The following is a 113273-nucleotide window of genomic DNA, read 5'->3' on the forward strand; positions in this document are numbered from 1 at the left end:
CGTTCATACCCAGATTCTTGATGTAATCCAGAGAGTCTGTGATTCCCCGCAAGTCTCCGCGATGATGACTGCTTCCATAACCCGCGCCGTAATTGGCGTTCAGGTCGCCATCGATAAACGACTCCACCATCACCTGATAGATGCGTAATGCTTTGGCTTGATCGTAAATTTCCTGATTACAGGCGTATGGCTGATAACCTGGTTCGGCGGGCGTGGAGCCGCCAGAGCTGCTTCCGCCTCCACCGCTGCATCCGGCCACCAAAACGCAGAACGACAATAACGCCGCCGCTTTGTTCAACTGCATGAGTGATTCCCCGTTTTTATTCTCGACCTAAGGCGCGGGCTGACGTCCGCCAAGACGTGCTCAGCGCAAGACAGCCGCCCATGATATGGCGTTAAGTAATATCACCTATCAGACGAAAATTTATCCTTCCGGGGGGACGAGAATGGGGCGTAGAAAGAGGGAGGGAAGCTCCTCCCTCTCTATTGCAGAGAGAGGAGCTGAGCGATCAAACCATACTGCGCAACATCCAGGCAGTCTTCTCATGCACGCTCAAGCGATCTGAAAGCAGCGACGCAGAGCTTTCGTCCGTCGCCTCCTGAGCTGCTGGCAACGCCTCGCGGATATTCCGGGCGATCTGCTCGTGGTCTTTCGCCAGCACCGCCAGCATCTCATTCGCCGCAGGCACGCCAGCCTCTTCCTTCAATGTCGCCAGCTTCAGGTAGCTGGAGTAACTGCCAGGAGCGAATTCTCCCAGTGCGCGAATACGTTCGGCGATAGCGTCAATGGCGGTAGCCAAATCCGTGTAGTGCATTTCCGTCAGGGCGTGTACTTCCTGAAACCGGGGGCCGGTGACGTTCCAATGGAAGTTCTGTGTTTTCAGGTACAGGGTGTAGCTGTCCGCCAGCAACCTGGACAATGAGTGCGCGATATTCTGACGGGCGTTTTCCGTTAATCCGATATTGATATCCGACATGGTCGTCTCCTTTCCTGGTTACTTAAAGTGGTTGAAGAGATGATAAGCCCAACCCGATAAGCAATAAATTTTATTAAAACTAAAATCCTGATTGATTTTAGCTATGCAACCATTAATTATTCCGTTTACGCCGCCATGTTATAGCCGATCAACGTCTCAGCTAACAACCCGTCCGGGCATGATGATTTCAATCGTCACGCCATCGCTGACGCCCGAAGCCAGCTTCAGTTCGCCACGATAGCTTTCCACCAGTTCGCGCACAACGGAAAGTCCAATGCCCTGACCAATCGGGCGACTGTCCAGGCGCACGCCGCGCTGTAGCGCTTTGTCCCAGTCTTGCGCGGGAATGCCGGGACCATCATTGCTGATCGACAGCGTCACGAAACCGTCCACTTCGCCAGAAGCATGAATAGACACTTCCGCATCACCGTATTTAAAAGCGTTATCGATCAAATTGCCCAGCATCTCCATCAAGTCTGCTTCGTCTGCGAGAAACGCCACCTCTTCAGGCACGTTGACTTCACAATACATGCCTCGGTCAGCATAGACTTTCTGCAAAACGGAGGTAACGCGATTGACCAAAGGCAGGATGGGCGTCGGTTTATGCCAGACTCCCTCTCCTCCGGCGCTGGCGCGCTTGAGCTGGTAGGTCACGACGTCGTCCATACGCGCCACCTGCTCACCCAGAGTGCGCCGACGCTCTTCCTCATTCATTTCAATGGCGCCGCGCAGCACCGCCAGCGGCGTCTTCAGACTATGCGCCAGATCTCCGAGACTGTTGCGATAACGTTCCCGCTGGCGTCGCTCCACATCCAGGACGGTATTCAACGCGTGAGTCAAGGCAGCGATTTCTTTGGGATAGTTTTCCGACAGGGTGTCCATTTCACCTTTTTCAATCGCCCCCAGTTCTCTGGTCACATTCTGCAAAGGCCGCAACGCCCAGCCCAGAAACAAAGCCACAATGGCGCACAAGGCGATGGTGACAATCACCAGACCGATTGAAAGAGTAGTGGTGAAAGAACGGGATTCCTGCTCCAGCAAAGACGCTTGTTGCCAAACTTCAAAAACATAGCGACGAAAGCCGTTTTCAACGAGGCCGCTATCCACGGCGAACAACGCAGGCAGTTGCACCTGCAGATAACCCGGCTTGGCGTCTACGCGACGATGGGAAATCCGACCCGGCTCAGTTTCCGGCGCCAGCCAGGGCAACGTCTGCGGGAGGCCTAAACTAGAGCGGGACTGCCAGACGATAAAGCCGTCGCTGTTACGCACAACCGCGACCAGACCCGACTGGGCCTGATTAAAACGACTCTCCTGAAGTTCTTCCGGCAGTTGCAGACTATCGCCAGAAGGCTCCGCCGCCGCCAGTAACAAATAGAGGTGAGCGCTAAGCCGATCGATATGCGCCCGCTCCAGACTTTCCTGATAAGCGACATAGACCACCCACCCCGCTGATACCACGAAAAAGGGAATAACCAGGGTGAGCAGCCAGAAGCGGGTGCGAAGTGAGAGCCGCCGCACAGTGATCAGGCGGTCTTCTGTGGCGACCAGTTAAACCGGTAGCCCTGGCCGCGCAAGGTGGTAATCGGTTTGTTGACCCCATCCGGGTCCAGCTTTTTGCGCAAGCGACCGATAAAAACCTCTATAACATTGCTGTCACGATCAAAATCCTGCGCGTACAAATGCTCCGTCAATTCAGTTTTGGACACAGCCTGACCGGCGCGATGAACCAGATATTCAAGCGTGTTGTATTCGTAGGCGGTCAGCTCCAGGGCGGAGCCGTCGATTTGCACCAGCTTGGCGCGAGTATCCAGGGTCATGGGACCGGCTTGAATCACTGGACTGCTGAACCCGGAAGAGCGTCTCAGTAAGGCGCCCAACCGCGCCATCAATTCAGCGACGTGAAACGGCTTCACCAGATAGTCGTCAGCGCCAGCTTCCAGGCCACTGACTTTATCCTGCCAGTGGCCGCGCGCGGTAAGGATGAGAATGGGGAACTCTTTGCCCATGCCGCGCCACTCCTGGATCACCTCCAGGCCGGTGCGTTTGGGCAGGCCCAGGTCTACGACGGCAAGGTCATAAGGGTTTTCTTTACCCAGATAAGCGGCGACCTCGCCGTCTTCCGCCGTGTCTACGGCGTAGCCATGTTTAACCAGTTCGTCCCGTAATTGGCCACGTAACAACGCTTCGTCTTCGACCAATAGTATTCGCATGCTTGATTCCCGCTAACTTCCTAAACCCTGTCGCTTTATCGGAGCAGACGCTCCATCAGCTGACTCTTCCCGAGCTGCGCTCAACTATGTAGGTTTTCACCACTCCGTTGGGAAGCAAAACTTTCACCCGATAGACATCGCCCTGGGACTCGACTTTCAGCACGCGCCCCCCACTTACCTGACGCACCAGACTGGCGGCGTCCTGCTCACTCACGTCCGCCAGCAACAAGGTGTCCGCTTGCGAGGGTGAATAACCGAAGGCCGGGGCGGCCAACGCAGCCGGCGTATGCAGCCAGGCTGTCAGTAAAATGGATGTTAAGAGCAATGTTCTGGTCATGGTTCAGCTTCTCGTAGAGGGCCGCCCGCCAAACAATCAGGCGGGCTCCACAGTCACTCTGATACGAATGCGATCACCCGGGTACTGGTCCATGCGGGTGCGGTATTCGCGTCCCTGATACTTATAGGTCACCCAGTATCCCATAGTCTCCTGCACATATTCCACGTCGTAGGTGGTTTCACAACGTCTTTCATTAGAGTAGTAAGACTCTGAATAAGACGTTGAACCCCGATTGGATATGTCATGCCCGATAGACGCGCCCAATATCGCGCCCACTGCGGTTCCAACCTGCTTGTTGCGTTTCTTGTGTCCCACTGCGTTACCGATGGCTCCGCCGATCACGCCGCCAAGGATAGTGCCGGTATAAGAGTCAGAAGACTGACGCGGCGCTTCGTGGCGCACCTGCTCGGTCCAGCAGGACTCGCGAGGCGTGCGATGCTCTACGGATTTAGTGATAGGCTCCACGTCCACCACTTTGGCGTAATCGAATTCAGAACCGCCGCGGTGGTGGCGACCGCCGGCGAATGCCGGTGTGGCCAGGGTAACTGAAAGAGCGGCGACTGCCAGTGTTTTGATTTTCATGAGTGAATCTCCTTGCGCTTATCTGATGGGTTCAGATTAATGCAGTCAACCTGAATGCTAACTGAACTTGCGCTAACAAATTTCACCCGCCGCTGACCTCATGAATATGCGTTCAATTATTAACCACCCTAAGCGGCGCTATGCCGCCCATCCTCTTACTTCCTGCATCAGGAATTTGAATGCGTTCTCCACCCGACACTGCCTGCTACAGGTTCGGCGCAATGCAATAAGCCCTTGTGTGACGCTGACCAGATAACAGGCGGCGGCTTCCACATCAATGTCCCCACGTAAGCCGTTATTATCCTGCGCGCGGATCAAAGCCTGAGCTAATAACATCTCCAGTTGGCGCAGCCAGTCATCTACTTTTTTCTGCACTAGTTCGTCTACGCCGCCCATCTCAGAGCCCGCATTCTGAACATAACAGCCTACCCGGCCGCCTTCGCTGCACAGCCCAGCGCTCAGCCCCGCCAAATACTCCACAACCGCATCCAGCTCGGCGTCGTCATGCAACAATGGCGCGACGATTCGTCGGATAACCGTATTCAAGTAGTGATCGAGCGTTAAATGAAACAGGGCGCGCTTATCGCCAAAAGTGTTGTAAATGCTGAAGCGGTTCAACTCCAGCTCATCACATAACTGCTGTAACGAAGTGGCTTCGAAACCCTGCCGCCAGAACAGTTTCATGGCGATATGCAGTTTTTCTTGTGGGTCAAATGCGGTAGGTCTTCCCATTAATCTCTTCTGATATCTCAGGCTCTTATGCGGATTAGTGAACAAAGGTCGTCTATATTATAAACAGTTCTTGACTGAACATTTAGAAAAAATCTATATTTCTAAACGATCAGTCAAAAATAAAAGGCGAAACAATGAAAATATATCAGGCACGGATCGCGCCCAATCCTCGTAGAGTAAGAATTTTCCTCGCGGAAAAAGACATTGCGATGGAGTATGTCGAAGTCGACATTCAGAAAGGAGAACAACACAGCCCTGAGTTCAAACAAAAGAATGCGCTTGGACTGCTTCCAGTGCTGGAGCTGGACGACGGTTCCCATTTGTCCGAATCCATCGCCATCTGCCGCTACTTCGAAGAGATTCAACCTGAGCCGCCTCTGTTTGGACGAGACGCCAAAGAAAAAGCGATTGTCGAAATGTGGATCAGACGCTGCGACTTCTATTTCATGTTTCCCACCGGCATGTGTTTCCAAAACACGTCCGATTATTTCAAAGGACTCAAGCGTCAGGTTCCCGAGTGGGGCGAGCTATGTCGCGAAAAGTCAGGCAAATTTTTCAATCTCTTGAACAACCATTTTGAGCATAACGCCTACCTGGCCGGCGATTACTTCAGCATCGCCGATATCAGCGCGTTCTGCACGGTGGACTTCGCCAAAGTGATTCAGCAGCGGATTCAACCGGAACATACTCATTTGCAACGCTGGTATGACTCAGTCGCGGCGCGGCCGTCCAGCAAAGCTTAAATAGCGAACGTCGCCGCATATGCGGCGCATAAGGAGTAATCTCATGATAGACCTGTATACCGCAGCCACACCCAACGGGCATAAGATCAGCATCGCCCTGGAAGAGATGGCCCTTCCCTACAATGTGATTGCAATAGATTTGAGCTCCGGCGTGCAGAAACAGCCGGAATACCTGAAGCTGAATCCCAACGGGCGTATCCCTACTATCGTTGACCGGGATAACGATGACTTTGTCGTCTTTGAGTCCGGAGCCATCCTGGTTTATCTGGGCGAAAAGTCCGGCAAGTTTTACCCTACGGAAGCGAAAAAACGGTCTCAGGTGCTACAGTGGCTGATGTTTCAGATGGGGGGCATTGGCCCCATGATGGGGCAGGCCAACGTATTCTTCCGCTATTTCCCGGAAAAACTGCAGCCCGCCATTGATCGCTACCAGAATGAAGTAAAGCGTCTTTTCGGCGTGCTGGATGGGCATTTGGCGGATAACCAGTTTCTGGCGGGCGACTACTCCATCGCCGATATCGCCAACTGGGCCTGGGTGCGCACGCATAACTGGTCTGGCGTTGATATCGCTGATTTTCCCCACCTTACTCGTTGGGTGCAGGAAATCGCCGCACGGCCCGCTGCGCAAAAGGGTATCGAGATTCCCAAGCGGGCTGAGCCGGAGGATGTGGTAAAGGGCGTTCAATCTATCCTTGTAAGGTGATCCGCCTAGAGCTTAAACCGCTCCAGCATGCCGTCGGACGTTATGGCGATCACCTCTCCATTAGCGGCGAACGCCATGTCCAACACCGCCCCGCTACTGGCGGGGCCCCAAATGCGTCGGGCTTTAGCGGACCAGTATCCGATTTCATTGCCGTTCACGGCATCCACGAGATAGATATCGCCACGGAAGGTGCCTAGCAACAAGCGACGTCCGTCTGCGGAAAATCGGGCGCTGGTGAAGTTCTCATAGCGGTAGGACAGTTTGGCTTTGGCGTCGCCGCTGATGGCGTCCCAGATAACAGCGTCCTCTCTCTGCGCAGCGGAAAACGCCAATGCGCCGTCATTGGAAAGGGCGACAGTCTTTACCTGATTGGAGTGAGAAAAGGTATGCACCAACGCGCCAGTGTCCAGTCGCCACAAACGCGCGCTCTGGTCATCCGACCCTGTAATCGCCCAGCGGTTGTCGCCGGATATATCCACTGACGTCACTTCCGCTTTGTGGGGAAACTCATAGCGGGACTGGCCTTTTTGCAGGTCAAAATACACTGCTTGATTGCTGCGCATGCCGAGTAGCGCGTATTTATCATTCGGGCCGATGGCGATGTTGGAAATTTTATCCGACGCGCGCCAGAAATTGAGCGAGTGGCCGTCTGACACATTCCATACCACCAGGTCCGCATCCACAGCAGTAATCGCCAGCTTGGCGTCGTCCGCCATCGCCACCGCACGGATGGTGCTGAATTCTCCGGATTTATGATTCCAGTTGTAGAGCCGTTCATTCTTGCCCAATACCCACAAACTGCCTCCATGCTGCACCGAACCGATCAGCGCATAGCCTGCGTCAGCCGAGAGTCCAGCGCTGAGCAGCCCTTGTTGCGCCACCTTCAGTGAACTTTCAGGCCCTTTGCCGCCACAGCCGGAAAGCAGCGAACAGACTGATAAAATCAGCGACAGGGATTTCCACAGGTAAGTCCTTGGGACGCGCATACTGAGTCAGATGGTCGAGACTGAATTCAAGGTTGATTAAGGAAGTTTAGACAACCTTATGAGATAGGCAAAATTATTTGTGGAAAATTAACAGGTTAGAACAAGCCGACCGCCTGTGGCGACCGGCTTTCATGACTTGGCCCGGATCAGGCGACTTGATCAGCGTGCGCGTTATGCAGCTTTTCGATCAGCATATCTTCCAGTTCGAAGCGCTCTTCCAGGCGTTCGCCCAGTTTGGAGAGCTCAGGCAACAGCGCATTCAGCTCCGACAATTCTTCCGGCGTCTTATCAAACCGGTCGTTATAGTCCAGCGCCGCTTCAGTGGTGGACTGAATCTTTGGAAACAATTCCTTCACCAGCTCCATACCGCCGTCGTTAAACTCGCGGGCTTCTTCGATTAATTGCTCGTACACCTCAAAGTGGCCTGCGGAAACATAGTCCAACAGCACCTGACAGAACGTCTTAAAGTTCTTAACCGCCGATTCCACATCGTCAAACTTGCTCTTGCCGACCAGATCGCAGTAACGCACGATCAGGTCTTGCCTTTCCTTAAGCCAGCGGTCGATTATTTCACTGACGCCACCCCATCGCTCTTTGGCGTTTTGGCAATTTTCCAGCATGACCTCACCCTTATCTCTATCTATCTGTGCTAGCCGTTAGTGTTATAAGTATTTTTAATAGTGGCTTCCAACTATACGCGATCACTCGTTTGCTAAACAAGCGTACCGAATTCCTTTTTCAATGTTTTACCAAACCGCAATCAGCGCGCTCTGCGCACCCAGGTAAAGGCCCAGGCGGCGGTAAAACCGATGAAGGCGATCAGCGTCCAACCTGGAATGCTCAAGCCCAAAAACGTCCACTGCACCTCAGCGCATTCGCCAGTGCCGGTCAGCATCATCGTCAATACTTCCGAGAACGGAAAAGCCTGCAACATATACTCTAAACCGGGCCCGCAAGCTGGCACCTGATCCGCCGGCAGGCTCTGCAGCCATAACTGACGCGTCGCCAGCGCAGCGCCGCCCAACGTCGTCACCCAGCCCAGCAGCGTGTAAACCGTGGTCCCCATATTTTTCGGGTTATGCAGCGCCGCCGCTAAAAACACCAATCCCGCCAGCACAAACGCGATGCGCTGCGCCATACACAATGGACAAGGCTCGAGATCTTCCACGTACTGCAGGTAAAAAGCGAATCCCATTAATCCGGCGATCGCCAGAAAACACAGGAAGTAAATCGTTCGGTTAGTGAGCCATGCGGGCATGAGATCTCCTGTTCTCCCGGTAGGGTAGCTTGTCAAAACGGCTTTCGATTTTGCTGAGAATAAACTTTGCTTGCAAGACGCGAAAACCATTTGACGCTCTCCAAGGCCTTGTCTAGGCTCGAAATAACCAAAGTTTAATCAAGAGGACGCCTTCCATGGTACTTAAGCACGCGTTTCTGCGCGATTTCCGTCTGCTTGCTCTGCTGGCGATCATCGCCCTGGCGACGGCGTCCGGCGCGTACGCGGAAGGTCAGGATGACCTGGTGCAATATATCGATCTGAGCCCGTCGTTCGTGCTTAATTACGACGGTCCCAGCAGTAAGCTCAAATTCGCGAAAATAGACGTGTCCGTACGGGTCAACACTCGTACAGCGGCGGCGGCGGTGGAACACCACATGCCAGCGCTACGCAACCTGCTGGTGTTGATGTTCAGTCGTCAAACGGAAAAGGTGATGGGCTCGAATGATGGCCGGGAACAGTTGCGAGCCGAAGCGCTACAATCGCTGCAGGATTTTCTGCAGGAAGAGTCCGGAGGCAAAATGGTAGAGGATCTGCTGTTCACCAACTTCGTAGTGCAACGCTGATCGCTTCAACACCGGACTCCGACGTCGCCATCACTAGCAACGTCGGCGCAACCCTTCGGATCGACAGGTTCAGGCCGTTCTCGCCTTCCCTTTTTTATCGCCGGCTTGGGCGCCGTCTTCCCAGCCCGCTTCCCAGGCTGCGATCACGACTTCACCACGGTACGGGCATTTCACCCGCTCCATACCCAAGACGCCCGCCATGTATCCTTGCTGATAAGCCTTGTTAAGCGTTTCCAGATTCCAATTCAGAGATAGATCTGCGGCCATACCGGCCTCCCAATTCGCATGCCAAATTAAGTTGATGGTTCAGATTTGCTTTTATCGTTATATCGCCGCCAGCGTTGTGGATGACTCATCGAGTTATTCCCACAGCAGGCTGCGAGCTTATTCATTGGCTACTTCGCGACTCAGGATTAGGCCAATAGGCTTAGTCGCATTACAACAATAATCCAACACACCAATAACAAAAAGCTTCTGATGCCTAAAAAGTGTAGCAAATTGTAAACTTATGTTACAGCGGGCAAAAAGTAGCACGCCAAAAGGAGTAGAACAAGGTGAATGGCGCGGAATTGTGCGCTGGTTGACGCGATATCTGGTCGGACAATTTCAGTGAGGGTAAGCAAGAGGCGCAGGCCTGGAGAGATTAATCAGGCCGGAACCTGCACTGTCCCGGCCTGCTTGAAGTAGATCAGATATGGTTAGACGTACGTCAGATACTGTTTCAAATAGGCGTCGAAAGGCAGATTGTCCGCTTCCCGCAGCGCTCTTTCATCAGCCCAGGATTGCTCACCTGCGCGAACATAGTGCTGCATACGCTCCGGAGACAACGGATTTGCGGTCAATGTCTGATGATGTGCTTGCGACATCGCCAGGGTCCAGTCAACGTAGCCCTGACCGTTGGACACCGCCGCATAGGTGCGCGCAGATGGCGTCAGGCTGGGGTCATTCACTTTCGCCCTGGCGTCCCGTATGGCCGCGGCGTAGCTATCGCCGCCTTTGATGGCGTCCAGCTCTCTGGCGCATAACTCAACCTGCTCCAGAATACGCAATGCCCATTCCTGAAGCCCGCCCTGAACGTAATCACTCTGCTGCAAACGCACCAGTTCAACGTCCGCATCGCGTCCGCGGGAAACCGCAGTCAGGAAGTTTTCTTCAATGATCGAGCATTCTTCATCCACGATTTTGGCGCTGTCAGACAGCAGACAGGTCAACAGGAAAGCGTCCAGGAAGCGGATTTGCGACTCGCTCACGCCGATAGGCGAGAACGGGTCCAGATCAAGGCAGCGCACTTCAATGTATTCGATCCCGCGACGCTTGAGCGCCTGAATCGGTTTCTCGCCGCTCTGAGCCACGCGCTTGGGCCGAATCGTGTTGTAGTACTCGTTTTCAATCTGTAACAGGTTGGCGTTAAGCTGAATGTATTCGCCATCCCGCTGCAAGCCAATCGCCTCATACCGGGGGAACGGCGTGTGCGTGGCGTCATACAAGGTTTTGACGTAAGTGTTGAGGTGATTAAAACAGATCTTCAGCGACGACTGCGCATTATTCTGATACCCCAGATCACTCATCCGCAAAGAGGTCGCATGAGGCAGGCCCAGAGTATCCGTCCCGAACTGATCTAGCTTATGATCGCGGCCGCTCAGGAAACTGCGGTCCAACGCCGGGGAGGCCCCGAACAGATACATCAATAGCCAAGACCAACGGCGGAAATTGCGAATCAATGAGAAATAGCTCTCTGATTTGAATTCCTGCAGCGGCGCGCTTTGCGCCAGCACTTCCTGGTAAGCGCGCCAGAAATCATCTCCCAGAGAGAAATTGAAATGCACGCCGGCGATGCTCTGCATAATGCGGCCGTAACGATAGGCCAGTCCACGTCGGTAGACGTGCTTGATTTTGCCCAGATTGGATTCGCCGTATTCCGCAATACGGATGCTTTCATCCCCGTCCAGAAGGCTGGGCATACTGCCCGCCCACAAGGATTCGCCCGCAGGCAGATTAGCGTGAACGAACTGATGTATTTCCTGCAGAGAGGTCAGCAGTTCGTCCACCTCGCGGGTCACTGGTGTAATCAACTCCAGCAGCGCTTCGGAATAATCCGTGGTGATGTTCGGGTGGGTCAATGCGGAGCCCAACGCCTGCGGATGGTCGGACTGGGCGATGAAGCCCTTGCTGTCGACGCGCAGACCTTCCTTTTCTATTCCGCGATAGATATCCGCCAGCGCTTGGGGGTGACGACGTCTCAACTTTTCCAGTCGCGCCGCTAACTTCTCACTCATGCACGATTCCTTGCTCCAGGAACTAATATTGGAGGAGAGAACACTCTCCCCGCCTTCGCCGCCGCGCCGCTCCCGGCGGAACCCGCAGAGAGCGCGCAAAAATCTCCGCAGATGCGACCGTCCCTGGAATCACGGCAGTTATATTTAAATACTAGCCTTTCTTTCCTGGTTGCTGCTTCTGCGCTTTCAACAACAAGGCGCCGAACGAGCCCATGCCTCCCGCAGCGGATTCGTTACCGGCATTCCTCTTTTGTTTTTGAGGCTGCCGCCCGGCGTCGCGAGCGCCTGCGCTGGCGCCGCTTTGCACTTCATCGTCCAGACGCATGGTCAAAGCGATCCGCTTACGCGCCGCGTCCACTTCAATCACCTTCACCTTCACTATGTCGCCCGCTTTGACCACTTCCCTGGGGTCTTTGACAAACTTGTGCGACAGAGCGGAGATATGCACCAAGCCATCCTGATGCACGCCGATATCCACAAACGCGCCGAAATTGGTCACGTTGGTGACAGCGCCTTCCAGCACCATGCCAGGCTTAAGGTCCTTGATGTCCTCAACGCCTTCCTGGTATTGCGCGAACTTGAATTCAGGGCGCGGATCGCGGCCCGGTTTATCCAGCTCGGCCAGAATATCTTTGACAGTGGGAACGCCAAAATGTTCATCCACGTAATCATTCGCTTTCAGGCTGCGTAAGAATGTGGTGTCGCCAACCAGGGATCGCAAGTCCCGGGCATTTTTTTCTGCGATTTTATTTACTACGACATAAGCTTCCGGGTGCACCGCCGAGGCGTCCAGCGGGTTGTCCCCGTTCATGATGCGCAGGAAGCCAGCGGCCTGTTCGTAGGTCTTGTCTCCCAAACGGGGCACTTTGAGCAGTTGCTGACGATTCAGAAACGCGCCCTTGGCGTCGCGATAAGCCACAATGTTGCCCGCTAGCGTCTGGTTTAGACCCGCCACTCGCGCCAACAAAGGCGCAGAAGCGGTATTGACGTCCACGCCCACCGCGTTAACACAGTCCTCCACCACCGCGTCCAGCGTACGCGCCAGCTGTGTCTGGCTGACGTCATGCTGATATTGGCCCACACCGATGGATTTGGGATCGATTTTCACCAGTTCGGCCAGCGGGTCCTGCAAGCGGCGCGCGATAGACACCGCGCCACGGATGGTGACGTCCAAGTCCGGGAATTCTTTCGCGGCGTATTCAGAAGCGGAATAAATAGAAGCGCCGGATTCATTGACCATAATTTTGGTCAGCTTCAATTGCGGGAACTGCTTGATCAGATCGGCGACCAGCTTGTCGGTTTCTCTGGAAGCCGTACCGTTGCCGATACTGACCAGCTCTACTTTATGCTTGGCGCACAGAGCCGCCAATTGCGCGATGGATTGCGACCACTGATTTTTCGGCGCATGAGGATAGATCGTCGCGTGATCGACAAACTTGCCCGTAGCGTCGATCACCGCCACTTTGACGCCAGTGCGCAGACCGGGGTCAAGTCCCATGGTGGCCTTGGCGCCCGCTGGCGCCGCCAGCAGCAGATCCTTGAGGTTGCTGCCAAATACGTTGATGGCCTCTTCTTCCGCACGCTCGCGAATTCTGCCCATCAAGTCCGTCTCCAACTGCGTCAGCAGCTTGACGCGCCAAGTCCAGCGCACCACGTCTTTTAACCAGCCGTCGGCGGCGCGGCCTTTGTCACTGATGCGCCAGTGCGCGGCGACAATGTTTTCACAGGGATGCGGTTCCAGCCGCGATTCTGGTTCGTCCGGCAACACGATCTGGAAGCTCAGCACGCCTTCATTGCGGCCACGGAAAACGGCCAGCGCGCGATGGGAGGGAACGCCTTTCAGCGGCTCCTGGTGTTCGAAGTAATCGCGGAATTTGGCGCCGTCCTGTTCTTTGCCCTCAACGACGGCCACTTTCAGCACGCCCTGTCCCCAGAGGTGTTCGCGCAGACGGCCGATCAATTCGGCGTCCTCCGCAAAGCGCTCCATCAGGATGTAACGCGCGCCTTCCAATGCGGCTTTAACATCGGCGACGCCTTTGTCCGCATCGACAAAGCCTTCCGCCAGAGTTTCAGGAACCAGGGAGGGATCAGCCAGCAACTGCTCGGCCAGAGGCTCCAGTCCAGCCTCCTTGGCGATCTGCGCCTTGGTGCGGCGTTTCGGTTTATATGGGAGATACAAATCCTCCAGGCGGTTCTTAGTGTCCGCATCGATGATTTGCGCGCGTAACTCGTCGGAGAGTTTGCCCTGTTCCTCAATGCTGCTCAGGATGGTCTGCCGCCGATCTTCCATTTCACGCAGATAGCGTAAGCGATCTTCCAAGTGACGCATCTGGGTGTCATCAAGACCGCCAGTGACTTCCTTACGATAGCGGGAGATAAATGGAACGGTGGCCCCTTCATCTAGCAGCGTGACGGCCGCCGCAACCTGTTCGGTTTTGGCGTTGAGTTCTTGGGCGATAACGCGATAAATCTTTTCCATTAAAAACCTGTTTACTCAGTTCTTTGCATAATATCTGCTGAATTTCGCCAGCTCGCTCCCCTATTGCCTGTCGGTGTCGAAGTTTTGCGCAGCCCCATCCTTTCACTCAATAAATTCCTTATCAATCAACGGCCATTGCAGTTACAACAGGCCTTGGGCGACGCCTTCGACACAGGGGAAAGGGCCGACGGTCTTATATTCCGGGCGTCCCATTATATAGATCAGGCCTCAAACAAGAAGAGCCAAAATAGACAGGGGGAATGCGGTTTGGAAAGACCCGCCCTAACTCATTACTGCTTGCGCAGGCGACGCAGGTCGCCGGCCACCTGTAGAAAATCGCAGAATTCATTGAAAGGCAGCGGTCGCGCGAACCAATAGCCCTGGGCCTGATCGCAATTATGCTGACGCAGAAACTCCAACTGCTCAGGCTTCTCTACGCCCTCGGCGACAACAGTCATGGAAAGGCTATGGGCCAGCGAGATCATCCCACTGACCAGCGTGGCGTCTTCGGCGATCGTGCAGACGTTTTCGATAAAGGACTTATCTATCTTCACGGTGGAGATAGGCAGGTTGCGCAAGTTGGTAAACGAGGAATATCCCGTTCCGAAGTCATCCAGCGCGAAATGCAGGCCCAGATGAGTCAGTTCTTTCAGACACTTGAGCGTGTAATCCCGATCAAACATCATGGCGGACTCAGTCAGCTCAAACTCGAACTTGGTGGTGTCGATATTGGCGTTATAGATGATGCGAAATACCGTTTCCGATAAACGCCGATCGAAAAACTGGCGAAATGACAGGTTCACCGCACAGACCAGGTCGTCATAGCCCATGGTCTGCAACATGTTGAGATCCCGGCAGGCGCGCTCCAGCACCCAATATCCCATAGGAATAATCAGGCTGCTGCGCTCCGCCGCGGCGATAAAGGCCGCCGGGGTCAATACGCCCAGTCGCGGATGCGGCCAGCGCACCAGCGCCTCCATGCCCACCACCTCGCCACTGCGCACATCGATCTTGGGCTGGTAATAGAGGTCCAACTTATCGCCCCGCAGCGCCTGGCGAAATTCAGTCTCCAGCTCCAGGCGCATATCCAGTTCGCGATTCATGCGGTCATTAAAGAAGCGGTAACTGACGCCATGCTCTTTCTTGGCGTCGAACATCGCCTGATTGGCGCGACGCAATAGCAAGTCCGCGCTGTCTCCGGACTCCGGGAACACCGCCATGCCCATGGAGGCGGTCAAATTCACCGGGTGCTGATTCACCACAAAGGCCTGCTCGAACACTTTGGCCATTTTCTTGGCCACATTGATCAGGCTGAAGCTTTCCTGGCCATCTTCAAGGATCACGGCAAACTCGTCGCCCCCAACCCGGGCCAGACAATCCGAACGCCGCAATACCTGACGCAGGCGCGCCGCCATCATTTTGATGAGGATGTCTCCCGCCCGATATCCCAGAGTCTGATTCACCGTACGGAACTCATCCACATTCACGAAGATCAGGCCCACCCGATGCTTGACCCGTTCCGCGCGCAGAATCGCCTGATGCAGGCGATCATAAAACCGGGCGCGATCCAGGATGCCGGTCAGGCTGTCCAGTTGCTCCCGCATCTCAAAATCCAGTCGGAACAGCTCGCGATACCAGGCTCTGCGCAGGGCCCGCACCAGCAGTGACGCATCCAGGGAGGATTTGCACAGGTAATCCGCTGCCCCCGCCAGAATCAGGCCACGGGCGTGCCGCTCATCGACGAAAGGCCCCAGCGCGACCACCGGGGCGTCGGCATGGTGGGAAAGAATGCGCAGAAAACTGTCTTTGTCGCCGTCAAACTGGTTTTCCTCCCAGAGCACCATGTCAAACTTGCGTTTACGCAATATATCCATGGCCATGGGAATGCTGTTGCACCAGTGCAGTTGAATATCCGACTCAGCGGCAGTCAGGTGTTGCAGCCAGAGAAAGTCGCAATGCGACTTCACCACCGCCAGCACATCCACATTGTCTTCAGTGCAGGAGACAGCCCGAACGCCAGATTGATCCGGATTCATAAGAGATTGCCCGACATGCTCGCTCATGCAGTAAATCCCCTCGACCGCGATTAAACGCAGTGTGGTGACAAAACTAATTCATGGCGGCGGTTAACGTTTGCATCTAACGCCATCTTCTACGGCTATTTAGCCATGGCGTTATTGCAGCTTATACAGATTGTTAGAATTTCAGAGACAACACTTAACATTTAGACCATTTTCGTTAATTTTTCCTGTCGGCCTCGGAAATTATTGTGCGGGCGCGCCTCCCCGTTATAAGCATTCGTTATCAACCGCGCCGTGAATGTCTGATAAAATGCCGCCCAGTTTTTTTCCAGCCATGAGCAGACCGTGTCGCAACTCAACCCCCGTCAACGTGAAGCCGTCAAATACATCGACGGCCCCCTACTGGTGCTCGCCGGCGCAGGCAGCGGCAAAACCAGCGTAATTACACGAAAAATCGCCTATCTGATCGAAGAATGCGGCGTCAAAGCCAAGCATATTGCGGCGGTGACGTTCACCAACAAAGCCGCGCGGGAAATGAAAGAGCGGGTCAGCGCGCTGGTTTCAGGACCTGCCGCCCGGGGGTTAACGGTCTCCACCTTCCATAACCTGGGAATGAATATTATTCGCCTGGAGCATAAAGCCGTGGGACTGAAGCCCGGCTTCTCCATTTTCGACCAGCAGGACTGTAAAGCCATTATCAAAGACCTGCTGTTCAAAGAGTTCGATGAGGCGGAAGAGGATGTCGACCAGTTGCAGGCGCACTTCTCCAACTGGAAAAACGACATGTTGACGCCGGCGCAGGCGATCAAGCAGGCGATTACCCCCGAAGACCTCACCGCCGCGCGCCTGTACGAGCGTTACGACCATTATCTGCGCGCTTACAATGCGGTGGACTTCGACGACCTCATCCTGATGCCGGTGATGTTGTTTCGCAATCATCCGGAAATTCTCTCCGCGTGGCGCCTGCGCATCCGCTATCTGCTGGTGGACGAATATCAGGACACCAACCTCAGCCAGTACGAGCTGGTGCAGCAACTGGTGGCGGGGCGGCAAGCCTTCACTGTGGTGGGCGACGACGACCAGTCTATTTACGCCTGGCGCGGCGCTCGGCCGGAGAATCTGGCGCGTCTGCAAAAAGACTTCCCCACGCTGAAGCTGGTCAAGCTGGAACAGAACTACCGCTCTACCGCGCGGATTTTGAAAGCGGCCAACGTCCTCATCGCTAATAATCCCCACGTTTACGAAAAAGCGCTGTGGAGCCAGTTGGGCATGGGGGATGAAATCCGCATCATCCGCGTGCGCAACGAAGAAGCGGAAGCGGAGCGCATCGCCTCGGAAATCATTGATATGCGTCTGAAAAAGCGGGCTCAATTCAAGGATTTCTCCGTACTGTATCGAGGCAATCACCAGTCCCGTCTGCTGGAGCTCAAACTGCAGGCGTACCAGATTCCCTATCGCATCAGCGGCGGAACCTCCTTTTTCTCCCGCAACGAGATCAAGGACGCCATGTCTTACCTGCGTCTGCTGGCCAACCCGGATGACGACGCCGCTTTCCTGCGGGTGGTCAACGTACCGCGACGGGAAATTGGACCAGTGACCCTGGAAAAGCTGTCTGCTTATGCGGAGTCCCGCAAAATCAGTCTGTTTTCCGCTATCTCCGAGTTCGGATTGGAGAGCGTGCTGACCGGCAAAACGCTGGATCACCTGCGCGAGTTCTCAGAGATCATTCTGCATACCGGTCAGAAGTGCGAAGAGGAGCACGACGCGGTCCCCGTACTGAAACAGCTCTTTACTCGCATCGATTACGAAGAGTGGTTGCTGCAGAACAGCACCTCGCCGCAACAGGCGGAGCGGCGCATGGCCAACGTATGGATATTGCTGGATCAAGTAGCGCGCATGCTGGAGTACGACGCCGCGGCGGAAGAGCAGATGACGCTTAAAGACGCCATCGGCAAACTGCTGTTGCGTGACATCATGGATCAGCAGAAAGAAGAAGAGGACGAGGACAAGGTCCATTTGCTGACTCTGCATGCGTCCAAAGGTCTGGAGTTCCCCCATGTCTTCATCATGGGATTGGAGGAAGACATCCTGCCTCACCGCAACAGTATCGAGACCAACCAGATCGAGGAAGAACGCCGCCTGATGTACGTAGGCATCACCCGTGCCCAGCGCAGCCTGTGTCTGACTTTCTGCTCCGAACGCAAGCAGTTCGGCGAGAAGATAGAGACCATTCCCAGCCGCTTCCTCGACGAAATGCCGCAAGAGGATCTGGTGTGGGAAGGCCTGGGCCAACGTAATGAAGAGCGCAATCAGGCGCGCGGCCGCGCCACTCTGGATGCGCTGTTAAGGGATTTGGGGGACTAAACCTCGAAGACCACCGGCGCGTTCTCCGGTTGAAAGCGGTGGTTGGCGATGCTGGCGTTGATATAGGTGCAGCCGCCTTTTTCAACAACACCATAGCTTTCATGGATGTGTCCGCACACGTGGAAGCGGGGGCGAATGCGCGTGATGGCGTGGGCCAGTTCCTCACAGCCCACGCTCAGGCCTCCGACGGTCTGATCATGAACGCCGAAAGCCGGGCCGTGGGTAATCAACACATCGGTGTCTGCGTCTATCAGATCCCACTTGGCTTTTAATTCCCGCCCCCGTTGCAGATTAAACGCCCAGTTGTGAAAAAAAGGTTGCCAGGGAGCCCCATAAAACTTGACGCCATCAATGGTGACCGCCTCGTCCTGCAAATACACCGCATTGGTCAACAAGGTACGACAGGCTTCTTCTTCCCGCGCAAAGCACCAGTCATGATTGCCTGCAATGACGATCTTCACCCGATGGGGCAAGGCGCCGAGAAAGGCGTTGAACGCCGCCACTTCTCTTAATTTGCCCTGCCCGAATATATCTCCTGCATGAATCAACACATCCCCATCGGGAATGTCGATTTTGTCATACATGCCATGGGTATCGCTGATGGCGACGCACTTCATCTGAATCATCCTTCTCCGATTGACACTGCCAGTCAGGCATCATACCCAAAGACTCTGGATGAAAACGACCGCTTTGTCGCAGTTCGCGATTCCCCCCAATCGTTATAGGGAAGCGGCGGCTCTGGCGGCCTGATCGTAGACGCCAGTCAGGGTGCGCAATACTCGCGCGACTTCGCCGATTTCCTCATTGCTGATGCCGGTGGTGAGCAGTGTGTCCACCAGACAGTCATTGCGCACTTCCCGGTACTTGAGACAGAGTTCCGCGCCGCTTTCCGTGGCGGAATAGAAGGTTTCCTTGCCGACTTTCTCACTGGTCACCAGGCCCATTTTCGCCAGCTTGCGCAGGGAGTAAGACACGGTGTGGGTGTCGTCGATATGCAGAATGAAACAGATGTCGGCGATGCGCTTGGGACGCTCGCGGTGATACACGTTGTGCAGCACCAGTATATCAATGGTGCTGAGCTCTTTATTGCCCGCCGCGGACATGCAGTGCACCAACCAACGCTGGAATGTGTTTTCAGCCATTATCAAAGCGTACTCGAACTCGCTGAGCTCAACGCTGCGCTCATTAAGCAGGTGGCTGGAGGAGACGATTCTTGATTTTGTCATGGTGTGTGTTGTTTCCTTCTTGGTCGCGCCAATGTGGGCAGAGCATACTTTCGGCGCCGGGCAATGTCTAATCCCGCCGCCGAAAGCCGCTCCGTCAGGCGTTGTCTAATCCTTTTGCGACTCGCCGAAACCGCCGCCTCCGGGGGTTTCGATCTGCAGGCGGTCCCCCGCTTCCAGTTGCAGGCTGACCTGGGCGCCCAGAGACTGGACGTCGCCAGCGCGGCGAATCACCCGGTTCACGCCCACTTGCCCAGGCTTGCCGCCGGATGCGCCATAAGGCGCCACTTCCCGCCGGTTGGACAGGATGCTCACCTGCATCGGCTTGAGGAATCGCAGACTGCGACATACGCCGTCGCCGCCGCGATGCTGGCCATCGCCGCCAGATCCGCGCCGCACCTTGAACTCCTCCAGCAATACCGGGAAACGCCACTCCAGCACTTCCGGGTCGGTCAGACGCGAGTTAGTCATGTGCGTATGCACTGGCCCGGCGCCGTCAGCGTTGGCCGTAGCGCCGTCGCCGCCGCAGATGGTTTCGTAATACTGGAACTCATCGTCGCCCCAGGTCAGGTTGTTCATCGTGCCCTGGGCTGCGCCTTTCACGCCCAAAGCGCCAAACAGCGCGTCCACCACCAGCTGGGAAACCTCTACATTGCCCGCCACGACGGCTGCGGGATAACAAGGGTTCAGCATGGAGCCTTCCGGAACAATGATCTGCAATGGCCGCAGGCAGCCTCCGTTGAGGGGAATCTGGTCATTGACCAGACAGCGGAACACATACAGCACCGCCGCATGCACCACCGCCAGTGGCGCATTGTAGTTGCGCGGATGCTGCGGACTGGAGCCGGTGAAGTCCACCGTCGCCGTGCGCTGGTTGCGATCCACTTGAATCTTCACCTGCACTTTATGGCCGTCGTCCATGGCGTACTCGAATTCGCCATCAGACAGCACGTCGATGACCCGACGCACGCACTCTTCCGCATTTTCCTGCACATGCTTCATGTAAGCCTGCACCACTTCCAGGCCGTACTGGGACACGACTTTCTGCAGCGCCTGCACCCCCGCCTCGCAGGCCGCCACCTGGGCGCGCAGATCTGCGATAGTGAACTCGATATTGCGCGCCGGATGAGGACCGGACAGGAACAGCTCCCTAGTCATTTTCTCCTGGAAGACGCCCGCATCCACCAGTTTGACGTTATCCAGCAGAATGCCTTCTTCATCTATATGACTGGAATCCGACGGCATGGAGCCCGGCGCCACGCCGCCCACATCCGCATGATGTCCTCGCGACGCCACATAAAAGCAGATGTTTTCCCCTGCGCTGTCGAACACAGGCTTGATCACGGTAATATCAGGCAAGTGAGTGCCGCCGTTATAGGGGTCATTCAGCATGAACACGTCGCCGGGGCGCATGGTTCCAGCATTGCGCTCCATCACCGTCTTGATGCTGTGACTCATGGAGCCAAGGTGCACCGGCATGTGCGGCGCGTTAGCCACCAGCTCGCCCTCTGCATCAAAAATCGCACAGGAGAAATCCAGTCGCTCTTTGATGTTCACCGACACTGCAGTGTTTTGCAGCACCAGTCCCATCTGCTCCGCGATGAACATGTACAGGTTATTGAAAATCTCCAGCATCACCGGATCGGCGTCAGTGCCTATGGAATGACGCTGCGGACGCGCGGCGACGCGCTCCAGCACCACGTCATTGCGATCCGTCAGTTGCGCCCGCCAGCCCGGTTCCACCACGATCGCGCCGATTTTCTCCACAATCACCGCAGGACCATCAATGGCGCGTCCCTGGGGAATATTCTCACGCACATAGAAAGGCGCCTGATACTGCTCGCCGCCCGTCGTCAGCGGCAGCACTTTATCCGGAGTCAGCTCACCGCCCTGACAAGGCGCGGTCGCCGCCACTTGCGCATCGCCGCGACCGGAGACTTCCACTTGCACCGCCTCCACCATGAGCGTTTTATCGGCGACGACAAACCCGAAGCGCTTTTCATGCTCGATAGAAAACGCCTGACGCACGGCATCCACTGCGTCCAGCGCCACCAGAATGGAGGTGTCGGAACCTTGATACTTAATATGCAGCCGCGCGGAGGACTCAATACGCTCCTCCGGCACCCGTTGTTCCGTCAGTTTGGCGGCGGCGTCCTGAGTCATGCGCTCGACAAGGGGCGTCAGCTCCGCAATCAACGCGTCAGACAGAGGTTTCTCTACTGTGGTTTCCGCTATTTCCCGCACGTCCGCCAGTCCCATGCCAAAGGCGGACAACACGCCAGCGTAGGGATGCAGGAATACCCGTTTCATTCCCAAAGCGTCCGCCACCAGACAGGCATGCTGACCACCAGCGCCGCCAAAGCAACAGAGGGTGTAGTCCTGCACATCGTAGCCGCGCTGAGTGGAAATATGCTTGATGGCGTGGGCCATGTTATCCACCGCAATCGCCAGAAAGCCTTCCGCCACCTGCTCCGGCGTACGGTTGTCGCCCGTCTGTTTCTGGATCTGCTGGGCCAGCGCGGTAAATTTTTCCCGCACGCACTCTGCGTCCAGGGACTGATTCGCTTCAGGTCCAAACACTTTCGGGAAGTAATCCGCCTGCAGTTTGCCCAGCATGACGTTGCAGTCGGTCACCGTCAGAGGGCCGCCATTGCGATAACAGGCCGGTCCCGGATAGGCGCCGGCGGACTCTGGTCCCACTCGATAGCGCGAGCCGTCAAACTTAAGCACCGAGCCGCCGCCCGCCGCCACCGTATGAATCGACATCATCGGCGTTTGCAGACGGAACCCGGCCACTTCCGTTTCGAAGCTGCGTTCATACTCGCCGCGATAATGGCACACATCCGTGGAGGTGCCGCCCATGTCGAAACCGATCAACTGCTCAAACCCCGCCGCTTCGGCGGTTTTCACCATTCCCACCACACCGCCGGCGGGGCCGGACAAGATAGCGTCTTTGCCGTTGAATACGCGGGCGTCGGTCAACCCACCGTTGGACTGCATGAACATCAGCCGTCCCGGCTCGCTGGCCATAGAGCCCAGTTGACCGGACACCTGATTAACGTAACGTTTGAGAATTGGCGACAGGTACGCATCCACCACCGTGGTGTCACCCCGGCTGACGATTTTCATCAGCGGGCTTAATTCACTGCTCACCGACACCTGGGTGAAACCGATATCCCGCGCCAGTTGCGCGACTTTGCTTTCATGATCACGGAACGCGTAACTGTGCATGAACACGATAGCGCAGGAGCGCAGACCGCGTTCGTAGGCTGCGCGCAACGATTTTTCCGCGCCCGCCAGGTCAAGCGGCGTCAGCACTTCGCCTTGCGCATTGATGCGTTCGTTCACTTCCGCCACTTCGGCATAGATCATGTCCGGCAAACGAATATCCAGGGCGAACAGGTCCGGGCGCGTCTGATACCCGATGCGCAGTACGTCGGCGAAACCTTTGCTCACTACCAGCAAAGCCGGCTCGCCTTTGTGCTCCAGCAAGGCATTGGTGGCCACCGTGGTGCCCATTTTAATTTCTTCGATATCCTGCTCAGGAACCTGCGCGCCACGAGGAACGCCCATGAGTACGCGCACGCCTTCCAGCACCGCATCAGGGTATTGCGCCGGGTTCTCGGAAAGCAGTTTATGGGTGATCAATTCTCCCGTCGGATTCCGCGCCACAATATCTGTAAACGTGCCGCCCCGGTCCACCCAGAAACGCCATTTGCCCGCACCCGCCGTGTTTGTATTTTGTGTTGTCATTATGTCTGTCACCTCAAAAAATCTCTTAACCCGCTCAACCGCGACTGCTCAGCGTCTGCGGCAGCCACAACGCAATTTCCGGATACTTGCTGAGCAGCGCCACCGCCGCCACCAGGATCAGGAAAAACGGCGTCGCATAGCGGGCCACCCTGAAAATATCCCTGCCGGTCAGGGATTGGATAACAAACAGATTGAAGCCGACCGGCGGCGTGATCTGCGACATTTCCACCACCAGCACCAGATAGATGCCGAACCAGACCAAATCGAATCCGGCCTTTTCCGCCAACGGCAGAATGACCGACGTCGTCAGCACCACGACGGAAATTCCATCGAGAAAGCAGCCGAGCAAAATGAAGAAGAATGTCAGCGCGACGATCAGCAGCGCCGGCGATAATTGCAGTCCGCCGATGAATTCAGCCAACTCCCGTGGAATGCCGGTGAACGCCATGGCGACAGTAAGAAAAGAAGCGCCAGCGAGAATAAAGGTGATCATGCAGGAGGTGCACACCGCGCCAATCAGGCTGCGTTTGAACATCTCCCAACTCAGCGATCCAGTTAGCGCCGTCAGCGCCAGTGATCCGAGCACGCCGAGAGTGGCCGCTTCCGTGGCGGTAGCGACGCCCGCGTAGATAGAGCCGATAACGAATCCAATCAGCAAGGTGACCGGCAGCAGTCGCTTCAACGCGATCAGCTTGGTTTTCATATCGGTCCCGCCTTCCGCCGCGGGAACCTTGCTGCGGTTCAACAACGACCAGATCACCGTATAGCCCATAAACAGGCAGATCAGCATCAGGCCGGGAATCGCTCCCGCCATGAACAGGCGGTCAATGGACACTTCCGCCGCGACGCCGTAGACGATCAAAATAATCGAGGGGGGAATCAGTAATCCCAAAGTGCCGGAGCCGGCCAGCGTGCCGATGGCCATGGTCTCGTCATAGCCACGCTTTTTCAGCTCCGGCAGACTCATCTTCCCGACCGTGGCGGTGGTGGCGGCGGAGGAACCGGACACCGCAGCGAATATGCCGCATCCCAGAATATTCACATGCAGCAGCCCGCCAGGCAGACGCCGCAGCCAGGGCGCGAGGCCTTCGAACAGATCCTCCGACAACCGGGTTCGGAACAGGATTTCCCCCATCCAAACGAAGAGAGGCAGGGCGGACAATGTCCAATTGGAAGAAGCGCCCCAGGTGGTATTCGCCATAATGGCGCCAATCTGCGCGTTGTCGTTAAACAGCATGGCGATAAACGCCACTGTGAACAGGGTTGCGCCAACCCAGAAGCCAAACGCCAGGAAGGTGAATAACACCCCCATCAGCACAAGCGTTAATTGCAAGGTATCCATCAACACTTACTCCGCCGCCGCTTCGCCGGCTTCCTGAGCCGCTACGTAGCTGGGTTTACGTTTGAGCAGGGCGGTGATCCAGTCGTCCAGCACAGCGATAAAGAAAAGAGCCAGCCCCGCCAGCATCACGCTTTGCGGCATCCACAAAGGAACTGCGATGTAGCCCGAGCTGACGTCGTTGAATTCATAGGTTTCCAGCACAAAGGCGCCAACCGCATAGGTGATAAAGCCGACCAGAATCAACAGCGCGGTCAGGTTAAAAAGCTCCACGTAACGTTGCGCGACGCCCTTTACTTGCCGGGTGAGAAACGTCACGCGTATATGGCTGTTATGGCGAAAGCTGTAAGCCAGGGCGAAAAAGGTGGCCGAGGCCAGGAAGTAACCGACGAAATCTTCAACGGAAGGAACAATCAGACCAAACCAGCGTCCCACTATCTGCATCGTCATCAACAGACAGATCAGCACCATACTGACGGACGCCAGGACGAGGCCGGACTTGTACAGGCAGTCGAGCGTATATCTCAGCATTTTCATCATCCCACAGCGTTTATGGGTTTTATTTTTATTGGGTGCGGCGGACTCTGGCGAGCCCGCCCAAAGAACAGCCGCTAAAAGTGTTAGCCGCCGTTGAGTCCTTTCACGATTTCAACGCCTTCAGCGCCGACTTCGTCCTGCCATTCCTTCGCCATGGTCTGGCCGACTTTGCTGAACTCGCTGATAAAAGCCTGCGTGGGTTCAGTCACATTCATGCCGTGCTTGGCCAGATCAGCCGTTTTCTCGGAAGTTTCCTGCTCAGCCATTTTCCAGCCGCGCTCTTCCGCCACTTTGGCCGCTTGCAGCACCGCATCCTGTTGTTCCTTGCTCAGACGTTTGAAGGAACGCAGATTCACGAACACCATGTTCTTGGGAATCCAGGCGCGGCTATCCATGTAATAACGGGAAAAGTCCCAGGCCTGACTGGATACGCCAGTCGTAGGAGAAGTCACCATGGCGTCGATAATGCCGGTGCTGAACGCCTGGGGAATTTCCGGAGTCTGCACGGTGGTGGGCGTCGCGCCCAACAGTACTGATAAGCGAGAGGTAGATGGACTATATGCCCGCATCTTCAGACCTTTCAGATCGTCGATAGCGGCCAGCTTGTCCTTGGTGTAAATGCCCTGGGGCGGCCAGGGTACGCTAAAGAGCAGCTTAAGCCCCTGCTTTTCCAATTTCTTTTCAATGTGAGGACGACTCGCGTCATAGAGTTTCTTGGCGCCGTCGAAACTGGTCACCAGAAATGGAATGTTATCGACTTTATAGATGGGATCGTCATTGCCCAGCAGCCCCATGAAAACTTCACCAATGGGAGCCTGGCCGGTGCGCACGGCGCGGAAAATTTCAGGATGTTTAAACAGGGAAGCGCCGGAATGCACCACGATTTTCAGATCGCCGCCAGTGGCTTTTTCAATGTCCGCTGCAAATTCACGAATATTCTGCGTGTGATGAGTCCCGTCCGCATAAGGGGTAGGCATATCCCACTTGGTGGCGGCGAAGCCAGTGGATGCGGATAACGAAAGCAGAAAGGATAAACAGAGTCTTCTTATTTTCATTGGGTTTGCACCTCTTGTTGGTTCAGGGAGACCTGAATTGCTATCGAAGGATCATATTTACACAAAAAATCCTTTTTGAATACATTTTGTATTCATTTTACATTCAATAGAATTTTATTCGCCGCAATGAAATTGCTTAACCCATTGACGGAAATAAAAACTTCAGTGGGAAGACCGCAAAAATAAACGCAGGCGCAAGACAGGGGGAAAACGGCAGGCGAAAAAAAACCGCCTGGCGGCGGTTTCTTTTGCTACGGAGGAGCGCTTACTGGCTTTGGCCGACAATAAACTCAACCGTGGCTTTAATCTCATCGTCTGTACAATCGTTACAGGTGCCGCGCGGAGGCATGCTTCTAATGCCGTTGATCGCGTGGTTCACCAGAGTATCGATGCCCTGCTCGATACGTGGAGCCCATGCAGCCACGTCGCCTTTCTTAGGCGCGCCGGCGACGCCGGTGTCGTGACAGGCGAAACACTTACCGCCATAAATATCAGCCGGTTCACGTGGGCCGGACGGCGCAGCGGCGGCTACAGCGGATTGAGCGGCTTTACATTCCTGGCCTTCAACGCACACTTCGCCTACAGGTTTGATGCGCTCTGCAATCTTCTCTTCAGCTGGAGTTAATGACCACACAGTGCCCGCAAACACCATCGCCAACATTGCGGTAATCGCTTTCACGGTTGTCTTCACGACCCATCCTCATCAGCAGCTTAAAATTATTAATGGCGCATTATAACGGCATCGCCGCAGAAATAAAGCAGAGGCTCCGGGTTATCAAGGGACCTGCGGCGCGCTTTTTGATCCATGACAGTTCCCCGGCGAAAGCCTGAAAATGCGCCTATCGCACGCCCCTGTGCGCTTTCCTGACTACATTTTACGACTCGGGACGAAAAGTGGATTCGCCATGACGGCCCCGCTATAATGCCCGACGCGCTTAACCGAGCGCACTTGTTCGCGCTCACAAGGCTCGAGCCTACCCCGACGCCAAAAGCGGAGGGGCCGCGCTTATTATCCTCAGCGCAGACTCCAATCCAGCAACGTCATGGTAACGCTGATGCGCCTCGCTCCTTATAGACGCCACCTCATCATCACCGAATTTGTCGCCCTCGCCGCCTTGATCGGCTCTATGTATCTGTTCGCCCAGATGGCGAAACAAGGCGAAGTGGTCTCCCCCGGACTTTGGCTGATACCGATTACTTCCAGCTTTCTGGTGATTTCAGGTTTTTGCGGCAACCTTTATATTCGCTGGGTGGAGAGCGTTGGTCAGACGGAAGAGCAAGCATCTGGCAGGAAGCCTGTTCAGCGAGTGTTCATATATCTGCTGATAGCCTCCTTATATATCATCTGGTTTATGGCGGTGGTTCAAGCATGGTCCTCTCATCAGGCGTTAAGCGCCTCTTCCTAGCACTTATACTCTGTTCTGTGTCCGCTTCCAGCTGGGCGCTGCGATGCGGTAAAGATCTGGTCTCAGAGTCAGATCTGGATTACGAAGTTCAGGCCAAATGCGGCCAGCCGGACGATGTCAGTCTGATCGGCTATGGGCTGACGGACGATAAAACCCGTGAGTTTAAAATCGAGCGCTGGATTTATCTGCAGCCGAACAAAACGCTGTTCATCCTGCGTTTTGAAGCTGGCAAGCTGGTGGATATTTCCTGGAAACGCGCTCCCTGATCGATTCAGCGCATAAAATAAAAGGCCGGCGCTCCGAAGAGCGCCGGCCTTTTCTGTATCTGACTTTTTACCGATAGCTCAGCCGAATCAGATGCTGTCGATTTTCGCCAGCAGTTCCGCCGTCTTCGCTTCCATCAACGCCTGATCTCCACGAGACTCCACATTCAAGCGCACCAAAGGCTCGGTGTTGGACATACGCAGGTTAAAGCGCCAGTCATCAAACTCCACGCTCAGGCCATCAACAAAGTTCACGGATTTCGCGTTAGGCGCGTACTCATCTTCGATTGCTTTCAGCACTTTGCCTGCGTCTTCCAGAGTACGGTTGATTTCGCCACTGGCCGGATACTTTTTCATGCGATCGTCAATCAGACTAGACAGAGACTGCCCAGTAGCGCTGATCAGGTCCGCCACCATCAACCAGGGAATCATCCCGGAGTCACAGTAAGCGAAATCACGGAAGTAATGGTGCGCGCTCATCTCGCCGCCATATACCGCGTCTTCATCACGCATACGTTGCTTGATGAAGGCATGCCCGGTTTTGCTCTGGATGGCTTTACCGCCCGCCGCTTCGACCACGTCGATGGTGTTCCAGACCAGACGCGGATCGTGAATGATGCCTGCGCCAGGATGCTTGCGCAGCAGTTGCTCCGCCAGCAAACCTACGATGTAGTAGCCTTCAATAAAGCGTCCGGTTTCATCAAACAGGAAGCAGCGGTCATAGTCGCCGTCCCAGGCCACGCCAAAATCAGCGCCGGATTCCAGCAACGCAGAACGGGTGCTGTCGCGGTTTTCCATCAACAGCGGGTTAGGCACTCCATGCGGGAAGTGGCCGTCTGGCTCGTGATGCACTTTGACGAAAGTGAACGGCAGGTGCTTTTCCAGCTCGTCAATCACTAAACCTGCGCCGCCGTTGCCGGCGTTGACCACGACCTTCATCGGCTTCAACGCAGAGGCGTCGACATAGGTCAGCAGATGCTGGATATAAGCTTCCAGAGTGTCCAGTTTGTGATAGGAGCCTGGCTTCTCGGCGTCTTTGAATTCGCCTGGCACTTTGCCTTTGATGTCCAGCAGGCCGGTATCGGAGCTGATTGGGCGGGAGTCCACGCCAACCAGCTTCATGCCGTTGTAGTCCTGGGGATTATGGCTGGCGGTCACCATGATGCCGCCATCCATTTTGTGATAGAAAGTCGCGAAGTACACCTGCTCTGTACCGCACAGTCCGATGTCGTAAACATCAGCGCCGGCCGCCATCAAACCTTTGCTCAGGGCTTCGGCCATGGCGGGGCTGGACAGGCGGATGTCATAGCCAACCACTACTTTCTTAGCTCCGGTCACCTCAACATAGGCGCGGCCAATCCGCTCCGCGATGTCGTTATTCAGCTGGTCAGGCACGCGGCCTCTAATGTCATAGGCTTTGAAACAGCTAAGATCCATGAATGCGTTACTCCAGTATGTGTCTGTAAATATGGACTGCAATGAATATAAGTCGATTGTAAAGTGGATATCGGGCCGTTGCACTGCGCCAAAAGGAATATATTTCCGCCGTGGAAATACCCCATAAACCTCATTCATGCAGGCATTCGAAGCGTTGCGTACAGTCGCCGCCGCAGTATGTCAGGATAAGGTCGATACAACTGTTGGCTGCGGCGCGCACGCTCTCCGCAGCCATGTCGGCATGCCCCTGAAAAATCAATAAAATCCTACGGCTCGACGGCTGTAGACAAGTCTCCCTGGATTGTCGGCAATCCATCCTGCACAGCACCCGGTCAGCGGCATCCAAATAAGCAAACTCGCCAACTGGCGCTCGCGCCTGATCCTCACTCCCCAAAGGAGCGAACACCTCTATACCCCGGGTGATATCCAGACGCACGCCGCCTTCCAGCCTGTCGATATCATGAGCGCCAATGGAAATTCTTCGCTCCAAAGACATCAGGTTGTAGATATCCACTACCGGGCTGATCAACGGAATATCGCCATTGCGCCGCAGGGTTCCGATCAGGTTTTCCACAGAGACCGGGAAGCGTTTCCAGGATCGCGCCACCGACTCCTTTAACCGACGATAGCCGCCAATATGGGGGTCAGAGTCCAGATCACAACCCTGATACATGGCTATCGCCTGGGCCAATTTCACTTTTCTTAGCGCATGCAGATAAGGCGTGTAGTCCTTGTTATTCACATCCTCTAACGCCACAGCGACCACCTGCAAACCTAAATGCGCGGCGGCGCGGGTCATTTGAAAATCGACCATCCCTAGACTCCTTGTTGCTGGGCGTGCGTCAACGCGACGGTTGACTGGCGCGGACCAAAAAAAGGCAGGGGAAAACAAGCCCGCCCTGCCTGATCGCTTCAATCTTCCCGGCGTTTTACATACACTTTTTTCTGCGCCCGCCGTGTGAAGGCGGCGCGCGCCATTGCACAAACCATCGCGCCTAACGCCAAAGCTGCAAGGACGGATGCGCCGGGGCTATCGACAAAGTTGAAAGAGGCCGTTGCGCCTTGCCAAGTACTAACCAGACCTGATTGCATTGTCCACTCCTACTATTACGGTAGTGTTTTAAGCTCAGTAAAAAGCGCCCATCCCTCAGCGGGTCGATCCACAGCATCAATGCCAATCTTCTATAATTGTTCAGCATAAAATATGCCACGCCCTAACCTACTGATTTAAAATTAGAAGCATCATTCTTATAAGTCACAGGCATCGTTATTGACGCCCTTATTCGCGCCACTCAAACGCCTGACGACTATCAAAGTGGTGCATAAATAAAAGAAGGGAGACTTCCACAACCCATTCCAACGGCCAAATCAACGCACGACCAGAATCTTCACCATGGATCGAAATAAAAGAAGAGAAATCAAGAAAAATCGCGTCAAACGCGATTCAGACATAGACAGAAAACGACAATCTACCTATCATATGCACCCTGTTTTGTTGAGTCTTAAACGGACTTCACATCACAACCTGCCCTAAAGCGCCCGTAGCTCAGCTGGATAGAGCGTTGCCCTCCGGAGGCAAAGGTCAGAGGTTCGAATCCTCTCGGGCGCGCCATTTTAATCCTCCTTATTTTCTCAAACGTCTGCACGGCTCCATCACTGTTTTTCTTATTTCAAATGCGCTCTTTCGTCTGTCCTGGCGGTCGCAACATGCTGTATAGAGTGAGTTCGTTTTTTATTGTTGCTTCCTTAAACGCCCGAAAGCCAAACCTGAGATAAAAGCTGATTGTCTCTTTCGAGCATTCCAGATATACCGGTAGGCCCTGTTGATCACAATGCTGCAAAACCGGTTGTATCAACCCCGTAGCAAGACCCCTTCCTTGCACGGCGGGTTTAGTGCCGACCATAAAAAGGTACCAGTGCGCATACTTGGGGCGATTCTTTTGCTGTACGAAATGGAGCTGAACAATACGCTTAGCAGCGGGCGCTAAACGATAGAGCAAGGTCGCGCAAAGTAATTCCTGATAGAAAAGACTTTGCCAGCTAACGCGGGGCTGTTGCCATAGACAAACGCTCTGATGAGTATGATCCGCGTACATGGTCCGCTGTTGAATGATGATCTTCGTGACCACGGAAATAAGAATTTTCAGTCGCGACATACGCTTCTCATGGTCAGGAAACAGATAGACCATCGTCGGATCAGCGTAAAAAGCCTCGGCTAAGCTTCCAATCATTTTCTCAGAAGCTATATGGGGAGAGTGACTGTCTTGAGCGGCGCCGGGAGGTTCCATTTCCTAAACAGCTTGCTTTGAGCTGGCAGGTGTCGCTCTGAATATATGCAAAAGATTCAGGCGCAGCTCGGCAGGTTTTAATGGTTTATGCAGTAACTTATATCCGCTTTGCGCAGCCTCGCTGAGACGCTCCGGGGCGGTATCGCCACTGATTAGCAGTCCTGGAATATCATCATTCAGCAGGGCTCGAATGCTGTTGATCGCGTCAATTCCAGTAAGATTTTCCCGCAGTCGAAGGTCCGCGATAATCAGGTCAGGAATAAACCCCTTGCACAATTCAAGCGCCTCCCTCTTGGATTGGCAGCTTGATACATCGCATCCCCAAGCCGATAGCGCTTTGGTCATCGCATGTCTGATATCGGCCTCGTCATCGATGAGCAGAATCTGCTTGCCGGATAGATTTTGATTGGGGAAATAATCGACGCTAGACTCTTGCTTCACCAAGTTCGGGTCACCCAATGGCAAGCTGAATGTAAACGTAGACCCTTGATTAATCTGAGAGTCCACGTTTATTTCAGATCCAATTAATCGAGTCAGTCGTTTCACAATAGAGAGCCCTAGACCAAGCCCTTTAGTGCGATCCCGCTCCGGGTTATTGAGCTGGTAGAACTCATCAAAAATGCTTTCAATTTTATCCGCGGGTATTCCCGCTCCCGTATCCATTACGCGAATCGTTATCTGTTTGTTGTCATTGGTTTCCAGTAAAAGCTTTACTTCGCCGGTCGATGTGTTGCGTATCGCATTACTCATTAAATTCGCCAAAATACGCTTCACATGTTTGGCGTCGGAATACACCACAAGATCCGATCTGGGCAGAGTTAGCTGCAGCTGTTTGGCGCTGGCGGCCACGGTATATTCATAATGGATTTCCTTTAATAGTGCGCCCAAATAAAAGTGCTGCTTTTCGCAATGCACAACGCCCGCATCGAGCCTGGATATATCCAGCAAAGATTTGAATAAGGCCTCCAGGCTATGGACCGAAGTATCAATGTTATTCAGGATTTTCAGGTTTTTGTCAGGAGATAACTTCAAGGCTTCAACAAAGTAACCGAGCGCATGCAGCGGCTGCCTTAAGTCGTGACTGGCGGAAGCGAGGAATTTGGATTTAGCCGCATTCGCCTTTTCCGCAATATCTTTTTGCTTCTCAAGATTTTTCAGCATATCGATATTTTCATAACGCAGCCGAAATGAGCTGTTAACTTCTGAATGAAGTATGGAGGCCAGTTTGACGCACATCAGATAGTATATGCACATCAGCCACGCCAGAGAGTGCTGATCCGCGTCTGGCGACAGAAATAATATACCGATATAAGTTAAGACAAAGGGTACGGAAAAGAAGAAGTACAATCTCAAATAAACCGCAATGGAGTTAATACACCCCGCCAGCAAACCACAGACAAGCGCAGACATCAGAGCCTGATGTCCACTTTCATCATAAAATATGAGTACAAAAGCGGTCCACACAAGACCAGAAATGAACGCAATAACAACACAAACATTCAAAAAGCTATCGGTGGAAAACTCTTCTTCGTTTAGCGCTTGCTGATGATAAATATACTTAAGCTGGATGCTGACGCTTACAATGACAAATGCCAGACAAATCCAAAAAGTCAGATCCGACACTAAGTCTTTAAACGCCCAAAGCGCAATGATTACCACCACGCCATTAGATAAGGCGTTCACAGGCGACTGCCTAAGAATGGTTCTCGCCTGCTCTTTTACAATTAAGGCGTTATAATTTTCCTCACTTCCCTCAGCGCCCGCCGTCACATCAGGACTAAATAATTCCCATTTTCTTGGCATTTAACATACATTCCATGCGGTTGCTTGCCCTAAAAACATCAAACAGAGCACTGACATGCGTCTTGATTGTGCTCTCAGTGACTCCCATACGAGCGCCAATTTCTTTGTTGCTTAGCCCATCAGCCATGTAACTCAACACTTCTTTTTGTCGAGCGCTAAGGCTTTTGTGCACCGTCTCCGGCAGCGCCAACAGCTCCCGCTGCAACTCGGGGTTTAAATAGCTTCCTGTTGCGATGACTTCCTCAATCGCCAATTTTAGCTCGCCTGACTTTCCGCTTTTATGCACAAAGCCCGCCGCGCCTAGATCCAGGAAGCGCTTGATTAAGCATTTATCGTCAGTTGCGGAAACTAATAAGACCGGCGTCATGATTGCGTTATCGATCAATAACTCCAGCAAAGTCTTATCTTTATAGGTAGGCATATAAATGTCAGACAGCACGATATCGACATTGTTATCGTGACTTAATGTGGAAAATGCGGCGTCTACTTGCTCGTGGGCTTCGATTTGCAGCCCTATATGACTGAAAGATTGGGTTAGGAGTACGGATATACCCTGAATAAATAAAGAATGGTCATCAACGATGAGGATTTTCATTGCTTTGTAAAGATCCTTTTAACCCCATATCGCTTTCAGAGCGACCCACTTCCCTGACGCCGGTCCCCTCCAGCGCCATCCTAAGGCTACAATTTCAAGCCGCCAAAGCAGCTATAAATCGCCATAAAAATTTCCTCCCCCGTTAGTACTAAAGTATGAACAGAACCGCCATATGTCAAAGTAAAATCAGCCATGATATTAAGTTAATTGCATCAGAATGGGGAGAAAATTGAATAAATAAATTAGCCGATGTATTGCGTCGTTATTAACCGAAACAAGTGAATACTTTTTATAATCCATTAAAATTAAATATATCAATATCGAATATACGACTTGAGGCGCTTTAATAAGGCTTTAAGCCCAACTTAACGCCATTAGCATGCTCGCCACCTCTATTACTGCTCAACGTTATGCTGCGGAAGTATGGAGCCCGCTATTGCGCAAGCTCCATAGGTATGAGGGAGATAATCTGGAAAGGCTGCTTACCCTTTCGTCCTCGCGAACATTTCTTCAAATAAGGTTTTGGCCGGCTTCTGACTATCGATATTGTCTTGATTCAGCTCAAGATGGTTCTTAACGCACTTCAACATGGCGACGCGCTTTTTACGCTTGGCCTGTTTCTGTGGATTTCCCGATTTATTGTAAGCAGCGATGATGTCATCAATATTGAGGACATTGCCTCCGGCTATATGCACGCAGGTTCGCACTTTTTCCGCGACCATCCCGTCCGCGCCGCCAATCAGGTCAACAGCCAGGTCGCCAAAACTGCCAACAGCGACAACCAGCTCTCTACCTTCCAAAGACCTGAGAATCCTCTCTCTGGCTGCTGGCTCCACTACCACTTCAATATCGTGAGGAAAGATAGACCGATACTCATCCACCCCTTCAGACATGTTTCTGGGCGCTCTGGCGATATGCATCCAAGCCGCACAACCGCCAACCACATACCAGCCATCCGCACCAGCCCAGGTATTCATGTATGCGAAAAATTCGGGTATTCCATTTATTCTGTGAACTGACATTCCATAGATCCTTGTTAAGTTCGTAAGTGTTATTTTTATCGCATAGAGAGATACGCGTTATTCCCTATGCTTGTACGAGGATGGCGCTTTTCGTTCCCCTATCCCTTCACACTTTTTTCAAACGCGCCTATCTATGGAAATACCGGGGAATGGTCTGCACATAGGTATATTGGCGACCAGACACCGACGTCTTCTCAATGACCCACGTCTGGATTTACGCAGCGCCAGACGTGGTTGCGCCCGCCTTCGCAGTTAATGTCTATACTTTCCTAATAACGCCCAAATAGAGGCGCTTTAGGTTGGCGGCCGCTTTGGCTTCCTTTTTCTAACTGCACGTTGAATTAGGCAAGAATGATATGAAAGCGTTAATTGTCAGTGTTGTTTTGTGTCTAATCACTTCCTTTGCTCAGGCGGAGAAGATTACTTTGGCGAACGGTGAATGGGCGCCTTATCTGTCTGAGAATTTGAAGCATCACGGATTTATGTCCCGGATCGTCAAGGATGCATTTGCAGAGGAAGGCATCGAGGTGGATTACGTATTTCTCCCTTGGAAGCGTGGTTATGAGGACGCCAAAGAAGGCAAATTCGAAGGGACGTTGATTTGGGGTTATAACGATGAGCGCGCCAAGGACTTTTACTATTCCGACACCGTCGCGACATTGGGCACCTCCCTGTTTTATAACAAAGACAATCCCATCGACTGGAGTGCGCCGGAAGATCTGGCCAAATACAAAGTCGGCGGCATCATCGGCTACGCCTATGGGATTGAAGAGCTGGAAACTCAGGGGGTCGTCAAAATTGACCGCATCGGCAACGAAGAAGGCAACTACAAAAAACTTGCCGCCGGACGCCTGGATATCGTGCTGGAGGATACCGAGGTCGGCATAGAGAGCATCACCCGTTTCGGCTTTGGGGATAAGCTGATCCCCCATCCCAAAACCCTGGAGCCGCGTAAATACTCTGTTTTAATCAGCAAGAAAACGCCTAATGCCCAACACCTTCTCGACGCCTTCAATAGCGGTTTGAAGAAGGTGATTGCAGATGGCCGTTACGACAAATATCTGCAGGAATCCCGCAAAGGCGAATACAAATAACGCTGTACTTTGGTGTGTTGCATTGGCGACCGCTTTCCGCTTTGATGACCCTATCAAGCAGATAGTAGATGGGGTCATCTGGTGGATTTAGTCAAAGCGGTGATACATGCAGCGGTGAAGCAGGATCTAGAAGGCTTACGCCGGCTGTTTCAGGAGAACCCGGGACTTGACCTGAATACGCGCAGCCCATTCGCCGCCACGGAGCGCAGCACCCCTTTGATTATCGCTTGCGCCGCCGGCGACGCAGACATGGTCGATTATCTGCTAGCGCAGGGCGCGGACGTGAATATCCAAGGTAAGCAGGGCGCCACCGCCCTGGCCATGGCGGTGGAATGGCGGCGCCCTGAACTTGTTGAGCGTCTGCTGGCGGCAGGCGCGGACGTCAACCTCGCCATGGATGATGGAACCAGTCCGTTGATGAAAACCGCCGCCTATCACCTGCCGGAACTGGCGACGCGATTGCTCGGACAAGGCGCAGATGTCAACGCCGCCCGCCAAGACGGCTGGACATCCCTGATGCTCGCCGCCCACGCAGGCAGCGAAGAGATGGTGGCCCTATTACTGGAGCACGGAGCCAAAGTAAACCAGTCCGAAAGCAGCGGGCGCACGCCGTTAATGGCGGCCTGCTTTAAAGGACATATCCGCATCGTGGAAAGCCTGCTCGCCCGTGGCGCACAGGCCGAGTTGCAGGACGCAGACGGCGCCACCGCGATGTCGGAAGCCGCCGAACGCGGGCATCAAGCCATCGTCGCCTTGCTGCAGGCTTCCGGCGCGCCCATGCAAGAACTCCCCTCCTCTTCTCTGGATTTGGCCAAAGCCGAAGAGCGGCGTCTGTTCGCCGCCTTATCCAAAAACGCGCAGAAAGAGTTCAACGCCCTATTGAAATGGCTGACGACGAAAGCGAAGACCTGGGCCAAGAAGGTCGATCCCACACAACTTGACGCGGTAGATGATGACAGTGCCGAGAATATCTGGCTTTACTACCTTGCGGACAAACTGTACGAAAAGGTCGCCGCGCTCGACGACGCAACACAGCAGGAGTTGACGGCCTACGCCCGAGCCCTTCACGCCGTCGATCATGGCGACGGGATGCTCTCTTCCTACCTGAAGACCGTGTTTTTAGACATGCTCAAAGCTCTGGCGGCGCCGCAGCGATACACCAGCCTGTATCTATAACGCCCACAAAAAAGAAAACGGCCCGCCAGGGGCCGTTTTGCAATAAGCGGTAGGCGTAATCAGCCCAGTTCGCTGATGAACTTCTCCAATTTGTCCACCATCTTCGGCGAGCCGACGAACAGCGGGCAACGCTGATGCAGTTTTTTCGGCTCGATATCCAGAATGCGCTGGCCCGGATTGGCGATAGCCTTACCGCCGGCCTGCTCGATCAGGAACGCCATGGGGTTGCATTCGTACAACAGACGCAGCTTGCCTTCCGGATAACGGCTGGAGGTGGGGTACAGGTAAATGCCGCCCTTGATCAGGTTGCGGTGGAAGTCCGACACCAGGGAGCCAATATAACGGGAGGTGTAGGGGCGCTGAGTGGCCTCGTCTTCTTCCTGACAGAACTTGATGTACTTCTTCACCCCTTCAGGGAAGTGAATGTAGTTACCTTCGTTAATGGAATAAATGGTGCCGTCTTCCGGAATGCGCAAGTTCGGGTGGGACAGACAGAATACGCCGATGGTCGGGTCATAGGTGAAACCGTTGACGCCGTTGCCGGTGGTGTACACCAACATGGTGGAGGAGCCGTAGATGATGTAACCCGCGGCGATCTGCTTGTGCCCAGGCTGCAGGAAGTCCTCTTCGGTCACATGCTCGCCTTCCGGAGAAACTCTGCGATACACCGAGAAAATGGTGCCCACGGACACGTTAACGTCAATGTTGGAAGAACCGTCCAGAGGATCAATCAACACCACATATTTGCCGCCCAGGTTCTTGGTCTCTTCAAAGCGGACAAACTGTTCTTCTTCCTCAGACGCGATACCGCACACCACGCCCCGTTGCGCCAGCGCGTTCTTGAAGCGCTCGTTGGCGTACACGTCCAGCTTCTGCTGCTGTTCGCCCTGCACGTTTTCGTCGCCTGCGGCGCCGGTAATGTCGGCAAGGCCCGCTTTGTTGATTTCACGGTGCAGAATCTTCGCCGCCAGACGGATGGAGGAAAACAGCGAGGTCAGCTCGCCGCTGGCGTCCGGGTAGTCTTTCTGCCGGTCGATGATGAACTCGCCCAGGGTCTTAATTATTTCCATGATGGTTTCTCGTATGTAGAAGGAACATTTTGGTCTCTAGAGGTGTAAGGTCTATTTTTACTAACATGGCTGCAGAGATAAAGGGCGCAGTCGCCGACTTGGCTTTTTATTCGATGCCCTCGCCCCAGTCAGTCAGTGATTACCGCTAGGGTCTATGTCGTTTTGGGATCGCCTCCGGCGCGCCTGAAATAGCCCGCAGCCCCAATATCCCAACCGGTGAACCGATGATTGAACTGAACGACCTGACCATGTCCTATGCGCTGGAGAGCCGTCGATTGAACGTGCTTTCCGGCGTGGACCTCGCCATCGCCGACGGTGAAACAGTGGCCATTATAGGACCATCCGGCTCCGGGAAGACAACCCTGCTGATCCTGTTGGCCGGTCTGGAGCAGCCGGAAAGGGGTGAAATCCGTCTGGACGGAGCGGCCTTATCGACGCTGGATGCGGACGGCCTGGCGGATATGCGGCGCGACAAACTCGGCATCATTTTCCAGTCTTTTCATCTGGTTCCCAGCCTCACCGCCCTCGCCAATGTGGCGCTGCCTCTGGATATCGCCGGGCGCCCGCAATCCCGCGAACGGGCCCGGGAAATGTTGGTGAAAGTCGGGCTGGCGCAACGGGAAGATCACTATCCCTCGCAGTTGTCCGGCGGTGAGCAACAACGCGTCGCCATCGCCCGCGCCCTGGTGCACGCTCCCAAACTGGTGCTGGCGGATGAGCCCACCGGCAACCTTGATCTGCACACCGGCGAAAAGGTCAGCGACCTATTGTTCGATCTCAACCGCGAAGCCGGCGCCACGCTATTAATGGTGACTCACGACGAAGCGATCGCCAAACGCTGCAGTCGGGTGCTGCGCCTGCATGAAGGCAAACTGGTGGAAGAGTCTCATGCGCTTCCTGCTTGAGCTGGCCTGGCGCGACCTGCGCGCCAGCGGTCGGTCGCTGTGGGTGTTCTGCGCCTGCCTGCTGCTGGGCGTCACCCTGGTGGCGGCGTCAGGCGGTCTCTATCGTATGATCAGCGCCGCTTTGCTGGCGGATACCCGCATGTTGCTGGGCGGCGATCTGGAAGTGGACAGCAACGCGCCGCTGCCGCCGGCGACACTGGACTGGATGCGCGCCCGGGGTGATATCTCTCTGGTGACGGAACTCGACACCATGCTGGGCGGACCGGATGGCTCTTTCCTGCGGGTGGAGCTGCAAAGCACGGACGCCAACTACCCCCTTTATGGCAAGTTAAGCCTGGAGCCGGTTGCAGATTTGGCGCAAGTCACCGCCTTCGTCAATGGACATTGGGGAGCGGCGATCGACCCCAGTCTGGCGAACAAACTCAACCTCCGCGTCGGCGATAAGGTCAAAGTCGGCTCACTGACTCTGGAAGTGCGCGCCCTGACGCTGAATCAGCCGGACCGTAATCTGAACGCCAATTGGCGGGGCGCGCCGGTGTTGCTGTCTCAGGAGGCGCTGCAGGCAACCGGCCTGATACAACCCGGCAGCCGGGTGGATTATGAATACCGCGTCCGCACCAGTACGCCCTCGCTGGCGTGGCGCGAGCAGTTTTATCAGGCCTTTCCCGAGCAACCCTGGGAAGTGCGCACCTTTGAAGACCGCAGCCGGCGCATCTCCGAACGTCTGGATCAGATCGCCTCCGGCTTGCTGATTATCGGCTTCAGCACCTTGTTCATTGGCGGCTTGGGGGTATTCAATAGTATTCAGGCTTACCTGCAGGGCAAACTGAAGACCATCGCCACGTTACGCGCGCTGGGGTTGCGCAATGGCAGACTGGCGGCGCTGTACCTGTTGCAGACCGGCATCATGGCGGGCGGCGCCAGTCTGGCTGGAGCCATATTGGGTGGAGTAATGGCCTTGCTTGGCGCGGAAGCCGCAGCGACGGAAATTCCCATCGCCGCCTCCGCCAGCGTGTTGGCCGCGCCCAGTCTGGCGGCCTTCGCCTTTGGCCTGCTGACCGCCTACGCCTTCGCCCTGCCCGCTATCGGGAAAGCCCTCGCCGCCTCTCCAGCCGCCCTGTTTCGAGGGACCGACGCCACAACTAACAGCCCCTCCTCCCTCTGGCGAATAGCGACCCTGTTGTGCGCCGGAGCGATTATCGCGCTGGTGCTCACCGCACTGCCCGATCCCTTGTTTGGCGTCGGCTTCGTGGCAGCGGTTGGGCTGCTGCTGGTATTGCTGGATATCCTGGTGCGTTTACTAAGGCGCGGCGCCATGGCGCTGGATCTTCATCCCGCTCTCAGCGGGCGTTTCACCCTGCGGCTGGCGGTCGCCAATCTGCACCGCCCCAATGCGCCATTACGGACGTCGTTGCTATCCCTGGGCTCCGCGCTGACGTTGCTGGTGGCGTCCACACTGGTCGTAGCCGCGCTGGTGCGAGCCATTCACGCCACTATTCCGGAAGAATCTCCCGCGTTGGTGCTGTATGACGTTTTTCCCTATCAGTACGATGAGGTGGTCGCCGCCATACAAGGCCCCCACGAGGCCCGTCTCGACATGGCCCCGCTGGTGAGGTCGCGTATTCTCAGCATCAACGGGAGTCCGTTGAGCGAGCGTTTCAGCCAGGATCTTGAGCGGCTGCGCGACACCCAGCAGGATGAATACAAGCTCAGCTACTCCGTCGATAACATCGACAACGTTACCGTCGTGGAAGGCGCCTGGTGGGCGGACGATGCGCCCCTGAGCGAGGCGGGGCTGCCCAATCTGGCCATGGAGGACCGGGAGGCGCGACAACTTGGTCTGCAACTGGGGGACATCATCCGTTTTCAGATCGAAGGCCGCGAGTTGGAAGCGGAAGTCGCCGCCATCTTCAGCCAGAAAGGCTTGCAAACCCGCTTCTGGTTTGAAGGCATCCTTGCTGACGGCGCCTTGGAGCCGTTCATTCATCGCTATGTGGGGGCCGCCTATATGAGCGACGCTGACGCGTTATCGGCGCAAAACCATGTCGCCCAGATCGCCCCCAACGTCATCACCGTACGCACCGCCGTCCTGCTGACCACGGCGCGGGAACTGCTGACCAAGGCCGGCGCAGGATTGGCGGTGGTGGCGGGCGTCAATCTCGCCGCCAGCCTGCTGGTGCTGACCAGCGTCATGGCCGCCGGACGCGCCCGCCAGGTTTACGACGCCACCGTGCTGCACTCTCTCGGCGCCAGGATGTCCGTGATCAAACGCGGCCTGCATATGGAATACGCCTTGCTGGCGTTGATAACCTCATTGTTCGCCGTGGCGCTCGGTTCCGCCATCGCCTTGCCCCTGCTGCATCTGCGCCTGAAACTGCCCTCTGAAGATCTCATCTGGCTGGGCGTCGTCACCGCATTCAGTGTCAGCGCCATCACGTTAAATCTGGGAGCGCGTTACTTAATGCGGCGTCTGCAAATCAAACCGGCCAGCCTGTTGCGGGACGCCTAGCCCGTCTGCTGCGGGACACGACTAAGCAGAGGCGGATTTCGCTTTCCGCCCGATCCAGAAGGCCGCCAACGCCCAGCATAACGCCAGCCACGGAATCCAGGCGCAAGGCTCCGCCAGGGTATCCAGGGTTAACCCGCTGACCAGACACCAAGCGCCGGGAATTGGAGCCAGCCAGCGGGCGACGCCGCCTGACATCGCCGCCGTGATCCCCAGGGTCCCTATCGCCAAAGGGTCCGGCGTCATGCCAAACACTTCCGCGACAATGAGCGGTCTGTCAAAGAGCAGCGTCGTCAATGGATGCGCCAGCAGAGCATAAAGAAACAGACTGGCTCCCAACCAGAAGCGCTTATCCGCGAGTGGCGCAAACACCACCCGGTCTCTGAAGACGCCCAGCCAGCACAGCAGGACCGCCTGCGCCACAAACGCATAGGCGACATATTCCGCCGCCCAGTTGATGGTCGCATAACGCCGCCACAGAAAGGCCCAGGCGACGAATAACCACAGCGCCATCAGACTCAAACTGACCGCCCTGCCGCTCCAGACCCGCGGACGCGCCATCATCGCCAGCAATCCTGCGCCCATCAGCAGAAACAGCCATTGCCAGGGCCACCAGGCTTGGTTGTATAACTCAAATAAGCGCCAGTACACCCGACTGGAAAACAGCAGAAAATGTTCCGGGCGATAGGTCCACCATTCACTCATGCGAGCCGTTTCCGTATATCGTCTGCGATACGTTTGCGCTGGTTGGCGTCCGGGAAAGGCGGCGTCGCCGCAGCGACATTCTCGCGCACATGGTCAACCCGGGTGGTGGCGGGAATCACGCAAGTGACCGCAGGGTGGGACAGAATAAACTTGAGAATGAGCTGCGCCCAGGAAGTGACGCCCATCTCCGTCGCCCAGTCCGGCAGGCGCTCGCGTCGCAGACGTCGGGTCAGGTCGCCTTGCTGAAAGGGTCGATTGACGATCACCGCAATGCCCCGCTCCGCCGCCAGCGGCAACAGACGTTGTTCTGCTTCGCGATCAAGCGGGTTATAGGTGAGCTGTATAAAATCCAGAGGACGCTGGCGCATCGCCTGCGCCATGGCGTCATGCCGGCGGCCATGGGAGGTGGTGACGCCGATGTAGCGCAAATCACCGCGCTGCTTCATGGCCTGCAACGTATCCAGATGCGCTTCCCAGGATAGCAGATTGTGCACCTGCAGCAGGTCAAAACGGGGCTTCCGCCAGTGCGACAGGGAATCCGCAATCTGCTGCGGCCCCTCATCGGCGTCGCGCAGCCAGACTTTATCCGCAGCAAACGCCTTATCGCTCAGTCGGGATTGCGCCAGACCGTAGCCAATGGTGGCTTGAGCGGAGCCATACATGGGAGAGGAGTCGATCAGCGCGCCGCCGGCTTGCAGAAACGCGTCAATAACGGCGGCGCTTTCGTTCAGCAACTGGCGGTCATTACCAACGTTGAATGTGATCCAGCTGCCCAGCCCGACCACAGGCAGCATTTCGCCGCTGGACGGTATCGGTCGCGCCAGCGGCGTGGCGTCAGGTTTACGCGCCCGGATTGACGGCATCTGCGTCATCAGCGCCGCGGCGGCCATTCCCTGCAACAGCCTGCGTCGCGTCACATCCCCTTGCGCCATGCTCCCCTCCCGGCTTACGCCTGTGGATTAAGGTTCATAACAAGAGGATAAAACAGCGCGTCCGACGTGAACAGCGACGCGCTCAGATGAAGAGTACGCAGGACGCGTCAGGGACAGCAGCGTATGCAACGAGAAGGGGAAACCTGACCGTACACCACGATATCGTGACTTTCTTCCAGGGGGTAAACCGAATAATACTCCGTGTCCGCGACCTTGACGGACTTTTCCCCCGCTTCAAAATACGCCTGCCCATAGTCGTACTGCACATTGCCGGAGCAATTCCAGAACTTATCGATATCCAGCCAGCCGGTCTGCCCATTGTCGCCGCCGCCGAACCAGCGGCAATCGCCGGTCACACTGATGCGACCCACCGTATCGCGACGTATGCGGCCATCGGGCATGCGCCGATCGCCTTGCGCGTAGATCTCCAGAGGCGGGCATACATAGACTGCGCCGGAGCCCACTTCCATATCGCTCAGCAGGTCCTCGACGTAGGCTTTCAGGTCTGTGTAGCTGCTGCGCTCCATGATCAGCCCATCCTCGCGACTGGTCCTCACTTGCTCGGCGATGCTTTCTATGCGCTGACGCACCGCCCGCGGCATTTCATACAACGGAATATCGCGATCGATCCGGAGATATTCAAACAGCGAATCCACATCGCGCTTACTCGCCATCGCCGCCTGGGTCAGGCAGACAAGGCACAATAGGAAACGTTTTTTCACACTGATTTCCTCCTGAAAAACAGTCCAAATATCTGTGGAGAATTTTTATGTAGACTCACACAATGGATTAGCTACCTACCGACAAATGAAAGCAGATATTCCTATTACTATCATATGTTTAAAGTTAGTATTCTTTTCTAGTTTTGCCACTATGAGAATACTAAAAATAGAACTTTAGACATTTTCTTGGCGTACGCATGAATCAGCGTAAGGCAGAGCAGCTAAAGTGGAAAAATTCATACTCGTAACCAAATAGTAGTCAAGCGAATAGGGTATTTTTTGACACTAAGTGCTGTAATATAAACAGTTAGTCAAAGTCTAATTAAAAAGAGGAGTTGCGCCTCTTATTCCAAAAAATCATCAAAAGGGTATAGTTTATGACCTGGAGTATTGAGCAAGAGAAGCACGTTGTATTCCAACGAAATCCGCTCATCTCAACTGATGTGGAGCTTCGCTTCTACCCCATACTCAAAATTGGCGAGCCTATTAAGATCACTGAATATCAAGATAAAGTCCGCACACGCTTCCCTATGTACAACAGAAGTAGTGTGAGGAGCATTAACATAAACCCTACCGGACAATTTGAGATACAAGATGAAACTCAGTTCATGTTTTCTGATACAGAAGATAGAGCCTCTTTTATCTTAACCCAGCAATCTTTAAGGCTTAGCAATAAGAACCATATCGACAAAGAGAAAATGATTGATAACTTCCTGTTTGGCCTAGCTTTTTTGCAGGAGTGTTTTGGTGAAATAATTCCAAATAGGCTAGGAGTTCGCTATGTTAATGTTATCGATAGAGAGAAGATCTCAAAAGATTTATCTAGGCCCCAGATTGGGTGGCAAGATCTTGTTTCTGAAGAATTTTTAAAAATACCGCATGATTTTGCGGACATGACAGCCACAAACTTCCTTACAGAAATCAGGTCGCCCGTGGATGAGAACAAAGGCACTCTAGTATTAAGGTATGGGTTAGTGCAGGATGATAAGAGCATCCCAGACCATTTTCGCTTTGATCTCGATAGATTTTCCGAGTCACCTATTGATCTGGGCAGCATTAAGCCTATTCTAGATAGATATAGCATTGACATATTATCAGTTTTTTTGAAGGCGGCAGGTCCACAACTAACCGAGTGGATGAAAGGTTAAAAGATAGAAAGGGCCATGCAATATGAAGCTAATATCAGCGTTTAGTAACCCTGGAAGCTATACAGCCGAGCAGACTGCGCCCAAAGTGCAGTGGTACGAAAGTGACTCAACTCCCTCCGCAACAGAGATTCCTCGTGCTCATATTCCCACAGCAGGCTCATCGGCTGAGAGTCCTTTGGGACAACTTGTAAATGAAGCAACAACGTATATACAGAAAATGGCGGTTATTCCAATCGAAGCAGACGTTGATACTCTCGTAGACTCCTTAGTTCGGGAGGCATACTCAGAATGCACATTAGAGTTATTGGATCGGCAAGTAGAATAACCAAGCATGTCTGGGCAAGATCGCTGGCCTCCGATATATGACTCGACAGACTTGGAAGACGCTATTAAGCAGCTTTCCAGCAGCGCAGATGTCGAAAAAAATTTCTATATCAAGGGCGGATCTCCTGATGTGGGTTTCTGTCAAGGAGACATAATAAGACTAGGCAGTGGGGTTCCAGTAATTTGGGAGGATGGAAAGCCAGCAGTACAATCTTCAAGTGAATACTGGCTTATTATTGGTAACACTTGTGACATTTCACGTCCTGTTGAAACATTGGAATGGTCTCAACTTGCCCCTATCGTAAAAATTAACAAGCAAGTCTCACAAGAGAATCTTGATAGCTTCCTCAAGTACCAATATAGCCGACGCTTTTACTTACCGCCCTGGAAGCAAGAATGTGCTAATGAGCTGTATTTTGCAGACTTTGTCCGACCAGTTACGATTCATAAAACAGCGCTATTCAAAACCACTATTGAGAGCCAAATGTCACGTTTTAGTTGGCTTCTCCTCCATAGCTGCCTAGTTAGATTCCTAGCAAGAGACGACGGACGCTTTGAAGCTTCTTAGGCCCATATCACCTAGATTTCCTTCACACTCGAACACGCCTGCTACACTTTTTATGAATGTTCGCCGACATCTAAAACAAATCTAACATCCATGCCGAGGCACAGCTATGATCAGACCTTTCCTTATTGCCGTATTGATCTCTGTCTTCACTGTTTCCGCTCGCGCAGAGACGATGGAAATCCGTCATGTCGCCCTGCGAGAGGGCTCTACGTTGGATCAGTACGCGCTCGAATTGCTCAAGTTTCTTGTCGCGCAAACGGGAACCGACGCGAAATTCATCTCTTTTCAGCCTTCCAGCGCGCAGACCCGCCGGGAAATGCTGCTGAAGGACGGCTCTTACGATATTGACTGGCTGGGCGCCACGGCGGAGATAGAAGAACGGGTGCCGCCTGTGCGCTTCCCCATTTTGCGGGGTCTGCTGGGTCACCGGGTGTTCATCACCAACAAGGAAACCAGCGCCAAACTGTCTAAAGACATGACCTTCGATCAGTTAAAAGAGTTCAGCGTGGTGCAAGGCCAGGGTTGGGGCGACATTCCCATTCTGGTGGGCGGTGGTTTCACCAAAATGCAGACCAACTCGACCTTCGACAACCTGTTCAAGATGGTCGACGGCGGCAGGGCGGACCTGTTCCCCCGCTCCATCATCGAGCCTTATGGCGAGCTGGGGTCGCGCTGCAATCTGGGGGCGGATTACGCCTGCACCGACAAGAATATGTTAGTGGACGACAAAATCCTGGTGGTCTACAAACTTCCCATGCTGTATTTCGTGTCGCCCAAGCGCCAGGACTTGATTAACGTTCTGAACACCGCCTTCACCGACCACTACGACGCCTTCCTGGAGTTCTTCAACAACCACCCGTTGGTGAAAGACTCCTTACAGAAAATGGAAGGCCGCAAGGTGTTTCACATAGAGGAAAACAAATCCCTCAGCGACGACACCAGCAACATCCCTGACAAATACTGGCTGTCGCTCTGATTCACCATTAGAACCAGCCAATCAGACGCAACTCGAACAAAGGCGGGACACCCCGCCTTTTTTACGTATTCTGGTCAGCCTGCCGACTTACTTCTCAGGGCAGATAAACATAATCCAGGCTGAAGTTGGCCACACGGGATTTCCTCGACACAATCTTGAACTTATAGGTTCCCGCAACGCCTTCCGTGTCATAGTTGAGCTTTTCCGGCGCTTCGTTAGTGGCGGCGCTGGCCACCAGTGCGCCATCGGGATTGTACAAATACAGATCCATATCGTTGCGTCTGCCGGAGAAGCGCAGTTGCGCGTCAATCTTCCCGCCGGACACCGTCACTTCGTGGTAAACCGGCTCCCAGCCAATACTTCCTTCATACGAACCGGTCGTCGGCTGCGGCGGCGTTTCACAAAGTTTGAACGTCACCGGCACCACGCCATGGTTATAGTCGGCGATAGCGATCATATCCGGGCAACCATCGCCATCCGTGTCCGCCACCGCCAGTCCTTCCGGATCATAGTGGCTTGCGTAGGGAATACTCACGCGGATTTCTTCACCCAAACCATCCGGTCCGTTCAGATACACGCCCAAGGTGTTCCAACCGCCATGCAAAACCAGAATGTCATCGTATCCGTTGCTGTCCAGGTCTACGGCGCGCAGGGTTTCTGGAATGTCGTGGGAAGTCAGCTGTACCGGCGTACCCATGGCTCCGACCGAGTTCTGCGTATAAACCCACAGATACGTGGGCGAGTTGCGGCCCCTGGCGATCACCAAATCATCCCGACCGTCGCCATTGAAGTCGCCGGAAGCGATGCCGCTGGCGCTGTCGTTCAGGTCCAGATAGAAGGGCATGGCGGCAGTGAACGCATCAGCTCCGTCATGCAAATGCAGTGAAAAGTCCGGCCCGGAACCCTGCCCGGACATAATCGCCAGATCCATCACCCCGTCGTGGTTGAAGTCTCCCAGCGCCTGATCGTTATAACCGCTTGCGTTGGTGGCCAAGGTGGTTTGATAAGCGATGGCGCCGTCGCCAGCGCCAAAATACTGCGTCGCCGGCGCGGACCAGGGCAGCCCGATCAGATCTGGAATACCATCCCGATTGATATCCACCGCATCCAGTGTGTCCGCCGCCGCAGAGCCGACCAGGGAGGTCTGGAAACCGCCCGCGCCGTCGTGGGTAAGAATGGTCAGGCCCTGACCATGGCCGACAATAATCTCTTCTGCGCCGTCGGCATCCAGATCGGCGATTGACAGTCCGTTACGGTTGCCGGTGGCCTGATAGCCAATGCGGGAGGGTTCGCCGAGACCGGCGGCGGTGGGATGAAAGACGAAAACGCTGTAGTCGTTTTCTGCATCGAAGTAATAAGAAGAAACCGCCACCAACTCCACGTCGCCGTCACCATCCACGTCGCCAAAACCGACGGCGTCGATCCAGGTTTTGCCGGGTTTATAGGCGGCGCCGACCATGAATCCCGAGTCCTCCTCGGCGGTGAATTTCATTGCTTCGACGGTGGCGAAGCGAGGGGCCAGCATGGGCGGAGTCAGGCGGTCATCGCCCAGCGGGCGGCCGTATATATCTGTAGCGAGAGGCTGCGCCAGCACCGCGCCGGCCTCCAGCATGAGCGTCAATCCTATCAGCGGGGTTTTCATAATGGGTCCTCCTTTATGCGTTGATTCTCCCGCATCTGACCCGCTTCTCTCTTGTTTGTACTTCCAAGAGCGGAATTGGGTGATGCGGTAAGCTCATCCTCGCAAGCAGTACGACCCTATATGTCGGATTCAGCGCCGACTATTTCACATTCTCCAACAGGCAGCTGGAGAAAGCGGGAAGTGTGACGACGCCATTGGCGACCTTAACTTCAGAAGCAAGTAATGGCTCACTCCAGCGGTTTCCAGGCAGGGCGAAAGTCTGCGCCTGAGGCGACAGGTTAAATATCCCTAATACCTGGCTATCGCCTTCTTTCCTCAGGATGACGAATAACTCGTCCGGGGCGTTTAGCAACTCCGTGAGCCCCCGCCGCAGCTCCGGCCGCGCTTTGCGCAGGGCCAGCGCCAGTCGGGTATAACGCAGCACCGAATCCGCCGCCTCTTCCTGTCGATTCGCCGCCGCAGCCAGATGTTCTGCAGGCAATGGCAGCCAGCTCTGCCCAACGCTGAAGCCGCCGCCAGCGACATCGTCGCGCCAGGGCATCGGCGTGCGGCAGCCATCGCGACCTTTGGCGTGCGGCCAGCCATTGATGCCTTCCGGGTCCTGCAACAGTTCATAAGGCAGGTCCGCCTGCGTCAGGCCCAACTCTTCCCCCTGATACACACAGGCTTTACCCGGCAGCGTCATCAGCAAGGTCAGCGCGGTTTTCGCCAACGTCTGTTGCTGCGCTGGCGACGCTTCCGCCGCCCAACGGGAAGTCACCCGCATCACATCGTGGTTGCCCACGGCGAAGGTCAGTTTGCCGGGCCCTACCTCCGCCAGCACCGCCGTTACAATGTCCTTCACCATACGACCGCTGATGGGCGCGCCCAACAATGAGAAGTTGTAACAGGACTGCAGACGGTCTTCGCCCGCTGTGTATTCAGCGCTCACCGCCATGCCGTCGCCGCCTACCTCGCCGAGCAGAAAGCGACCCTCATAGCGATCCGCCAGCGCCCGCAAACGGGTCAGGAAAGCCACCACCTCCTCATGCTGGTTGAACGAGTGTCGATGGTGCTGCAGATGGAACGGGTTGGCTCGCGCTGCGGCGGATTGCCGGAATGGATCATCCAGATCCCGCGCCGGGTTATCCCTCAGTTCAGGGTCGTAAGCCAGGGTGGCGATGGCGTCTATGCGCAGGCCGTCCACGCCCCGTTTGAACCAGAACTCCGCCTGCGCCAGCATGGCTTCCGTCACCGCCGGATTGCGGTAATTCAGGTTGGGCTGGCCCGGCAGGAAGTGATGCAGATAGTACTGGGCGCGACGGCCGTCCCAGGTCCAGGAAGGTCCGCCGAAGTGCGCGCGCCAGTTATTGGGAGGGCTGCCGTCCGGCTTGGCGTCACGCCACACATACCAGTCCGCCTTGGCATTGCTGCGGTCGGAGCGGCTTTCCTGGAACCAGGGATGTTCATCGGAAGTATGGCAGGGCACCAGATCGATCAGCAGTTTCAGGCCGCGCTCATGCATCGCCGCCAGCATGCGGTCAAAGTCCGCCAGCGTGCCGAATATCGGATCAACGTCGCAGTAGTCCGCCACGTCATAGCCGAAGTCCTTCATGGGAGACTTGAAGAACGGCGAAATCCACACGGCGTCCACGCCCAGGCTGGCGATGTAGTCCAGCTTTTCCGTAATGCCGTTCAGATCCCCGACGCCATCGCCGTTGGAATCGCAAAAGCTGCGCGGATAAATCTGATAGATCACGCCGCCGTCGCTCCAATCCGAAGGCCGCATTTGTCCCTGCATTGCACTACTCTCCGCCATAGCTCACACCTCACCTGCTTGAACGTAAACGATTAACTAAAATTGTTTCAAACAAAGCATGATTTTCTATATAAATACGAATATTCATGCTTATTACGGAACTTTCAGCGGATGCTAGGCAACGTAAACGTTTACGTCAACAAACCTAAGCCGAGACATTTAAGACAAATTTAAAGCTATGAAAACCACCATCAAAGACGTCGCCAAACGCACAGGCGTCTCCATCGCCACCGTGTCCCGGGTCATCAACGGGCTGGGGGGATATTCCAACGACACACGCAAAAAAGTGCTCTCCGCCATCGACGAAATGGGCTTTCGGCCCAACGCGGTAGCCCGTGGTCTGGTCAGTAAAAAAACCCATACTATCGGGGTCATGTTACCGGACGTTTCCGGCATGCTGGCGGCGGAGATCCTCAAGGGCATTGAGACGGTGGCCAAAGAGCAGCGCTACAGCGTCATCGTCTGCAACACCAATTATTCCGGCGACCGTTCTCAGGAATACGTGCGGACGTTGAAAGAGAAGCAAGTGGATGGCGTGCTCGCCGTCAGCGAGTACATGACGCCGGAGAAAAGCAAAGCGCTGTTGAGCCTGAATCTGCCCGTCGTGCTGATTTCCACCCTCTCCTATTCCTACCCCTTTCCCTACGTGAAGGTGGATGACAAGCTGGCCGCCTACAGCGCCGTCCGCCATCTCATCGACAAAGGCCACCGCAAAATCGCCATGATCAGCGGCGACCGCGCCGACCTCATCGCCGGCGCGCCCCGCATAGAAGGCTATTCTCAGGCGCTGCGGGACCATGGCCTCAACGTAGATGAATCACTGATTCGATTTCGGGCGGAATTTGAGTCTTTCGGATTTCACAGCGGCGCGCTGTGCATGGAAGGGTTACTGCGGGACAAGCCCAGCCAGTTCAGCGCCGTATTCGCCGCCAGCGACGAACTGGCGATGGGCGCGTTGTCCTGCGCTCACCGTCATGGCGTCCGCACTCCGGATGACCTGTCGATCATCGCCTACGACGACACCCGCATCGCGGAAATGGCGACGCCGCCGCTCACCGCGCTGCATCAGCCGCTGTTCGCCATGGGCAGCCGCGCGACGGAAATGTTGTTGGACATGTCCGCCGCCGGAACCCTGGAAGCCGAGAGCCTGATCATCCCGCACAAGATTATTGAGCGGGAGTCAGTCAAAGCGATCTGAGCCACTCCACAGACCCGACCGCCAAATACGGATTAGAAAGTGGAATGGGTCAGAGAGTGGAATAGTGCCGGTAGATGCGGCCAAGCACTTCCAAATCGCCCATACTGGGGTTCCAGTCGCCGCTGACCACATGGCCGGGATCAATCTTGCAGCCGCCGTAACGGGTGTTGTCGACGGAATCCAGCAGCCCCACCGCTTGACCCGCATACATCATGATGGATTTGGGGTCGAAATCAGTGCCATAGGTTTCAAATTTGCGGGTGCTGTTGCGCTTGTTCAGCTTATAAACCTCCAACCCCATTTTGTTGGACCCCCAGGTGTGGAGTACGCTCTCGGGCGCATCATCGCGCTCGTGCTCATGAGCCAATCCCAAAGCATGTCCCACTTCATGGGGCAGCGATTTGATATTACCCCTGCCATCAACTCCCAGCTTGGTGCTGGCGCCAGGGAAATATCCGATATCTGCAGAGTTACTGTTGAAAATAAGTGTCGCCACGCCGTTACCCGCCGCGCCCACTTCAACGAACTTGATCAACTGAGTCCCCCAATATTCCAGAACGCACTGCTCCCAGCGGCGGAATGTCGTGCGCACAGTCTGTACATAATCCCTGTCCAGCCCCTCGGGCACAAACACCTTCACCACGCCGTTCGGCCAGGGGCCGCCGACGTTGGTTTGACTCTCAGAGAACTTGCCGTCCCAACTCATGCGGTAAACCATCGCGGTTCCGCCGTTTCTTATACATCCCAATCCCATGATCCCGCTCCTTTTTAGTTATGGATCTTCAGAGTTTAGCTCGTCTCAACTCAATGTTGCCGAGACAACGCCAATCCAATTTCAGTGCGATCCAGGGAGCGACGTTGGAGACGCCTCCCAGTCATGAGTAATTGTTATTTATTGTAATTCCGTCAGCCTGCGCCGCCCCACTGGTTGAACCAGACCAGCTCCTGCAACTCCTTGCGCTGACTCCAGTTTTCCTGTTGCAGCATAGGCGCGTCGTAAAATTTATCCACATGCCCCAGACACAGAATGGCGATGGGCTCGCTACCTTCCGGGCATTGCAACAACGCGGCTAATTCAACGGGATCGAACAGCGACACCCAGCCCATGCCGACGCCTTCGCAACGGGCCGCCAGCCAGAGGTTCTGGATCGCGCAGCTGGCGGACGCCAGATCCATGTCCGGCATGGTGCGACGGCCGAAAATATATTTTTCGCGCCGATCCGTAAGCATCACCACCAGCAATACCGGACACTCACGCACGCCCTCCACTTTCAGGCGCATAAACTCCTGGCCGCGTTCGCCCAAAGCCTCTGCGGTCAACAGGCGCTCTTTCTCCACCGTAGCGGCGATATCCCGACGCAGGCTGGGTTCGGTGATGCGAATAAAACGCCAGGGCTGCATGAAGCCCACGCTGGGCGCGTGGTGGGCGGCTTGCAGAATACGCTGCAAAGTCGCTTCGTCCACCGGGTCCGGCAGGAAATGACGCATATCGCGTCGTTCGTATATCGCGCGATACACCGCCTGTTTTTCTTCGGGTGAATAGCCGCTGTCCGTCATGAGTCGCCTTATCTGTCAGCGAGGGCGGCGGTCAGTCTCCCTGCGAGACCGACGTCCTCCAAATCAAAAAGTCCAAACCGTAAATACGCCAGCTCCGCATTCACCCGCCACAGGCGAATCAACACGCCCCGCTGCGCGCAACGTTCGAAAATCCGCTCAGCCTGCGCTGTCGGCGTCAATACGGACACAAACAGCGGCGTGCGCCGGCACTCCAGCGCCTCCTTGAATACCGGCTGCGCCAGAATAAGCGCCTGCAGGTCGCGGCTCACCAGGGAGAGCTTTTCACGCATGGCGACAATCCAGGCCTCATCGCGCAACGCCCGGGTCGCCACATATTGCGCGGCGCTGTTCACTGTCCAGAGACCAAGCCGACGCTGCAACGCCTCTAACCAGTATGGCGCGGACGCCACAAATCCCAAACGCACTCCCGGCCATCCGAAAAACTTGCCGAATGAGCGCAACACCACAACGTTCTCCGCCAGGGTCTCGCCCAGCAGACTGGAATCTGTCTCCGCGTCGGCGAAGGCTTCATCCACCACCATCAATGCGCCAGTGGATTGCAGACGCAGCGCCAACTCACGCAGCGCCGCCAATGGCGTCCTACGGGCGGCGGGGTTATTCGGATTAATCGCCACCAGGACACGCAAGTTTTCTGTCTGTGTCAGACGCGCCGCCGCGCCCGCCAGATCTCCCGCAGGGTAATGAATAATTTTGAAGCCTTGACGACGCCAGTGATGCTCATGTTCGCGATAGCCGACGTCCGGCAGCGCCGCCACGCCGGGGGAGCAACAGGTGGGCAGGTGTTGAATCGCCCATTGCGTACCGGGAATCGCCAGCAGGGAATCGGTCCCGTAATAGGCGCTGGCGGCCTGTTGCAGCGCCGGATCGGGATAAGGCAGACGTCGAAACACCTCTGCCGGAATGCTTGTCAGCGGATAGGGAAAGGGACTGACGCCAGTGGACAGATCCAGCCAGTCATCAAGGGCGATACCGTAGCGTTGGCTGTACTTTTCCAGGTCGCCGCCATGGACGGGAACCGGTTCTTCCGCCTGGAATCCTGCATGGCCAGCCTCGTTATCGAAATCGCTCCCGTTCATTCAGACCGCTCCCCACAGCCACAACACGCCCGTTCCCAAAGCGACCATCGCTGTCCACAGCGCCAGAGAGCGATTGATGAGCCCACAGGCGCGTTCAATGGATTGCGCCGTGGCGGCGTCGCCGCAGCCCAGTGAAGGACGATACTGCAGACTGCCGTGATAGGTCGCCGCGCCGCCGAGTCGCACCCGCAGCGCGCCTGCGCCCGCCGCCATCACGGGTCCTGCATTGGGGCTTTTCCAGTGTCCGCCCTGGGCGCGCCAGCATCGCAGGGCGCTGTCCAGCGCGCCGCAACAGGCGTAACTGAACGCCGTCAGTCGGGCGGGAACCCAATTCAACAGATCATCCAGCCGCGCCGCCGCCCAGCCGAAATAGAAATAACGCGTGTTTTTATAGCCCCACATCGCATCCAGGGTATTGCTGAGGCGATACATCACCACACCGGGAACGCCGGCGAGCAGGAACCAGAAAATGGCGGCGAAGATGGCGTCGTTGCCGTTCTCCAGGGCGGATTCCGTAGCGGCGGAGGCGATCTCCTCCTCCCCCAACTCCGCCGTGTCGCGACTGACAATCATGGACAGACTGCGCCGCGCCGCCGCCGCGTCATGCCTGCGCAATGGCGCGGCCACCTGACGCACATGCTCCAGCAAACTGCGCCAGCCGATGGCGAGATAAAGCACGAAGGCGGAAAAGATAATGTGTCCCCAGCGGGAAGATTCGCTCCACTCGTTCGCCAGCCAGGCAAGCGTCGCCCAGGGCAGAATCGACGCCGTCACCGCCGCAGCGCCAAGCGCGCGGGTTGCTGTTGAAGAGAAGTCGGCGATGCGAATCGCTCCTTCCACCCAACCGGCGTAGCGCCCGAAACCAACCAAAGGATGCAGCCGGCGCGGTTCTCCCAACAGGGCGTCGAAAGTCAGGGCGAGGACAAGAATCAGCAATGTATCCATTGGTCAGTATGCGCCAAGCTCGTGATGAGGCGGCCTATTCTCACCATGGTCCGCGCGCATTGCAACCCGCTAACTTGTTGACTTCCCCTGCGTTCAGCCAATAGCATATCCCGCTGACCAAGGTGCTCGACCGCGAGATAATCGGGAAATCTGGTGCGCGATACGCTAATCCAGTGCTGCCCCCGCAACGGTAATCGAAAGTAATTTGCTAACGCCACTGTGTCGTCAGTTTTGACATGGGAAGGCGCAAATGTTGTGTCGAAAATGCTTCGACCTTTCGTAAGCCCGGAGACCGGCCTTGCTTTATCCACTGCAGTTCGTACGGGTAGGTGCGCAGATCATGCAAACTAAAAATCTCTCTCTTCCATTGCTGGCTTCCAATAACGCAGCGCTACAACTTATCGGCGCCATGTGCTTCGGCGGACTGATTCTGTTCGCAGTGGGCTTTCTGTCCATGGATGCGGCTCACAATGCCGCTCACGACACCCGGCACGCGTTTGCTTTCCCCTGTCACTAACAGTTACTGAATTCTGAGGCCCTGCCAGGGCCAGACGTTCGCCTGTCCGACTTGACGCCGCACCTCATGTGCGGCGCTTGCGCGCATAGCGACGTCACACCGCATTGCATGAGGAAGAGACATGTTGTTTCAGCGTATTATCCTGGCGTCGCTGCTGGTTGGCCTGTTGGCTGGCGGGCTGCTGAGCGCCGTACAACACTCCCAGGTCACCAGCATTATTCTGGAGGCGGAAACCTACGAAGGCGGCGAGGAGCCTGAGCCGGTCGTAGTGGAAGATCACCCGCATGCGGCGGCGGACGCCCATCACTCCCATGAACACGAGCACGGCGGCGCTGAAGCTGGCGGCCATCACCACGGCGATGACGCCTGGGCCCCGGAAGACGGCGTGGAGCGTACACTGTACACCCTGCTCGCCAACGTGCTCGCCGGCATTGGCTTCAGTGCGCTGATGCTGGCTTGTATGTACGCCGCCAGACTCAGCGGCAAAGGCGGCGCAGGCTGGGGCGCGGGATTATTGTGGGGGCTGGCGGGCTATGGCGTGTTCTTTGTCGCTCCCGCTCTGGGGCTGCCGCCGGAGATTCCCGGCATGCAGGCCGCCGCACTGGAAAATCGCCAATTGTGGTGGATCGCCACCGCCCTGGTTACCGCGATTGGTTTCGCCTTGCTGGCGTTCGCGCCGGGATGGAAAAAGCTGGGCGGACTGCCCCTGATGATTATTCCCCATCTGGTCGGCGCGCCGCACACCAATGCGCCGGAGTTCGCCGCCTCCAACCCACAGGCTCTGCAAGCGCTAGAGTCGCTGCATCATCAATTCATTACCGCCGCTACCCTGACCAACGCACTGTTCTGGGTGATCGTCGGGCTGGCCTGCGCCTGGTTCCTGCGCCGTTGGAGCAGCCAGGACGCCGCCCTGCAGGCGCGCTGAGTCAATGGACGTCGCCGCCCAGCCAGCCCTCGCCGCCTATCCTTTCGCCGCGGTTGTCGGCCAGCAACCGCTAAAAACCGCGTTGCTGCTCGCCGCCATCAATCCCCATCTGGGCGGCGTATTGATCAGCGGCCCCCGCGGCTCCGCCAAATCAACGCTGGCGCGGGGACTGGCGGATTTATTGCCAGAGGCGGCGGACAAGTTCGTCACGCTGCCTCTGGGCGCGTCTGAAGAGCGTCTGATCGGCAGCATCGACCTGCAACAGGCTATGGGCGAACGACGCGTACAGTTTAATCCCGGCCTGTTGGCCAAAGCTCACGGCGGCGTGCTTTATATTGATGAAGTCAATCTGCTGCCCGACCCCTTGGTGGACGCCCTGCTTGATACGGCGGCCTCAGGCGTGAACTTTGTCGAGCGGGACGGCCTCAGTCACAGCCATCCGGCGCAGTTTATTCTGATCGGCACCATGAACCCGGATGAAGGCGAACTGCGCCCGCAGTTACAGGACCGTTTCGGTCTCGCCGTCACTCTGGATGAAACCTATGACGTTGAACAGCGTATGGCTATCGTGGAGCGACGTCTGGATTTCGAACAGGACCACGACGCGTTTCAGGCGCAGTGGCGCGAAGCCCAGCAGGAACTGCAAACCCGCATCGCCGCCGCCCGCCAACGTTTACCACAGGTTCTCTGCCCGACGGACATACAACGGGACATCGCCAGCCAGTGCCTCGCCGCTGGCGTAGAAGGCGTGCGCGCGGACATTTGCTGGCGCCGCGCCGCCATCGCCCACGCCGCCTGGAGCGGCCGCAACGAGGTCAGCGCCAAAGACGTAGAAGCGACGCGAGCATTCGCGCTTAGCCATCGCGCCAATCATCAGGATACGCCGCCGTCTTCGACCGGATCGCCCCCCTCACAAGGAGGCGGCGGAGACGCCAGCGGCTCAGGGGGATCGTCACCCTCCTCGTCCTCTGGAACCTCCGGCGACTGGGGCGCCATGCCGCCGCAATTGATGGCGGCGGACAAGCCGGTAACGCCGCAACTGCCCGAGATTCCAACGCGACGTTCCCCGTCCTCCCGTCGCGACATACAGCGCAGCGGTGCGGAGCAACGCCAGGGCTCGGCCCTCGGTCGCGCGCAACGCAGCCGGCAGGCGCTGTCCTCACGGCCGGACTGGTTCGCAACGTTCGTCCATCCCGATAATCGGGACGATGGGTTACGCGAAATACGCTATCAACCCCGTCACCAGAGCCGCGACACCCTGAACTGCGTCCTGCTGGACACATCCGCCTCCACCCTGAGCCAACGCGCGCTGGCGCAGGCGAAAGGGGTGATTCTGGGACTGGCCCGACAAGCCTATCTGGCGCGGGAAAAACTGGCCGTGCTGGCGTTTGGCGCGCAGCGCGCGGAGTGGGTGATCCCCTGCCGACGCGCGCCCAAAGATATCGCCGCCCTGCTTAACGATCTTCCCGCTGGCGGCGGTACGCCGCTGCGACAGGCGCTGCTGCATGCGCGCCAACTGCTGGCGCGCCAGACCCGCGCCAACCCGCATCTGACCTGCCGTACGTTGCTGCTGACTGACGGGCGCAGCCGCGATCCGCTGGACGATCTGACCTGGGATTCGCCTCTGTGGGTGGTGGATACCGAGCAGACCGCCGTCAGACTCAATCGCTGCCGACAACTGGCGCAACGCCTCGGAGCCGCTTACGCCCCGCTGGCCGCTGTGCGCGCCGCCCTGGAACACTAACGCCTCGGAGATACGACTGATGCTTGACGAAAACGAAAAACACCGCCGTCGCATGGCCAACAAGAAGCGCATTATTGACGAGCGCATCGCGCAAGCCCAGGAAGAGCGCGGCGTGCTGATCCTGCTCAAGGGCAATGGTAAAGGCAAAAGTAGCTCCGCCTTCGGCACCATGGCGCGCTCCCTCGGCCACGGCCATCGCTGTGCGGTGATTCAATTCATCAAGGGCCGCAACGCCACCGGCGAGTACCTGTTTTTCAAAGACCATCCCCGGGTGGACTTCCACGTCATGGGACATGGCTTCACCTGGGAAACCCAGGATCGCGAGCAGGACATCGACGCCGCCCGTCAGGCCTGGGCCTTGGCGGAGCAACTGCTGACGGACGGCAGCTATGATTTTCTGCTGTTCGACGAATTGAGCTACATGGTCAAGTACGGCTACCTGCCGGTGGAGCCCATGGTCAAGGCGCTGCAAAGCCGCCCCCAGCACCAGAATGTGATGATTACCGGGCGCACGATGGCGACGGAGTTGCAGGACATCGCCGACACCATCAGTCAGGTGCAGGATGAAAAGCATGCGTTCCGTTTGGGCGTGAAAGCGCAAGCGGGTATCGAATTTTGATGATGAGTGAAGATTGATGGAGAAAGCGCACTGATGCAGGCCCGTTGTCCCGCTCTGTTTATTTCCGCCATGGCTTCCGGCCAGGGCAAAACCACCGTCACCGCCGCCCTGGCGCGCTATCATCGCAATCAGGGACGCAAGGTGCGCGCCTTCAAGACCGGTCCGGATTACCTTGATCCGCAGATTTTGCAGATCGCTTCCGGCGCGCCGGTGGAGCCGCTGGATCTGTGGATGGCGGGTGAAGAATATTGCCGCGACCAGCTCTATCGCGCCGCCCGCGAAGCCGACCTGATCCTGATCGAAGGCGCCATGGGTTTGCTGGACGGCGAGCCCAGCAGCGCCGACCTTGCGGCCCGCTTCAACCTTCCCGTCGCCGTCGTGATCAACGCCAAAGGCATGGCGCAGACCACCGCCGCAGTGGCCTATGGACTCGCCAATTACCGACGCGATTTCCAGTGTGTGGGCATTATCGCCAACGCCCTCGGCAGCGAGCGTCACCTGTCGCTGATCGCCGAGAGCCTGCCCTCGCAGGTTCCTTTGCTGGCCGGAATATTTCGCGATGACGCCATCGCCCTGCCGGAGCGGCATCTGGGTCTGGTGCAGCCTTATGAGCAACAGGGACTGGAGCAGCGCCTGGATCAGGCCGCCGCCGCCATCGCCCATACGCCACTGGCCAATTTGCCCGCCGCCGCGACGTTCAAACCCGCGCTACTGCCCGCCGTCAGACCGCTGCTCACCGGGGTGCGCATCGCCGTCGCCCGGGATGCGGCGTTCAGCTTTATTTACGCCGCCAACCTGCGTCTATTGCAGAAGATGGGCGCTGAGGTGTTGTTCTTTTCTCCTCTTGAGGACAGCGAACCACCGCCTGCGGATGCGCTGTGGCTGCCCGGCGGCTATCCGGAGCTGCACGCCGAGCGTCTGTCCGCCAATCAGGCCATGAAAGCGGCGCTGAAACGTTTTTATATGGACGGTCGTCCGATGCTCGCTGAATGCGGCGGCATGCTGTATGCGCAGGAAACGCTCACCGATCAGCAGGATCGTATTTTCGCCATGGCCGGACTGATTCCCGGCGCAGGGGAGATGCGCGCCAAGCGCGGCTGCCAGGGCATGCAGACGGCGCCGTTGCCAGAAGGCGACGTGCGCGCTCACGCCCACCATCACTCCCGCAGCCACGGAACCCTACCGCCCATCGCCTATGGCCGCCGTCAGCGTCATCCCGCTCCCGGTGAAGTCATTGTGCGCAGCAAAGGCCTGACCGCCACCTATTTGCATCTGTTCTTCCCTTCCAATCCCGGCGCCGTGGCCAACCTGTTCCGGCCGGGCGCGACGGAAGCCTGAGGCATGTGGCGGGAGAGCCCCGAACGCCAGCAGCCGCTGCGCACAGGCCTGACTACCGGGACCTGCGCCACCGCCTGCGCCCTCGCCGCCGCCCGCCTGCTGCTGACCGGAAAATCCTGTGACGAATGCGAAGTCACTTTGCCGAAAGGCAAGAAAGTGCGTCTGCCCATCGCCGAGTGCCGCCGCCTCGACCTGCACAGCGCTTACGCCGTTACCGTTAAGGACGCCGGCGACGACCCTGACGTCACCCATGGCGCCCGGGTGTTCGTCATCGCCAGCCTGGGAACCGGCGCAGGAGAAGTGCGCTTCTCCGCCGCCGACGGCGTCGGCACGGTGACTCGCGATGGTTTGTCCCTGGCGGTAGGCGAACCCGCTATCAACCCAACGCCGCGCCGCATGATTCGCGAACATCTGCTGGAACTGGCGGACGAGTGCGCCTACAACGGCGCTTTCGACGTGGCGGTCGGCGTGGAGAATGGCGCCGCCCTCGCGCAGAAAACCATGAACCCGCGCCTGGGCATTGTGGGCGGGCTTTCCATCCTGGGCACCACCGGCATCGTGCGGCCGTTTTCCTGCTCCGCCTATATTGCCTCCATCCATCAGGGCGTGGACGTGGCCCACGCCAACGGTTACGACCACATCGCCGCCTGCACCGGCAACGCCAGCGAAGACTACGCGCGCCGTCACTACGGCCTGCCGGACATGGCGTTGATCGAAATGGGCGATTTCGCCGGGGCGCTGTTGAAATACCTGCGCCGCACGCCTTTGCGCCGACTCACGCTGGTGGGCGGTTTCGGCAAGATCAGCAAACTCGCCTGCGGACACCTGGATCTGCACAGCAAGGCCTCGGAAATAGATCTGGGCTTCCTCGCCGACGCCGCCGAATCCATGGGCGCCGCGCCGGACACCCTGGCCGCCATGCGCGCCGCCAACACCAGTATCGAAGCGTTGCGTCTGGCCGGCGACCTGCCCCTGGGCGATCTGATCTGCCGTCGCGCCTGGGAAAAAGCCGCCTACACCATGCATAACAGCATGCAGTTGGAAGTGGTGGCGATTGATCGTCAGGGCCTGCCGGTGGGCGCCTACGCGGGAGAAGACTTATGACTTTGCTGATACTTGGCGGCGTACGTGACGCCAAACTCTGCGCAGACCGACTGCACGCTCAGGGCGTTCCGCTGGTTTACAGCCTCGCGGGACTCCTGGAGCGCCACGACGCCCCCTACCCGATTATCAGCGGCGGCTTTGCGCGCTTCGGCGCAGACAGCGTCAGCGGTCTGGCGAACTATCTCCGCGACCATCAGATTACGGCGGTGGCGGACCTGACTCACCCTTACGCAGCAACGATATCTTCCAGCGCCGTCCGAGCGGCGCGGCGCTGCGAGATTCCCTGCTGGCGCTATCGACGTCCGCCCTGGCGGCCGGGACCACAGGATCGCTGGATCGAAACGGACGGCGGCGACGATCTGTTGCGCCGCCTTGAAGATTACCGACGGCCGTTTTTCACCCTGGGGCGCAGCGCCTTTCCATTGCTGGCGCAGGCGGAGTCTCTGGGGCTGCCGGCGGAGCAGCGCTGGCTCATTCGCTCCGCGTTGCCGGCGCCCGCCATGCTCGCCTCCCGGGACGACCTGGACTTCATCCAGGCGCGCGGGCCGTTCGCGCTGCAAGAAGAGAGAGATCTGTTCGACGCCTTCAACGTGGACGCCCTGGTCTGCAAAAACAGCGGCGGCGCAGCCACTGAGGCCAAATTACAGGTCGCCGCAGAGCGGGGCTTGCCGGTGTTCATGCTGCGGCGTCCGCCGACACCTGCGGCGACACGGGAATTTGACGATCTGGAGCGCTTTATCGAGCACTGCGCCGCCATGACGCTCCCGTTTCGCCCACTGGATCAAACCTATAACAAACACTCTGATAGAGGGCCTTCCTGCGCCCGAGACAGCACACGAGAGGAAAACGATCATGTCCAACAGCGATAAACCCGCCATCTTATTTGTCGGGCACGGTTCTCGCGATAACGAAGCCGTGGAGCAGTTTCATCAGCTGACCAAACATTTTCGCGAACGCTTTCCGGACCGCCTTTGCGCCACCGGCTTTCTGGAGTTCGCCCGCCCGGTCATCGCCGACGGCGTGGATGAACTGGTGAAACAGGGCGCCACCCGCATCAGCGCCATTCCCGGCATGCTGATGGCGGCGGGCCACGCCAAGAACGACATTCCCAGCGAACTCAACACGCTGCAAAGAGAGTTCGAGGGCGTCAGCATCAACTACGGCGCTGAGCTGGGCGTGAATCCCAACATGCTGCGCGCCGCCCGCGACCGCATCGAGGAGGCGGAGCCGGAATTCGGCGAAGGCTACTCCCGCCAGGACACCCTGCTGGTGGTGGTAGGGCGCGGCGCTTCCGACCCGGACGCCAACTCCAATATCAGCAAGATCACGCGCATGCTTGAAGAAGGCATGGGCTTCGGCTGGGCCATCACCTGCTACAGCGGCGTCACCACACCGCTGGTTCCCGATGCGCTGAAGCGCGCCCACAGGCTGGGCTTCAAGCAGGTCATCGTGTTCCCCTACTTCCTGTTTACCGGACGTCTGGTGAAAAAGATCTACGACTGGGCCGACAGCTATCAGTCCGAATATCCCGACGTGAAAGTAGTGAAAGCGCCTTACCTCAATGATCATCCGTTGATCCTGGATACGTTCGCCGATCGCCTGGAAGAGATCGAAAAAGGCAGCCCGAATATGAACTGCCAGATGTGTCAGTACCGGGTGCAGATCGTCGGCAACGAGCACAAGGTGGGTCTGCCGCAGGAAGGCCATCATCATCACGTGCGCGGCATCGGCACCGATGGCGAACACAGTCATCATCACGATCACCACCATCATCATGACCACCACCACGGCCATGGCCATCACCACCACGGACATCACCACAGTCATGACCATGATGAGGAGAAATCCTGAGGGGCTATGCACTTCGACTACGAAAAAGATCCCCTGGCCATTGAACGGGAAAGTTTCCGCCAGATTCGTGAGCTGACCGACCTGACCTCACTGACTCAGGACGAGGCTCAGGTGGCGATGCGCCTGATCCACAGTTGCGGCGATCCGCAGATCATGGCGCAGTTGCGCTTCACTCCCGGCGCCGTGGAGGCGGGGCTCGCCGCTATTCGCGCCGGCGCGCCGGTGCTGTGCGATGTGGAAATGGTGCGCCACGGTCTCACCAAACGCATGCTTGAGACGCCCGCTCACTGCTTTTTGAATGCGCCGGAAACGCCGGATTTGGCCAAGGCTCGCGGCGAAACCCGCTGCATGGCGGCGCTGGAATTGTGGCGTCCTCTGCTGGCGGATAGCGTCGTGCTGATCGGCAACGCGCCCACCGCCTTGTTCCGTTTACTGGAAATGGTGCGCGACGGCGCTCCCAAACCGGCGCTGGTCATCGGCATGCCGGTAGGATTCGTGGGCGCGGCGGAATCGAAGGACGCGCTCTGGCGTCATTGCGACGAACTTGGTTTGCAAGCGATCGCCTTACTGGGGCGACAGGGCGGCAGCGCCCTCACCGCCTCCGCCTTCAACGCGTTATTGCGCATCAGCCGGGGAATCTATTTCTGAAGAGTCAGTCCGCCTTGCATCGCTCTTTGGTGCATGTCATCAGCCTGGGAGTCGGCGAACGCGCCCTGTTGGGCGCTGCGGCGCAGGAAGCCTTGCGTCGCGCCGATCTGATCATTGGCTCTGAGCGACAGTTGCAAACCGTGGCGAGCTACTCGTCCCAAGGCCGCACTGCGCCGCTGCCTTCTCCCTTCAGCGAACTGCTGGAGTTGCTAAGCAGCGATAGCGAACAGGAGATCGCTCTGCTGGCGTCCGGCGACGCGCTGTTTTTCGGCGTCGGCAACTGGCTCAACCGCAATCTGCCGCCCTCGCTGCTGCGTTTCTACCCGCAAATTTCCAGCGTTCAGGCCGCCTGTCATGAAGTCGGGCTGGATGAGCATGACATGCAGGTGATCAGCCTGCACGGACGTCCTTTCGCCAGTCTGCGCGCTCAGCTGCGCAATCGCCGCCGCTATGCGCTGCTGACGGACCAGCACAGTCATCCTCAGGCGATCGCCCAGGCCTTGCAGTCATGGGGTATGCAGGATTCGACGTTGTGGGTGTGCGAGCAACTGGGTTATCCCGAGCAACGCATTCGCGAGTTTTCCGTAGCGGAACTGCTCGCTTCACCACCGGACGTCCACGCCCTGCATGTGACGCTGCTGCAGACCGCCGGTCCTGGCGGCGTCCTGCCTGAATTTCCCGGTATGGCGGACCAGGATTTCCATACTGACGGCGAGCCCGGCAAAGGCATGCTCAGCAAGCGTGAAGTGCGTCTGTGCATCCTGTCTTTGCTACAGCCTTGCGCCGATGATATCGGCTGGGACGTTGGCGCCGGTTGCGGCGGCGTGGCGGTGGAGTGGGCGCGCTGGAACCCGCGGGGACAGGTTTACGCCATCGAGCGCCACGAAGAGCGCTTGCGCCAGTTGCAGTGCAACCGCGAACACTTTGGCGTCATGCGTAACCTGCACGTTGTGGCGGGACGGGCGCCGGACGCTTTGGCGGACCTGCCTCGCCCCAATGTCGTGTTCATCGGCGGCAGCGATGGCGAGATGGATACGCTGCTGCGTCACTGCTGGGAACAGCTTCCCCCTGGCGGACGCCTGGTGGCCAGCGCGGTCACTGAGGATAGCAAAAGCCGTCTGTTTCAGTTTCAAACGCGCCTGCAGGACGGCGACGCCGAGTGGACGCAAATCGCCGTCAGCCGGGGGGAGCCCCTGGCGGGACAATTATTGATGCGGCCGCAATTGCCGGTCACGTTAGTCAAGTTCAGCAAACGGACATTTTCTTCATGACGACTCCCATTTCCACCGGCGTGTTTTTCGGCGTCGGCGTCGGCCCCGGCGACCCGGAGCTGCTGACGCTGAAAGCCGTACGCCGTCTGCAGCAGGCGGATGCGCTCGCATACATCGTCAACAGCGACGGCCATTCCCTGGCCAAGCAAATCGCATCGCCACATCTGCGCACTGAGGCGCAAACGCAACTGCCGATTCGCATCGAAATGTGCAGTGATCGGCGGCAGGCGGAGCAGGCTTATGATGAAGCCGCCGCCAGCATCGCCCGCTTGCTGGATCAGGGTCTGGATGTAGCGTTTCTGTGCGAAGGCGACCCACTGTTTTACGGTTCCTTCGCCTATCTGTTGGCGCGTCTCGCATCGCATTATCCCTGTGTTTCCATTCCCGGGATCAGCTCGCCCCAGGCCGCCGCCTCCGCCACCTTGCTGCCCCTGGCGTTGCAGCACGAGAACCTGGCGTTGATCAGCGCCCGTTGTCCGGATGCGCAGCTTCTCGACGCCCTGTCCCGCTTCGATAATCTGGCGATCCTCAAGGGCGGACGCAAACGCAGTCGGGTACTGGAACTGATCGCCGCCACCGGCCGCACCCGGGACGCGGTGTATCTGGAGCACCTCACCCAGACCCAGCAGCGCGTCGTGCGCGACGTGACCACACTGGATGACGAGCCCGGCCCTTACTTCTCCATGTTTCTGGTGTGCCGCCGCAAGGGGGCGCAATGACGGCGATTATCGCCCTGACCCCGGCGGGACGCGCCCTGGCGGAGCGATTGCAGGTCTTGTCGCCAACGCCAATGGCGCTGCATTACAAGCCCAAACCCTTTCAGGAAACGGCGCAGAGCCTGTTTCAGCAGGGCGAGCCGCTGATCTTTATCTGCGCCGCCGGCATTGTCGTGCGCACCCTCGCGCCGGTATTGCAGGACAAGTATCAGGACCCGCCGGTGCTGGTGCTGGATGAAAACGGACGTTTCGTCATTCCACTGCTTTCCGGCCATGAAGGCGGCGCCAATGAATGGGGACGCCAGATCGCGGAACGCCTCAACGCCCAACTCGCGCTGACCACTGCGCAGCCCTATCTGGAGCCAGTGTATGCGCTTGGCATGGGGTGTGAGCGGCATTGTCCGCTGGAGGCGCTGGAAGATTTGGCGGATCAATGTCTCGCGCAAATGGGGCTGATCTCATCGCAGATTCACACCCTCGCCTCCATCGATATCAAAGCGGATGAAGTGGGTCTGATCGAACTGGCCCGCCGCCGCAACTGGACCTATCAGACCTGGAGTCCGGCGCACTTGTCCGCGTTCGAGGGACAGTTGACGCAGAAGTCCGACATCGTATTCAGGGAAACCGGCGTTTACGGGGTGGCGGAAGCCGCCGCCCTCGCCTCCGCCGCCCAACTGAGCGGAGCGCCAGCGGAACTGGCGCTGCCCAAACAAAAAAACCGACGCGCAACCTGCGCCGTCGCCCGCAGCTATTTATCGCGGAAGACAGAAGAATGAAACGACTTTACGTACTGGGCTCCGGCCCGGGTTCGGAACTGATGATCACGCCCCAGGTGGAGCAGGCCATCGCCGCCAGCAGCGATCTGGTGGCTTATGGCCTGTATCTGGAGTTACTGGGTGAGCGCACCCGGGACAAAACCTTGCACGACCTGCCCCTGGGCGAGGAAATCGAGCGCGCCCGGCTGGCGCTGAATCTGGCCGCCGTCGGCAAGCCTACGGCGTTGATTTCCAGCGGAGACATCGGCATTTTCGCCATGGCGACCCTGGTGTTCGAGCTGCTGGAGCGCCAGCTCAGCGGCGCCGAAACAGGCGCAGACGATCATGACTGGCGTCAGGTCGACATTCAGGTCATGCCTGGCGTCAGCGCCATGCAGGCCGCCGCCGCCAGCATGGGCGCCGCGCTGGGCCACGACTTTTGCGCCGTGTCCCTGTCTGACTTGCTGACCCCCTGGGAGACTATCGAGACCCGCATTCGCGCCGTCGCGGCGGCGGATTTCGTCATCGCCTTCTACAACCCGGTCTCCCGCAAACGCCGCTGGCAGTTGGCTCGCGCCAAGGAACTATTGTTACAGCGACGTCCCGCCGACACACCGGTGATACTGGGCCGCAACCTGACCCGTCAGGACGAGCGCGTCAGCGTCTGTACGCTGGCGGAGCTGGATGTGGAGCAAGTGGACATGCTGACCCTGGTGCTGGTGGGCAGCAGCGCCACCCGCTGTTTTCAGAATGGCGACAAGCAATGGGTGTATACGCCGCGAGGCTACGCCCGCAAGCTCACCCAACCAGAGAGCGTCGCGCCATGACCGTGTATTTTATCGGCGCCGGCCCCGGCGACCCGGATCTGCTGACCATCAAGGGACAGCGCATCATCCAACGCAGCCCGGTCATTCTTTACGCCGGTTCGCTGGTGCCGGAGGAAATCCTGGCGCAGGCGGACGCTGCGGAGGAAATCACCGACACCGCGCCCCTGAATCTGGATGAAATTCTGGAACTGATCGTCAACGCCCATGCGCGCGGACTGGATGTGGCGCGGATTCATTCCGGCGATCCATCCATCTATGGCGCTATCGGCGAACAAATTCGTCGACTGCAGGCGCTGGCGATTCCCTTTGAAGTCATTCCCGGCGTCACGTCAACCAGCGCCGCCGCCGCCATGCTGGGCAAAGAGCTGACGTTATCCGGAGTCTCCCAGACCGTCATCCTGACCCGCTACGCCGGCAAGACGCCCATGCCCGAGCAGGAGAACCTCGTCTCTCTGGCGCAACATGGCGCAACCCTGGCGATACATCTGGGCGTCACCCGCCTGCATCAGATTGTCGAGGACCTGACGCCGCATTACGGCTCAGACTGTCCCGTCGCAGTATGTTATCGGGTGGGCTGGCCCGATCAGCAACATATCCTGGGCACGCTAGCGGATATCGTGGAGCAAGTGCGCGCCGCCAAAATCACCCGTACCGCGCTGATTCTGGTGGGACGAGTGCTGGCCAGCGACGACTTCAACGAGTCTTATCTGTACGACGCGGCGCAGGCGCATATCTATCGTCCCAAGGTCAAACCGGCGACGCCGCGGAAAGTGCGCCGCACTCAGGCATAGAACACAGTAGCGGCCTGGTCAGGCGGAAAAGACGTTCACCTGGTGGCGCCGCTACTTTTCGCGGTTAAAAAATGCGACTTCCTTTAGATAAAACGAAACATTCATCACCACTCCCCAAACAGACTTGAAACCCACCGCCACAATGTGACAAACATCACATTTGTACATTAAACATATATAACTAATTCATCCCTGATCTCGCCTTCGTGAAAGTCTATTTTCACTTCCAGTTGTCCGTTCTTTATTTAGACTTCTGGTCAGACAAAGAACGGACCACGCCAAACATTTTCAGCCATCACGAAAAAGAGATATAAATACAAAACCAATTTAATAACAGTTAGTTAAGCAGAAATATAACTTTTAAATAAGAAACATCTAATTAAATAAAAAGTTAATTAGTCAGGTATATTTAACGGGTAGGACAAGAGTCAAACAACCTTTAAAGGTCTAACCCATAAGACCAAGCAACAATTACTTATAAGCCTCTTACCCGCCTATATTCAACGGATTTAAGAAACAGGTGTATAAATACCTAGTTCTCCAGCCAAAACAAGTTTGCTACCTTCGAAACAACGACGGATTAGTCCCGCGACAGATAACTGAACTCTATGTTTTTCCTTAATAAATACTTAGGAAAACCAACGGTGTTGGATCACAGTGGTTTGTCGCAACCAAGGAACTGAACCGCCGGACGGTATGCGGGAGTCCGCATCGCTCTGGTAATCCAATCTCATGCCGAACAGAGCGGGAGTTCTTCGTCATACCGGACCGCGCCCAGCCGCAAAGTGTAGTCGGTCCAGCAGTTTTTTGATCAGTCTTGAGCGTCAGGTACGGTTGATTCGAGCGTCTTGAAAATTAGCGCCTGCAATCGGGGTCCCCTCCCCGGCGGGCGAGTTATCGCGCATTCAGCATTAAATAAGGAGAACTAAATAATGCCTAGCGATTTAATTTCGTACGACGAATGGATGAAGCGGACTGCAGCCACGGGCAAGCCACGCAGTCGCCTCCTTAAACAGCTGGACAGCCACATCAAATCCTACGAGATGTTCGGCGGCGGCGCCGAAAGATGGTATCTGAATCAGAAGCTGGAGGAGTGGAAGAAGAGCAAGGGTCCCAGCGGCGAATGGCGTAATAGCGTGCGTAACCGACACGGAGCCATTGAAGAGCTCAGTAAAAAGATGGCCGGACAAGGCCCTGAGCTGAACGACCTCAAAAAGGTTTATCAACGCGATCTGGATCACGCCCGGTTGGGAGCCGTCTACCTCTGGTCCCACACTCACTTGCACGACACACTGATCAGCGCCTTCGCCGCCGGAGCCATCAACATTGCTTCCGCCGGCATGCGCATGCACTCGGAAATCCTTACTTCCCACGGCCATACAGCAGCAGCCCAGAGTCTGACCAGCAAACGGGTGAACATGGGCTACGTGATGCTGCCGGGGCAAAAGATCATCGAAGCGGTGGAAGGGTCCGGTTATCTGGCGGAAACCGGCGCCAGTCGTAATGTGTTTATGAAAGCGCTGCACTGGATCGAGGATTATTGCCGCAAACTGGTTGATGCGTTGAAGTCCAAGTTCAAAGACAAGGTGTCGCTGTCCATGACCGCCATCAAAACGGTCATCAAGGCGATTGTAGTGAAGTTCGCCTCCTCCGCCGCCCCTTACGTGGCGGGCAGTATGGATGTCTTCAAAGGGCTGGTGAACACCACCGATCACGCCGTCACAGCGGTCACTACCTGGTGGCGCGGACGTGGCGTGAATGTGCTGGAAGGCCATCCCCAGGTGATTTGCGACGCCCTGCGCATGCAGATGTGCAAAGGCATGGGCGCGGGTCTTTACGATGCGCTCAAAGGCGCGTTTTCCGCTTCCACGTTCATCATCGGCGGCATTACCGGCGCAGTGATGAATCTGGTGTTCACCTGTCTGGAAACCGTCACCCTGTTCATCTTGCGTTTGCGTGAAATCGCCCATATTCGCCACTTCTGCAAAGAGGCGCGCTCACACTGGAACGTTTACATCGGTTCGGGCAAAACCCGCGGCGTGCACCAGAACCCCATCCGCTTCAAGGATTGGTTCGAAGGCTATGTGGACAAGTCGGCTCTGATCGCCGCCTTCACGCTGAACAGCGGCATTTGCGGCGACAAGATGCACTTCCTGAATATGTTCCGCGATAACGGCTATGTGATTTCTCAGTATGAGTTTGACCGTGGCGTGAAGTACGTGGATACGTTGAAAACCTTCGCAGCGGAATACATTGGCAAGCAGAGTTATCTGTTCCACTCCAGCGACAAAATGGTCAATGGGTTGCTGGATAACGCCAAGAACTTCAATAACGGCGAACATGGCAAGTTCCGGGAAATCCTGCTGAAAGTGGCTAACGCCTGACGCTCATCAGGTCGGCCCCAGCGCCGGCCTTTATCCTCCGTCCTGTTCGCAATCAGACTGCGAATTCACACTCCGACATATCCAGATTATCGCCTGCCAAAGCCTTCCCCCACCCAGACTGTTTCATCTTGTTTATCAGCCTGTTAACGAGTAATTTTAGCTCTGCGTCGGCGCCTTCGGGTCGGTCCTGCTGTGTCCGCCGCGCAACCTCAAGTTCAGGAAGCATAATTAAAAAATAATAGGATCAAGTATGAACAAATCATTTTTGCCGATAATTCTGGGCGTATTGCTGGCCGCGCTGCATTCGCTGAGTTACGCCAGGAGCGAAGCGGGGTTCACCATCCGCGCCGGGGATAAGGAGGCGCACTGGAGCAAAAGTCAGTTACTGAACCACCCCGCCAGACAAGTGCTCAATATCCCCCTTCTCAATTATCCCGACCAAGACATCCCCATTAACGCCGTTCCCATCTCCGTATTGTTGCAGGACATGGACCTGACCGACGCCTCCGTGCTTATTTTCACCTGCCTCGACGGCTATTCTGGCGTGCTGGAGAAGAAGTATCTGCTCAATGACAATCCTGACGCCGCCCGCGCCTATCTGGCGATTGAACCCGATGATAAGAAGTGGCCGCCACTGCCCAAGGGCGCTAACACGTCCAAACAAAGCGCCGGGCCTTTCTACCTCGTGTGGAGCAACCCGGAGAAGTCCGCCATTCCTCCTGAATTCTGGCCCTATCAACTGAGTTCGCTGGACGTGGAGGATGACTTCGCGCGCATCTTTCCGGCGCTTTTGCCATCCGGCCATCTCGCCGCCAACGACCCCGCGCGCAAAGGCTTTCAGGTGTACAAAGCGCGCTGCATGCACTGCCATCAGATCAATGGCCAGGGCGCAGCGAAACTGGGACCGGACCTGAACCAGCCGATGAACCCCACGGAGTACTTCAATGAAACCGCGCTCAAGCAGTTCATCAAAGACCCCACCTCCGTGCGCAAGTGGTCCGATATGAAAATGGTATGGGTGAAGGACAATATCTGGGAGGACGAGGAAATCGACGACCTCATCGCCTATCTGAAGCACATGGCTGAGAGAAAACCGGATATGAAACAGGCCTCTAACTGAGGCCTGAGATAATCCGACGCTGACGGGTTAGCGCCCTTTGACGATGTACATGCCTTCGCTGCCGGGACGCGTCAGCTTGAAACCAAAGCGGGTGTAAAGTTCCGGCACATCCGCCATCAGCGTGATATAAGCCCCGTCCGGGGCTTCCCGTTGCAAGTACGCCATGATGCTTTCCATCACTTTCCGCCCGAGCCCTTTGCCTTGATGCGCCGGGTCCACCGCGACGTCGACAATCTCAAAATTCAGCGCGCCGTCGCCGACTACACGTCCCATGCCGACGCAGGTTTCCTGCAGCATCACGCACACGCCGAACAGACTGCGCGGCAACCCTTTCACCGCCGCGTCCCGAGGCCTTGGAGTCAAACCGGTGATTTGACGTAAACGCATGAAATCATCCACTTCCGCGACTTTCTCAACCACTTCGTACATGCAACTTCCTTACAGATTCCTTTTAGTTTCAGACAACGTCGGACTTATCCCCCATTGCGCGACCAATGCCGAATCGTTTTGATTTCTTCCGCCAGTATGCCCAGGGATTCCAAAAAATCCTGATGCGCTTCCGGCGACATGGATTCAAACTCCACATGCCATTGCCGCATGGCCGCTTCATCCAGCCCCACCGCCGCCAGCATGGCCACCCAGCCCTGCTTGTCGATAATACGGCTTTTCTTGCGCCCCCGCTCAGTCTTCAGGATAGTGGCGATGACCTGTTGCTGGGCGCGCAGGCGCTGTATTTCCCGGTTAATCGACTGTAGACGCTGTTCAAGAATCGCCTGCACGCCGTCATGAGGTTGCGCCAGCACGTCGGCAATGTTTTCCAGAGGCAGTCCCGCCTCGCGATAAAACGCGATTTTCTCCATCCTGCTGAAATCCGCCTCGGAATACAGCCGGTAATTAGCCTCGCTCCGGGCGCTGGGACTCAGCAGCCCGATAGAGTCGTAATACAGCAATGTACTGCGTGATACGCCAAATTTACGCGCCATCTGACCAATGGTGTACATCCATCCGCCTCATCATTTTGCCGTTCAATTAAAGCGGTCATAACGACCGCTTTGTGTTTCTAGTCAGTATTCTACAGGGCCCGGATGCGGTTTATTTCCTCCGCGGAAATCCCCAACCACTCCAACAGACTCTGATGCGCCTGCGGATAACGGGCTTCGAACTCCCGATGCCAGCGCCGCATTGCATCCTCATCCAAACCCGCCGCCCGCAGAACTTCCACCCATTGCGCTTTATTCATCACAGTATCGCTCATGATTCCTCTCCCGATAGTTCAGTGAAAAACGTGCAGCTGCGCAGCCGACGAAAGCTACTTTGAGGTATGAAGTTATAGACAGGTCAAGGGAGGATTCGGCTATTCTTTTCCTTAAATCATTTTCCGTTGCAAGCAGAGAAGATTAAACCTTGTGGACGCGCTCAACGCACTCAGTCTGAGCCTGATCATGCTCGCCCTGGCGGCGATTCCCAGTTCCAGCGTGGCGCTGGTGGTCGCTCGTTCATCCGTGTCCGGCTTTGCTTATGGCGCTGCGGTGGCGGCAGGCGTGGTTTGTGGCGATTTGATATTCGTCTGTCTGGCGATTCTGGGCATGACGGCCCTGGCGGACACCCTGGGAGGGCTTTTTCTGGTCATCCGCTACCTGGCGGGCGCGTATTTGATCTGGTTTGGACTCAGCCTGATCCGCTCGCGAGCGGCCCTCGACTTTAGGTTTACAGCGTCTCCAAAATCTCGCCTGACGACCAGTTTCAGCGCAGGTTTGTTGCTGACGCTGGGAGATGTCAAAGCCATATTGTTTTACTCAAGCCTGTTCCCTGTGTTCGTGGGCATGTCATCCCTGACCGCGCCCGACATAACGACCATCATTGTAATCACGGTCATTACCGTCGGCGGCGTAAAGCTCCTCTACGCCCGCCTGGCGCAAAAGATAACCGCGAGATTTATTAACAGCCCCATGGCGAGCGCGGCCAAAAACACCGCAGGCGCGGTACTTGTGGGGAGTGGGGCTTATTTGTTTGTGAAAGGATAAGTGACACCAAAAGAAGCAACTTTTGTGCATTATTGACATTTTGTTGTTTCAAAAATAGCCTTGAACGTATATAAGACCACTTTGGTAAACGCCATGCGCCTGTCTATCGAAATATCACCTGAGCAACATCAACGCCTGAAGGCCGCCGCTGCGTTAAAAGGCCAATCTATTAAGGACTATGTTCTTGAGAGAACCTTGCCAGACTTTGAAGAACAGGAATCTTTAAAGAGGCTTGAGTCATTTCTAGCTCCCAGGATTGATGCTGCAAAAAACCAAGAATATTCCTCCAAATCAGTGGATGAAATTTTCGACGAAGTCCTGAAAGAGTCATCTTCGTCAGAATGAATGCCTATGTATTAACCAAAGACGCTGAAAATGACCTACGGGATGTCGCCCGCTATACGATGCAGAAGTGGGGAAAGAAATCTCTAGAGGAGTATCGTGCTGGTTTGGCGGAGACTTTCGCCGCGATAGGCGACAATCAAGTTGCATCCCGTCAGTTTTCAGCCAACTATCCACAACTACGTGCAGTTAAGTACCGGTTTCATTACATATTTTACTTAACCGAGGGCTTCACAAGACCGGTTATCATTGGCGTCATCCACGAAAAACGCGATATCGTCAGCCGACTTTCAGAGCGATTAACTTAGCACTCGTTATCAAAACCACTGTCGACTCCAGCTAAGCTCAAACGACAAGGATTTATACTTCGCCGACTTTTTACGGCGGTTTGAGCTACACGTTTATTACCAGGGAATCGATTATGTCACTCCAGTTTTACGCGCATCCTTTTTCTTCCTACTGCCAGAAAGTGTTGACCGCGCTTTACGAAAACCAGACGTCGTTTGAGTTCTGTCTGGTCGCTCACGACGATGTGGAGGCGTGGCGCCGGCTTGAAGCCCTGTGGACGATGAAGCAGTTTCCTGTGTTGGTGGACCAGGGGATAACTGTTGTGGAGTCGAGTGTGATCATTGAGCATCTTGATCTTTATTATCCAGGGCCTGCGCCATTGATACCCAAAGATCCTAAAGCCGCCCTGCCCGTGCGCATGATGGATCGCTTTTTCGATAACTATGTCATGACGCCGATGCAGAAGCTGGTATATGACCACATACGGGAAGAAGGCGCTCACGATCTACAAGGCGTTGCGGAGGCGAAGCAAAAGCTGGATAAGGCTTATGCCTGGCTGAATACCACCCTGACGGGACGTGAGTGGGCGACCGGGGATACTTTCACCCTGGCGGATTGCGCCGCCGCGCCCGCTCTCTTTTACGCTGATTGGGCGCATGTAATTCCGCCCGAACACACCAGTTTGATTGCATACAGGCAGCGTCTGCTGGCGCGTCCTTCCTTCGCCAGAGCCGTGGAGGAAGCCCGCCCCTATCGCAAAAACTTCCCTCTCGGCGCGCCGAACCGAGACTAAAAAGCGTTATTCTCCAGGCATTTACAGAATTAGCTAATCTTGCAGCGAAGAGAGTCGAGATATTTTACAACTCGTCTCCTTTCGCCTTTCTCCTATATGTAACAGACCGTTGGATTTACACCTATTTAGGCTTTTCGGCCTAGTTTGTGCTGTATTCCGCTTCGTTGACGGAAGTCAGCAACATTGATGTTGATAAATGACAGAAAGGAGATAAAGGCATGAAGCCGAGTAAGTATCCAACCCTTATCGCAGCCACTCTGGCGCTTTCTCTAAGCGGAGCCGCACAAGCCTACCTGCTGACCGGAACCATTTACGATCACGTCGCCTCTGAAGCCGACTTCGAAGACGTCGTCAGCGGCCTTAAACGAGGCATGCTGGCTTCCACATTAGGCTCAGACGGATTACCTGATTATATTGGTAGGGGCGGCTACGGCGGCGTGCAGAGCGCAGCCAGCTTCGACAACTGGTGGACTGATTCCCACGGTTCCAAGTCCGTGGACTTGAATCTGGCGGACAACGGAAGCGGCATGTACTCGTACAGCAATTCCGCATTCTTCCCTATCGACGGTGAGTTGTCCGGCAATGAAGGACGCAGCCACAACTATCACTTCGCCATGCACCTGGAAGGCAAAACCTCTTTCAAGGAAATGGACCTGTTTGACTTCACCGGTGATGACGACCTGTGGGTGTTTATCGACGGCAAACTGGTGATGGATCTGGGCGGCGTACACGGCCCGACCAATGGCCATTTCAGCGGCTCTGATTTACTGGGGCTGGGCTTGGCGGAAGACACCGTTTACGATCTCGATATCTTTTTCGCCGAGCGTCACACCACTCAGTCCAACTTCAATATCACCACCAGCCTGCGTATTGAGCCGCCGACGCCTGTCAGCGAATCTTCCGTGCTGGCGTTGTTCATGACAGGACTATTGGGACTGGGCATGCGGAGATGCTTCCGCAAATAACCATGCGCTCATTCTTGCTTTCACTTAAATAACGCACTCAGGCGGGTTAATCAGTGAAAGCCAGAAACGACAAGGGGGAGCATCTGGCTCCCCCTTTCTTTATCCGGGCAAATATAGAAGTTAGTCCGCTAACTTACTCCGAGCTGCTAACCTCCTGCGCGAAGAGGCCCTTGGATGAATGCTGCACTTCGTACTCCACATGACTGCCTGCGCGCAGCGTTTTATAGCCGTCTTTTCTGATGGCGCTGTAATGTACAAACACATCGCCTTCGGCGCTTTCAATGAAACCGTATCCCTTTGCGTTATTAAACCATTTCACCATGCCGGTAGTTCTTTCTCCTGACTGCATGATCTCTCCCTTTCCATGTTTAACTTGCGGCTTTGGTCGCGCGTGCTTCCTTAGCCTTATTCCTGATTTCACTGCGGGAGGCGCAGAGGCCTTTCCCGCGCAACTCTGCCGTCGGCCCTTCCCGGTCCGAACGACGATTAGGAGATCGATTATACTCCCTTCCACAAAATTGGTAAGAGCCAGAATTCTTTTGTCCTCAAAAGATTGACTCACCGATTTCACAAATCCAGCATATAGATTCTGAAAATTCTTAAAACGGGATATTTTTCGGATGATCAGCCATATCGACCATATTGTCCTCACCGTTGCGGATATCGAGCGTTCCGTTGCGTTTTATCAGCGCGTCCTGCATATGGAGCCTGTCACCTTCGCCGCGGGACGCCGCGCATTGAAATTCGGCATGCAGAAAATCAATCTGCAGACCCTGGGTCAGGAAACCCGCAATCGCGCCGGCGTCGGCTCTGGAGACTTGTGTTTAATCACCCAGTGGAAACTGGAAGACGTCATCGCCCACCTGCAGGTGGAAAAAGTCGATATTGTGGAAGGCCCCGTCACCAAAAGCGGCGCCATGGGCGCGATTACTTCCGTCTATTTCAACGATCCGGACCTTAACCTGATCGAAGTCAGCGTGTACTCCCAATAGGCGCTCGCAGTGGAAGCTTACTTCAGCCTGTTTTTCATCGCCTTTCTGGCGGCGACGCTGGTGCCCGCCTATTCCGAAATCATGCTCGCCGGCCTGCTCGCCACTGGCTACGATCCAGCGTTGTTGTGGGTGTTCGCCACGGTCGGCAATACTCTTGGCTCCGTCGTTAATTGGGCGTTGGGGCGTTATCTTCTGCACTTCAAGGACCGGCGCTGGTTTCCCTTCAAGGAGAAAAACCTGGGGCCCGCGCAGGGCTGGTTTCAACGTTATGGCGTGTGGTCCCTGCTCATGGCCTGGGCGCCTCTGTTCGGCGACGCACTGACCTTCATCGCCGGCCTCATGCGTATACGTCTGCCCATCTTTGTTTTCCTCACTTTCGCCGGCAAAGGCGCCCGCTACGCCATCATCGTCGGCCTGTTCGATCAGTTCGGCGCCTACTTTCAAAACACAAACTGGTTCTGAGGCCAGGCGTCGCCATAATTCGTCATTTTTCCGCTAGGTTTTCGCCCGACTAAGTAGAGATAATGCCTCACTGATATCTCTATCCTGACCTTCAGATACGCATGCCGCCAAACGCATTATCCGGAACATCCCTGTTCAGCCCGCCGCTTTATCGCATTGGCGTTCGCGTGATTATCGCCACCCTTTTCCTGTGGCTGTTCAGCCCTGTCCTGGCCTGGATAGGAAACCAGATGCTGACGCCGGAAAACGAGTTCCATGTCATCGCCTGTTTGTTACTGGTTGGCGTAGCGATCCATGCTTACAGGAGAAAAGCATCTTCTGGCCATGGGCTGGCGTTTCAATGGCGCATGCTTCCCTTCGCCCTGCTGACGACCAGCTGTTTTGCGTATCTACTCAACGAGTACGTCACCGGCATTCATATCTTCTCCGCTACGCTAATGACAACCGCCAGTTACGGCCTGCTGGGCCTGTATGTCGCGCCCAGTCTCTGGCGCAGCGCGTTGATCCCCTGCGCACTGTTGATATTCGCACTGCCTTTTGAAGGTTATCTGGATATTTATCTTGGCTTTCCCCTGCGCCTGCTGTGCGCCGATCTGGCTGGCGACTTACTCTCTGCGTTGGGCGTTCCTCCCATGTCCAATGAGTCCATCATCCTGATTGAAAACAAAGCGGCGGTGGTGGATCTGGCCTGCAGCGGCCTGAAAGGAATCTGGGCGGGTATGATCTTTTTCCTGCTGCTCACCTGGTTGGAGCGCAAAGCGCTGTCCTGGCGCTGGCTTGCCGTCCTGATGCTGTTTCTCAGCGCACTGATATTCTTCAACGCGCTGCGCATTACCGCCCTGGTGTATACAGATCTGGCGCTGGATGCGCCGCAGGTTGCGGATCACATTCATACAGCCCTCGGCGCGTTGGGATTTGTGCTGTCCTGCGCCCTGGCCTGGCTCGCCCTGACCTTGACGCCGTCGCGTCCTCAGACAGACCAGAACCATGCGCCATCATCTTTCACCTGTTTCTCTGGCTCCGCCTCGACGGAGTCATCGGTTTGGCGTCGTAACGGGGAGCTCGCCATTGCCGCTCTCCTGGTTCTGGCGCTGTTCGGCTATACGCCGCACCCGAAACTGACGCTGGCGGACGCATCGGTCGACCTGCCGGCGCCGCCACAGTTCGCCGCGCAGGCGGCGCCCTTATCCGACATAGAAGCCGGCTTTTTTGATCGCAACGCCGCTACCGCCCGCAAATACCTGTTTTCCTGGCGGGACATGCAGGGCAGTTTGATTCTGGTGCACAGCCGCTACTGGAAAGCCCAGCACGATCCCCGTAATTGCTATCGATCCCAGGGCGTCAGCATTGATGATGAGAAAACCTGGGTGCTGCCGGACCAAAGCGAGATTAAATATCTGCGCCTCGATCAAGGCGCCCGCTCCGCATTTTATTGGTTCCAGTCCGCCGACAGGCAAACCGCGGATTACTCCTCCCGCGTCTTTTCCGCCTGGCGTGAACCGGAACAATCCTGGGTGATGGTCTCCGTCGCCTGGAACAGCATGATTTCCCCCGACCTTGCGGCGCAAGCGACAGCTTTACTGCGCCAACATGTTCAACACATCCTGACCGGAGCTGAGACTTCCGGCGCTGAACGGAGCGACAATGGAAAATAAGAAGTTACCTGTGTGGATAGCGGTCTGCTGCTACCTCCTGTTCTGGTTCTGGAACCTGACCTACGCCGTGCTTGCGGGCGTCCTGATCATTCCCCACTTCACCATGCCCGCTATCACCGGCGCCGTCATCGGGCTGCACAGCGGGTTCACCGCATTGTTCGCCACCCTGTTGGTGGCGATACCGGCGCTCTGTATCGGACTGGGTTTCACGCGTTTCCGAAAAAATCCCACCGCGCTGATCAAACTGTTTTACGGCGTGGAGATGCCCATCATCTTTATCATGCTGAGCACAATGTTCCTGCTGCGCGAGCTGAATCCAGGCGTCACGCACGTGCTGATCAATATACTGGTCGCCCTATTCGCTTATCTCGCCTGTCTGTGGGGCGGCCTCCACACTCGTTTCCCCATGTGGCTGCGACTCAGTCTCGCCATGACCATGCTGTTGACTGGACTGTATTGCGCACTGCTGCTCGCGCCGTTCTTTATTCCCGCCACCGCAGGCTTCTTCGAATTATTGGGAGAGATCAAACTAAGCCACTTGGGTGATATTTTTAACTATCTACTCTTCCTGGTAGCGCTGATATGTGGCCTGTCGACGTGCGTGGTCTTTCTGGCGCTCCCCTTTGTGCTGATTTTCCTTTACATCCGGGAGTTTCTACGTGAATGGCGCATTGCGGACGCCAGTCTTGGACGCGCCAAAGCCAGCGCCATTACAGCGGGAATACTGGGGGTAAACGCCATCCTGTTCGCCGTCCTGAATCAGCAGCCACAACAGGAAACATTTGAGCGCATGGCGTTCCTGGACCAGCAATTCAGACTTGGCGAAACGATCCCCAGTATTCCGCGAGAAAAGCACGACGCCTTGCGCAAAGGACTGATCAACGCCTACCTGGCGCCCTATCGTTATCTATCCACCACAGAGAGAAACAGCGCCGTGTATAACGCTTACCTGGGCGCTTTTGACGATGCAGACCATGCTTTGGCGAAAGTATCACAAGCCGTCTTCGACTTTTTGGCGACGCCCTTTCTTTACGATGGAGCCTACTTCCACGAGGATAAAGAGCGCGCCGCCCGTTATTATCAGAAGTTCTTTGATCAGCCCATCGAAAAAGGAGAACCGGAGGCGATTCTAAACGCCCTCAAAGCCACCTTCGACCAAGGCAGCCCCGCTGCAGGACTGGTGGATGTGCTGAACCGGCATGTATTAGTCACCAACATAGCGATCACGGTCGAGCCGCAAGACGACAGCGCGCGCATTCGCATAGTGCAAACCCTGGAGAACCAGACCTACAACAATCATGAGGTCACGTTCCATTTCAGCCTGCCGGAAGAAGCCGCGCTAACGGGCCTATGGCTGAGCGACGATGCGACGGATCTGGACAAGTTTGTCTACGCCGTAGCGCCTCGCGGCGCAGCGCAACAGGTTTACAACGACGAAGTGAGCCGACGCATCGACCCCTCTTTGCTGGAACAGGTCGGTCCCCGTCAATATCGTCTGCGCGCCTTTCCCGTTCCGCCTCGTAGCGCCAAATACAATCGCTCCATGGGCCTGCGACTGGGTACGGACTACGAGGTCAAACCCATGTATTTAACGGTGGAGTACAAAACCACCCTGGACGACCAAGACGCCTGGCCCTTGCCTCAGCTGTTGGAAAAGCGCAACGCCTATTGGAGCGATCAAACTCAACGCACCTTGAACGGCCAGCCAGTTCGCACTGAAGAGGACGTATGGCTCCCCACTACTGCACCGGTGTCAGCGGTCGTCCCGCGCAAGCAGCATGACGCCGTCGTCGCTGGCCAGCGCGTTCGCGCCGTTCCCCGCACCGGCGCTGATGCGCAATGGGATATCCAAGCATCAAAAACGCCTTACGCCGTTCTTATCGACGGCTCTTACAGCATGGGCGAGCAGACGGAAAATGTAGCGGCAGCGTTGAAGCAACTACAACAGCTCGATATCGCCCACGAAATTTTTCTGTGTCATACACGCTGCCAGCCCATGAAAAACCTGCCGGCAGCCGAAGAGTTTTATGGCGACAGCCTGCCCATGAACCAGTTAGCCGACTGGCGCAGAAACGCAAAGCAGAATTATGAGGCGGTAATGCTGCTGACCGACGCCGGCAGCTATGAACAGGAGTCCCAAGTCTCATTCAAAGCCACCCAGATGCCGCCAGTATGGCTGGTTCACCTGGGCGGCGCTCTGGCTTACGCCTATCACGACCAGACACTGGACTTGCTCAAGCAAAGCCATGGCGGCGTCACCCAGTCGCTACAGGAAGCGATCGTCGCCCACCAGTTCCGACAAGGGCGAGCAGAAGACGGCTTGTTCGCCATCACCCCTCACTACCTTTGGTACATGGATGAAAACACCAGCGCCGAGGCGGAGAAAAACAGCGCGCAAAGCGGGGAGGACTTCTTTTCAGCTATCGCCGCGCGCCGCTGGCTGGAGTATCTGGCGCAGACCCGCGACACCTCCGATGTCCAGGTGCTGGACCAATTGCACGCGATCGCCAAAGCCGAACATATGGTGACGGACTATTCTTCCATGATCGTACTGGTGGAAGAGCGTCAGAAAAAAGCGCTGGAGGAAGCGGAGCAAAAGGCGGATCGTTTTGATCGTGAGGTAGAGACCGGGCAAGAAGCTTTTAGCGCCCCCATGGACATGTTCAGTGCATCTCCAGTCCCTGAGCCTGAAGAGTGGCTGCTGCTGGGACTGGCAGGTCTGATGCTGGCGTTCGCCGCCCTGCATCGCAGACGCCAGTTCACGCTGCAACCCGCCAGTCTTTAAAACAAAAACGCCCGGCTAACCCCGGGCGTTCTTTTATATTTCGAATCAGTTTTATTTGATCAATACGGCAGCAACATGCCAACGCCAAACAACAAACCAATCACGACAACCAGCACCAGCAGCGAAATACCAAACGCCGCCCAATTCGAAATCATGGCGCCGCCGTTCGCCATATGATGTTCAACATCATCTCCCTGGTACTTCTTGGCGATCTGCATCATCGCCACCAACTGTACGACGGTGAACACCACGTTGACGCCAGGAATATCCGGCACAAAGAACGCCAATCCAAAGATCACCACCAACGCCAGAAAAGAGAACACCAAAGCATTGCGGGCCATGTCTTCACGGCCAAGCTGCTTGAAGTTGTGAGAAAGAATAATGCCGCCGGCCAGAATAGTGCCGAAGAACGTCGCCAGTCCTACAGCGGGCAACTTATACAGGCGGTAATCGCCAACGGGCTTGCGGCTACTGCGGCCGTCAATAAGGGAGGATTCCGGGGTTTTATATACTTCTTCCATTATCTGCTCCAAAACTCTATGCATGAAAAGATTGGCGCTGGGTGCAATGGAGGACGACGCCCATCGCGCGCCAAAGAAATAAAAGCGAGGAAAGTGACGAAAACCCGTCGTGGAAAATTAAAAACTCCCAATCAAACAGAGCAAATAAAAAAGCCCGGCCGAAGCCGGGTGCAAGATAGGGTAGGTCAACCCAGGAGTAACCAGACGCCGACAGCGGTCAAGCCGCCGCCGAACAAAACCGCCTGAACATGCTGGCCAAGACCGCCAGTCAGGCGCTTCACCAGCACTGCGCCAGCAGCGATCCAGGCAAGATGAGTACAGATATTAAGACAGGCCAGCATCGCCGCCAGCCATAGCGCCCGCGCCGTCGCCTCTTCACCTTGAGCGCCAAACAAGGAGAACATCAGGACCACCATCACCCACCCTTTGGCGTTGAGCAGTTGGATAATCAGGCCATCTTTGAAGCCAAGGATTTTGGGGGCGGCCGGCTCTCCAGACAGCGCCGGACGGAAAAAGCAGTAACCCAGATAAAACAGATAACAGGCGCCCGCGGTGCGCAGAATGGCGTAGCTTTGCGGATACTCCTGCATCACCGCTCCCAGGCCAAACCCCACCAACAATGATTTAAGAAGAAACACCAGATCGATTCCCGCCATCAAGGGCAATGAACGTTTAACGCCCAACTGCGCGCCGGATGCGGCGAACACCACATTGGCGGGTCCGGGACTGAAAACAAGGGGGAACATGACGGCCAGCCAGGCCGCGATAAAACTTAACGACATAGATTTACTTCCTGCATTGACTCCAAAGCCGCCTACAGTCTCGCAGAGGCGACCAACAACAGGCGCTAATCTATGACGGAAGGAGAGAAGGGTTCTTGTACGAAATTGCGTTTGGCGAAACTGCCAGGGGTCACGCCATACACTCGCTTGAAATTGCGATGCAGATGACTTTGATCGAAGAAACCACATTCCAGAGCCGCCGTCAGCGGCTCCATACCGGCCTCCAACAGCCGTTTGGCTTCACGGGTTTTCAGCAATATCAGAAATTGATGAGGGGTCAGCGCAAAGCGTTGCTTGAAGGCGCGAATCAACTGGAAGCGGCTCATGCCGGTCAGCCCCGCCAACTCTTCCAGGGCGACATTGCGACGCCAGTGGTCATGCAGGTAATCGCGAATCCGCAGACAGCCTTGCAGATCCTGAACGCGCCTAGCCCCAACTTCGCCGCCATCGCCATGGCGCTGGAAAAGCTGATGCAGCGCTGCGGTCAGCAATGAATCCTGAGCCAGAGAAAAACTCTCCGTCTCCAACGCCTGATGCAGTTCCAGCAACAACGAAAAGACAGCCGGATCATCAATTACCGGACCCCGCAGAAAGGGCGAGAAACCATTGCGATGCTCACGCAGCGTTTCCCGCAGCAGGGCTTCTTCGAAATAGAACATGCGATAGCGCCAGCCGCCATCGCTGGCGGCGAAGCCAGTATGCGGCTCCGCAGGATTAATGGCGACGATCTGGCCACGGGGAATCACCACTTTGCCGCCGCGATAATCCAGTCCCTCAGCGCCTTGCAGAATAACGCCCACGGCAAGCTGGTCATGCCAGTGTTTGCTGAATGAGAAACGGTTAAACGCGGCGGAAAGCAACTCTACGCCCTGCACGCGTGGGCTCTCCCACAAACGGGAGTATTCCTTCATTTGGGCGCCTTACTGCGTCGGGACATGGCGTCATAGATCACGCCGGCAATCGCGCCGCACGCCAGAGCGCCAGCCAACGCGTAAATGCCCAGCAACAGATACATCAAGCCTCCCCCCGCCACGCTGGCCGCCGCCGAAGCGCAGCGCTTCCAGGCGGGTGCAATAAAGGTCGCGGCGACAACCGCACAAGCGCCCACCAGTCCGGCGCAGACAAACCTTACCTGACCCGGCCAGGCGTCCCAACCTTCCGCCAGACAATCCCCGCCGCCATACATTTCAGGATCACATCCCCACTCGACGCGCAGGTTGTAGTAGATAAGCGCCAGCAACGCGCCATAGAGGACGCCGGCCACCCAGGCCAACGGAGTGCAGAGAATACGGACAATAGCAGTAGCGTTCACATCACATCCTTTTCAGGCAGGTCCTTTCGACGCTTAACGCTTGCAAGGTTAAGTCTGCTAAAGATGTAAATCTCCGGCGGTAAAGTCAATACGCGCCCGCCACGCCGGTCGTCATTCACTGGGCGCGAGGTAATGGCGCGCCGTGAAATCTACCCGCTATCCGGCTTGTCTCCATACGCTTTTATTCTCCTGGCGATCTGCGTTCACCCACTCTAAGAGGATGAAAATCCGGGAGATTTGGCGCAGAATGCGACTCATTAATCGAGGCGCAGGAGTACGCGCCGCCGCATCTTAAGGAACACTGCAAGAGGCCCCAACGTGCAACTGAATAAAATTCCCGCCACTGTCGTCACCGGATTTCTTGGCAGCGGTAAGACCACCCTGCTGTCCAATCTTTTGAAACAAGCCAACGGCAAACGCATCGCAGTGATCGTCAATGAGTTCGGCGAGCTGGATATCGACGCCGACCTGCTGCGCAATTGCCCTCTGGATTGCGACGACAACGCCGCCACGCAAACGGATTCCGGCATTTACGAACTCGCCAACGGCTGTATTTGTTGCACGGTGGAAGAGGAATTTCTGCCCGTGATGCAGAAGCTGGTGGAGCGCCGCGATCAGATTGACCATATCCTGATTGAAACCTCCGGTCTGGCGCTGCCCAAGCCGCTGGTGCAGGCGTTCAACTGGCCGGACATCAAGCAGTTCTGCACTGTGGACGCAGTCATTACCGTGGTGGACGGCCCGGCTGTGGCGGCAGGCCGCTTCGCTCACGACCCGGAACGGGTGGAGCAACAGCGCCAAGCGGACGAAAGCCTCGATCACAACCCCAGCCTGCGGGAACTGCTGGACGACCAACTCAGTTCGGCGGACCTGGTGGTTATCAGTAAGAGCGACTGCCTTGATGAAGACGCCCGCGCACAGGCGCTGCAACAAGTGCAGGCGAAGCTGCCGGAGCGGGTGAAAACCCTGTTCGTCGCCAACGGCGAGGTGGATTCGCAAGTGCTGATCGGCCTGGAAGCCGCGACGGAAGAGCGCATCGAAGCCATCCACACTCATCATGATCATCACCATGACCACGGTCATCACCACCGCCACGCCCACGACGATTTCGACTCCTGCGTCATTACGCTGGGTGCCGTGGACAGCGACAAGCTCCTGGCGATTACCCGCGACCTCATCAGCGCCAATACCATCTACCGAGTCAAAGGCTTCGTCGCCAACGGCGATAAGCCCATGCGCCAGGTGGTGCAGGCAGTGGGCGACCGCATCGCCCATTATTTCGACCGTCTGTGGGGCGCTGACGAAGACCGTAAAACCCGTCTGGTGTTTATCGGTCAGGGCATTGACGCCTCCGCTCTACGTGACGCCCTGAGCGCGGCGGAAGTCTGAGCCCATGCATCTGCTGGCGGCGCAACCAGGCGGTTTCAATGACGGCGAAGGGATCGTCGATCTGCAACAAACGCCAGCGGATCTGGTGATTCTCACCGCGGCGGACGGCGCGCTTGCGCTGCTCGCCCAGGTGGCGGAGACGCTGCCGGATAATTATCCCAGCCTGCGGCTCGCCAACTGGATGCACCTGAGCAAACCAGCGGCGTTCGACCTCTATCGGGACCAGGTGCTGGACCACGCCAAAGTCGTGGTGCTGTCGCTGCTTGGCGGCGCGTCTTATTGGCCCTATGGACTGGAGCAATTGCAGGACTGGGCGCGGCGTCCCGGACGCACATTGATTGTGGTTCCTGGCGATGACAGCGAAGACCAGCAACTGCTGAACGGCGGCAACGTCGACGCCGCCTGCGCTCATCGCGTCTGGCGCTATTTGCGGGAAGGCGGACGCGGCAACAGTGAACAGCTGTTTCGCTATCTTGCGACCACTTTTTTCGATTGGAACCTGCCTTGGCTTGAGCCGCAGGTTATCCCACGCACGCTGATCTATCATCCACACATCGCCGACGCCACTCTCGAAGATTGGCGCAAGGACTGGCGTCCAGACCAGCCCACCGCGCTGTTGCTGTTCTATCGCAGCCACCTGCAGGAAGCCAATACCGCCATGTTCGACGGGCTGATTCGCGTACTGCAGGAACAGGGTTTGAACCCGCTGCCGCTGGCGGTAGCCTCCCTGAAAGAGGCCGCCTGTCTGGAAACCGTGGACCTGCTGTGCCAGCGCAGCGCGGCCACAGTGATTCTCAACACCACCGCTTTCGCGCTGCAAAACACCGGCAACGCCTCTCTCTCATCAACGCCCACTGACTATACCCATCCACTGAGTGTCGACGTCCCTATTTTGCAGGTGATTCTGGCTTCCAGCAGTGAAGCGGACTGGCGCGAGCAAAGCGGCGGCCTGCGTTCCCGGGATATCGCCATGCATATCGCCCTGCCGGAACTGGACGGCCGGGTCATCACCCGCGCAGTGGGATTCAAAGACTCCGATTACTACAGCGAACGCTGTCAGCTGAATGTGGTGCGCTACGCGTTACAGGAAGAACGCGCCCGCTTCGTCGCCGAACTGGCGCTGCGCTGGAGTCGTCTGAGCGCCAAGCCCAACGCCCACAAACGTATCGCCCTGGTGCTGGCCAACTACCCCACCCGAGACGGCCGCATAGGCAACGGCGTTGGCCTGGATACGCCGCGCTCCACATTAAACCTGTTGCGTGGTCTGCAGGCGGCGGGATACCCGGTGTCGGATATTCCGGAAAACTCCGCTGCGCTGATCGAACAGTTGCAGTCATCCATCACCAATAATCCAGATACCCTTGAGCTGCTGCCTTGCCATCAAAGCATGGCCCTGGCGGATTACGAAGCCTGCTTCAATCGCCTGCCGGTGCGCTGTCGACAGGCTGTGCTGGAGCGCTGGGGAGCGCCGCAGCAAGATCCCAAATGTCGCGCCGGCAGGTTGATGCTGTCCGGCGTCCGCCTGGGGGAAACCTTCGTCGGCATTCAGCCTGCGCGGGGCTATAACATGGACCTCGCCGCTAATTACCATGATCCCGACCTGATCCCGCCTCACAGTTATCTGGTCTTCTACTTCTGGCTGCGCCACGCCTACGAAGTCGACGCCATCATGCATGTGGGCAAACACGGCAATCTGGAATGGCTGCCGGGCAAGGGCGTGGCCCTGTCGGAGCAGTGCTGGCCGGACATCGCCCTTGGCCCCATGCCGCATATCTACCCTTTTATCGTCAATGATCCCGGCGAAGGCGCGCAGGCCAAACGCCGCGCCCAGGCGGTGATCATCGACCATTTGATGCCGCCCATGACCCGGGCGGAAGTCTATGGCGAGCTGGCGGAGCTGGAGCGTATGGTGGACGAGTATTATCAGGCCATGGGCCTGGATGCGCGTCGAGAGAATCACCTGCGCCGAGAAATTCTGCAGAAAGCCCGCAGCGCCAACGTGCTGGCGGAGCTGTCGCGAGCAGGCGCGGTGCCGGACGATGACGCCGTACTGCAGGAGCTGGACACCTACCTCTGCGACATCAAAGAGGCGCAGATCCGCGATGGCCTGCATTGTCTGGGGGAACTGCCGGAGCCCGCGCAAATGCGCGATACCCTGACCGCGCTGGTGCGACTGCCTCGTGGGGAACAGCCTGATGATCGCGGCCTGTTGCATGCGCTGGCGGCGGATATGCAGATGTCCGTCAACGGCGATGACCCATTCGATCCCCTGCAACCGCAAGCTCGCCTCTGGCTGGGCGCACGGCCGCAGCCTCTGGTTGCGCTGCTGGAGTCAGTCTGGCGGACGGAACAGCATACGCGGGAACGTCTGGAACTGTATGCGCAACAACTGGTTGAGCAATATGTTCTGAGTGATGCGCCGTTAACCGCGCTGCGTGACAGCCTGCCCAGCGCCTCAGCCCTGCTCGCCTATCTGCAAACCGTACTGAAGCCTGCGTTGCAACGTAGCGCCGACAACGAGATTCAACACAGTCTGCGCGCGCTGGCGGGACGCTTCGTGCCACCCGGCCCCAGCGGCGCGCCCACCCGCGGACGTCTGGATACGCTCCCTACTGGACGTAATTTCTATGCCGTGGACAGCCGCGCGATTCCGTCCAAAACCGCCTGGGAGCTGGGTCAGGCCTCAGCGGAGCAAGTGGTGCTGCGCCACCTGCAGGAGCATGGCGATTATCCCAGGCAAATCGGGCTGTCGGTCTGGGGCACCGCCACCATGCGCACTGGCGGCGACGATATCGCGCAAGCCTTCGCCCTGATGGGCGTGAAACCGGTGTGGGCGCCTGGCTCTCATCGTGTGGTGGATTTCGAAATCATCCCCGCGTTCTATCTGAACCGTCCCCGCGTGGACGTGACGCTACGGGTGTCCGGTTTCTTTCGCGACGCGTTCCCCAATGTCATCAAACTGTTCGACGCCGCCGTGCAAAAACTGGCGGAGCTGGAGGAGCCCGGCGACAGCAATCTCATTCAGCGCCATATCCGGGAACGGGAGGCGCAACTGACCGCCGCCGGCGCGTCAGCGCAAGAAGCCAGACGACAAGCGGGTTTCCGCGTCTTTGGCAGCAAACCCGGCGCATACGGAGCCGGGCTTCAGGGCCTGATCGACGAGCGTTGCTGGGAAACGCCAAACGACCTCGCCCGCGCCTACGTGCAATGGGGCGGCTACGCTTACGGTCAAAATGAGACGGGAGAAGAGGCCTTCGGTGCGTTCAGCTACCGCCTCGGCCAGTTGGAAGTAGTGATGCAAAATCAGGATAACCGGGAGCACGACATCCTGGATTCCGACGATTACTACCAATTCCAGGGCGGCATGACCAATGCGGTCAGCGTGCTGCGGGGCGATGCGCCCAGCGTCTATCTCAATGACCACAGCAACCCCGCCGCGCCGAAAATACGCACGCTGAAAGAGGAGCTTAACCGGGTCGTTCGCTCACGGGTGACCAATCCCAAATGGATCGCCGCCATGCAGCGACACTCTTACAAAGGCGCTTTCGAAATGGCCGCCAGCGTCGACTACCTGTTCGCCTATGACGCCACCACAGGGCTAGTGGACGACTACCAATACGCCCATGTCAGCGACGCCCTCGCCTTCGACGCCGCCAACCAGGCCTTTATGCGCGAACACAATCCACAGGCGTTGCAGGAAATGGCGGAACGTCTATTGGAAGCGATGCAGCGTGGGCTCTGGCAAGAACCAGGGGATTATCGGGAGCGTATGGAAGCGCTGATATTGGAGCTGGATGAGCAGGCGGAGGGAAGTCTGTGAGCAACAGGCGCATGTACGCGCCTGCCGGGTTAATCACTTAGTCGACCTTTTTTTCCATCAAAATCAGATTGTCTTTCCTGTCGATCAGGGCGAAGCCGTGACGACGGTACAGATTCTTTGATGGATTACAGACGAAGGTTTTCAGGCGGACGCTGGGCAATTCGCGCACCCAGGCGGCGGTGAACGCTCTTTGGATGGCCTGGCTGCCAACGCCGAGATTGCGGTAGGCGGGCAGTACGTGCATGTCGCGCACGATGCAGGCTTCTTCGTCAAACGCCAGACGCAACACCCCGACTTTCTCTTCACGATAAAAAATATCGTAATTTTCGTGGTCGCCCCAGTATTTCGAAACCCGCTCCGGCGTCCACTCCACTTCATACTTGTTGAAGTACTCCGCCATGCTCTCGCGGATCACCCGCTCGGCGAAGGATTTGTCATCGGATTCTCGGAAGTATACGTCCGTGTTGGCGTTCATAGGGACAAAATACTAGTGTTGTTGCGGTTAATGGGCCGCCGATAATAGCTTTTCTGCGCCTGCAACGCCACCACCCCAGGCTCAGAGCCCTGAAAATTAAAGGGGAAAGCGGCTTTTTATCATCTTTACGGTCTAAAACATCATCGCCAACCTAGACTCTAAGACCTAATACTTGAACATCGTTTATACAACCAAGATTGCAAGAATCATCTGACTCCCAGCTCGACACGGGACGATTCGCACTCTTCAGCTTCCACTCTCCGCAGCTGATCCCGCTTGTGATAACGCCCCACCACCCAGCTCAGCACCACAAATCCCATCAGGGACCACAGCAGCTCCCAGCCATTGAACACCCAGGCGCCGACGAGAGCGACCAGACAGTCCGCGGCAAACAGGGTCTGCCCCGCCTGCAGGTCATAGCGGTGCTCCGCCCAGACCGCGACAATATTCACCCCGCCCAGGGAAGCGCCATGACGCATGATCCAGGTCAGCCCCGCGCCAATCAGGCCGCCAGCGATCAACGCCGCCAACCATTGTGGCGTGGCCTGTAATGCAATCGACGCCATCAGCGCATCGCTCAACAGACTGACAAAAGCGATAGCCGCCAATGACTTAAAGGTGAAGGCACGCCCCAAGGTAAGCCACGAAAGCACAAAGAAGGGGCAATTCAGCAGAAAAAACAAGCCGCCGAAACTCAGGGGAATCCAGTGTTCGATGATCAGCGCCCACCCGGCGACGCCGCTGACCAGCAAATGCGAACTGTTGAGAAAAACCAGCCCTAAGGCTACGAGGGCGCAGCCCTCAATGATTGCCAGACCTTTACGCCACTGCACGGACATCTACTGCTCCTGTATGTATGTGAGGATCGCTCAATACGCCGCCGCGTCGATGCCGGGATCGCCGGCGCTGGCGCGGGTTGAATCAAAGGGGGCTTACAGCAATATCCGGACCAGCGCCAGGTTTCGCATCCAGGCCAGATCCAAACGCTCAACAAGCACAAAAAACGATCAACACAAAGCCTTAAGAGCTATAATTTATGAATCCGGCGGACAAATAGCTTTCTCACTATTTATCCGCCTGCGCCTGCTCAGTCAGGCGCTGCCTGTGCGTTAAAAAGATGTAGGAGGGCGAGAAAATGTCTATTGCCTACCGAGTCAGACAGTACCTCAACAATCAACAGATCTCCTATGACGTCACCCACCATGTTTATAGCGAAGGCGCAGTACAGACCGCCATCGCCGCCCATGTGCCTTTTAAGAACATGGCCAAGGCCGTGGTGATGGAGGATCATGAAGGCCGCCATCTGATGGCGGTGCTTCCCGCTATCAACAAAGTGCAGATGAGAAAGCTGGGCTCTCTCGTGCAGCGAGGCTTGAAGCTGGCGGATGAGAAGTCCCTGTCTTCCCTGTTCGACGATTGTTCCCTCGGCGCCATTCCCGCCGTCGGGCTGGCCTATCAGATGGAAACCATCGTCGACGACGAGCTGCTGCGTTCAGCGGAGTTATATCTGGAGGCGGGTGATCATCGGGATCTGATTCATATGAATCATCAGCAATTCGAAACGCTGGTGCGGGACTGCAAACATGGCGACTTCAGCGCGCCTATTGGCAGCCCCTCCGCTTTTCACATGTTCGGGCGTTGGTGAGCGCCGCGCGGGCGCTTAATCCTGCAGCCAGATCAACTGGTAAGAGCGCCCGTCCGTCTCATAGGCCAGCACGATAAAATCTCCTTCCCTGGTGACCTTCACGGGGGTTTCCTGCTGCGTCAACATGGCTGGCCCGACGCCACCTTCCATATCCAGCATCCAGTTGGAGCCGTCGAAATACAGCAGGCCGCTGCCAGTGTAGATATCGCGCAGGCCCTGGTCGTCGTAGGCGTTGAGCTCCACGAAGATCTGGTATTGGTCGACCTTGAGCGCGTATAGATCCATTCCGCCCACAAGATGCATTTGTTTGTTGTCGCGGGAATAACTCATGAGTTCATAACCGCCCGCCGTTAATAGCGACGTTTTCGCTTGAATGGAAACCTGCGGCTGACTTTCCGACTGCGCCACGTCGGCGATTTTGTTGGAGGCGTCGGACATGCTCTCGATCCCCGCCGCCGGCGCCGGTAACTGGTTGAAGCCATATTGAGTGTTGTTGGTCAGTCGTGGAGCTAGCGCCATCCCGACGCCCGCCAGCAACAAAACCACGGTGGGCGCGTTGAAGTTCGCGTAGATGCCCGACTGCCGCGCTTCCGCGCCATGATTGGCGAGCTTGCCCCCGAAGAACAAAGCGACGCCGCTCAATACCAGCAACACGCTGGCGATGGTGATGACAGCATTGAGAGTTTCCATAATCCTCAGCCTTTATATTGTTATTGTCGCGTCGGCGCCGTTCAGGAACACATCGTCGCCTGTCAGGCGTCAGACAATTCGCCACTGATAGAGACTCTTGGTGATGTCTTATAAATTAGTCCTTTTTGTGACACAGTTCAAAAAATAATCACATAGAAGGCCAATAACGACACAAAGACGCGGGAAACGGTTACGAAGGGATTACAAGGACGCGCTGATTGCAGAGACCTGATCGATCAACGCAATCTGGAACAAAGGCAGCTTACGGCCAGGGAAACGGGTGGAGTCGGAGTAGCCGATCAGAATGGCGCCAAAGGTTTCGTAAAACCCGGCGGCGTTGGGATCGCCCTGAATCATCATCAGGTGATAACCAGATTGATAAGCCCACAGCACCGCATGCTCCATCAGAGCGCGACCGACGCCCTGACGCATATAGTCCGGGCGCACGAACAACGCGTCCATCTCAGTACACACCGGGGACAGCGCGCGCAAAGAATAGAAACCGGCGATTTCACCGCTGCGGGCGACCGCCGTATATACCGTGTGTCGGGACATGTAGTCTTCGGAATAGGTCAATTCCGCGCGGCAGGCGTCCATAAACGCCTGGGAGTAGCCCCAGACCGCCTTGCTTTCCATGGCGATCTCACTCAATACAACACACTCTTCCGAGAAGGCTCGCCTAATCTTCATTGCCGATACTTCACACCAAACCTTGGCGAATCGTTAGCAAAACAAGCCCCAAGCCGGCCCGTCCGCAGGAAGACGGAGCGGAACGGACCGGCGCAGGCAACTCTTTAATAATTCGGAATTTTTTTGAGGGGACCCTATAGTGACACATCCGGGCCCCGGAGTCTTAACAATATTTATGCTTATTTCGCAATCCCGCCGTCAGCGTGGCGAATCCGGCCAACCCCATCAGCGCCAAAGTAGATGGCTGCGGAACATAGGTCACCGGACCATTGTGATCAATCACCCACAGATTGCCGCCCAAATGCGAGAACAACCAGCGAATGGAGGCGACGTCTGACAACAGCAATGTGAACCAATACGGTTTGACCACCGGTTCAGCGCCGATGAAACGCGGCGCCCGCGCCTCCACCTGAAACATTTCCTGCACGTAGGCGTCCAGCCAGTCATCCGCCTCTCTCGACGCTTGCGCCTGACGCGGCTCATGCGGTCGATGTTCACTCACTGCAGCGCGACCTTGCTTAGCCATTTCTCCCGCCTGGATTTGCGACGGGGCCCAAGTCGCCTCGTCCGCTTCCTCAATGACGGAAGCCTGTGTCATACCAGTCAATAACAGAGCGCCCAGAAAACCAAGAAGTGTCACCTTTCGCATTAATCGTCTCCTCTTACATTCTGCGGCGCTACAACGGTTCAACAAAAACTGCTGATAAGTTTTCAAGTTTCATACCAGAAAACCTGAATAACGCGGGCAATCTGAAAAAGAATACCAATTAGAATAATTTCTCTTTTAAAAACAATGCATTGAAAGAAAATAAAAAATAGGAAACTACAATCAAAGCCAGCTTCGAGGCGGGAAAATCCATGGGAAGTCCTAGGCAAGACTTACAAAACCGTTGCAATAAAGTAACTGGACTTTGCGGAAGGCCGCTGAAAACAGCGGAAACGCCCGGCTTAGCCGGGCATGGGACGGTTGCAATACGGAAACGCCGAAGGGACCAAAAGTGTCAGAATCCCTCCAACACGATCTTGCCAATGGCGGCGTCGCTCTCAATCAGGCTGTGGGCGCGCTTCAGATTCTCCGCATTGATCTTGCCCAGATTCTGCTTCAGCGTCGTGCGCACTGCGCCTTCCTCCACCAGCTCCGCCACGCGATTCAACAGGCGATGCTGTTCAATCATGTCCGCAGTTTCATAGAGCGAGCGGGTAAACATCATTTCCCAATGCAGAGACAGGCTCTTGCGCTTCAGAGGCATGATATCGATCGGCGTGGAAGGATCGTCGATCAAGGCCAGACGACCCTGCGGCGCCAGCGCCTCTACAATGCTGCTGTAGTGCTTTTCCGTGTGGGTCAGGCTCGCCACATGAGTCACGCTGTCTATGCCGATGCGCTGTAACTCTTCGTGCAAAGGAAGGCGATGGTCGATGACATGATGCGCGCCCATGGCCAGCGCCCAATCGCGGGTTTCCTGACGCGACGCCGTGCCGATGATCACCGCGTCAGTCAGTTTGCGGGCCAACTGCAGCATGATGGAACCCACGCCGCCAGCGGCGCCGACTACCAGTAAGCGGGCGGGACCGGTTGAACCGTCCTGCTTGCCGATCTCCAGACGTTCAAACAGCATTTCCCAGGCGGTGATCGCCGTTAAAGGCAACGCAGCCGCTTCCGCAAAACCGATATTGGACGGCTTGCGCCCGACGATGCGCTCATCGACAAGATGCAGTTCGCTGTTTGTGCCGGGACGGGCGATAGAGCCTGCGTAGTAGACTTCGTCGCCGGGCTTGAACAGGCTGACCTGATCTCCTACGGCTTTCACCACACCGGAAGCGTCCCAGCCGATCACCTTGTGAGCGTCTCCTTCCGCAGAAGAACTTCTACGCACTTTGACGTCTACCGGGTTAACCGCCACCGCCTTGATTTCCACCAACAGGTCGCGCCCTTGGGGTTGCGGGTCAGGCAGGGTGATGTCCAACAGTGATTCCGGATGATCGATAGGCTGCGCTTGCAGATAACCAATAGCTTTCATGTTCGTGCTCCTGTGAAGGTGAATTCGGGACCGTAATGCGGCGATGAGGCATTCTCTCTCATTGACTGTTAACGAAAAACAGCCTATTAGTTGTTTCTTTTTCAAATATTTTTTGAAAATGTCCTCTATCAACGATCTTACCGTTTTTCATCAAACTGCTTTGCACGGCAGCCTCACCGCCGCCGCCCGCGAGCTGGATATGACCCCCGCCGCCGCCAGCGCCGCCATCAAGCGCCTGGAGCAGAGCCTGGACACCGCCCTGTTCGTGCGCTCCACCCGCAGCCTGCGCCTTACCAGCGAGGGGGAGAGTTACCTGCTTCACTGCCGCGCGGCGTTGAACGCCCTGGATGCGGGGCGCCGGGAGTTACTGGCGAAGAAAGGCGAAATCAGCGGGACTCTGCGCATCTCCGCGTCCTCAGATTTTGGGCGCAATCTATTGATGCCCTGGCTGGACGAGTTTCAGACGCAATACCCCAATCTCGTGCTGCGCCTGGAGCTGACGGATCGGGTGGCGGACATCAATCGGGAAAACGTGGATATCGCCCTGCGCTATGGCGCGCCGCCCGACTCCAACCATGTCGCCTTCAATATCGTGAACACCCGGCGCATCATCTGCGGTTCGCCAGCGTATTTCGAACGCCATGGCGATCCATTGACGCCGCAGGATCTGCGCCACCATAACTGCCTGCTGTACCTGGTGGATGAGCGCGCCTATGACCAGTGGGGGTTTCACGACGGCGACCAGCGCATCAGCGTCAACGTCAAGGGTGACCGCATCAGCAACGACGCCGAAGCCGTCCACCGCTGGGCCGTCGCCGGCGTCGGTCTGGCCAATAAGTCCATGCTCGACATGAGCGACGACCTGCTCCATGGTCGCGTGCGCGCCACCCTGAGCCAATACGCCTGTGCGGAAATCAGCATGTATCTGGTGTGTCCAGGGAAGAAACAAGTGACGCCCGCCGCCTTGTTGTTGCGGGACTTTTTACGGGAGAAATGTTCTGCGGCGTTGGCGGCGGTGGAATAGGCGTGTTTCTACTCCTGATTCAGTTTTATGCTCTGGGAAGCCCTTCGACAAGCTCAGGGCGAACGGTTGATTCTGATTATTGAGATGCAGCAGATACGCAGCCCTTCGACAGGCTCAGGGTGGATGGCTGATTCCGATTGTTGAGACGCAGCGGGTACGCAGCCCTTCGACAGGCTCAGGGTGAACGGTTGATCCCGATTGTTGAGGCGCAGCGGGTACGCAGCCCTTTGACAGGCTCAGGGTGGACGATTGATCCTGATTATTGAGACGCAGCGGGTGCGCAGCCCTTCGACAGGCTCAGGGTGAACGGTTGATTCCAATTATTGAGACGCAGCGGGTACGCAGCCCTTCCGCAGGGTCAGGGTGGACGATTGATCCTGATTATTGAGACGCAGCGGGTGCGCAGCCCTTCGACAGGCTCAGGGTGAACGGTTGATTCCAATTATTGAGACGCAGCGGGTACGCAGCCCTTCCGCAGGGTCAGGGTGGACGATTGATCCTGATTATTGAGACGCAGCGGGTGCGCAGCCCTTCGACGGGCTCAGGGTGAACGGAGTGGTGGCGCGAATCATACAAACGCGCAGTATTCTAAGGTCCGCTCGGTATTCAGAAGTACGCTCAGTTATCAGACGATAAAGTTGAGGCTCCATCTTGCTGCATAAACCGCTAAGCTTATAAATAAAAACTGCTTATTAATCAGGACTTCCTCTCGATGGATACGCAATGAGCCCAATCTCCCCTCGCCGACCATTCCGCTGGCTCGTCGTCCTTGCGTCGGGTTGCTGCGCCGAACTCGCCTGGGCCGAGCAGGAAGCGGCGTTGAGCTGTCAGTATGCGGAAATCCAGCCCGGCGAGGTAGACTTCGATAACCCTCGCGAACAACTACGGCAGGAGCTGGGGTTAGCCATCCCGGAGGATGCGCAGATTGGCGAGGTCTATGTCTTTAATCGGGAGATTTTTGACGCAACTGATCCGGAAGAAGATCACTGGATTTACCGCACCGCCAACGCCTTGCATATCCGCACCCGCGAAGAAGCCGCCCGTTACCAGCTTCTGTTCAAAAGCGGCGATCCCTACGACCCGCATGTCCTGCAGCAAAGCGAGCGCGCTCTACGCGATAAATCCTACCTGTACAACGCCTGGGTGCGGCCCTTTCGCGTGTGCGGGCGAGTCGTGGATGTCGCCGTGGTCACCCGGGACTTATGGACGTTACTGCCTGCGCTGGGTTTCAGTCGCAGCGGCGGCGAGAACACCACCATACTGGGCCTGACCGACGAGAACTTTCTGGGGTATGGCAAGCGTCTGGCTTTCAGCCACAAGAAAGATGAATCCCGCACCGGTTTTACCGTCGATTATCAGGACCCCAACCTGCTGGGCTCCCGCTGGACGTCCCAGTTAACGCTTTCGGAAAACAGCGACGGTTACCGCCGCGCCGCCCAGTTTGTGCGGCCCTTCTATAAAGTCGGGGCCAACTGGTCCGGCGGCGTCGCCTACAACCGCGAGCAACTGACGCAAAAACTTTATTACCGGGGCGATAGCGTCAGCGAGTTCAAGCTGCGCCTGGAGAGTTACGGCCTGTTCAGCGGACACTCCATTGGCGGCGGCGCTTTCAACGACCATCGCCTGCTTTACGGCTATGAGTACGCCCATTACGACTTCTCCGAAGAAGCGGGAGAAACGCCCCCCGATCCCTTTCCCGAGGACCGCATCCTCAGCTATCCCTGGATCGGTTATCAGTACAGTGAGGACCTTTACTTCCAGACCTACAACTTCAATCAGATCCAACAGATCGAGGATATTCCCACCGGCCTGCAGTTATATGCGCGACTGGGCTGGTCGTCGGAATCGTTCGGCGCCAGCGAGGATCAGTGGGTGCTGAAAAGCGGAATCAGCCGCGCGCTGCTTGCGGAACGCCTGCAATTCGCGGATATCCAGTTCGATCAGAGCGCTTACTGGAGTCCTTCGGGAGACCGGATGGAGAATATGGTCCTGGGCCTGCAAACCCGTTACCTGCGCACCGAATCCAAGCGCAAGAACAGCTGGTACGCAGCGCTTAACCTGGCTTACAGCAAAGGCCTGACTTCAGACTTGCAGCTCACCCTGGGCGGCGATAACGGCCTGCGTGGTTATCCTTTGCGTTATCAGACGGGGGATCGCAGCTTTCTGCTCACCCTGGAGCGTCGTTACTACTCCAACTGGCATCCGTTCGAATTGTTTCGCCTGGGCGGCGCGGTCTTCGTGGATATGGGTCGGGCATGGTTTCCCGGCGAGGATAACGGTCCCAACAACGGCGTCCTGCACGATGTCGGGATCGGTCTGCGTCTGACTTCCAGCCGTATCCAGGTCACACGCGTCCTGCACCTGGATATCGCCGTCCCATTGGACCGGGACGAAGGCGGCGGAGAGGAAATCGACGGCGTCCAGTTCCTCATCCGCGGCCGGCAAACGTTCTAGCGCGGCTTAGCTGCCGATTACACCGCCGTCGTCTTTGGTGATGATGACGGTGGAAGCGCGAGGACGCGCGGAGCCGCCATCCGGCCAGTTGCTGGTGTAGCTGCCGTCGCCGTTTTTGCTGCCCGGATGCTGGACATTGACGAACATGGTTTTCAGGTCCGGCGTCGAGGTCACGCCGGTCACTTCGCAGTCCACCACGCCGGTGAAGAAGCGACGAATCTCGCGGGTGGACGGGTCGGCCGCGAGCATCTGATCGTTGCCGAATTCTTCCGTGCCGCCGGTGTCCGTCTGAATCCACAACACGCCGCGCTTATCGAACCACAGGCCGTCCGGGCTGTTGAACTTGTTGCTGTCGTCCAGCGTCACCAGCGCCGCGCTCTCACCGGGCGTCGCCGTGCCGGCGGGACCGCCCAGCACAAAGATATCCCACTGGAATGCGGTGACGGAATCACTGTTCTCGCGCCAGCGAATGATATGGCCATACTGATTATTGGGACGTGGATTCGCCGCGTCCACCTGGTCTTCCTTACGCTTGCTGTTGTTAGTCAGCGTGAAGTACGCCTCGCCAGTCGTGGGATGCACTGCGCCCCATTCAGGACGATCCATGGGCGTGGCCCCGACTGAGTCCGCCGCGGTGCGGGCGTTGATCAGGATATCCGCCTGATCCACGAAACCATTCGCGACAGTCAGGCTGTTTACGCCGTGAGACAACTCCAGCCATTCGCCGCTGCCGTCATCGTTAAACTTGGCCACGTACAGCTTGCCGTCGTCCAGCAGCGCGCCGCTGGCGGTGTCTGCGTAATAGGCTTGATTGGACACGTACTTATAGATGTATTCAAAACGAGAGTCGTCGCCGGAATAGCAAACGATCGGCTTGCCCTCTTCCACCAGACCAAAAATGATGCCTTCATGACCGAAGCGGCCCAGAGCGGTGCGCTTCTGCGGCGTGGAGGTCGGCTCGAACGGATCGATTTCCACAATCCAGCCATAGGTGTTGGGCTCATTGCGATAGTCGTCCGCAGCGCTGGCGCCTTTGCTGGTGGCGTCGAAACGTTCGTAGACATCCACGCCCGCAACGGTGTCCCAACCATAACGGGAACGGGTTCCCACACCATAACGAGAGAGATTGCGCGGCTTGGGATCATCATCGGTTTTGAAGTAACCCGCCCAATTCTCTTCACAGGCCAGATAGGTGCCCCAGGGCGTATACCCCATGGAGCAGTTGTTCAGCGTGCCCCGCGCCAGAGTTCCCTCATTGCTGTGCTTGGTCACCGCATAGTCGGTTCCGCGCACGGGTCCGCGCAACTCCATGTCGGTAGCGCCGGTCACGCGACGGTTGTACTGGCTGCCGTGGACGATATCCCAAACGCCGGCGGTTTTCTTGATGTGAATAACGCTGACGCCATGGGCGGCCACTTCTTTGTGCACTTCCGCTTCAGGGCGGACGCCGCCGACTTCGGTCGGGCCGTCAGGGTGCAGGAAGTCCGGCTCGATGTATTCGTGGTTCATCACCAGCAGGCCTTCTTCGGAGTTGGAGCCGCCCTCTTTCACATCGATGGGGAAATAGTGCATGCCGTCATGGTTCATGCCTACCTGTTGCTCCTGATCGGCGCCGGTGTTGGTTCCGTCGCCCAGATAGTCTGGCAGCGCGCCGGTCAGCGGTGTGCCCCAGGGAACAAACGGCGTCGCGGTGTAGCCGGCGGCCACTTTCACTTCATTGGCCACACTGGTGGCGATCGCGGTGAAGCCCAGCAAAGGTCCCTGGTTGTCATCAGGGTCGCCGCCGTCGTTGTCGTTGCTGCAACCGATCAGCGACATGCCCAGCATGCCCGCCAACGCGGCGCTGACGCCGCCTTTGATGACGGTGCGGCGGGCGATGCGGGTTTCAAGCACGGAAGCGAAAGGGCGGTTTCCGGAAAAGTTGGTGACTGGATCAATTCCGGAGTTGTCGAATTCGAATTTTTTTATGTCGGACATACTCAAACCTCTTCTCATCAGAGTTCACTTCAGAACGCAGTGGGCCAGAAATACCGGAAAGAGGTGACAGCATGGTTACAATTAGATTTCATTACGGGAGCAGCAGTTAGGCGTCCTTCTCGCTTAATATCGACGCTTCGCCGATTTTATGACGCCCGGCTTGAGTCGGGCGACAGAGCGCCGAGGCAAAAACTACTTAAGCCCGTATTTTTCCTGCAACGCCTGAATCGTCTCTGCAGGCAACGCGGACTTTTGGCCATTGAGATAGACAGCGGCTTTGTCGCGACGTTCCATGCCGACCAGGGCCTGCACAATGCGTTCGGACAGTTCGGGGTCTTTTTGCAGTTGCGGATCGCTTTCCTGCGCCGTCACGCCAGCCTGGACGACGGTGAGGTAGTCTTTGGTCTCCAGTGCGGCCTTGCTCAGCAGCACGTAGCCTTCCAGCGTGAGTTCGATCTTCAGGGAGGTCGTCACCGCCTTCACCGCGTCGTCATAGCGCCCGCTGGCGTAGTAGGAATGCGCCAGAGTCAGGGGAGGAACAGACCAGTCGGGGTAGGCTTTGATGAGCTTGTTCATTAGTGATTCCACCGCTTCGAACGCCCCCTGCTGAATGCCTATCTCGGCGATTTTTATGTAGGGCCAGCGATTGCCGGGATCGAGTTTGACGCTTTGGTTAAACGCCTGCAGCGCGGCTTCGTTTTGTTGTAAATCCTGGTAGATTTTCCCCAGCCAGTATTCATAACGCCCGTCTGTTTCGCCCAGCTCCGGCTCCAGCGAACGCCAATAATCCAGCGCCTGTTGCGGCGACTTGATTTCACTCAGCTTCTCCACATAGGCCAGTACTTTTTGTTGATCAACGTCTTTCTCGACAGCAAAGGTCGCCGCTGCCCACAGCAGCGCAAACAAAGCCGCTATTCCGCGCAGACAAGAGAGAGCGCCGACGCGGACCAATGTCACTCTTTTCTTCATGCACTACCCCGTTTATAAATTCTCCGCGTTCTGCGAGGGAGATAGCCATTCGACTGGCAACTTAGACACAGGCGACCTTGTTTCGCTCAATGGCGCATATTCAATACGTATCCGCTCGCCTTCAACCATAATTTTGGTCGGAGCCTGGTTCTCCGCCCCCTCGGGTCCCCTGTCGATATAAACATTATCAAGGGCTTCGGAACTGACGCCACCACATTGATCGTAGACGAGGTCTCCGCGATACAGCGTCAAGAACTCAAGCTTATCCGCCCACCCTGACACGACATAATAAAGCTGATAAGCGTCGCCGTTCATTTCTTTGGAACTTAGCAGGCTGTATTGATCTGGTATAAAACATTTATCTGGTTCGCGGGTCGTCCAAAGATACGCCAGCGCCGTTATCGCCAGGAGCGCCAATATAAAAATGGTCAGAGACAGGTACTTCAGAAACTTCCACACGCTTGCTTACGCCCTTTGTGTTTTATCGCGCCAGTGAGTATAGGGTTAGCGGTTTGGTTCAGGCAAAGGCGTCTGGGCTACCGGCGGTTTCTTTGGCGCTCTGGGAGGCCCTTCGACAGGCTCAGGGCGAGCGGGGAGTATTTAGTGGCCCGGTGGGCGAGAGTGTGTGGGATTGGGTGTTGTATTGGATCAGTCTTTACTGAGGGTCTTTGGCGCTCTGGGAGGCCCTTCGACAGGCTCAGGGCGAACGGAGGTATTTAGTGGCCCGGTGGGCGAGAGTATGTGGGGGTGGGTGTTGTATTGGATCAGTCTTTATGAGGGTCTTTGGCGCTCTGGGAGGCCCTTCGACGGGCTCAGGGCGAGCGGGGGGGGGGGGGTTATGTCTCCCTTTATTCGCGTTTTTTTCGTCTGGGGTCAGCTGCTGGCTATTCCCCTGTTCGAATAACTTTGGCATAAAGGCGCTGGTTTTAATGGGACAGCTTATCAGGAGTCTGACTTGCACTATGTCGATATGAGTAAAGTGGTGGAAACTTCCGCTTACTTAAAAACGCTTTCACAGGATAAAGACGATTTTTCCGAGCTTCTGCGCGCGGCGGGAGATGAGCTCGCTTTCTACAATTGGTGCGAGGAGATCCTGCAGTCTTATATCGGCATGTATACGCCGGGCATCCTGGGGGTGTTTCTTTTTCAGATTCGCCCGGCGCGGTCGGAGGTGAACGAATGGGTCTGGGTGATTACCGGCGATCTGCCCACGGCTTATATCACCACGGAAGACGCGCCCAATGCCGCCTGCGCTTTGGATGGCTATATCGGAGCCATGGAGGAATGGGTGGCGGCGGTGGAGCAAGGCGAGTCGGTGCAGAATCTGATTCCAGTGAATGCGCCGCCAACGCCTGAATACGCGCAAGCGTTGAAGGTCAGGCTGGAGCTGCTGGATCAGCATATTCTTGCTGATTATCAGGATGATCTCGCGCAAACCGGACCGGCGGAATCATAAAGCAACGTCTGGAAGCAGGGAAAGTTGACGCTCTGGAAGGCCCTTCGACGAGCTCAGGGCGAACGGGTTTATCCCGTATGCCCGCCCCGTGTTCTCGCTTGAAGCGAGGCAGGTGTGCTTAGACGTAGACTCTGCTCTCTCCGGTTCCAAACGCATGCAGCGTCACAACTCGCTGAATAACCTTGGCGATTTTCTTCCCGCCTTGGGCGGAGGGCTCAATGGGGGATCTGGCGGAGTAATCTCCTACATCCTGACAAAGGTTGCGCAGATCGATGACAGGGAGCCGTCTGGCGATGGCTTCCTCCAGAATAATCTCGTTAAACAGCGCCAGCCCGGCCAACGCTTCCGTTCCCAGGCCCGGGGTGTTGTTGTAAACGGTGCAGACCACCAGATTCGGGCTTTTTTCCAGCAGGGCTTCCAGCATGTTGCTGTAGTTGGAGCGAAAGGCGTCGCGCTCCCGGTCCATCGCGCGCATGGCCGCGCCGACAGTGTTGACGCGGGCGTCCAGAATGTTAATCACGCTCAGGGCGTCATTGCCGCCACAGCTCACGATGACGTGAGAGGCGTCGTCGGGAAAATCCACCAGTTGCTCCGACACATCCGTGGTGACGCTGCCGTCCACCGCGATCAGGGTCACCTTCACGTCGTCCCCAACCGCCGCCTGCAATTTCTCGACAACAGAGTCGCCTTCATCAACGTAGGATGCATTATCAAAAATGGAATCGCCGACCAGAACAATATGCACCGGCGTATTTATCGCGCTTGCTTTAGCCATAACCCTGCTCAACTCGTCTCTCAGATGCCCACTACTAAAAGTCTTTTCCTTGTTCTCTGCTAAAAACAGATAGCCCACTATTCCCGGTTTAACCAGCGGCCGGAGGATTTACCCTACGCGAATGCAGCGTATTTCTCAGAATAAACCGCCAATCACCAAGCCGGCTTTCTATACAGCTCCGCCCCCAACATGGATAATTTTCCGCACAAAGCGAACCGCTTCAACCCGAGTATACGCCGGGAAAGTAGAACAGGAAAAAGTGAAATTTAATGACATCGCCGACGCTTGCAAAACCCATGTGGCTATCCGGGACAGAGTGTAAAGTCGGCATTCTCTATCTGGTGGCGATCGCCTACCCGGCGGGGTTGGTTTATGACGCCATGTATCGCGCATATGACCGCCAAAGCAGCCAGACCCGATGTTGGAACGGCTTCGACTCCCCCACCGCTGAAGTAATAGGCTACATGCCCGTCAAAGACGCCTTACGATACCTGACCGGTGCCTATTACATCGAGGAAGACTACCAGGCCGAGGCCGCCATATTGCCTTGGCGCGACGGCGAACCAGACGCCAAAGCGCCCCAGATCACCGCAGCCCCAGGCTCCTACGATATCCTGACCTGGGATGAAGAGTTCGGCTGGAGCACTCCCATCGCCTACTGTCGCGGGCATATCCCACTGGATGCATTTCTGAACGCAGTCGCCAGACATATTCCGCTGACCCGCAAGACTTGCTGTCGGCCTTAACGTTGCACTGTCAGGACACAACAACCCAATGACAAAACACTCCGCTTGGATCATTCACTTCAAAGCCTACATGGATGAGTTTTCGCTTATGAATTTGGACGGATCTGAATATATCGCGGGCATCATCATCGTCCCGGGAAATTCAATGAGGGCGGCGCTGGATGCGCTCGATAATTATCTGAGCGAGAACAGAATGTGGGTAATGGACGTTTCCAAATGCGAACGGTACGTTCCTGAAAACTTTACCGCTCCAACAAAAGAAAATCAGGACATCATAGAAGTCGCAGAAATCGTACTCGTCGACCAGCAAGCGGAATTCGTCACCGGAGCCAGTTCGAAAGTTCTGGAAGATGAAGAAGGCGAAGCAACCTAGCGCTGTTACTTCGCCGCCTCCAGGCCAGCATTAGCAGTAAACCAGACAGCCTCTTGCTCTGAGTTCGTCGAGCCATTCCGGCATTTGCAGCCGTTCTGACCAGCGCAGGTCCAGTTTGCAGAGGTTCTCCAACGACAGGATCGATTCAGGCAGCGTTTCCAAGCGATTTTTTCTGAGATCCAACAGACGCAGTTGTTTCAGTTCACCGATGGCGTCTGGCAGGTGCTCAATGGGGTTGTTGCGCAAATCGAGTTCTTCCAGTGACGCACAGCCCCTGATTTCATCAGGCAACGCCGTGATCTGATTGCCCTCCAGGAATAACTTACGTAGCTTGGTTGAACGTCCAACCGTCTTCGGCAGTTCAGTTAAACGATTGTTCTGGAGGTACACTTCTTTCAGCGTTCGGGACAGGAAGAAAGAGTCCGGCAAGGCGGCAAGTCCGCTGTTATACAATCTGAACTCCACCAGTGATTCAAAACTGAAATCCTCCGGCAACGCCGCCAGCGGGTTATCGCTCAGGTTAAGGTAAAGCAGCTTATCCAAACGCGTCAGTGAACCCGGCAGCGCAGCAATCTTGTTGTTACTGGCGTATAAAAACTCCACGTCACGACAGTTTGCAATCGAACCCGGAATCTCGCTCAACCTGTTGTGCGCAATATCGATTAACTTCAACTTGGTCAAATTGCCAATCTCACTGGAAATCGCGGCTAACTGATTCTTACTGACGTTCAAATCTTCAAGCTGAGTCAGGCTCCAGATCTCAGACGCAATCTCCGCGATTTGATTATCGAAGACGCTGAATTTTTTCAGGTTAGCAGCGAGTCCAATAGCATTTGGGATTTCGCTAATCCTATTCCCGTTCAAACTAATTTCCCGTAAGGCGGAATAGTCTTCTATGACAGGAAACGATTGCAGCGTTTCATTATTAACTGAAATGACGTTATTCACTTTTAGAGTTCCATGAGCTAAAAGGCGTATGGGAAAGGTAAGCGTTACGATAACGTCGGTCTTCAGTTACCTCAAGCCCCAGCCAGTCTGGGGAAATAAAGGACTCATCAACACTATCAAGCTCTATTTCCGCCATCATTAATCCCTCATTCTCACCATGAAATACATCGACGGACCACTCTTTATCCGCTACGGACACTATATATCTGGTTTTCTCTATCGGAGAGCTATCTATAGCGGACACAAATAAGCGGTCTCCATCCGCAGCAGGAATGGCGTACTCAAATTCCTGACGAACGATGCCAGACTGATTGACTTTTATGGTGAGGTAATACTTTTCGTCTTTATTACGCAAACGCACTTCCTTAGTGTCGTCCAGAAACATATAACCCTGCCGGATTTTATGTACTGATTTGACCTGCATAAGATGCGGCTCAAAGCGCTCGACAAGAAACTTCCTTTCAATTTCCAAGTTATCCATTTTCATCCCTCTTGGGTTGCGACTTCTCTTAATTTCACTTCAAGCCTTACATACGAGAGCAAGCTGAATATCAGGGCTGCAACCGCCACCGCGGCAAAAAGATACTTTAAATTATCCCAATCGCCATTAGCGACAAACAGAGAAGCGACAATAGGGCCAAAAAACGAGCCAAAGTTGCCAGTATGAATATAGCCAGACTTAATCTCGATCATGTCATGCTCATTGAAGGCTACCAATGTCACCAGGGAGAAAACTGCGCCTTCAAACACGCCGAGAAACAGAAAATGGATGCAGTAATGGAGCGGAGATAAATTCTCCGTATCAAACAGGTAGGCCGCGTTAACGCCAATAAAAACCGCCGAAATAGCGATCATCAATAGCGGAGAGACGTTCCTGCTGATCAAATAAGAAGTCACCAGGACGGAGAGAACCCCAAGGAGGGTGCATATGAAAATAATTGAGGTCGCATAATCAATGCCTTCCGAGGCGTTCTCGGAAAGGAAAGAAGTAATCATGGACACACTTGAGATATACATCAGCGTAAAGCACAGAAACACCATCATGATGAGCTGATAAGGTCTGTGCGTCAGCAGCCTCTTGTATATGGAGAGTCCAAAACCGTCCGTATTCGCTTGGACGGGCGCAGCCTCGGCAGGCTTGTGGTAAACGCTCAGGTAGGCCGCCAGTAAGCAAAGGAGCATGAGTGAGTGCGCCAGGAACACAGCATCCCATGAAAAAATCGAGATAATATAAGGAAAAATAACGTTGGCGGCGGCGAAACCGACCCCAAACACAGCTCCCCATAACGCCATCACGACATTGGTGTTGTTCTTACACACTTTGAACAGGAGCGTAGGAATGGCGATCATCATCAGTATATTGGTGATCCCCTCCACTACCCTCAGAAAAACGAAAGCATATGATTCTGTTGTGAAGTACATCGCCAACGAAGCCAGAGACGCGACCACCAGAGACCGCGTCACAATGACTTCTACGCTTAGTTTTTTTACAAGACTCGCCAGATAAGCCCCAAAGAAAATGCCTATAAAGCTGATCATAGAAAGAATTGAGTTGGCTTCGACGATAGTCATTCCCATGTCTGATGAAAGATAGGGAACAATAATTGGGAACTTCGAGTATTGAAATACAACAACCACTCCCAACAAGAACAAAAAGGCAACCTTCACAAAAGAAACTCCTTTTCTACTTAGTAAACAGTAGGACTAACCCATACGCCATGCACAAACCAGTCACCAAATGATTGTATAGGCCACTCTTTATATTATTATAAATCAGCTTTCCTACGCTCAAATAAACAGCAACCGCCATGACTGGATAATAGTAATTTAGAGAACGAATATCCTCGCCCAGGATAGTGAAGATAACAGTTAGCTGCGCTATAGCAAAGATCAAATATCCATACGCTATATTGCTACGCACTTTTCCCTTATCACTGTATAGATTTGAAGCAAGTATGGTAAGCAAAGCGCCTCCCATATTAGTCAATCCATGTATCAGCCCCATAATTGGAATATATGAGAAAAGAAAACACGAAGCAAGACGGCCCATGAAAGCAGATGCTTTAACAGATAATCTCGAAATAGCCGTCAACACCATTCCCACACCAATCAGCGAGTATAGTACACTGGGCTCATCAAAACTAGCGGAAAAATATATCCCAATAGCAATGGTGGGAATAGATAATAATGGAAGGGTTAATTTCAGTTTATCGATCTGACGCCATGAAGTGCTTACTTGCACCGTACTGATGACCAAAGAGCAAGGTAAAAGTATAATTAACGTCTCTATAAATCCATAGCCCAGCATGAGTAGCGTAGGCGTCCCAAAAACTAACAAACCAACGCCCAATATAGATTGCACGATAGAAAATATTAAAACAACAATCAGAATATCCATAACCACACTCCTTTATTTTACATCTATGCATCCGCTTTATAGTCACTCGCCACTTTGGTGACACTTAAATCATCCATGTTAATTGCGCATAGATTTCCTCCCCAAACACAACCGTCGTCACAACATATGTAATAATCACCAATGGTCAAACCCAGCGCCGCCCAGTGACCAAATACAATCTTGTATCCTGCGTTTCTCTTCACATCTCTACACGCATACCAAGGGTAGAGATAATTGGGTTGAGATCCTGGCGCACTATTGAATAGGGTATTCATTTGGCCACTTTCATCTACAAACTTGACCCTGGTTAGCGCCTGTGCGGTATATATAAGATTTGATTCAAAGTCATTGTTCAGATGATCAGGCAACCCAATGCTATACATCTTGCGGAGAAGCCATTCATACCCATGCTCCGCTACGGATTTCTCCAGTAACATCACCTTTTTCCTGAGCTGACTGACCGGCCAGTTAAGCGGTACGCCCGCGTGCACCACAATGACAGCGCAGCCCTCATCCCAATGAGCAAATTTGGAGTCCTCAAGCCAGGCGACATAGTCCTTAACTCTAGGTCTGCGCAACAGCCTCTCCGTGTTATCCAACTTCTTCGGCGGAGCCAACCCATAGTGCGTCGCCAGAAGTTTCAAGTCATGATTGCCAAGCACCTTAACCACTGCATCGCCATACTCCATAAGCCGTTCTATTACTTCTTCGGAGGCGGGACCTCTACCAACCAGGTCACCAGTAAGAATGAGCTTGTCGTGGAGTTGGTTGAACTTAATTTCACGGAGCAAACGGTCCAACTCATTCGCACACCCATGAATGTCTCCGATGATATAAGTGCTCATGATTCCCTAACTTCCACTGTACTCCACACTTTTAACTCTCTCATTAAATCTACCTCCCTGATCCCTTCCTGCTCACAGCCAGACAGATGTATGGCGTTTCTTGATATATTTATATCAATCCCGAATTTATCTTTATTTCTATACAGAAACCCTCTTAATGAGCCTGGGTGACTTTCTTCCGGGTTCGTACTTCCTTGAAGAAAAAACTTCAATATTTCAAAGGGCGAATCCGAATGAAAAGTAAAGAAGATAGAGCGGCTTTTATCCGATATAAAATGACTAAGCTGAAGCGGGTAAAATCCATTGGCCAGAACTATTCTTCTTCCATCCAGGTCTGCTTCAACAACATAAAGTCCCTCTTCAATACGAACGGCTGGCTCACCACGACGCCAAAGCGCCATTAGGTGTTGGCTAGAGTAGCCTAAACTTTGTAACGACAGACTTCCGTATACCTCGCACTCGGAGCCGGATAGCGCAACAATGCGCGTGTACAGCTGTTGATTTGCAGCGAACTCATTGGGGGACATGGATGCGTATACATAGGCTTTCTCATATACGCCATTTATCAAGTTATGTTCTTTTAAATAGCTGCCAGGGAGAATATGACAGCTGTCAATGCAAACACTGTATTTATCACAAAGCAGGTGTAAGTATGAAAATACCGCTTCGGTATTAATCAAACTATTCGCCAATTCCGGCTTCAAAATTATCAATCCATTTGAATCATCGAAGCCTGATTTTTTGTATAAATGAGATTTATGCTTGCACTTTATCTCCCTGAAACAACTTTGCAAAAATCCATTTTTACTCATAAAATTTAAGTCACCATTTCCAATGGCAGATGATTACACTCATTAAGCGCATCCAAGTGCCATCTAGAGCGACGCCATGTAAGTATTGTTAATGAGCAATTGTTTATCTTGTAGCAAACGGTGTCTGTACTATGAATCACTCTCAGAATAGTTTTAATCACACCTCCATGAGTAAATAGGAAGACATCCTTACTTTCATTATTCGTAAGCTGTTTGAAAACACTTTCAACAGTGCGCCTGAAATACAGATATTTTTGGCTATCGGAAAGTAACCGCTCATGTTCCGCCGGATGTGCGAAACCTGGCAGCTCGCTCGCCACATGAAAACTTGCTTCCTTCAATCCGGTAGCAATCGAGTAATTAACGCCAGCCGCGTTTACTGTCTGCACAGACCGAATCAACGGACTGCTATAAAACACGTTCTCCGTTTGGTTATCGTTAACGATTGCGGACAGCCTTCCCCCGAGCAGCAGCGATTGCCTGACGCCGAGTTCAGTAAGGGCGCTATCCTTACTGGCGCTCTCTCCAGTTTGCCACTTGGATTGACCATGCCTGATAAGATGTATTTTCATTATCTTCCCAAAGGTCAGCCGGACACGCATCGCGTCCGGCTATCGCCAGTTACTCTATTCCTAACGCTTCAGCCGCGCGCTGATACTTGATGTCATAGATAACCTTTGTTGAGAAACGCTGCTTCAAGCTATCCACCAGATAGTCAATCAGCTCGATAATGCGCACATCTTCAGAGATTTCTTTTTTGATTCTTGGATATATGGAGATTTCCACTTCCTGGAAGAAAGCCTTTCGTTCTCCATTAATATCCTTTCTGTAATCCATGACTCTGGATCGATCCAATGAGCAACGGAGTACGTCATACTCGTCAATTCGAACAAAGAACGTAGAACGGTTACCAAAGAGAACAACAGCTGGCTCCAGCTCATCACCAGCGATATTAAACTCTCTGAACAAATACTTACCTGGCTGATCAAGCTCTTGATCCTTGAGTAAGTCTTTTACAATTTTGACGGACTCAGGACTGTATGGAGCCTCCTGAATTTGCTTTTTCTTCTCGTCCTGAAAAACATGACGCCGATCCAGCCTGTTACCATGCTCATTTTCCGGCATTTTAAAAGCGCAGAAAGCATGAGTGACTTTATTGCATGAAGTCCGTAAAAGCGCACCTGTCGGCAAGAGCTTATAATCTTTGGTGTCGTAGTAGACGGCGGTATTTAGAGGCGGATTATCCCTGACGCCTTCCTTTTCCAGAAAGCGCACGCCGTTGATGTGTTTCGCCGCATCTTCAGCCACGAAGTCCAGCCATTCAAAATACTGCTCATCCGTCACGCCGTTCATATCAACTTTTACAGCAAGTTGATTAAATACGTTATGGCCTTTTTTTACTTCAAAAACTGGTTGAGAGTTATCAATCTTCAGACTTTTCATGCTGATTCCAAAATCCTTCTTAATTTATTTTCCAATTGCGCCGGACTCATCATAGGAGTGTTATGCTCCTTGCCACGATCGGGGTAGAACGTGTTATAGGTATTTGTGAACTCCCTTTCTCTTGGGCCGCGCAGCACAAAGGTGCATAACGCTTCACCTTTTTCAGGAAAATTAACTCTGTGTGTAACGAGGTAATTCAGATAGTAGGTTTGTCCCTTAACATATTCCGTTTTAGCGATCTTGTTCAGTTGGGCTTCGCTTTCAAAATCACAGGTATGAATATTTCCTGTCTTTGAAGGCATATACTTATATTTACGGAATGTTTTCAGCTCTACTGACTCTTCATCCGCCTCAATGAAATTATCAGAAGAGAGTTTTCCTCTGAAAATATGAGACCAAAAGCTGAATCGATGATTATGAACCAACTCTTCATGCCTTTTAGAGGCATCCAGATTTGGGTTCCAATTGTGTAGGGTCAACCTGTACCCTCTTGGGTCAGGGTTATCTACTAGTACTATTTTGTCGAAGTGATTGACGTGCTCGTACGAACGGCCCGCGATTTTCTCCAACAATTCTTCAGAGTCCAGAATCTCCAGCAGCATACGCTCTGGGATATTTTCTTTAACAAGCCCCTTCATAAAATCCAGGTTAGACTTTATGGCCTCTTCAGTACTCACATCCTTTGGTAGGTCAAGTAGTCTCTCGGCTACTTCATCTATAATTGATAGCTCTGTTAACTGCACAATATTCCCTTAACTTAACATTGGCGCTTTATTATTTAAAAAATAAAACGCTAGCTTACCTACATCCATATTCAAAAATATGGCGTCCATAGATATCCGCATCAGTAGCGGACGGAGTGTATTAGATATAAATTCCTTACATAAAAAGGAATTCAATATGTATTATTATCATCTCCTTCGTGAAGCGTAATGTCCCTGCTTCGTCAATGAGTGCATTATATAAAAGCGTAACGACACATCAGTGCAATGCCGCTGAATTTATGTGATTTTCGTTATTATTTTTTATGCATTCCTATGGCTTCATCTATATAAATGAAGGCAAGCATTCGGGATGTACAGGATTTGGAAGGAGCAGCACAAAACTTGCCCAAGCTTGATGCTTCCTCAAGGAGTCCCCGGTAGAAATTAAGAGCTGACGTGACGGAGATTCTAAGGTGGGGCCATGGGCTCCTGAGAAGGCCTGAGAAATTTACTGACGTAGAAGTCGGCCATATCCGACTCCTTCAGCCCGTTAGTCTCCGCTATGTGTGGATTTAAGACGAGCAACAATGTCGCTGCGATCATCATGATGACGAAATCCGCGCAGAAAGCCTCAACGCCCAGAAAAACAGTGACATCACCACCAAGGAACAGCTCAACCAGTATCAATGCGCCAGCGATTGGAGCCGCTGTGCCTAGGGATAACTCTAGCTTTATTACTAGCCCCCCCT

General features: G+C 55.6%; 112 protein-coding genes, 1 tRNA gene and 1 riboswitch (1 of these 114 cut by a window edge). Of the genes, 48 read left to right on the plus strand and 65 right to left on the minus strand.

Features of this window, described 5'->3' with window-relative positions; all coding sequences use genetic code 11:
• From ACQYWX_RS28055 to ACQYWX_RS28085, 7 genes are all read right to left on the minus strand, one after another.
• Positions 1-304, minus strand: the beginning of a protein-coding gene (locus tag ACQYWX_RS28055; protein WP_431687090.1) for an alpha-amylase family glycosyl hydrolase. 1367 nt of this gene lie to the left of the window's left edge; only the first 304 of its 1671 coding nucleotides appear in the window; the start codon lies at positions 302-304; its stop codon lies off the left edge, out of view.
• A 205-nt stretch (positions 305-509) separates the two neighbouring features.
• A complete protein-coding gene (locus ACQYWX_RS28060; protein WP_279501520.1) occupies positions 510-977 on the minus strand; it encodes a Dps family protein in 468 nt (155 codons plus the stop codon).
• A gap of 156 nt (positions 978-1133) precedes the next feature.
• A complete protein-coding gene (locus ACQYWX_RS28065) occupies positions 1134-2498 on the minus strand; it encodes an ATP-binding protein (RefSeq protein WP_216737553.1) in 1365 nt (454 codons plus the stop codon).
• Positions 2499-2503: 5 nt separating this feature from the next.
• Complete coding sequence (locus ACQYWX_RS28070) at positions 2504-3190, minus strand: response regulator transcription factor (RefSeq protein ID WP_011400107.1); 687 nt, start codon at positions 3188-3190, stop codon at positions 2504-2506.
• A 55-nt stretch (positions 3191-3245) separates the two neighbouring features.
• Positions 3246-3527 (minus strand): PepSY domain-containing protein, encoded by a 282-nt coding sequence (locus tag ACQYWX_RS28075; protein WP_431687091.1) that lies wholly within the window; start codon positions 3525-3527, stop codon positions 3246-3248.
• Positions 3528-3563: 36 nt separating this feature from the next.
• Positions 3564-4109, minus strand: a complete 546-nt coding sequence (locus ACQYWX_RS28080) for a glycine zipper 2TM domain-containing protein (protein WP_431687092.1) — start codon at positions 4107-4109, stop codon at positions 3564-3566.
• 138 nt (positions 4110-4247) lie between these two features.
• Entirely contained in the window at positions 4248-4841 is a 594-nt protein-coding gene (locus ACQYWX_RS28085) for a TetR/AcrR family transcriptional regulator (RefSeq protein ID WP_431687093.1), read from the minus strand.
• A 134-nt stretch (positions 4842-4975) separates the two neighbouring features.
• Here ACQYWX_RS28085 and ACQYWX_RS28090 point away from each other — a divergent pair, with 134 nt between their 5' ends.
• Positions 4976-5584, plus strand: a complete 609-nt coding sequence (locus tag ACQYWX_RS28090) for a glutathione S-transferase family protein (protein ID WP_127973856.1) — start codon at positions 4976-4978, stop codon at positions 5582-5584.
• Between the two features lie 43 nt (positions 5585-5627).
• A complete protein-coding gene (locus ACQYWX_RS28095; RefSeq protein ID WP_216737557.1) occupies positions 5628-6287 on the plus strand; it encodes a glutathione S-transferase family protein in 660 nt (219 codons plus the stop codon).
• A gap of 5 nt (positions 6288-6292) precedes the next feature.
• Here ACQYWX_RS28095 and ACQYWX_RS28100 read toward each other — a convergent pair whose 3' ends face one another.
• The 3 genes from ACQYWX_RS28100 to ACQYWX_RS28110 all read right to left on the minus strand — a co-directional run bounded on the left by ACQYWX_RS28100 (position 6293) and on the right by ACQYWX_RS28110 (position 8531).
• Positions 6293-7273 carry a WD40 repeat domain-containing protein gene (locus ACQYWX_RS28100; RefSeq protein ID WP_216737558.1) on the minus strand — a complete coding sequence of 327 codons (981 nt, stop codon included), beginning with the start codon at positions 7271-7273 and terminating at the stop codon, positions 6293-6295.
• Between the two features lie 146 nt (positions 7274-7419).
• Positions 7420-7893: a sigma D regulator gene (gene rsd / locus ACQYWX_RS28105; protein WP_127973859.1), complete on the minus strand. Its 474-nt coding sequence runs from the start codon at positions 7891-7893 to the stop codon at positions 7420-7422.
• A gap of 140 nt (positions 7894-8033) precedes the next feature.
• Positions 8034-8531, minus strand: coding sequence for a disulfide bond formation protein B (locus ACQYWX_RS28110; RefSeq protein ID WP_279501509.1), 498 nt, complete (start codon positions 8529-8531; stop codon positions 8034-8036).
• A 155-nt stretch (positions 8532-8686) separates the two neighbouring features.
• Between ACQYWX_RS28110 and ACQYWX_RS28115 the strand changes: the two genes are divergently transcribed.
• Positions 8687-9115, plus strand: coding sequence for a flagellar basal body-associated FliL family protein (locus ACQYWX_RS28115; protein ID WP_216737560.1), 429 nt, complete (start codon positions 8687-8689; stop codon positions 9113-9115).
• 69 nt (positions 9116-9184) lie between these two features.
• On the opposite strand, the gene rmf is transcribed toward ACQYWX_RS28115, so the two are convergent.
• The 4 genes from rmf to ACQYWX_RS28135 form a co-directional block, all read right to left on the minus strand.
• Entirely contained in the window at positions 9185-9382 is a 198-nt protein-coding gene (gene rmf / locus ACQYWX_RS28120) for a ribosome modulation factor (RefSeq protein ID WP_011400118.1), read from the minus strand.
• Positions 9383-9813: 431 nt separating this feature from the next.
• Positions 9814-11391: a glutamate--cysteine ligase gene (gshA, locus tag ACQYWX_RS28125; protein ID WP_216737561.1), complete on the minus strand. Its 1578-nt coding sequence runs from the start codon at positions 11389-11391 to the stop codon at positions 9814-9816.
• Between the two features lie 151 nt (positions 11392-11542).
• Positions 11543-13870 carry a Tex family protein gene (locus ACQYWX_RS28130; protein WP_431687094.1) on the minus strand — a complete coding sequence of 776 codons (2328 nt, stop codon included), beginning with the start codon at positions 13868-13870 and terminating at the stop codon, positions 11543-11545.
• Between the two features lie 290 nt (positions 13871-14160).
• Positions 14161-15933, minus strand: a complete 1773-nt coding sequence (locus ACQYWX_RS28135; protein ID WP_431687095.1) for a putative bifunctional diguanylate cyclase/phosphodiesterase — start codon at positions 15931-15933, stop codon at positions 14161-14163.
• Between the two features lie 303 nt (positions 15934-16236).
• Here ACQYWX_RS28135 and rep point away from each other — a divergent pair, with 303 nt between their 5' ends.
• Entirely contained in the window at positions 16237-18255 is a 2019-nt protein-coding gene (gene rep / locus ACQYWX_RS28140; RefSeq protein ID WP_279501504.1) for a DNA helicase Rep, read from the plus strand.
• Here rep and ACQYWX_RS28145 read toward each other — a convergent pair.
• From ACQYWX_RS28145 to ACQYWX_RS28175, 7 genes are all read right to left on the minus strand, one after another.
• Positions 18252-18872, minus strand: a complete 621-nt coding sequence (locus tag ACQYWX_RS28145) for a metallophosphatase domain-containing protein (RefSeq protein ID WP_431687096.1) — start codon at positions 18870-18872, stop codon at positions 18252-18254. The genes rep and ACQYWX_RS28145 overlap by 4 nt on opposite strands.
• Before the next feature lie 102 nt (positions 18873-18974).
• Positions 18975-19481: a winged helix DNA-binding protein gene (locus ACQYWX_RS28150; protein WP_011400127.1), complete on the minus strand. Its 507-nt coding sequence runs from the start codon at positions 19479-19481 to the stop codon at positions 18975-18977.
• Between the two features lie 105 nt (positions 19482-19586).
• Complete coding sequence (locus ACQYWX_RS28155) at positions 19587-23231, minus strand: hydantoinase B/oxoprolinase family protein (protein WP_431687097.1); 3645 nt, start codon at positions 23229-23231, stop codon at positions 19587-19589.
• 34 nt (positions 23232-23265) lie between these two features.
• On the minus strand, positions 23266-24573 hold the full coding sequence (locus ACQYWX_RS28160) for a TRAP transporter large permease (protein WP_216737566.1): 1308 nt from the start codon (positions 24571-24573) through the stop codon (positions 23266-23268).
• A gap of 6 nt (positions 24574-24579) precedes the next feature.
• Complete coding sequence (locus ACQYWX_RS28165; RefSeq protein WP_241566903.1) at positions 24580-25101, minus strand: TRAP transporter small permease; 522 nt, start codon at positions 25099-25101, stop codon at positions 24580-24582.
• An 89-nt stretch (positions 25102-25190) separates the two neighbouring features.
• Positions 25191-26162, minus strand: a complete 972-nt coding sequence (locus ACQYWX_RS28170; RefSeq protein ID WP_279501496.1) for a TRAP transporter substrate-binding protein — start codon at positions 26160-26162, stop codon at positions 25191-25193.
• Between the two features lie 265 nt (positions 26163-26427).
• Entirely contained in the window at positions 26428-26853 is a 426-nt protein-coding gene (locus ACQYWX_RS28175; RefSeq protein WP_431687098.1) for a c-type cytochrome, read from the minus strand.
• 352 nt (positions 26854-27205) lie between these two features.
• Here ACQYWX_RS28175 and ACQYWX_RS28180 point away from each other — a divergent pair, with 352 nt between their 5' ends.
• Together ACQYWX_RS28180 and ACQYWX_RS28185 are read left to right on the plus strand one after the other, a co-directional pair.
• Positions 27206-27568, plus strand: a complete 363-nt coding sequence (locus ACQYWX_RS28180) for a hypothetical protein (protein ID WP_216737569.1) — start codon at positions 27206-27208, stop codon at positions 27566-27568.
• 17 nt (positions 27569-27585) lie between these two features.
• Positions 27586-27834 carry a DUF2845 domain-containing protein gene (locus ACQYWX_RS28185; RefSeq protein ID WP_279501494.1) on the plus strand — a complete coding sequence of 83 codons (249 nt, stop codon included), beginning with the start codon at positions 27586-27588 and terminating at the stop codon, positions 27832-27834.
• Positions 27835-27921: 87 nt separating this feature from the next.
• Here ACQYWX_RS28185 and ACQYWX_RS28190 read toward each other — a convergent pair whose 3' ends face one another.
• The 3 genes from ACQYWX_RS28190 to ACQYWX_RS28200 form a co-directional block, all read right to left on the minus strand.
• Positions 27922-29268 carry a phosphomannomutase gene (locus tag ACQYWX_RS28190; protein ID WP_279501492.1) on the minus strand — a complete coding sequence of 449 codons (1347 nt, stop codon included), beginning with the start codon at positions 29266-29268 and terminating at the stop codon, positions 27922-27924.
• Positions 29269-29398: 130 nt separating this feature from the next.
• Positions 29399-30082: a B3/B4 domain-containing protein gene (locus ACQYWX_RS28195; RefSeq protein WP_431687099.1), complete on the minus strand. Its 684-nt coding sequence runs from the start codon at positions 30080-30082 to the stop codon at positions 29399-29401.
• A 98-nt stretch (positions 30083-30180) separates the two neighbouring features.
• The gene (locus ACQYWX_RS28200; protein ID WP_431687100.1) at positions 30181-30360 is read right to left on the minus strand and encodes a hypothetical protein; all 180 of its coding nucleotides are present in this window, start codon (positions 30358-30360) and stop codon (positions 30181-30183) included.
• 443 nt (positions 30361-30803) lie between these two features.
• Here ACQYWX_RS28200 and ACQYWX_RS28205 point away from each other — a divergent pair.
• Positions 30804-30880, plus strand: a tRNA-Arg gene (locus ACQYWX_RS28205).
• A gap of 58 nt (positions 30881-30938) precedes the next feature.
• Here the strand turns inward: ACQYWX_RS28205 and ACQYWX_RS28210 are convergent.
• From ACQYWX_RS28210 to ACQYWX_RS28225, 4 genes are all read right to left on the minus strand, one after another.
• Entirely contained in the window at positions 30939-31556 is a 618-nt protein-coding gene (locus ACQYWX_RS28210) for a GNAT family N-acetyltransferase (RefSeq protein WP_431687101.1), read from the minus strand.
• Positions 31557-31559: 3 nt separating this feature from the next.
• Positions 31560-33359 (minus strand): hybrid sensor histidine kinase/response regulator, encoded by a 1800-nt coding sequence (locus ACQYWX_RS28215; protein WP_431687102.1) that lies wholly within the window; start codon positions 33357-33359, stop codon positions 31560-31562.
• Positions 33334-33954 (minus strand): response regulator, encoded by a 621-nt coding sequence (locus tag ACQYWX_RS28220; RefSeq protein ID WP_431687103.1) that lies wholly within the window; start codon positions 33952-33954, stop codon positions 33334-33336. The genes ACQYWX_RS28215 and ACQYWX_RS28220 overlap by 26 nt, the downstream gene beginning before the upstream one ends.
• 482 nt (positions 33955-34436) lie before the next feature.
• A complete protein-coding gene (locus ACQYWX_RS28225; RefSeq protein WP_279501483.1) occupies positions 34437-34976 on the minus strand; it encodes a hypothetical protein in 540 nt (179 codons plus the stop codon).
• A 356-nt stretch (positions 34977-35332) separates the two neighbouring features.
• Here ACQYWX_RS28225 and ACQYWX_RS28230 point away from each other — a divergent pair, with 356 nt between their 5' ends.
• Both ACQYWX_RS28230 and ACQYWX_RS28235 read left to right on the plus strand, forming a co-directional pair.
• Positions 35333-36070: a substrate-binding periplasmic protein gene (locus tag ACQYWX_RS28230; RefSeq protein WP_431687104.1), complete on the plus strand. Its 738-nt coding sequence runs from the start codon at positions 35333-35335 to the stop codon at positions 36068-36070.
• An 81-nt stretch (positions 36071-36151) separates the two neighbouring features.
• A complete protein-coding gene (locus ACQYWX_RS28235; protein WP_431687105.1) occupies positions 36152-37246 on the plus strand; it encodes an ankyrin repeat domain-containing protein in 1095 nt (364 codons plus the stop codon).
• Positions 37247-37305: 59 nt separating this feature from the next.
• Here ACQYWX_RS28235 and fbp read toward each other — a convergent pair whose 3' ends face one another.
• On the minus strand, positions 37306-38316 hold the full coding sequence (gene fbp, locus ACQYWX_RS28240) for a class 1 fructose-bisphosphatase (protein ID WP_279501480.1): 1011 nt from the start codon (positions 38314-38316) through the stop codon (positions 37306-37308).
• 224 nt (positions 38317-38540) lie between these two features.
• Between fbp and ACQYWX_RS28245 the strand changes: the two genes are divergently transcribed.
• The gene (locus ACQYWX_RS28245) at positions 38541-39221 is read left to right on the plus strand and encodes an ABC transporter ATP-binding protein (protein WP_431687106.1); all 681 of its coding nucleotides are present in this window, start codon (positions 38541-38543) and stop codon (positions 39219-39221) included.
• Positions 39205-41730 carry an ABC transporter permease gene (locus ACQYWX_RS28250; protein WP_431687107.1) on the plus strand — a complete coding sequence of 842 codons (2526 nt, stop codon included), beginning with the start codon at positions 39205-39207 and terminating at the stop codon, positions 41728-41730. Before ACQYWX_RS28245 ends, ACQYWX_RS28250 begins: the two co-directional genes overlap by 17 nt.
• Positions 41731-41751: 21 nt before the next feature.
• Here the strand turns inward: ACQYWX_RS28250 and ACQYWX_RS28255 are convergent, their stop codons facing one another.
• From ACQYWX_RS28255 to ACQYWX_RS28265, 3 genes are all read right to left on the minus strand, one after another.
• Entirely contained in the window at positions 41752-42432 is a 681-nt protein-coding gene (locus ACQYWX_RS28255) for a DUF6064 family protein (RefSeq protein ID WP_431687108.1), read from the minus strand.
• On the minus strand, positions 42429-43364 hold the full coding sequence (locus ACQYWX_RS28260) for an aldo/keto reductase (RefSeq protein ID WP_431687109.1): 936 nt from the start codon (positions 43362-43364) through the stop codon (positions 42429-42431). Before ACQYWX_RS28260 ends, ACQYWX_RS28255 begins: the two co-directional genes overlap by 4 nt.
• A gap of 107 nt (positions 43365-43471) precedes the next feature.
• Positions 43472-44086 carry a hypothetical protein gene (locus tag ACQYWX_RS28265; protein ID WP_216740065.1) on the minus strand — a complete coding sequence of 205 codons (615 nt, stop codon included), beginning with the start codon at positions 44084-44086 and terminating at the stop codon, positions 43472-43474.
• A gap of 377 nt (positions 44087-44463) precedes the next feature.
• Between ACQYWX_RS28265 and ACQYWX_RS28270 the strand changes: the two genes are divergently transcribed.
• From ACQYWX_RS28270 to ACQYWX_RS28280, 3 genes are all read left to right on the plus strand, one after another.
• Entirely contained in the window at positions 44464-45234 is a 771-nt protein-coding gene (locus ACQYWX_RS28270; protein WP_431687110.1) for a TIGR04255 family protein, read from the plus strand.
• A gap of 331 nt (positions 45235-45565) precedes the next feature.
• On the plus strand, positions 45566-46126 hold the full coding sequence (locus ACQYWX_RS28275) for a hypothetical protein (RefSeq protein WP_431687111.1): 561 nt from the start codon (positions 45566-45568) through the stop codon (positions 46124-46126).
• A gap of 106 nt (positions 46127-46232) precedes the next feature.
• The gene (locus ACQYWX_RS28280; RefSeq protein ID WP_216740067.1) at positions 46233-47102 is read left to right on the plus strand and encodes a hypothetical protein; all 870 of its coding nucleotides are present in this window, start codon (positions 46233-46235) and stop codon (positions 47100-47102) included.
• A 94-nt stretch (positions 47103-47196) separates the two neighbouring features.
• On the opposite strand, the gene ACQYWX_RS28285 is transcribed toward ACQYWX_RS28280, so the two are convergent.
• Positions 47197-48744, minus strand: a complete 1548-nt coding sequence (locus ACQYWX_RS28285) for an FG-GAP repeat domain-containing protein (protein WP_431687112.1) — start codon at positions 48742-48744, stop codon at positions 47197-47199.
• Positions 48745-48883: 139 nt separating this feature from the next.
• Complete coding sequence (locus ACQYWX_RS28290) at positions 48884-50542, minus strand: alpha-amylase family glycosyl hydrolase (RefSeq protein ID WP_431687113.1); 1659 nt, start codon at positions 50540-50542, stop codon at positions 48884-48886.
• Between the two features lie 178 nt (positions 50543-50720).
• On the opposite strand from ACQYWX_RS28290, the gene ACQYWX_RS28295 reads away from it, so the two are divergent.
• Positions 50721-51740 carry a LacI family DNA-binding transcriptional regulator gene (locus tag ACQYWX_RS28295; RefSeq protein ID WP_431687114.1) on the plus strand — a complete coding sequence of 340 codons (1020 nt, stop codon included), beginning with the start codon at positions 50721-50723 and terminating at the stop codon, positions 51738-51740.
• Between the two features lie 49 nt (positions 51741-51789).
• Here ACQYWX_RS28295 and ACQYWX_RS28300 read toward each other — a convergent pair whose 3' ends face one another.
• The 4 genes from ACQYWX_RS28300 to cbiB all read right to left on the minus strand — a co-directional run bounded on the left by ACQYWX_RS28300 (position 51790) and on the right by cbiB (position 55339).
• Positions 51790-52494: a M12 family metallopeptidase gene (locus ACQYWX_RS28300; RefSeq protein WP_431687115.1), complete on the minus strand. Its 705-nt coding sequence runs from the start codon at positions 52492-52494 to the stop codon at positions 51790-51792.
• Positions 52495-52646: 152 nt separating this feature from the next.
• A complete protein-coding gene (gene bluB, locus ACQYWX_RS28305) occupies positions 52647-53297 on the minus strand; it encodes a 5,6-dimethylbenzimidazole synthase (RefSeq protein WP_216740072.1) in 651 nt (216 codons plus the stop codon).
• Positions 53298-53305: 8 nt separating this feature from the next.
• Positions 53306-54394: a threonine-phosphate decarboxylase CobD gene (gene cobD, locus ACQYWX_RS28310; RefSeq protein ID WP_431687116.1), complete on the minus strand. Its 1089-nt coding sequence runs from the start codon at positions 54392-54394 to the stop codon at positions 53306-53308.
• Entirely contained in the window at positions 54395-55339 is a 945-nt protein-coding gene (gene cbiB / locus ACQYWX_RS28315) for an adenosylcobinamide-phosphate synthase CbiB (protein ID WP_431687117.1), read from the minus strand. It lies immediately after the preceding gene.
• Positions 55340-55442: 103 nt separating this feature from the next.
• A riboswitch (cobalamin riboswitch) is annotated at positions 55443-55654 on the plus strand.
• A gap of 25 nt (positions 55655-55679) precedes the next feature.
• Between cbiB and ACQYWX_RS28320 the strand changes: the two genes are divergently transcribed.
• The 16 genes from ACQYWX_RS28320 to ACQYWX_RS28395 all read left to right on the plus strand — a co-directional run bounded on the left by ACQYWX_RS28320 (position 55680) and on the right by ACQYWX_RS28395 (position 71949).
• Positions 55680-55856: a CbtB domain-containing protein gene (locus tag ACQYWX_RS28320; protein WP_083769893.1), complete on the plus strand. Its 177-nt coding sequence runs from the start codon at positions 55680-55682 to the stop codon at positions 55854-55856.
• Positions 55857-55977: 121 nt separating this feature from the next.
• Positions 55978-56781: a CbtA family protein gene (locus ACQYWX_RS28325; RefSeq protein ID WP_431687118.1), complete on the plus strand. Its 804-nt coding sequence runs from the start codon at positions 55978-55980 to the stop codon at positions 56779-56781.
• A gap of 4 nt (positions 56782-56785) precedes the next feature.
• Positions 56786-58525 carry an ATP-binding protein gene (locus tag ACQYWX_RS28330; RefSeq protein WP_431687119.1) on the plus strand — a complete coding sequence of 580 codons (1740 nt, stop codon included), beginning with the start codon at positions 56786-56788 and terminating at the stop codon, positions 58523-58525.
• A 19-nt stretch (positions 58526-58544) separates the two neighbouring features.
• Positions 58545-59144 (plus strand): cob(I)yrinic acid a,c-diamide adenosyltransferase, encoded by a 600-nt coding sequence (cobO, locus tag ACQYWX_RS28335; RefSeq protein WP_279501462.1) that lies wholly within the window; start codon positions 58545-58547, stop codon positions 59142-59144.
• 33 nt (positions 59145-59177) lie between these two features.
• Entirely contained in the window at positions 59178-60482 is a 1305-nt protein-coding gene (locus ACQYWX_RS28340; protein ID WP_431689540.1) for a cobyrinate a,c-diamide synthase, read from the plus strand.
• Positions 60483-60485: 3 nt separating this feature from the next.
• Entirely contained in the window at positions 60486-61586 is a 1101-nt protein-coding gene (locus tag ACQYWX_RS28345; protein ID WP_431687120.1) for a cobalt-precorrin-5B (C(1))-methyltransferase, read from the plus strand.
• On the plus strand, positions 61583-62455 hold the full coding sequence (locus tag ACQYWX_RS28350; protein ID WP_431687121.1) for a precorrin-6A/cobalt-precorrin-6A reductase: 873 nt from the start codon (positions 61583-61585) through the stop codon (positions 62453-62455). The genes ACQYWX_RS28345 and ACQYWX_RS28350 overlap by 4 nt, the downstream gene beginning before the upstream one ends.
• Complete coding sequence (locus tag ACQYWX_RS28355) at positions 62439-63437, plus strand: sirohydrochlorin chelatase (RefSeq protein WP_431687122.1); 999 nt, start codon at positions 62439-62441, stop codon at positions 63435-63437. Before ACQYWX_RS28350 ends, ACQYWX_RS28355 begins: the two co-directional genes overlap by 17 nt.
• A 6-nt stretch (positions 63438-63443) precedes the next feature.
• On the plus strand, positions 63444-64085 hold the full coding sequence (locus ACQYWX_RS28360) for a precorrin-8X methylmutase (protein ID WP_431687123.1): 642 nt from the start codon (positions 63444-63446) through the stop codon (positions 64083-64085).
• A 14-nt stretch (positions 64086-64099) separates the two neighbouring features.
• Positions 64100-65356, plus strand: a complete 1257-nt coding sequence (gene cbiE / locus ACQYWX_RS28365) for a precorrin-6y C5,15-methyltransferase (decarboxylating) subunit CbiE (protein WP_431687124.1) — start codon at positions 64100-64102, stop codon at positions 65354-65356.
• Complete coding sequence (gene cobI, locus ACQYWX_RS28370) at positions 65353-66075, plus strand: precorrin-2 C(20)-methyltransferase (protein WP_431687125.1); 723 nt, start codon at positions 65353-65355, stop codon at positions 66073-66075. The genes cbiE and cobI overlap by 4 nt, the downstream gene beginning before the upstream one ends.
• Complete coding sequence (locus ACQYWX_RS28375) at positions 66072-66848, plus strand: cobalamin biosynthesis protein (RefSeq protein WP_431687126.1); 777 nt, start codon at positions 66072-66074, stop codon at positions 66846-66848. Before cobI ends, ACQYWX_RS28375 begins: the two co-directional genes overlap by 4 nt.
• Complete coding sequence (gene cobJ / locus ACQYWX_RS28380) at positions 66845-67654, plus strand: precorrin-3B C(17)-methyltransferase (RefSeq protein WP_431687127.1); 810 nt, start codon at positions 66845-66847, stop codon at positions 67652-67654. The genes ACQYWX_RS28375 and cobJ overlap by 4 nt, the downstream gene beginning before the upstream one ends.
• Positions 67651-68445: a precorrin-4 C(11)-methyltransferase gene (cobM, locus tag ACQYWX_RS28385; protein ID WP_431687128.1), complete on the plus strand. Its 795-nt coding sequence runs from the start codon at positions 67651-67653 to the stop codon at positions 68443-68445. Before cobJ ends, cobM begins: the two co-directional genes overlap by 4 nt.
• Before the next feature lie 932 nt (positions 68446-69377).
• Positions 69378-70829 (plus strand): hypothetical protein, encoded by a 1452-nt coding sequence (locus tag ACQYWX_RS28390; RefSeq protein ID WP_431687129.1) that lies wholly within the window; start codon positions 69378-69380, stop codon positions 70827-70829.
• A 250-nt stretch (positions 70830-71079) separates the two neighbouring features.
• Positions 71080-71949 (plus strand): c-type cytochrome, encoded by an 870-nt coding sequence (locus ACQYWX_RS28395; RefSeq protein WP_431687130.1) that lies wholly within the window; start codon positions 71080-71082, stop codon positions 71947-71949.
• A 27-nt stretch (positions 71950-71976) separates the two neighbouring features.
• Here the strand turns inward: ACQYWX_RS28395 and ACQYWX_RS28400 are convergent, their stop codons facing one another.
• The 3 genes from ACQYWX_RS28400 to ACQYWX_RS28410 all read right to left on the minus strand — a co-directional run bounded on the left by ACQYWX_RS28400 (position 71977) and on the right by ACQYWX_RS28410 (position 73204).
• Complete coding sequence (locus ACQYWX_RS28400; protein WP_431687131.1) at positions 71977-72378, minus strand: GNAT family N-acetyltransferase; 402 nt, start codon at positions 72376-72378, stop codon at positions 71977-71979.
• Positions 72379-72422: 44 nt separating this feature from the next.
• Positions 72423-72950: a MerR family transcriptional regulator gene (locus tag ACQYWX_RS28405; protein WP_431687132.1), complete on the minus strand. Its 528-nt coding sequence runs from the start codon at positions 72948-72950 to the stop codon at positions 72423-72425.
• A gap of 71 nt (positions 72951-73021) precedes the next feature.
• Entirely contained in the window at positions 73022-73204 is a 183-nt protein-coding gene (locus tag ACQYWX_RS28410) for a hypothetical protein (protein ID WP_216739345.1), read from the minus strand.
• A 151-nt stretch (positions 73205-73355) separates the two neighbouring features.
• Here ACQYWX_RS28410 and ACQYWX_RS28415 point away from each other — a divergent pair, with 151 nt between their 5' ends.
• From ACQYWX_RS28415 to ACQYWX_RS28435, 5 genes are all read left to right on the plus strand, one after another.
• A complete protein-coding gene (locus ACQYWX_RS28415) occupies positions 73356-73973 on the plus strand; it encodes a LysE family translocator (protein ID WP_431687133.1) in 618 nt (205 codons plus the stop codon).
• A gap of 93 nt (positions 73974-74066) precedes the next feature.
• Positions 74067-74318 carry a DUF1778 domain-containing protein gene (locus ACQYWX_RS28420; protein WP_431687134.1) on the plus strand — a complete coding sequence of 84 codons (252 nt, stop codon included), beginning with the start codon at positions 74067-74069 and terminating at the stop codon, positions 74316-74318.
• Entirely contained in the window at positions 74315-74623 is a 309-nt protein-coding gene (locus tag ACQYWX_RS28425; RefSeq protein ID WP_431687135.1) for a type II toxin-antitoxin system RelE/ParE family toxin, read from the plus strand. The genes ACQYWX_RS28420 and ACQYWX_RS28425 overlap by 4 nt, the downstream gene beginning before the upstream one ends.
• A gap of 113 nt (positions 74624-74736) precedes the next feature.
• Positions 74737-75396 (plus strand): glutathione S-transferase family protein, encoded by a 660-nt coding sequence (locus ACQYWX_RS28430; protein ID WP_431687136.1) that lies wholly within the window; start codon positions 74737-74739, stop codon positions 75394-75396.
• A 218-nt stretch (positions 75397-75614) separates the two neighbouring features.
• A complete protein-coding gene (locus tag ACQYWX_RS28435; RefSeq protein ID WP_431687137.1) occupies positions 75615-76361 on the plus strand; it encodes a fibro-slime domain-containing protein in 747 nt (248 codons plus the stop codon).
• 133 nt (positions 76362-76494) lie between these two features.
• Here ACQYWX_RS28435 and ACQYWX_RS28440 read toward each other — a convergent pair whose 3' ends face one another.
• Positions 76495-76710 (minus strand): cold shock domain-containing protein, encoded by a 216-nt coding sequence (locus ACQYWX_RS28440; protein WP_127973940.1) that lies wholly within the window; start codon positions 76708-76710, stop codon positions 76495-76497.
• Positions 76711-76981: 271 nt separating this feature from the next.
• Between ACQYWX_RS28440 and ACQYWX_RS28445 the strand changes: the two genes are divergently transcribed.
• From ACQYWX_RS28445 to ACQYWX_RS28460, 4 genes are all read left to right on the plus strand, one after another.
• Positions 76982-77353, plus strand: a complete 372-nt coding sequence (locus ACQYWX_RS28445) for a VOC family protein (protein WP_431687138.1) — start codon at positions 76982-76984, stop codon at positions 77351-77353.
• Between the two features lie 9 nt (positions 77354-77362).
• The gene (locus ACQYWX_RS28450) at positions 77363-77815 is read left to right on the plus strand and encodes a YqaA family protein (protein ID WP_431687139.1); all 453 of its coding nucleotides are present in this window, start codon (positions 77363-77365) and stop codon (positions 77813-77815) included.
• A 101-nt stretch (positions 77816-77916) separates the two neighbouring features.
• Positions 77917-79470, plus strand: a complete 1554-nt coding sequence (xrtO, locus tag ACQYWX_RS28455) for an exosortase O (protein ID WP_431687140.1) — start codon at positions 77917-77919, stop codon at positions 79468-79470.
• Entirely contained in the window at positions 79460-82255 is a 2796-nt protein-coding gene (locus tag ACQYWX_RS28460; protein ID WP_431687141.1) for a TIGR02921 family PEP-CTERM protein, read from the plus strand. Before xrtO ends, ACQYWX_RS28460 begins: the two co-directional genes overlap by 11 nt.
• A 59-nt stretch (positions 82256-82314) precedes the next feature.
• On the opposite strand, the gene ACQYWX_RS28465 is transcribed toward ACQYWX_RS28460, so the two are convergent.
• The 4 genes from ACQYWX_RS28465 to ACQYWX_RS28480 all read right to left on the minus strand — a co-directional run bounded on the left by ACQYWX_RS28465 (position 82315) and on the right by ACQYWX_RS28480 (position 84870).
• Positions 82315-82776 carry a hypothetical protein gene (locus ACQYWX_RS28465; RefSeq protein ID WP_431687142.1) on the minus strand — a complete coding sequence of 154 codons (462 nt, stop codon included), beginning with the start codon at positions 82774-82776 and terminating at the stop codon, positions 82315-82317.
• Positions 82777-82961: 185 nt separating this feature from the next.
• The gene (locus tag ACQYWX_RS28470; RefSeq protein WP_431687143.1) at positions 82962-83558 is read right to left on the minus strand and encodes a LysE family translocator; all 597 of its coding nucleotides are present in this window, start codon (positions 83556-83558) and stop codon (positions 82962-82964) included.
• Positions 83559-83623: 65 nt separating this feature from the next.
• Positions 83624-84469, minus strand: coding sequence for an AraC family transcriptional regulator (locus ACQYWX_RS28475; protein ID WP_431687144.1), 846 nt, complete (start codon positions 84467-84469; stop codon positions 83624-83626).
• The gene (locus tag ACQYWX_RS28480; RefSeq protein WP_431687145.1) at positions 84466-84870 is read right to left on the minus strand and encodes a hypothetical protein; all 405 of its coding nucleotides are present in this window, start codon (positions 84868-84870) and stop codon (positions 84466-84468) included. Before ACQYWX_RS28480 ends, ACQYWX_RS28475 begins: the two co-directional genes overlap by 4 nt.
• Before the next feature lie 318 nt (positions 84871-85188).
• On the opposite strand from ACQYWX_RS28480, the gene cobW reads away from it, so the two are divergent.
• The gene (gene cobW, locus ACQYWX_RS28485; protein WP_431687146.1) at positions 85189-86259 is read left to right on the plus strand and encodes a cobalamin biosynthesis protein CobW; all 1071 of its coding nucleotides are present in this window, start codon (positions 85189-85191) and stop codon (positions 86257-86259) included.
• A 4-nt stretch (positions 86260-86263) separates the two neighbouring features.
• The gene (gene cobN / locus ACQYWX_RS28490) at positions 86264-90079 is read left to right on the plus strand and encodes a cobaltochelatase subunit CobN (RefSeq protein ID WP_431687147.1); all 3816 of its coding nucleotides are present in this window, start codon (positions 86264-86266) and stop codon (positions 90077-90079) included.
• A gap of 37 nt (positions 90080-90116) precedes the next feature.
• Here cobN and ACQYWX_RS28495 read toward each other — a convergent pair whose 3' ends face one another.
• Both ACQYWX_RS28495 and ACQYWX_RS28500 read right to left on the minus strand, forming a co-directional pair.
• A complete protein-coding gene (locus tag ACQYWX_RS28495; protein WP_216739332.1) occupies positions 90117-90554 on the minus strand; it encodes a GNAT family N-acetyltransferase in 438 nt (145 codons plus the stop codon).
• Between the two features lie 206 nt (positions 90555-90760).
• Entirely contained in the window at positions 90761-91393 is a 633-nt protein-coding gene (locus ACQYWX_RS28500) for a YitT family protein (RefSeq protein WP_431687148.1), read from the minus strand.
• 296 nt (positions 91394-91689) lie between these two features.
• On the opposite strand from ACQYWX_RS28500, the gene ACQYWX_RS28505 reads away from it, so the two are divergent.
• Entirely contained in the window at positions 91690-92199 is a 510-nt protein-coding gene (locus ACQYWX_RS28505; RefSeq protein WP_279501410.1) for an aminoacyl-tRNA deacylase, read from the plus strand.
• Between the two features lie 15 nt (positions 92200-92214).
• Here the strand turns inward: ACQYWX_RS28505 and ACQYWX_RS28510 are convergent, their stop codons facing one another.
• The 4 genes from ACQYWX_RS28510 to ACQYWX_RS28525 all read right to left on the minus strand — a co-directional run bounded on the left by ACQYWX_RS28510 (position 92215) and on the right by ACQYWX_RS28525 (position 95600).
• The gene (locus ACQYWX_RS28510; protein ID WP_431687149.1) at positions 92215-92889 is read right to left on the minus strand and encodes a hypothetical protein; all 675 of its coding nucleotides are present in this window, start codon (positions 92887-92889) and stop codon (positions 92215-92217) included.
• Between the two features lie 201 nt (positions 92890-93090).
• The gene (locus ACQYWX_RS28515) at positions 93091-93579 is read right to left on the minus strand and encodes a GNAT family N-acetyltransferase (RefSeq protein ID WP_127973954.1); all 489 of its coding nucleotides are present in this window, start codon (positions 93577-93579) and stop codon (positions 93091-93093) included.
• A 163-nt stretch (positions 93580-93742) separates the two neighbouring features.
• Positions 93743-94228, minus strand: coding sequence for a hypothetical protein (locus tag ACQYWX_RS28520; RefSeq protein ID WP_431687150.1), 486 nt, complete (start codon positions 94226-94228; stop codon positions 93743-93745).
• 352 nt (positions 94229-94580) lie between these two features.
• On the minus strand, positions 94581-95600 hold the full coding sequence (locus tag ACQYWX_RS28525) for a zinc-binding alcohol dehydrogenase family protein (RefSeq protein WP_431687151.1): 1020 nt from the start codon (positions 95598-95600) through the stop codon (positions 94581-94583).
• A gap of 118 nt (positions 95601-95718) precedes the next feature.
• Here ACQYWX_RS28525 and ACQYWX_RS28530 point away from each other — a divergent pair, with 118 nt between their 5' ends.
• Together ACQYWX_RS28530 and ACQYWX_RS28535 are read left to right on the plus strand one after the other, a co-directional pair.
• A complete protein-coding gene (locus ACQYWX_RS28530; RefSeq protein WP_431687152.1) occupies positions 95719-96624 on the plus strand; it encodes a LysR family transcriptional regulator in 906 nt (301 codons plus the stop codon).
• A 723-nt stretch (positions 96625-97347) separates the two neighbouring features.
• Complete coding sequence (locus ACQYWX_RS28535; RefSeq protein ID WP_431687153.1) at positions 97348-99078, plus strand: BamA/TamA family outer membrane protein; 1731 nt, start codon at positions 97348-97350, stop codon at positions 99076-99078.
• 6 nt (positions 99079-99084) lie between these two features.
• On the opposite strand, the gene ACQYWX_RS28540 is transcribed toward ACQYWX_RS28535, so the two are convergent.
• From ACQYWX_RS28540 to ACQYWX_RS28550, 3 genes are all read right to left on the minus strand, one after another.
• Positions 99085-101055, minus strand: a complete 1971-nt coding sequence (locus tag ACQYWX_RS28540) for a PhoX family protein (protein ID WP_431687154.1) — start codon at positions 101053-101055, stop codon at positions 99085-99087.
• 192 nt (positions 101056-101247) lie between these two features.
• Positions 101248-102024: a tetratricopeptide repeat protein gene (locus ACQYWX_RS28545; protein ID WP_431687155.1), complete on the minus strand. Its 777-nt coding sequence runs from the start codon at positions 102022-102024 to the stop codon at positions 101248-101250.
• 12 nt (positions 102025-102036) lie between these two features.
• Positions 102037-102483 carry a hypothetical protein gene (locus ACQYWX_RS28550; RefSeq protein ID WP_431687156.1) on the minus strand — a complete coding sequence of 149 codons (447 nt, stop codon included), beginning with the start codon at positions 102481-102483 and terminating at the stop codon, positions 102037-102039.
• Between the two features lie 496 nt (positions 102484-102979).
• Between ACQYWX_RS28550 and ACQYWX_RS28555 the strand changes: the two genes are divergently transcribed.
• Positions 102980-103480, plus strand: coding sequence for a hypothetical protein (locus tag ACQYWX_RS28555; protein ID WP_431687157.1), 501 nt, complete (start codon positions 102980-102982; stop codon positions 103478-103480).
• A gap of 118 nt (positions 103481-103598) precedes the next feature.
• Here ACQYWX_RS28555 and ACQYWX_RS28560 read toward each other — a convergent pair whose 3' ends face one another.
• On the minus strand, positions 103599-104255 hold the full coding sequence (locus tag ACQYWX_RS28560) for an SGNH/GDSL hydrolase family protein (RefSeq protein WP_431687158.1): 657 nt from the start codon (positions 104253-104255) through the stop codon (positions 103599-103601).
• 269 nt (positions 104256-104524) lie between these two features.
• On the opposite strand from ACQYWX_RS28560, the gene ACQYWX_RS28565 reads away from it, so the two are divergent.
• Both ACQYWX_RS28565 and ACQYWX_RS28570 read left to right on the plus strand, forming a co-directional pair.
• On the plus strand, positions 104525-105001 hold the full coding sequence (locus ACQYWX_RS28565; protein WP_431687159.1) for a hypothetical protein: 477 nt from the start codon (positions 104525-104527) through the stop codon (positions 104999-105001).
• Positions 105002-105029: 28 nt separating this feature from the next.
• A complete protein-coding gene (locus tag ACQYWX_RS28570) occupies positions 105030-105374 on the plus strand; it encodes a hypothetical protein (protein WP_431687160.1) in 345 nt (114 codons plus the stop codon).
• A gap of 30 nt (positions 105375-105404) precedes the next feature.
• Here the strand turns inward: ACQYWX_RS28570 and ACQYWX_RS28575 are convergent, their stop codons facing one another.
• Genes ACQYWX_RS28575 through ACQYWX_RS28615 form a run of 9 tightly spaced genes read right to left on the minus strand, consistent with a single transcriptional unit; the run spans position 105405 to position 112563 of the window.
• Positions 105405-106322: a leucine-rich repeat domain-containing protein gene (locus tag ACQYWX_RS28575; RefSeq protein WP_431687161.1), complete on the minus strand. Its 918-nt coding sequence runs from the start codon at positions 106320-106322 to the stop codon at positions 105405-105407.
• On the minus strand, positions 106315-106803 hold the full coding sequence (locus tag ACQYWX_RS28580) for a CYTH domain-containing protein (protein ID WP_431687162.1): 489 nt from the start codon (positions 106801-106803) through the stop codon (positions 106315-106317). The genes ACQYWX_RS28575 and ACQYWX_RS28580 overlap by 8 nt, the downstream gene beginning before the upstream one ends.
• 2 nt (positions 106804-106805) lie before the next feature.
• Positions 106806-107990: an MFS transporter gene (locus ACQYWX_RS28585; RefSeq protein ID WP_279501380.1), complete on the minus strand. Its 1185-nt coding sequence runs from the start codon at positions 107988-107990 to the stop codon at positions 106806-106808.
• 16 nt (positions 107991-108006) lie between these two features.
• Positions 108007-108720, minus strand: coding sequence for a TSUP family transporter (locus ACQYWX_RS28590; protein ID WP_431687163.1), 714 nt, complete (start codon positions 108718-108720; stop codon positions 108007-108009).
• 23 nt (positions 108721-108743) lie between these two features.
• Entirely contained in the window at positions 108744-109565 is an 822-nt protein-coding gene (locus ACQYWX_RS28595; protein ID WP_431687164.1) for a symmetrical bis(5'-nucleosyl)-tetraphosphatase, read from the minus strand.
• Complete coding sequence (locus ACQYWX_RS28600; RefSeq protein ID WP_431687165.1) at positions 109562-110377, minus strand: hypothetical protein; 816 nt, start codon at positions 110375-110377, stop codon at positions 109562-109564. The genes ACQYWX_RS28595 and ACQYWX_RS28600 overlap by 4 nt, the downstream gene beginning before the upstream one ends.
• A 5-nt stretch (positions 110378-110382) precedes the next feature.
• Positions 110383-110949 carry a histidine phosphatase family protein gene (locus ACQYWX_RS28605; RefSeq protein WP_431687166.1) on the minus strand — a complete coding sequence of 189 codons (567 nt, stop codon included), beginning with the start codon at positions 110947-110949 and terminating at the stop codon, positions 110383-110385.
• Positions 110950-110998: 49 nt separating this feature from the next.
• Positions 110999-111820, minus strand: coding sequence for a hypothetical protein (locus ACQYWX_RS28610; protein ID WP_431687167.1), 822 nt, complete (start codon positions 111818-111820; stop codon positions 110999-111001).
• The gene (locus ACQYWX_RS28615) at positions 111817-112563 is read right to left on the minus strand and encodes a hypothetical protein (protein ID WP_431687168.1); all 747 of its coding nucleotides are present in this window, start codon (positions 112561-112563) and stop codon (positions 111817-111819) included. Before ACQYWX_RS28615 ends, ACQYWX_RS28610 begins: the two co-directional genes overlap by 4 nt.
• Positions 112564-113273 lie beyond the last annotated feature (710 nt).

It is taken from the genome of Hahella sp. NBU794 (genome assembly GCF_050749805.1).
Taxonomy (GTDB): Bacteria; Pseudomonadota; Gammaproteobacteria; order Pseudomonadales; family Oleiphilaceae; genus Hahella.

What these genes read in the sequence shown, in the direction of transcription:
- ACQYWX_RS28060 (WP_279501520.1), bottom strand. Translation starts at nt 977, where the DNA reads ATGTCGGATATCAATATCGGATTAACGGAAAACGCCCGTCAGAATATC.
- ACQYWX_RS28070 (WP_011400107.1), bottom strand. Translation starts at nt 3,190, where the DNA reads ATGCGAATACTATTGGTCGAAGACGAAGCGTTGTTACGTGGCCAATTA.
- ACQYWX_RS28075 (WP_431687091.1), bottom strand. Translation starts at nt 3,527, where the DNA reads ATGACCAGAACATTGCTCTTAACATCCATTTTACTGACAGCCTGGCTG.
- ACQYWX_RS28080 (WP_431687092.1), bottom strand. Translation starts at nt 4,109, where the DNA reads ATGAAAATCAAAACACTGGCAGTCGCCGCTCTTTCAGTTACCCTGGCC.
- ACQYWX_RS28085 (WP_431687093.1), bottom strand. Translation starts at nt 4,841, where the DNA reads ATGGGAAGACCTACCGCATTTGACCCACAAGAAAAACTGCATATCGCC.
- ACQYWX_RS28090 (WP_127973856.1), top strand. Translation starts at nt 4,976, where the DNA reads ATGAAAATATATCAGGCACGGATCGCGCCCAATCCTCGTAGAGTAAGA.
- ACQYWX_RS28095 (WP_216737557.1), top strand. Translation starts at nt 5,628, where the DNA reads ATGATAGACCTGTATACCGCAGCCACACCCAACGGGCATAAGATCAGC.
- ACQYWX_RS28100 (WP_216737558.1), bottom strand. Translation starts at nt 7,273, where the DNA reads ATGCGCGTCCCAAGGACTTACCTGTGGAAATCCCTGTCGCTGATTTTA.
- rsd (WP_127973859.1), bottom strand. Translation starts at nt 7,893, where the DNA reads ATGCTGGAAAATTGCCAAAACGCCAAAGAGCGATGGGGTGGCGTCAGT.
- ACQYWX_RS28110 (WP_279501509.1), bottom strand. Translation starts at nt 8,531, where the DNA reads ATGCCCGCATGGCTCACTAACCGAACGATTTACTTCCTGTGTTTTCTG.
- ACQYWX_RS28115 (WP_216737560.1), top strand. Translation starts at nt 8,687, where the DNA reads ATGGTACTTAAGCACGCGTTTCTGCGCGATTTCCGTCTGCTTGCTCTG.
- rmf (WP_011400118.1), bottom strand. Translation starts at nt 9,382, where the DNA reads ATGGCCGCAGATCTATCTCTGAATTGGAATCTGGAAACGCTTAACAAG.
- gshA (WP_216737561.1), bottom strand. Translation starts at nt 11,391, where the DNA reads ATGAGTGAGAAGTTAGCGGCGCGACTGGAAAAGTTGAGACGTCGTCAC.
- ACQYWX_RS28130 (WP_431687094.1), bottom strand. Translation starts at nt 13,870, where the DNA reads ATGGAAAAGATTTATCGCGTTATCGCCCAAGAACTCAACGCCAAAACC.
- ACQYWX_RS28135 (WP_431687095.1), bottom strand. Translation starts at nt 15,933, where the DNA reads ATGAGCGAGCATGTCGGGCAATCTCTTATGAATCCGGATCAATCTGGC.
- ACQYWX_RS28145 (WP_431687096.1), bottom strand. Translation starts at nt 18,872, where the DNA reads ATGAAGTGCGTCGCCATCAGCGATACCCATGGCATGTATGACAAAATC.
- ACQYWX_RS28150 (WP_011400127.1), bottom strand. Translation starts at nt 19,481, where the DNA reads ATGACAAAATCAAGAATCGTCTCCTCCAGCCACCTGCTTAATGAGCGC.
- ACQYWX_RS28155 (WP_431687097.1), bottom strand. Translation starts at nt 23,231, where the DNA reads ATGACAACACAAAATACAAACACGGCGGGTGCGGGCAAATGGCGTTTC.
- ACQYWX_RS28160 (WP_216737566.1), bottom strand. Translation starts at nt 24,573, where the DNA reads ATGGATACCTTGCAATTAACGCTTGTGCTGATGGGGGTGTTATTCACC.
- ACQYWX_RS28165 (WP_241566903.1), bottom strand. Translation starts at nt 25,101, where the DNA reads ATGCTGAGATATACGCTCGACTGCCTGTACAAGTCCGGCCTCGTCCTG.
- ACQYWX_RS28170 (WP_279501496.1), bottom strand. Translation starts at nt 26,162, where the DNA reads ATGAAAATAAGAAGACTCTGTTTATCCTTTCTGCTTTCGTTATCCGCA.
- ACQYWX_RS28180 (WP_216737569.1), top strand. Translation starts at nt 27,206, where the DNA reads ATGGTAACGCTGATGCGCCTCGCTCCTTATAGACGCCACCTCATCATC.
- ACQYWX_RS28190 (WP_279501492.1), bottom strand. Translation starts at nt 29,268, where the DNA reads ATGGATCTTAGCTGTTTCAAAGCCTATGACATTAGAGGCCGCGTGCCT.
- ACQYWX_RS28195 (WP_431687099.1), bottom strand. Translation starts at nt 30,082, where the DNA reads ATGGTCGATTTTCAAATGACCCGCGCCGCCGCGCATTTAGGTTTGCAG.
- ACQYWX_RS28200 (WP_431687100.1), bottom strand. Translation starts at nt 30,360, where the DNA reads ATGCAATCAGGTCTGGTTAGTACTTGGCAAGGCGCAACGGCCTCTTTC.
- ACQYWX_RS28210 (WP_431687101.1), bottom strand. Translation starts at nt 31,556, where the DNA reads ATGGAACCTCCCGGCGCCGCTCAAGACAGTCACTCTCCCCATATAGCT.
- ACQYWX_RS28215 (WP_431687102.1), bottom strand. Translation starts at nt 33,359, where the DNA reads ATGCCAAGAAAATGGGAATTATTTAGTCCTGATGTGACGGCGGGCGCT.
- ACQYWX_RS28220 (WP_431687103.1), bottom strand. Translation starts at nt 33,954, where the DNA reads ATGAAAATCCTCATCGTTGATGACCATTCTTTATTTATTCAGGGTATA.
- ACQYWX_RS28225 (WP_279501483.1), bottom strand. Translation starts at nt 34,976, where the DNA reads ATGTCAGTTCACAGAATAAATGGAATACCCGAATTTTTCGCATACATG.
- ACQYWX_RS28230 (WP_431687104.1), top strand. Translation starts at nt 35,333, where the DNA reads ATGAAAGCGTTAATTGTCAGTGTTGTTTTGTGTCTAATCACTTCCTTT.
- fbp (WP_279501480.1), bottom strand. Translation starts at nt 38,316, where the DNA reads ATGGAAATAATTAAGACCCTGGGCGAGTTCATCATCGACCGGCAGAAA.
- ACQYWX_RS28245 (WP_431687106.1), top strand. Translation starts at nt 38,541, where the DNA reads ATGATTGAACTGAACGACCTGACCATGTCCTATGCGCTGGAGAGCCGT.
- ACQYWX_RS28250 (WP_431687107.1), top strand. Translation starts at nt 39,205, where the DNA reads ATGCGCTTCCTGCTTGAGCTGGCCTGGCGCGACCTGCGCGCCAGCGGT.
- ACQYWX_RS28255 (WP_431687108.1), bottom strand. Translation starts at nt 42,432, where the DNA reads ATGAGTGAATGGTGGACCTATCGCCCGGAACATTTTCTGCTGTTTTCC.
- ACQYWX_RS28260 (WP_431687109.1), bottom strand. Translation starts at nt 43,364, where the DNA reads ATGGCGCAAGGGGATGTGACGCGACGCAGGCTGTTGCAGGGAATGGCC.
- ACQYWX_RS28270 (WP_431687110.1), top strand. Translation starts at nt 44,464, where the DNA reads ATGACCTGGAGTATTGAGCAAGAGAAGCACGTTGTATTCCAACGAAAT.
- ACQYWX_RS28275 (WP_431687111.1), top strand. Translation starts at nt 45,566, where the DNA reads ATGTCTGGGCAAGATCGCTGGCCTCCGATATATGACTCGACAGACTTG.
- ACQYWX_RS28280 (WP_216740067.1), top strand. Translation starts at nt 46,233, where the DNA reads ATGATCAGACCTTTCCTTATTGCCGTATTGATCTCTGTCTTCACTGTT.
- ACQYWX_RS28285 (WP_431687112.1), bottom strand. Translation starts at nt 48,744, where the DNA reads ATGAAAACCCCGCTGATAGGATTGACGCTCATGCTGGAGGCCGGCGCG.
- ACQYWX_RS28290 (WP_431687113.1), bottom strand. Translation starts at nt 50,542, where the DNA reads ATGGCGGAGAGTAGTGCAATGCAGGGACAAATGCGGCCTTCGGATTGG.
- ACQYWX_RS28295 (WP_431687114.1), top strand. Translation starts at nt 50,721, where the DNA reads ATGAAAACCACCATCAAAGACGTCGCCAAACGCACAGGCGTCTCCATC.
- ACQYWX_RS28300 (WP_431687115.1), bottom strand. Translation starts at nt 52,494, where the DNA reads ATGGGATTGGGATGTATAAGAAACGGCGGAACCGCGATGGTTTACCGC.
- bluB (WP_216740072.1), bottom strand. Translation starts at nt 53,297, where the DNA reads ATGACGGACAGCGGCTATTCACCCGAAGAAAAACAGGCGGTGTATCGC.
- cobD (WP_431687116.1), bottom strand. Translation starts at nt 54,394, where the DNA reads ATGAACGGGAGCGATTTCGATAACGAGGCTGGCCATGCAGGATTCCAG.
- cbiB (WP_431687117.1), bottom strand. Translation starts at nt 55,339, where the DNA reads ATGGATACATTGCTGATTCTTGTCCTCGCCCTGACTTTCGACGCCCTG.
- ACQYWX_RS28320 (WP_083769893.1), top strand. Translation starts at nt 55,680, where the DNA reads ATGCAAACTAAAAATCTCTCTCTTCCATTGCTGGCTTCCAATAACGCA.
- ACQYWX_RS28325 (WP_431687118.1), top strand. Translation starts at nt 55,978, where the DNA reads ATGTTGTTTCAGCGTATTATCCTGGCGTCGCTGCTGGTTGGCCTGTTG.
- ACQYWX_RS28330 (WP_431687119.1), top strand. Translation starts at nt 56,786, where the DNA reads ATGGACGTCGCCGCCCAGCCAGCCCTCGCCGCCTATCCTTTCGCCGCG.
- cobO (WP_279501462.1), top strand. Translation starts at nt 58,545, where the DNA reads ATGCTTGACGAAAACGAAAAACACCGCCGTCGCATGGCCAACAAGAAG.
- ACQYWX_RS28340 (WP_431689540.1), top strand. Translation starts at nt 59,178, where the DNA reads ATGCAGGCCCGTTGTCCCGCTCTGTTTATTTCCGCCATGGCTTCCGGC.
- ACQYWX_RS28345 (WP_431687120.1), top strand. Translation starts at nt 60,486, where the DNA reads ATGTGGCGGGAGAGCCCCGAACGCCAGCAGCCGCTGCGCACAGGCCTG.
- ACQYWX_RS28350 (WP_431687121.1), top strand. Translation starts at nt 61,583, where the DNA reads ATGACTTTGCTGATACTTGGCGGCGTACGTGACGCCAAACTCTGCGCA.
- ACQYWX_RS28355 (WP_431687122.1), top strand. Translation starts at nt 62,439, where the DNA reads ATGTCCAACAGCGATAAACCCGCCATCTTATTTGTCGGGCACGGTTCT.
- ACQYWX_RS28360 (WP_431687123.1), top strand. Translation starts at nt 63,444, where the DNA reads ATGCACTTCGACTACGAAAAAGATCCCCTGGCCATTGAACGGGAAAGT.
- cobI (WP_431687125.1), top strand. Translation starts at nt 65,353, where the DNA reads ATGACGACTCCCATTTCCACCGGCGTGTTTTTCGGCGTCGGCGTCGGC.
- ACQYWX_RS28375 (WP_431687126.1), top strand. Translation starts at nt 66,072, where the DNA reads ATGACGGCGATTATCGCCCTGACCCCGGCGGGACGCGCCCTGGCGGAG.
- cobJ (WP_431687127.1), top strand. Translation starts at nt 66,845, where the DNA reads ATGAAACGACTTTACGTACTGGGCTCCGGCCCGGGTTCGGAACTGATG.
- cobM (WP_431687128.1), top strand. Translation starts at nt 67,651, where the DNA reads ATGACCGTGTATTTTATCGGCGCCGGCCCCGGCGACCCGGATCTGCTG.
- ACQYWX_RS28390 (WP_431687129.1), top strand. Translation starts at nt 69,378, where the DNA reads ATGCCTAGCGATTTAATTTCGTACGACGAATGGATGAAGCGGACTGCA.
- ACQYWX_RS28395 (WP_431687130.1), top strand. Translation starts at nt 71,080, where the DNA reads ATGAACAAATCATTTTTGCCGATAATTCTGGGCGTATTGCTGGCCGCG.
- ACQYWX_RS28400 (WP_431687131.1), bottom strand. Translation starts at nt 72,378, where the DNA reads ATGTACGAAGTGGTTGAGAAAGTCGCGGAAGTGGATGATTTCATGCGT.
- ACQYWX_RS28405 (WP_431687132.1), bottom strand. Translation starts at nt 72,950, where the DNA reads ATGTACACCATTGGTCAGATGGCGCGTAAATTTGGCGTATCACGCAGT.
- ACQYWX_RS28410 (WP_216739345.1), bottom strand. Translation starts at nt 73,204, where the DNA reads ATGAGCGATACTGTGATGAATAAAGCGCAATGGGTGGAAGTTCTGCGG.
- ACQYWX_RS28420 (WP_431687134.1), top strand. Translation starts at nt 74,067, where the DNA reads ATGCGCCTGTCTATCGAAATATCACCTGAGCAACATCAACGCCTGAAG.
- ACQYWX_RS28425 (WP_431687135.1), top strand. Translation starts at nt 74,315, where the DNA reads ATGAATGCCTATGTATTAACCAAAGACGCTGAAAATGACCTACGGGAT.
- ACQYWX_RS28430 (WP_431687136.1), top strand. Translation starts at nt 74,737, where the DNA reads ATGTCACTCCAGTTTTACGCGCATCCTTTTTCTTCCTACTGCCAGAAA.
- ACQYWX_RS28435 (WP_431687137.1), top strand. Translation starts at nt 75,615, where the DNA reads ATGAAGCCGAGTAAGTATCCAACCCTTATCGCAGCCACTCTGGCGCTT.
- ACQYWX_RS28440 (WP_127973940.1), bottom strand. Translation starts at nt 76,710, where the DNA reads ATGCAGTCAGGAGAAAGAACTACCGGCATGGTGAAATGGTTTAATAAC.
- ACQYWX_RS28445 (WP_431687138.1), top strand. Translation starts at nt 76,982, where the DNA reads ATGATCAGCCATATCGACCATATTGTCCTCACCGTTGCGGATATCGAG.
- xrtO (WP_431687140.1), top strand. Translation starts at nt 77,917, where the DNA reads ATGCCGCCAAACGCATTATCCGGAACATCCCTGTTCAGCCCGCCGCTT.
- ACQYWX_RS28460 (WP_431687141.1), top strand. Translation starts at nt 79,460, where the DNA reads ATGGAAAATAAGAAGTTACCTGTGTGGATAGCGGTCTGCTGCTACCTC.
- ACQYWX_RS28465 (WP_431687142.1), bottom strand. Translation starts at nt 82,776, where the DNA reads ATGGAAGAAGTATATAAAACCCCGGAATCCTCCCTTATTGACGGCCGC.
- ACQYWX_RS28470 (WP_431687143.1), bottom strand. Translation starts at nt 83,558, where the DNA reads ATGTCGTTAAGTTTTATCGCGGCCTGGCTGGCCGTCATGTTCCCCCTT.
- ACQYWX_RS28475 (WP_431687144.1), bottom strand. Translation starts at nt 84,469, where the DNA reads ATGAAGGAATACTCCCGTTTGTGGGAGAGCCCACGCGTGCAGGGCGTA.
- cobN (WP_431687147.1), top strand. Translation starts at nt 86,264, where the DNA reads ATGCATCTGCTGGCGGCGCAACCAGGCGGTTTCAATGACGGCGAAGGG.
- ACQYWX_RS28495 (WP_216739332.1), bottom strand. Translation starts at nt 90,554, where the DNA reads ATGAACGCCAACACGGACGTATACTTCCGAGAATCCGATGACAAATCC.
- ACQYWX_RS28500 (WP_431687148.1), bottom strand. Translation starts at nt 91,393, where the DNA reads ATGTCCGTGCAGTGGCGTAAAGGTCTGGCAATCATTGAGGGCTGCGCC.
- ACQYWX_RS28505 (WP_279501410.1), top strand. Translation starts at nt 91,690, where the DNA reads ATGTCTATTGCCTACCGAGTCAGACAGTACCTCAACAATCAACAGATC.
- ACQYWX_RS28510 (WP_431687149.1), bottom strand. Translation starts at nt 92,889, where the DNA reads ATGGAAACTCTCAATGCTGTCATCACCATCGCCAGCGTGTTGCTGGTA.
- ACQYWX_RS28515 (WP_127973954.1), bottom strand. Translation starts at nt 93,579, where the DNA reads ATGAAGATTAGGCGAGCCTTCTCGGAAGAGTGTGTTGTATTGAGTGAG.
- ACQYWX_RS28520 (WP_431687150.1), bottom strand. Translation starts at nt 94,228, where the DNA reads ATGCGAAAGGTGACACTTCTTGGTTTTCTGGGCGCTCTGTTATTGACT.
- ACQYWX_RS28525 (WP_431687151.1), bottom strand. Translation starts at nt 95,600, where the DNA reads ATGAAAGCTATTGGTTATCTGCAAGCGCAGCCTATCGATCATCCGGAA.
- ACQYWX_RS28530 (WP_431687152.1), top strand. Translation starts at nt 95,719, where the DNA reads ATGTCCTCTATCAACGATCTTACCGTTTTTCATCAAACTGCTTTGCAC.
- ACQYWX_RS28535 (WP_431687153.1), top strand. Translation starts at nt 97,348, where the DNA reads ATGAGCCCAATCTCCCCTCGCCGACCATTCCGCTGGCTCGTCGTCCTT.
- ACQYWX_RS28540 (WP_431687154.1), bottom strand. Translation starts at nt 101,055, where the DNA reads ATGTCCGACATAAAAAAATTCGAATTCGACAACTCCGGAATTGATCCA.
- ACQYWX_RS28545 (WP_431687155.1), bottom strand. Translation starts at nt 102,024, where the DNA reads ATGAAGAAAAGAGTGACATTGGTCCGCGTCGGCGCTCTCTCTTGTCTG.
- ACQYWX_RS28560 (WP_431687158.1), bottom strand. Translation starts at nt 104,255, where the DNA reads ATGGCTAAAGCAAGCGCGATAAATACGCCGGTGCATATTGTTCTGGTC.
- ACQYWX_RS28565 (WP_431687159.1), top strand. Translation starts at nt 104,525, where the DNA reads ATGACATCGCCGACGCTTGCAAAACCCATGTGGCTATCCGGGACAGAG.
- ACQYWX_RS28570 (WP_431687160.1), top strand. Translation starts at nt 105,030, where the DNA reads ATGACAAAACACTCCGCTTGGATCATTCACTTCAAAGCCTACATGGAT.
- ACQYWX_RS28580 (WP_431687162.1), bottom strand. Translation starts at nt 106,803, where the DNA reads ATGGATAACTTGGAAATTGAAAGGAAGTTTCTTGTCGAGCGCTTTGAG.
- ACQYWX_RS28590 (WP_431687163.1), bottom strand. Translation starts at nt 108,720, where the DNA reads ATGGATATTCTGATTGTTGTTTTAATATTTTCTATCGTGCAATCTATA.
- ACQYWX_RS28595 (WP_431687164.1), bottom strand. Translation starts at nt 109,565, where the DNA reads ATGAGCACTTATATCATCGGAGACATTCATGGGTGTGCGAATGAGTTG.
- ACQYWX_RS28600 (WP_431687165.1), bottom strand. Translation starts at nt 110,377, where the DNA reads ATGAGTAAAAATGGATTTTTGCAAAGTTGTTTCAGGGAGATAAAGTGC.
- ACQYWX_RS28605 (WP_431687166.1), bottom strand. Translation starts at nt 110,949, where the DNA reads ATGAAAATACATCTTATCAGGCATGGTCAATCCAAGTGGCAAACTGGA.
- ACQYWX_RS28610 (WP_431687167.1), bottom strand. Translation starts at nt 111,820, where the DNA reads ATGAAAAGTCTGAAGATTGATAACTCTCAACCAGTTTTTGAAGTAAAA.